The following is a 115343-nucleotide window of genomic DNA, read 5'->3' on the forward strand; positions in this document are numbered from 1 at the left end:
CGCACCAGGTTCACGCCGAACCGGAAAGTCTTCTCCCCATCCATGCGGCCCACGCTACCGTTTCCGCGCAAGAAGAAGGGGACGTCCGCCGCCCGGTGCGAACGTCCCCTTCTCCGGATCAGGCGTCAGCCCAGACGCTGGGCCAGCGCGTCGAGTTCGTCGCGCAGCGCGGTCGGCACCTCGCCGATCTTCGCGAACCACTCCTCGATGAGCGGCAGTTCCTCGCGCCACTCCTCGTTGCGCACCTCCAGCGCGGCCTGGATGTCCTCGACCGGCTCGGACAGACCGTCGAGGTCGAGGTCTTCCGCGTTCGGCACGAAGCCGATCGGGGTCTCGACCGCGTTGCCGTTGCCCTCGACGCGCTCGAGCACCCACTTGAGCACGCGCGAGTTCTCGCTGAAGCCCGGCCACAGGAACCGGCCGTCGTCGCCGCGGCGGAACCAGTTGACGTAGAAGATCTTCGGCAGCTTGTTCGCGTCGGCGTTCTTGCCGAGGTCCAGCCAGTGGTTGAAGTAGTCACCGGCGTGGTAGCCGAGGAACGGCAGCATCGCCATCGGGTCGCGGCGCACGTTGCCGACCGCGCCGACCGCCGCGGCGGTGGTCTCCGACGACATGGTCGCACCCATGAACACGCCGTGCTGCCAGTCGCGCGCCTGGTTCACCAGCGGAACCGTCGTCTTGCGGCGGCCGCCGAACAGGATCGCCGAGATCGGCACGCCCTTCGGGTCATCCCACTCCGGCGCGAGGATCGGGCACTGCGACATCGGCACGCAGTAGCGCGAGTTCGGGTGGGCGGCCTTCTCCTCGGAGTCCGGCGTCCAGTCCTGGTGCTTCCACGAGGTGGCGTGCGCGGGCTTGTTCTCCATGCCCTCCCACCACACGTCGCCGTCGTCGGTGAGCGCCACGTTCGTGAAGACCGTGTTGCCCTTTTCGATGGTGCGCATGGCGTTCGGGTTCGTGTGGTTGTCGGTGCCTGGCGCGACGCCGAAGAAGCCGAACTCCGGGTTCACCGCGTACAGGCGGCCGTCCTCGCCGAAGCGCATCCACGCGATGTCGTCGCCGAGGGTCTCCGCGCGCCAGCCAGGGATGGTCGGCTGCAGCATGGCGAGGTTGGTCTTGCCGCAGGCGCTCGGGAACGCCGCCGCGACGTAGTGGACCTTGTCCTCGGGCGAGATCAGCTTGAGGATCAGCATGTGCTCGGCCAGCCAGCCCTCGTCACGGGCGATGACCGAGCCGATGCGCAGCGAGTAGCACTTCTTGCCCAGCAACGAGTTGCCGCCGTAGCCAGAGCCGTAGCTCCAGATCAGCCGCTCCTCCGGGAAGTGCGAGATGTACTTGGTTTCGCTGCACGGCCAGGCGACGTCCTTCTCGCCGGGGGCGAGCGGCTTGCCGACCGAGTGCAGCGCGGGCACGAACTCCGCCTCGGTGCCGTCGGGCTTGACGAACTTGTCCAGCGCGGCCTTGCCGGCGCGGGTCATCACGCGCATCGACGCGACGACGTAGGCGAAGTCGGTGATTTCGATGCCCAGCTTGGGGTTTTCGTCGCCGAGCGGGCCCATGCAGAACGGGATCACGTACATCGTGCGGCCGGCCATGCAGCCGCGGTACAGCTCCGTCATGGTGGCCTTCATCTCGGCCGGGTCGACCCAGTTGTTCGTCGGGCCCGCGTCCTTCTCCTCCTTCGAGCAGATGAACGTGCGGTCCTCGACCCGCGCGACGTCGCCGGGGTCCGAGGTGGCCCAGTAGGAGTTCGGCTTCGCGTCCAGCTTCACGAAGGTGCCGGCGTCGACCAGCTCCTGGTTGATCCGGGCGGCTTCCTCGTCAGACCCGTCGACCCACACCACGCGGTCCGGGGTGGTCAGCTCGGCGACCTCCCGGACCCAGGACAGCACGCCACTGTGCGTCGTCGGCGCGTTGTCCAGTCCGGGGATGGCGACTGCGGTCATCTCTACTCCTGACTTCCGACGACAAAAGAGCCCACACCGCGAACGACAGTGTTCTTGGTGCGGGCTTCGTTGCCGGCGACCGAATGGCTTCGCACACCGGCGGAAGACCGGTGTGCGGGTTTTGGGATTCCCCGACTGTAGCCGGATGGACGGCAGGTAACCGAGAGCTGACCTGTCGGTTCTCTCACAAGAACGATAAGGGAATCGATTCAGTTTCACCGGAACGGGCCAGCACCGAAAATCTTTCCGCGTGGCCCGCGTCGCATTCGTGCCCGATGCCGGGACCTGGCCTGATCAAGCCCGCACGGGTGTCAACGCTGTCAGCCGCCCCCGGCCGGGAAACGACGAACGGGCCCGGCGCGTGGCCGGACCCGTTCGTGTGACGTCAGTTACCGAGGGCTCAGTTGGGGCTGATCCACTGCCCGGTTCCGCTGTCGATCTTCGCGACGCCGCTGAGCAGCTGGGCGCCCTCGCCGCCCCAGGCCGAATCGCTGCCGGGGTCGGCCGCGGCCGCGTGGTTCCCGCCGCCGTCGGCCTCGGTCCACTGGCCCTGGCCGGTGTGCTCGAAGGTGTGCGTGGAACCGTCCGCGCCGACCTGTACCGCGACGTCGGCCTGGCCGTCGCCGTTGGTGTCGGTGAAGGCGATCGTGCCGCCGGATTTCGTCTCGACCACGGCGGTGTCGTTGTGCCCGTCGTGGTCGGTGTCGATGGTGGCGACCCCGGCGTCGACGTTGCCGTCCGGCAGGTCGGCGTGGATGTGCCCGGTGGTCGAGGTGTCCGAGGTGCCGCCGGTCTGCGAGTCGGAGCCGGGCTGGCCGTGGCCGGATTCGACCCAGCTGCCGCTCTGCTCGTCGTACACCGCCTGGTCCACGACGTGCCCGGTCGAATCGAGCACCGCGTAGTGGTCGGCGACCCCGTCGTGGTCGGTGTCGGCGAACGCCTGCGCGGAGCCGTCGTCGTGCTCGACGACCGCGGTGTCGGAGACCCCGTCGTGGTCGGTGTCGTAGTTGACCTCGGCCTGGTACTCCTGGCCGTCGACGTGGACGGTCAAGGCCTCCGGGCCGTTCGCGTCGGTGCCGCCGCTCTCGTCGACCCACATGGGTTGGTCCCCCTTAGTACGCCGGGTCTGCCGTTTCTCGCTCGGTATGACTCACGTTAGGCCGGTTCGGTTCCCGTCCACAAGCCGATCACGCACTGGCCCGGTCGCGGACCGTGCGGATGCGCGAGAGCAGTGTTTCGGCCCGGGTGTGGCCCTCGGTCACGTCCTTGAGGCGTTTCGAGACGATCGCGATCTTCTTCGCCCGTTCCTGCGCGCTCATCTTGATCGTCTGGTCCACCTCCTTCAGCTCCGCCTCGATCGCCTCGATGCGGCGGCCGAGCGCCTCGTCGAGGGCGAGCGACAGTTGCTGTTCGGCCTCGATGAGCTGTTCGGCGATGAGCTGATCAAGCGTCGAGCGGGCGTCCGCGATGGCCTCGACCAGCCATTGCTTCAGGTGCTGTTTGTCCGAGGCGTGCTTGCGAGTACGCGCCATCCACCAGCCCGCGCCGAGGCCGATCACGATCGTCGCGGGCAGCACCACCGGGTTGAGGATCGCGACGCCGGCCAGCGGAAGGGCGGCGATCTTGCCCGCGCCGACGCCGCCGGAAATGCCCATGAACACCAGCAGTTTGTCTTCGGCGGTCGGCGGTTTCTTGTCCGGCGGGCGCAGCACGACCGGCGGGCCGCCAGCACGGGCGAACTGGGCGCGGATCACGTCGAGTTCTTCAGCGGAGAACAGCTCCGCCAGCGCCGTGTTCGTGACCTGGTTCAGCCGTTGCGACAACTGCATGGACACCCGCTGCGACGCGGTCTGCAGCGCGATGTCCACTTCCTGCGGCAGCGCGGCCAGCTCGTCGCGCTTCGCCGCGTCGATGCGCTGCCGGAAATGCGTCTGTGCGTCGCGCATTTCGCGACTGCTCTCGTGCCCGACCTCGACCCGCGTGCGCTGGATTTCGCCGCGCAACCGCAGCTGCCAGCCGCGCGTGGACGTGCGGCGCTGGGACTGAAGATCGTCGCGGCGGGCGCGGAGTTGCTCGGCTTCGGCTTCGCCTGACGACAGTGCCCGGCTTTCCGCTTGCAGCTTCGCCTTGATTCCGGCCAGCGCGCTCGACAGAGAGCGAAGAGTGTTGGCTTCCTTGAGCATCATCGACCGGCCGACGAGCAGTTCCTGCAGGGCGACCTGCACCGCGGCGATCCCGGACTTCTCCCGCAGCATGGCGGCGACCTGGGCATTCGGTGCCTTCGCGGCAGTCTCGAACACGCGCGCCGACACCGGGTGGAACACCGCGTCGGCGAACCGCGGCGCGTGTTCGGCGAGCAGTTGCCGGTCGGCTTCCAGGATCTCGCGCCAGCCGCGGAACGCGTCCGTTTTGGCCAGCACGAAGACGACCGTCTCGACGCGGTCCGCGACCTCGCGCAGGAACTGCAGCTCGGTGGACGTGAACGGGGCCGACGCGTCGACCACGAACACCAGCGCGGTCGCGCCCGCGGCGGCTTCCTTGGCCAGCTCGCCGTGCAGCGAATCGAGCCCGCCGACGCCCGGGGTGTCGACCAGGGTCAGCCGTTCCAGCAGCGGGACCGGGCCGGACACCTCGACGTAGCGCGGCGGCAGCTGTCCCGGCGGCAGCTCGTGCGAGGCGGACACCCAGTCGACCAGCTGTGTCAGGTCGAACGGCACCGACGCCAGCTGGCCGGGGTAGCAGGCCTGCGCGCCCCACTGCTGCGCGTGTTCGAAGACGAGGTACGTCGCGGTGGCCACGTCAGCGTCCACAGGGGACAGACCCGGCGTTGCGAGCAGGGCGTTGACCAGCGAACTCTTCCCGCGGTTCGTCTCGCCGACGACCACCACGGACGGCTTCTCCGAACGGGCCTTGCGCTGGTCCTCGACCCACTTGGCGGCCTGCGGATCAGCCTCGCGGACGACGCCGAGCAGCTGTTCGCGAGCAGCCTGGACCTGAGCGGGAAGCGTTGGTGCGGTCACTGCGCCCGCTTCGCGTAGACAGTGACGATCGGCGCGCGCAACAGCCGTTCCTGGTCGGCGAACCCCACGACCTCGGTCTCCGCGACGATGCCTTCCAGCTCCGGATCGTCGGTGGGCACGGCGCCGCCCGCCTCGTGACGCGCCGGGTCGAACCGCTCGCCCTCGGCGCGCAACGCGGTGACGCCGATGGCGGCGAGCCCGTGCTCAAGCCGTTCCACGACGCCGCTGCTGCGGGCGCGGTCCAGCGCGTACAGGCAGAGCTGGATGAGCGCCTGCCGGTCGGAAAGCGCGCGTTCGAGGTCACCCGGGGCAGCTACGAGGTCCACATCGGGATCCGACGCATCCGGCGCGGCGGCGGTTCCGTCCGCCTCGGCGATGATCCGCGCGAGGCTTTCCGCGCTGATCTCGCCGGTCGGCGCTTCGGCCGCATCGGCTTCCTCGTGGCCGAACCACGCCATCGCAGACCCTCCCCTGGTCGTCTCGGTGATTCCACCAGTTTGCGGTACCGCGCCGCACGGCGGGGGCAGATCACTCAGACGGGCCGAGGATCCGCGTCAGCAGCTGCCGCAGCACCCCTTGCTCGTGCTCGACGTCGAGGTCGGGGTCGAGGCTCGCGCGGGAAAGCAGCGCGTCGACCAGCGCGACGACCCAGTTGCCCGCGTCGGCCGGGGCCAGCATGGGGGAGAGCCGGCCGCTTTGGACGCCGCGCTCGATCAGGCCGACGAGACCGACGCGCATGACGTCGTCGTTGCTGCGGATCAGCTCGTTGAACTCCGGATCGCGCGCGGCCTGCGCGGCCGCTTCGAGGATCAGCCGCACGACGCCGGGCAGCACGATCGCCGCCGACATCCGCTCGACGACCGCGAGCACGCCTTCCCACGGATCGGCCATTTCCTTCGCTGCGGCAAGGAGTTCCTCGTTGTCCTCGGTGTCCGCCTCGAAAATGCCGACGAAGACCGCGCGTTTGGTCGGGAAGTAGTGGAACAGGCTGCCGGAGCTGATCCCGGCCGCGCGGCAGATGTCCGCGGTGGAGGTCTTTTCGAACCCGTTGCGGGCGAAGCAACCGGCCGCCGCGTCGAGGATCGCGCGCCGTTTCGCCGCGTGTTTCTCCGGATCGACGGTCCTCATCGTTCAGGCGGCGGTTCGTCGAGCCACGGACGGCCGTGCGTGGTGAAGGCTTCGGCCAGCTGTTTGCGGGACAGGTCGGTCTTCTCCCTGGCGATTTCCCGGTCTTCCGCGCCGAGGAGCACGAGCTTGCCGTCGTCCACGAACACGGCGGTGAGGGAGTGTCGATCCGGCGGCGCCGCTCCCGGCGTTCGAGCGTGACGCGGGTGGCGGACACCGTGACGATCAGCCGGTCCCACGCCCAGAACCAGGCGAAGACGACCCCGAGCAGCACGCCGACGACGACCGCGCCGATCAGCCGCCACGGTTGCGGGACCTGGTGCAACAGCCGGAACGGACCCTGCACCGGGAACCAGGCCAGCGACGTAATCCAGTCGGCGAGCGCCTGCACGCCCCAGCCAAGCAGGGCCCCGCCGATCGGGCAGGCCAGCCAAGACCCACGGCGCACCCACGCCGGTTCGTCGACCACTGTCTCCATGGGGAGCAATATTAGACCGCGTACTCGGTTTATGAATGTCCGACCTGGTCGAGGGCCGGTTCAGGCAAGTTCGCGGATCAGCGAGCGCATGGCCTGGTCGAGCGACGGGACGTCCGCGGCCAGCCGGGACGACACCAGCAGCTGGTGTTCCGCCGTCCGCAGCCACACGCGGCCGGCCACCGGGATCTCCAGCACCGACAGCCGGAACGGCCGGGCGCGGCGGCCCAGTTCCACCTCGGTTTCGCGGACCAGCCTGCCCAGTCGTTCGCCGGCGAGGATCTGGCGGCGGTGGAAGCCGGACGAGACCGGGCGGCGGGCCGCGGCGAAGTGTTCGGCGGCGGCCGGGGCGAAGTGCTGTGCCGCGAGGTCGATCGCCGAACCGTCGCCGGGAGCGGGGCTTTTCCGGCGGGAGCGGGCCGGAGCGCGTTCGCCGAGGTTGGTCAGCAGGCCGTTCCACCACGGTTCCCACTGCGTTTGCACCGCCGCGCGGTCGAGGGCGGGCGGGACGTGCACCGGCACCGCCGGTTCGACCGGGGGCAGCAGCTGGCCGTCGGCGATCGAGAGCGCGAGCACGTCCCGGAGGAACAACGCCACGTCGACGTCGTGGTCGCTCCCCCAGTAAACCCGCCACGAGGTGGTGTCCTCCAGCCGCACGACATCAAGCCTACGCGTCGCGGGCGAGTTGTTTACTGTTCGCGAATCTGTTGCCAGATCAGGAAATAGGCCCGGTGCACGACGTGTGCCACGCGGCTTTGCGCTGGAGTCGCACCGAAGGACGCGAAGGAACGCCACCAGCCCGCGCGTTCCAGCGCGTGCGCCGCCAGCTCCGGCCGCGCGGCGCCGGGAAGGCCAAGCTGCGCGCCGATGTCGGCGTTGCTGCCGACCCGGAGCACCTCCTCGGACAGGTCGTCCGGCATCTCGACGGCACCCGAAGCGACCAGCGTCAACGCCTCCAGCAACCGCAGCTGATGCGCTTCCGGGCGGGCCAGCAGCACCTCGATCGCGTCGTGCACGCGCTGCCGTTCGCCCGGGTCGCCGGAGGCGTGCGCCAGCGCGGTCACCGACGCCAGCGCGGCGGCGGCCTTGATCCCGTCCGCGCGGGCGGCGAAGACGACCGACAGCCGGCGCCGGACCGCGTCGAGGCCGGAGATGTCGAGAAGCTTGCGGCGCAAGGCTCCCGCGGTGATCTCCGGTTCCGCGCGGATCGCCTCGACCGCGCAGCGGATTCCGAAGAGATCGAGCTTCTCCAGCAGCCGCAACCGGATCCCGGTCGGGATGTCGCACTCCCAGCTGGTGAAGATGTCGGCCGCGATGAGCATGGTTTCGAGGACGTCGTCGTCGAGCGCGGCGAGCTGGCCGAGCGCTTCGGCGTCGGCGGAGGTGAACCCGCCCGACTCCGCCGATTCGGCGATCAGGCCGATCACCGGCAGCACGTCCGCGACGCGCGGCTTCAGCGTCGCGGCCTGTTTCTCGGCGAGCATCTGCGCGGCTTTCCACACGTCTCCGCCGGAGCCTTCGACAGATTCCGCGACGACCGTGTCCGCCTTGTTCAGTACGGCGATCGCGTTGACCGGCCCGGCTTCGCGGCTCGCGGTCGCGGCGGTGAACGCGGCCAGCGCCTGCTGATCGTCCGCGCGCACGCCCTGGGTCACCACGTAGAGCACGGCCTCCGCGCCCGCGACGGCGTTGCGCGAGGTGTCGTCGAGGTCGTCCGAGCCCTCGTCCTGCTCGGCGGCGCCCAGCAGCTGCTCGGTCCGCGACACCGACGCGGCGTCGAGCGAGCCGAGACCCGGGGTGTCGATCACCGTCATGTCCTGCAGCACCGCGTTGGTGAGGTACGCCTCGAGGTGCGAGACCTCGGTGATGTCGACGCCAAGCTCAGCCGGGATCGATCCGTCCGCGGCGAACGGCAGCACCTGCTTGCGGCCGTCGAGGAACACCACCTCGACCCGGTCGACGGTGCCGTACTGGAACCGCGTGACCAGCCGCGTGCACTCGCCGACGTCGGTGGGCGCGACCAGCCGTCCGATCAGGGCGTTGACCAGGGTCGACTTCCCCGATTTGATCCGGCCGGCGACCGCGACCTGCAGCGGCGCGCCGAGCCTGCGCAGCACCTCGGCGAACCCGGCGGCCGTGCGCGGGGACACCTGGGACCGCAGCCGGTGGCACAGCTCCGCCACCGACGCGGACAGTGGCCCGGCGAGTCGTCCCCGCTCCGCCGCTGCCGTCACCGCCCGGCCCCCTTCCGGCTCGATCGCTCACCCGTGCGGGAATCGTCGCATGCCGGTCATCCTTCGGTCGCACCGAAGGTGCTACCCGCGACCGACGCGGCAGTCCCCGGCGCGACCTACTGTTGAGTCGTGCGACGGCTCAGCCTCTGGATGCGTGCCCACCCGATGGTGGGGGACTCGCTGCTCGCACTGTTCCTCGCCACGCTCGACATCCTGATGTTCGCCGGCGGCGGCCTCGACCCCGAGCTGCCCGGCCCGGAGTGGTACGTCGCAGTCCCGATCGACCTCGCGGTGGTCGCGCCCCTGGTGTTCCGCCGCAAACGGCCGGTGCTCGCCGCGTACGTCGTGTATGTCATTTCGTACGCGCACAGCACGCTGGACCTCGGCGTATCCGGCCTGGCCGCGCTCGCGATCAGCCTCTACTCGGTCCAGGTCTACGTCGGGCGGAAGCAGGGGCTCATCTACGGCGGCGCGTTCATCGTGGCCAGCGTCGTCACCGCGATCGTCAAACCCGAACCGTCGATGGCCGCGCAGCTGCTGTTCAGCGCCTTCACCATCGCCTTCTGCTGGCTGCTCGGCGAGTTCATGTACGCCCGCCGCGCCTACCAGCGCGAACTCGAGGCCAGGCTGCACCTGCTGGAGACCGAACGCGACCAGGCCGCGCGGATCGCGGTGGCCGAGGAGCGCGGCCGGATCGCCAGGGAGCTGCACGACGTGGTGGCGCATTCGGTGAGCGTGATGGTCGTGCAGGCCGACGGCGCGGCGCTCGCCCTGAAATCCAATCCGGAGCTGGCCGGACGCGCGCTGGGAACGATCTCCGAAACCGGCCGCGGCGCGCTCGGCGAACTGCGCAGGCTGCTGGACGTGCTGCGCAACGACCACGGTGACGACGAACCGCGCGTGCCGCAGCCGGACGCGACCGCGCTGGGCGACCTCGCCGAACGGATGCGCGCCGCGGGCGTCCCGGTGGACCTCTCCCTCGGCGACGGGCTGGGCGAACTGCCCGCCGGGGTGTCGCTCGGGATCTACCGGATCGTCCAGGAATCGCTCACCAACACGCTCAAGCACGCCGGGGCCGGGGCCCGCGCCGCGGTGCGGGTGCAGCGGACCGGCGACCAGGTCGAGGTGCTCGTGCGCGACGACGGCGCGGGACGGGCCCGGCAGCTCGAACAGGTGGGCACCGGCGGAACCACGACGACGCGGCAATCGGCGCCGCGGCTCGCGGTCGCTGGCGGGAACGGGCTGATCGGGATGCGGGAGCGCGCGCACGTGTACGGCGGGACACTAGAGGTGGGCCCCGCCGCCGGCGGTGGCTGGCAGGTGCGAGCGGTGCTGCCGGTTAGGTTGAACTCGTGATCCGAGTGGTGGTCGTCGACGACCAGGAACTGATGCGCGTCGGGTTCCGGATGGTGCTGGGCGCGCAGGCCGACATCGACGTGGTCGGGGAGGCGGGCGACGGCGCGCAAGCCGTGCGGATGGCCGCCGAACTGCGGCCCGACGTCGTGTTGATGGACGTGCGAATGCCGGTGCTCGACGGGGTGGAGGCGACGAAGCAGATCGTCGCGGCGGGCACCGCGCGGGTGCTCGTGATGACCACCTTCGACCTCGACGAGTACGTCTACGCCGCGCTGCAGGGCGGCGCGTCCGGCTTCCTGCTCAAGGACACCCAGCCGGACTACCTGGTGTCCGCGCTGCGTTCGGTCGCCGACGGGGACGCGGTGATGTCGCCCTCGGTCACCCGCAGGCTGCTCGACCGGTTCGTCGGCTCGGCCGGTGCGGAAATGCGCGATCCGGCCGAACTCGACGTGCTGACCGACCGCGAACGCGAGGTGCTCGTGCTGATCGCGAAAGGCATGTCGAACGTCGAGATCGCCGAGACATTGTTCCTTTCCGAGGCTACGGTGAAAACACACGTCGGGCGGATCCTGTCCAAGCTCGACCTGCGCGACCGGGTGCAGGCGGTCGTCCTCGCGTACGAGACCGGGCTCGCCCGGCCAGGGATCGGCTGAACCGTCCACTCCGGACACTGTCCACAACGGACCCCGCCGAGGACTCCCCGGCGGGGTCCCCGCGTACCGGGTGAAAAATCAGGGTCGGCTCAGGGGCATCCCCCATCGCACTCCACCTCGCGACCCGCTTGAGTACTACTCAGGTCGGGTAGCCGGTTCGATCCACGGGATGACGCGAAAACGGCGGCGCTGAGACAGGATGAATCACGTCCGCACCGCCGTAGAGGGAGCAGGGGATGATCGAGGCAACAGGTCTCACCAAGCGTTACGGGAACACGCTCGCGGTGAACAACCTGTCGTTCAGCGTGGCCGCCGGGAAAGTCACCGGCTTCCTCGGTCCGAACGGCGCCGGCAAGTCCACCACCATGCGCATGATCCTTGGCTTGGACAACCCCACCGGGGGCCAGGTCCGGATCGGCGGGAAGCTGTACCGCGACCTGAAGGAACCGCTGCGCACGGTCGGCGCGCTGCTCGACGCGAAATGGGTGCACCCCAACCGCTCGGCCCGCGCGCACCTGCAGTGGATGGCCCGCTCCAACCGGATCCCGGCGGCGCGGGTGGACGAGGTGCTCGACACCGTCGGCCTCACCAGCGTCGCGGGCAAGCGGGCGGGCGGGTTCTCGCTCGGCATGTCGCAGCGGCTCGGGATCGCCGCCGCTCTGCTCGGCGACCCGGAGGTGCTGCTGTTCGACGAGCCGGTGAACGGCCTCGACCCGGAGGGCATCCTCTGGATCCGGAAGTTCATGCAGCGGCTCGCCGCCGAGGGCCGGACCGTGTTCGTGTCGAGCCACCTGCTTTCGGAGATGGCGCTCACCGCGACCGATCTCGTGGTCATCGGCAGGGGCCAGCTCATCGCGCAGTCCACCACTGAGGAATTCGTGGCACGGGCGGCGGAAAACACGGTAAAGGTGCGTTCGCCGCAGCTTCCGGCACTGCGTCAGCAGTTGATCTCCGCCAGCGCACAGGTGACCGACGCGGACCAAGCGCTCATTGTGTCCGGAATGGACAGTGCGAAGATCGGCGAGATCGCCGCCTCGGCGAACCTCGTCCTGCACGAGCTGAGCCCGCAGACCGGCTCGCTCGAACAGGCTTTCATGCAGATCACCGGCGACTCCGTCGAGTACCACACGGGGCTCGAAGCTGAGGCGCAGCAGGCCGCGGCCATCCGCTGACCACACTCTCGTTGGGAAGAGAAAACCATGACTTTGCTCGCGGTCGAACGCATCAAGCTCTTCACCACCCGGTCGCCGTGGTGGTGCGCCCTCATCGCACTGGCCCTCACCATCGGGTTCGCCGGCCTCATGGCCGGTTCGCTCCCGAGCGGGGAAACGCTGTCGGTCGCCAACACCCAAGCCGGGCACCAGTTCGGCATCGCGGTGATCATGGTGCTGGCGGCGCTGGCGGTCACCACCGAATACCGCTTCGGCACCATCCGCACCACGTTCCAGGCGGTGCCGCACCGGGGCAGCGTGCTCGTCGCCAAGGCCACCGTCGTCGCGGTGCTGTCGCTCGTGATCGGCGAGATCGCCGCCTTCGGCGCGTGGGGTCTCGGCTACGCGATCCGCCCGTCGGACTCGGTGGCGCTGCAGACCTCCGCGGACTGGATCACCGTCGCGGGCGTCGGCGTGGTGTTCGCCTTCGCCGCGGTCATCGCGGTCGCCGTCGGCACGCTGATCCGGCACAGCGCCGGCGCGCTGTCGCTGCTGCTGATCTACGTGCTGGCCGTGGAAAACCTCGTGCAGCTGATCCCGACCATCGGCCCGAAGATCCACCAGTGGATGCCGTTCAACGTCGCGGAGCGGTTCCTCGGCGGCAGCTCCGGCGGGCCCGGCGCACCGGACGCGGCGCTGTCGCAGTGGGGTTCGCTGGCCTACTTCGCCGGCGTGGCCGTGGTGCTGCTGGCCATCGCGATCGGCGTCGCGAAGAAGCGCGACGCGTAAAGACCCACAGGGGCGTTCGGACGAGTCAGGCGGGGGCCGGCGGAGCCGAACAAGGGGAAAAAGGGAAAAGGGGAACAAGATCCGGGTCGCCATTCGGGGGGCGGCCCGGATCTTTCCGTTTCGGTAGAGTTCGGTTTCACGAGAAGGGGTGGAGCGTGCTCGAAGCGACCGGACTCACGAAGTCCTACGGCGACACCGTCGCGGTGCGAGACCTGACGTTCACCGCGCGCGCCGGTCGCGTCACCGGGTTCCTCGGACCGAACGGCGCGGGAAAATCGACCACCATGCGGCTGCTGCTCGGGCTCGACGCGCCCACCGCGGGCACCGCGCACATCGAGGGCAAGCCGTACCGGCAGCTGACCGATCCGCTGCGCACGGTCGGCGCGCTGCTCGACGCGACGTGGCGGCATCCGGGCCGCTCCGCCCGGCAGCACCTGCGGTTCCTCGCGGCGACGAACGGGCTGCCGGACCGGCGCGCCGACGAGGTGCTCGAACTCGTCGGGCTGACCGCGGTGGCGGGCAAGCGCGCGGGCACCTTCTCGCTCGGCATGCTGCAACGGCTCGGCATCGCGAGCGCGCTGCTCGGCGACCCGCGCGTGCTGCTGTTCGACGAGCCGGTGAACGGCCTCGACCCGGAAGGCGTGCACTGGGTGCGCCAGCTGCTGCACGGGCTCGCCGAGGAAGGCCGCACGGTGTTCGTGTCGAGCCATCTGCTGCCGGAGATGGAGCAAACCGCGCAGGATCTCGTGGTGATCGGCCGCGGACAGCTCATCTACCAGGGCACGATGGCCGATTTCGTGGCCCGCGCCGGTTCGCGCGGCGTCCGGGTGCGCACGCCGCACGGCGACGCGCTACGGAAAGCGCTCACCGAAGCACGCGCGGTTTTCACCGAGGATTCCGGTGCGTTCCTGGTGTCCGAAATGGACAGTGACGCGATCGGCGAACTGGCCTTCGCCGCCCAGGCCACGCTGCACGAGCTGAGCCCGCTGGCCGGTTCGCTCGAGCACGCCTACCTCGAATTGACCGGCCAGGCGGCCGAATTCACCAGTGGAGGTGCGCGGTGAATCTGCTGCGGGCGGAACGGATCAAGCTTTTCAGCACGCGCGCGCCGTGGTGGTGCGCACTGATCGCGGTAGCCGCGCCGATCGCGTTCACCGCGCTGTTCCTCGGACTGTCCGGGGCCGAAATCACGGCGAACGTGAGCAACACTCAGCTCGCCACGAGCACCGGCCGCACGGTCGCGCTGGTGCTGGCGGTGCTCGCGGCGACCGCCGACTTCAGCTGGGGCACGCTGCGGCTCACCTTCCAGGCGGTGCCGGCCCGGACGCCGGCACTGCTGGCCAAGGGCGCCGTGGTGTTCGGCACCTGCGCGGTGCTTGGCCTGATCGCCGGCGTCGGTTCGTGGGGGCTGGCGCACCTCGTGCGTCCCGAGGCCGATCTCGGCCTGCACTCCGGAGCCGACTGGCGCATCGTGTTCGGGCAGGTGCTGACGTTCGCGCTGACCGGGCTGCTCGGCGTCGGGGTCGGCCTGCTGCTGCGCAGTTCCGCGCTGACGCTGGCGATCGTGCTCGTGTGGACGCAGCTGGTCGAGGGCCTGGTGCTGCTGATTCCCAAGATCGGCACCGACCTCTACCAGTGGATGCCGTTCTACGCCGCCTCGCAGTTCGCCGGCGGCGATTTCGCCAGGGCGACGCTGAAACTGTCCCCGCCTTTCGGTCCGTGGGGATATCTCGCGTATTTCGCGGTGATCAGCGCGGTGTTGTTCGCGGCGGGCGTGGCCACCGCGAATCGGCGGGACGCCTGACCTGCACGTGCACATTCCCGATTGCGTGGCGGGCAATCGGATTAAATTCGCGTAAACCGGTGTGGCTTCTCTCACAGCAAGCGGACATACTGTCTGAAAACCACGGATATTCATAAGCAGAGCCCCGTCTCAGCTCTCCGGAGGTGAACCTTGACGGTGGACGCTGATCACCAACTCGCTTCCCGCGACGTCGCGGTACCAACCCCCGGCTCGAGCCGATGCTGGACCTCGAATGGTCCCAGGCGATCGAACTGCCGCGGTTCGCGCTGCCCGCGACCCGGCCGTCCGAACTGCGCCAGGCGTGGGTGCACCGCGCCCCCGAGGACGCGGTGCTCGGGCTGTACCGGCGGGCGAGCGGCACCGACGAGGCGCTGCCCGCGCCGTGGTGGCTGCGCGCGGTCGCGAGCGGACGGCTCGATTCGCGCGAACTCGGCTTCCGCATCGAGGACCGGGTCGCGCAACTGCTCGGCAAACGGATGGGCTGGGAATTCGTGCCGTGGGCGGCCGACGGCGAATCCGGGTACTGGGAATTCATGCCCTCCGAACGCGGCAAGTCCGGGCATTCGATCCCCACGACCGTGCTCAACACCGACCGGCACGACGGCTGGATCGACGTGCTGCCCGCGCATTCCGCCCGCGCGCCGGAGCCGGTCGCGGTGGCCGGGCTGGCCGGACTGCGCTCCCGGCTCGGGGAGTTCGAAGCGGTCCGCTGACCTGACCGTATGTTGTCCAGGTGGAAAACGAGGACCAGCCACGGCTGCGCAGCGTGGTCAGTTACGTCAAACGCGGCGGCCGGATGACCGTCGGCCAGCAGCGGGCCTGGGAAGAACACTGGCCGCGGCTCGGCCGGACGGTGTCGGAGCTGCCCGAAGGCCCGGTCGACTTCACGGAGTGGTTCGGCCGGGAAGCGCCGGTGCTGCTGGAGATCGGTTCCGGCATGGGGGAGACCACCTCTCAGCTGGCCGCGGCCGCGCCGGAGCTGAACTACGTGGCGGTCGAGGTGTACGACCCTGGGCTGGGACAGCTGATGCTGCGCGCGGAAAAGCTCGGCGTGACCAACCTGCGGCTCATGCACGGCGACGCGGTGGTCCTGCTGACTTCGCATGTCGAGCCGGGCACGCTGTCCGGGGTGCGGCTGTTCTTCCCGGACCCGTGGCCGAAGAAACGCCACCACAAGCGGCGGATCGTGCAGCCGGAGTTCGTCGCGCTGATCGCGTCGCGGCTCGCGCCGGGCGGAACGTTCCACATGGCCACCGACTGGGAGCACTACGCGGAGCAGATGCTCGAGGTGTGCTCGGCGGAACCGGCGCTGCGGAACCGGTACGCGGACGAGCCGGGCGGCTGGGCGCCGCGGCCGGAGTGGCGGCCGGTGACGAAGTTCGAACAGCGGGCGGACCGGGAGGGCCGGGTTTCGCACGACTTGATCTTCGAGAAACGCTGACGACATGACGAAGGGCCGTTCCCGGGTTCCCACCCCCGGCAACGGCCCTTCGCTCTTTTCACCCCCGGTGCCGCCCCTCCCCCGACGAGGGGCGGACGCCAGTTATTCGTCGGCCAGCGGTTCCGCCTGCACCCGCCGCAGCGCGGGCGTGCAGACCGACGCGCCGAGCAGCGCGACCCCGATCCCCAGCACCACCGGCGCGGCGATCCACGGGCTGAACACGACCGACCCGCGTTCCATCGTCGCCATGAACAGCCCGAGCCCGACCACCACACCGGTCACGCCCGCTCCGATCGTCGCCACCAGCGCCGGCAGCGCGGCCTCCATCCGCAGCGCCCGGGACAGCACCCGCACCGGCGTGCCCGCCGCCATGAGCGCACCGAACGTCCGCCGCCGGTCCATCACCGAGCCCGCGGTCGCGACCGCGGCGCTGCAGCCGGCGAGGATGCCCGCCGCGACGAGGCCGATGACGGTGACCCGGCGCAGGTCGTCGAGCTGCACCTGCTGTCCGTAGAGGTACTGCTCGCGGCTGCCGATTTCCTCCCCGACCGCGTTGGGCACCAGTGCGGTCCGCACGATCTCGCGGTTGGCCTCGGCGGTCGGCACGACCAGGGTGACCTGGGTCGGCTTGACGCCAGCTGGCACCGCGGACGGGTCGATCACGTACTCGCCGAAGTTGTTGTGCTTCTCCGGGTGGTAGGTGCCCGTCCGCACCGCGCCGAGCGGGGTGCCGGTGCTGTCCTCGCCGCCGTAGCGCGCGACCCGCAGGTTGTTCGTGTCCAGCTGGTACGGCGAGTACAGGCCGACCCCGGGTTTGCAGTCCTGCTGGGTGATCCCGAGCCGGGTCAGCTTGGCGGCATCCGCGCAGGTCATGACGTATGCGCGCTGCATCGACCGGTAGTTCCCCTCGCCCTGTATCACGTACACGCTGGCCACCTGGACGACGCGTTCGGGCAGCCCGGCCTTCGCGAGCGTGGCGTTGGTCCGCTCGGTCGCTTCCGGTGCCCGGTCCGCGTTGACGTCGACGTACAGCGCCGAGTCCACGTACTGGCGTCCGCCGCCAGCGAGGGATTCGATCGACGGCAGCAGCGTGAGCGCCATCGACCCGGTGAACACCGCGAGCACGATCCCGGCCGAGGCCCGGTAGGAGCCCTTCGGGTCGTTGCGCAGCCGCCGTCCGGCCAGCAGCGACGACGGCCGCCGCCAGATCCGCACGAACGTGCCGCCGACCGCCGACGTCACCCACGGTCCGACCACCATCGCCGAAGCGACCACCAGCAACAGGCCAAACAGCACCAGGTTGCCGCCGCCGCCGCTGCGGGTGGCGAAAACGGTGTAGAAGAAGAACAATCCGGCCGCGGGCAGCGCGAGCAAGCGCCACCAGCGCAACGGTTTCACGGTGTGGCCGCCGCTCGCGAACAGCGGCGTGCGCACCACCCGGCGCAGGCCGAGCACCCCGGCGAGCACCACGAGCAGCGGGACCAGCAGCACGGCGAGCACGGTGAGCGCCACCGGCAGCGCGAAGTCCGACGCCAGCCAGGTCCCGCCGTCCCACGGCACGAACGTGGCCAGCCCGCGCAGCGCCGGGCTCACCAGCAGGCCGAGCAGCGCGCCGACGCCCGCGGACAATCCGGTTTCGGCGGCGACCATCGCGGTCACCTGGCCCGGGGTCGCGCCGGCCAGCCGGATCGCGGCGAGCCGTTGTTCGCGGCGGGCGGCGGTGAGCCGGGCCGACGACGCGACGAGCACCAGGCTCGGCACGAGCAGCACGATGATGCCGACCCAGGACAGGACCGTGAGCAGGCTGTCCGGATGCCCCTGCCCGGCCGGGAAGGACGAGGCCGGGAACGCGTCCTGGCCGGACTGTTCCTTGTGCCCGTACGGACGCATCTCCTGCGGGCTGTGCCCGACGAGCGCGACGAGCTGTTCCGGATACCGCAGCGCCTGCTCGCCGAAGGCGGCGACCGGTTTGCCGAAACGGTTCCCGAGCTGGTCGGCCGGGGTGGCGTTCAGCAGCTTCCCGAGCGCGGGCGACACGATCGTCTCGCCGGGGCCGGGCAGCTGCGGGATGCCCGGCGGCAGCCGCACCGCGTCGGTCGGACCGGTGATCGCGATGTCGACCCTGGCGACCTGCTTGCCGTCGAAGTAGTCCTTGGAGGAGTTGACGAGCAGGGCGTTCTGCTCGCCGGAGTCGTAGCGGCCGCTGCTCTGCCACAGCGCCCGCTGCTCGCGCGCCTGAGTGGCGTACGGCAGGGTCGCCAGCAGCAGGACGAGCCCGGTCGCGACGGCGACGCCGACCGCGGTGAGGATCGCCGAGGTGCGGGTCCGCCGGTCGCCGCGCAGCACCCGCAGGGCGAGCTGGAAGGGGTTCATGCCGCGAGCCTCGTGGCGATCAGGCCGTCGCGGATGGCCACGGTGCGCGGCATCGATTCGGCGAGTTCCCGGTCGTGGGTCACCACGAGCACCGCGGCGCCGGACGCCTGCCCGGCGGCGAGAAGCGCGTCCATCGTGTCGCGGCCGGTGCGAGTGTCGAGCGCGCCGGTCGGCTCGTCGGCGAAGATCACCTTCGGCCGGTGGGTGAGCGCGCGGGCGATCGCCACGCGCTGCGCCTCGCCGCCGGAAAGCTCGCCGGGACGGCGGGCTTCCTTGCCGGACAAACCGAGTTTGCCGAGCCATTCCCTTGCCGCCGCGATCGCTTCGCCGCGGGTTCCGCCCGCCAGCAGCGACGGCAGCGCGACATTCTCCTCGGCGGTCAGCTCGGACACGAGCATTCCGGACTGGAAGACGAAACCGAATTCGGTACGGCGCAGTTCGCTGCGCCGCTTTTCGCCGAATTGGTCGATCCGCTGTCCCTGCAACCAGATCTCGCCGCTGTCGGCACGCAGGATGCCGGCCAGCACGTGCAGCAGCGACGTCTTGCCGGATCCGGACGGGCCGACGATGGCGATCGCCTCGCCCGGCTGGACGTCGATGTCGATCCCGGCCAGCGCGTGCTGCTGCCCGTAGCGCTTCACCAGTCCGCGCCCCGACAACACCGGTCCGGCACTCAGGTGTGGATTCGTCATCCGCCAGCTCTCTCCCTGTCTCCGTGATCCCTCTTCGACTGCGACGGAACGCAGCTTCGCGGATCCGGGCGGAGGTCCACTTCGGGCAGACGGCCGGTACCGGCGGGGCGGCCATCGGCCGATCGGCCGATGGCGACGAACCACGTGGCCAAGGTGCGCACAGCCGCGGATCCTCTACCGTCACGGTGTGCCGCACTCCCCGCCGTCGAAAACTCTTGCCGCGCGGGCGACCGAACTCGCCCGCCGGCTCGACATGTCCGTGCTCGTGTTGCTCGCCGCGCTGGCGTTCGACCTCGTGTTCGTGACCGACGCGGCACTCGACAACGCCGGGCCCCGGTTCATCGATCTCGGTCTTTTCCCCGGCATTTTCTCGATGGCGGCGTGCGCGCTGTTCGCCCGCAAACGCGCGGCGGTGGCCGGGGTATTCGGCGCGCTGGCGCTGATGTTCTTCACGTTCTTCATCCGCTACCTGAACATCCCGGCCTACTCCAGCGTGCTGGCGAACCTGAGCATCACCGAGGTCGTGGCCGGGATCGAGATGGTCTACTTCCTCGCCCGCCGGGCCCGGCCCGGGGTCGCGTTCGCGGTGATCAGCGCGCTGGTCCTCGGCGCGCTCACCGCGGTGTTCGGCCGCGAATTCGACAGCAGGCTCTACGCCAGCAGCATTGTGCAGTCGATGCTTTTCGGTTTCCTGCTCCTCGCCGCGGCCGTGGTCACCGGCGCGGTCGGCCGTCCGCGCCGCGAACGCGACCCGGCCGCGGTGGAACGCCTGCGAAATATGCACCGGTTCACCGAATTGGTGCGCGGCCAGTGGCCGTTGATCGGCATGCTCAGCATCGGCGTGCTGATCGAATTCGGCTACACCTACGAAAGCGGCAGCCGCGGTTTCCCGCTGCTGGCCTGTTCGATCGGAGCCGCCGCGGTGACCGCGCTGTCGCCGCGGCGTCCGCGTGACTCGATCCTGGCGGTCGCCGGGATCCTCCTGCTGTCCGCGCTCGCGACGCCGTTCCTGCATCCGAGCCACAGCTACCAGCTCCTCGGCGGCATCCCGCCGACCCAGATCGTGGCCGCCTTCGGCGTGGTCGTGAACGTGGTGCGCGCGGTGCCGCTCGCGCGGGCCTGGCCGCGGATCGTGGTGCTGTCCGGCGTGGTCGCGGTCGGTTCGGTGCTGAACTTCAGCCAGTACCGCACCGGGCGGCTGCTGACCGACCCGGTGACGCTCGGGATGCTCGCGACGGTCGCCGTCCTGCTGCTCGGCATCGCCATCGCGATCGGCCTCTACCTGCGGTCCCGCGATTCCGAACGCGCGCAGGTGGTGAAGTCGGCGGTCACCGACGCGCAGACGTCGGAGCGGATGGCGCTGGCCAGGGAGCTGCACGACGTGGTCGCGCACCACGTGACCGGGATCGTGGTGCAGGCGCAGGCCGCGCGGATGATGGGGGAGAAGAACCCGGAACTCGCGCTGGAGGCGATGGGCCGGATCGAGAACGCCGGGGTCGAGGCGCTCGCCGCGATGCGCCGGCTGGTCCGCAGCATGCGCGGCGACGCGCAGGCCGGTTCGGGCGAGTTCAACGAGCAGGCGACCACCGACCTCGCCGCCGACCTGCGCAGGCTCGTCGAGGCGGGCAACCACGGCATCCCCACGAAACTGCGGCTCAATCTCCCGCCGGACCTGCCGCACGAGGTCGGCCGGTCCGCGTTGCGGCTGGTCCAGGAGTCGCTCACCAACGTCGGCAAGCACGCCTCGGACGCCACCGAGGCGATCGCGCTGGCCGAGGTCGTCGGCGGCGAACTGCACTTGCGGGTGACCGACAACGGGACCGGGCAGACTCGTCGTCCGGCCGGCGGGTCGGGCGGATACGGTCTGGTCGGCATGCGCGAACGCGTCGCGCTGCTGCACGGCAGGCTTTCGGCAGGCCGCGAGCCGAACGGCGGCTGGCGGGTCGAGGCCTGGCTGCCGCTCGAGGCGAACGGGGAGACAGACGGGTGATCCGGGTACTGATCGCGGACGACCAGGAAATGGTGCGGATGGGATTCCGCATGATCCTGGACGCCCAAGACGACATCGAGGTGGTCGCGGACGTTCCGGACGGGGTCTCCGCGGTCGCCAAGGCGCGCGAACTGCGCCCGGACGTGTGCCTGCTGGACATCCGCATGCCGGGGCTCGACGGGCTGGAGGTGACCCGCCAACTGGCCGGCCCGGACGTCGCCGACCCACTGAAGGTCGTCGTGGTCACCACGTTTGACCTCGACGAATACGTGCACACCGCGCTGCGCAACGGGGCGAGCGGCTTCCTGCTCAAGGACGCCGGCCCGGCCCTGCTGATCGAGGCGGTACGCGCGGCCGACCGCGGCGACGCGCTGGTGTCGCCGCAGATCACCGTCCGGCTGCTGAAGCACTTCGACGGCGGCAACACGGTGAAGCGCGAGGCTCCGGCCCCGTCGGAACCGCTGACGGCGCGCGAACTGGACGTGGTGAAGGCCGCCGCACGCGGGCTCACCAACACCGAAATCGGCGCGGAACTGTTCCTGTCGCTCTCGACGGTCAAGACGCATTTGGCTTCGGTGCAGGGCAAAGTCGGCGCGCGTAACCGAGTGGAAATCGCAGCTTGGGCCTGGCGTAGCGGCGTAGTGGATTAGCCGCTACTGGCACGCCCGTACTATCTCGTTATGTCGCGTCGATTCCACGCCCCCGTCGTTCTCCCCGCCGACCCGTCCTGTTCGCTGCTCCGCGACGCCGTCGTGGACGTCGACGACGAAGGCCGGATCACGTATACCGGACCGGCTTCGAGCGCGCCGGAGTTCACCGGCGAGGTGACCCGGCTGACCGGCATCCTGTTGCCCGGCTTGGTGAACGCGCACGCACACAGCCCGATGACGCTGCTGCGCGGAATGGGCGGCGACCTGCCGCTGCTGCGCTGGCTGCGCGAGATCATCTGGCCGACCGAGGCGAAGCTGAAGCCGACCGACGTGCGCACCGGGATGCTGCTCGGCTCGGTCGAAATGCTCCGGCACGGCGTGACGACCAGCGCGGAAATGTATTTCGAAGGCGAGCAGCTAGTCGACGCGGTGCTCACCACCGGCGGCCGCGTCCTCGTCGCGCCGCCGGTCATCGAGCTGCCCGGAATGGACTGGCGCTCGACCCTGTCCGCGATCGACCGCTGGATCGACGCCGACGGCCTGCGCTTCGGCTCCGGCGAACGCATCGAACTGGGCTACGGCCCACACTCGGCATACATGCTGAACCCGGACGGCCTGCGCGCCACCGCGGAATCCGCGGCCGCACGGGGCGCGCTGGTGCAGATCCACATCGCCGAGGCCGCCGCGGAGGACCTCGAACAGCGCAAGGAGCACGGTTCGGTCCCGCGCCTGCTGGACTCGCTAGGCATGTTCAACGGCCGCACCCTCGCCGCACACGCAGTCCATCTGTCGGACGAGGACATCGCGATCTTCGCCGCCCGCGGAGTCGGAATGGCCCACTGCCCCGGCTCGAACGCGAAGCTGGCTTCCGGCATCGCCCGAATCAAGGACCTGCGCGCGGCAGGCGTCGCAATCGGCCTCGGCACCGACGGCCCAGCGTCGAACGACGACATCGACCTGTGGGAAGAACTGCAGCTCACCGCAATGCTGGCCCGGCTAGCCAACGACGACTCCACGGTAGTGACCGCCAAGGACGTGTTCCTGATGGCCACCCGCGGCGGAGCCGAAGCCCTAGGCCGCCACGACCTAGGCGTACTGGAGCCCGGCCGCTGGGCGGACCTGGTGCACGTCGACCTAGACGACCCGGCTTTCGCGACGGGCATCGATGTCCCAGACGAGCAACTACTGGCAAACCTAGTGTGGGCCGCCGGCTCACGCCGAGTCCGCGACGTATGGGTCGCAGGCGAACAGGTAGTAGCCAACGCAGAACCAACCCAAGTAGACCGCCAAGAAATCCAGGCCACAGTCGCCGACACCGCCGCCCGCCTACGCGCCTAACACCGTCCGTGAAGGACTCCTTGAGGGAATCTAATTCCCTCAAGGAGTCCTTCACGGCCCTAACCCGCCGCCGATGCACCCAAAGATCGGTGCACCCACACCACCCCCGCACCCCGATACGAAGCCGCCCTGCGCTCGGCGGGTGTTTGTCAAGGCATCTTTCCCGCCTTGACAAACACCCGCCGAGCGTCAGCACACCTGGGCTTCGGGGTGCCCCACGCCACCAAGCGAAACAGTCACCGAGGCCGAACCACAACCTCAGTAAAATGCGCCTCCGGAGTAGCAGTAACAGCGGTCACCACAGCCGTAGCCACAGAATCCGGCCGCAGATACTTCCCGGCTTCATACTCCCCACCCTCCTGCGCCCGAGCCTCCCGCTGCATATCCGTATCCGTCCGCCCAGGAAACACAGACGTCACCCGCAACTCAGACTCTTCGGCACGAAGCGAATCCGCAAACGCCCGAGCAGCGAACTTGCTAGCCGCATAAGGCCCCCACCCAGGCCGAGCGTTGTACCCAGCCCCGGAATTGATCACCACCACATGCCCCCGAGCAGCCCGCAACGCAGGCAGCAGCAACCGAGTCAACTCAGCCACCGCGATCACATTCACCTCAAGATTCGTCCGCCAAACGGACGACGGCGAGTCCGCGACCGTACCGATCTTGCCCACCCCCGCGGAGTGCACCAGCACATCCAACCGATCAATCTCACTCACCGCAGCCTCCAACGAAGCAGCATCAGTGAGATCAACCGCCCACGGCGAAGCCCCAGGCAACTCCTCAGCCACCTTCGCGAGCGCATCCGCATCACGGCCACCAAGCAACAGCCGATGCGTAGGGGAAAGCTGGTGCGCGATAGCCGCGCCAATACCGCGAGAGGCACCGGTAATCAAAGCAAGCGGAAGATCGGTCATACCAACCACGGTATGCGTCCGCGGCTTATCTGCCAGCCGAGGGAGTCACGCCCCACACCGAGCCGCAGCCGCCGGATCCCGCGGATACCGAATCTCCGTCCGCCCCACCGCCCCAGTCAAATTGTCGACAAACCGACCCCAAGTCAGCGTCTCGCGAGTAGACGCAAGCACTTCCCGCACGTCCGGACACCGCACCGCCCGACGAGCAGCCTCGATCTCAACCGGCTGGAACATCCGAATCTGCCCATCAGTGGCGTAATCCCCACGCCCAGCTTCAGCGATCTCCCAAGCCGCGACCAGCCACTTCGAATGCCCAGGACGCCCGTTAGGGATCGACGACGAATGCGCGGCAAGATCACTCGCCAGCCCATACCCGTCATGAATCCGCACTTCAAGTGACACGATGTTGCTGATCGCACCCATACTGTCGGCCGCCATAGTCACGTACGGCCGATCGGTCGGAAACCGGAACCACTGCTTCACGTCGCCATAGCTATAGACGAGCACCGCCGGCTGATCAGTCGCTTGCACCGCGTCAACAGCCCGACGGATGACGTCCTGCCCGAGGTAATCCGTCGCCAGCACCGGGTGCTCATGCCCAGTCGCCCACGCCCAGTAACTGCGCTCATCGGTGACACTCACCGCTTGATGCGTGTTCTCGTACGGCACCCGCAGCCATCCGCCCGCGACCACGGCCCACGCCGCGACCCCGGCGGCGATCGCGATCGTCCGCTGCGTCAGCGGGATCGCCATGACCGGAAGCAACAGCACGAACAACGCGGGCAGCAACATCCGCCCGTGCATGAAATCGCCGCCGACGCGCACCACGTACAGCGCGAGCAAAACCGCGCCCACCAACGAAGTCAGCAGAAGAATCCGTGACCGGCGCTCCATGATCGCGACAATCACCAGCAGCAGCAACGGAATCCACAGCACGTACGGGCTGATCAGATCGGTCAGGTACGCGAATCCGCGCGGCCAGTCGGCGTTCGCCGCTTCCTTGGCGAGCGCGGTGTTCGGCGTGAGCAAACCGTAGTAGCCCATCCGGAACACCTGATATGCCACCGGAATCGCGATCCCCGCACCGAACCAGCCAAGCCCGGCCAGCCATCGCGGCCGCCGCAACAGCACGAGCGCGACGAAGCCGACCACGCTGAACAACGCCAGATCCGGCCGCACGAGCGGACCGAGCCCGAGCACGACCGCAGTGGCGACCGGCGCCTTGCCGCGCACCAGCAGCCACCAGCTCAGCCCGATCCACAACAGCACCAGGCCGGTTTCCAGCCCGGACGTCGCGAAATCCCGAAACGGCGGAAGCGCGCACACGACCAGTGCGCCAGCGGGTGCCACCGGTCCGGCGTACAACCGGCGCGCGCCGTCGAGACCGAAGAAGAGGCCGCCGACCGCGCACAGCAGACCGACGATCACCGCGATCCATTCCAGCGGCGGTCCGGGAATCGTGCCGACCCCGGCGAGCAGCCAGGTCCACAACGGACTCGTACTCGCCTCGACCCGCTCGCCGACGTTGAACACCGGCCCGTTGCCGGCGAGGATCTGCCGGACGGTGCGGAGCACGAGCAGCCCGTCGTCGCTCATCCACCGGCGCTGCCAGGCGAGCACCGTGTACAGCACGAGGACCGCCCCGGTGGCGGCCCACGTCCAGGCCATCGGGCGGCGGTACCACGAGGGCGGGTCGTCCAGCGGAGCGCCAGCGGCCGCGGTCATGATTGGTCCAGACCTCCCCGAGACGTGGTGTGCAGCCACAGTCTCGCATCCGCCTGGAAGTGACGCTCAGTGGTCGCCGCGAAGGTCGGTGCAGGACCTCAAGCGGCCGGGACGGTCGGGGTGGGCGGCACGGACGGCACCGGCGGGGCGAGGCCGATGTCCAGGTCCATCCGCTCGCGGTCCTTGCCGCCGAGGGTGAACGGGGAGGTGCAGCCGGTCGCCGGGTCGACGGCCGAGTCCAGTCCCGGCGTGCCCGCGCCGCGCTGGGTGACGGTGAGCCCGTCCGGCAGCTTCGACACGTCGAAGCACACCTGGTACGTGCCGTCCTTGCGCTGGTCGAACAGGTAGCTGCCGTCGGCGTTCGTGCGCGTGGTGGCGACCGTGCCGCCCGCGCCGTCCTTGAGCGTCACCGGCAGCTCCGGGAAGCCGGGTTCGTCGTCGTCTTGAATGCCGTCGCGGTTCACGTCTTTCCACGCGCGGTCGCCGATCTTGCCGACCGCAGGCTGCGGCGTGACGGTGACCGTCGCGGACGCTTTCTGCTCGGGCAGCGGACCGCCCGGGCCGGTGCCGGTGACCTTCGCGGTGTTGACGTGCCCGTTGTCGTCCTCGGTGAGGTTCGGGTGGGTGCAGGCGAGTTCCTTCGACGCGCTCGCGGCGAGGTCGAACGCGCCGGGAAGGCCCGTGCACCACGGGTCCTTCACGAGCAGGCCGGTGAGCGGCTGTGAACCGGTGTTGGAGACGGAGATGCGGAAGTGCGCGGCATCGCCGGCCGGGATGGCAGCCGACGGGCCCCACGTTCCGTCCGCCGGATTCCGCACCTCCATCTTCACCGTGAACGCGGCGAGACCCACGTGCACGCAGTCCCACAGCACCCAGTTGTGGTTGGTGCTGGCGAAAAACGAGACCGCCGCGGTGTCGTCCGGCGCGGTGACCGGCGGCACCTCCTGCTGGGCGAGCTTGCCGTCGGACGCGACGTCGTGGGTCACCGCGAGCGGTTTCTCCACCAGCACCCGGCCGGTGCGGTCGGCGAAGCGCAGCCCGGTCGTCGCGTTCGCGTGCGAACCGAGACTGGACGGCGCCGTACCCGCCCACACCGACAGCGAGTATTGCCCGCCGGGCACCGCCTTCACCTGCTGGCTGGCCGAGCTGACCCGCCCGTCCGGCGTCTGGATCTGGGCGTTGACGTGCCCGTCGACCGCGTGCGCGGTGCTGGTGACCAGCTTCGGCACCCGGTCCGGCGGAGTGCTGCGCGGAACCGGTGCGGCCGGGCTGAACAGGTACCCCTGTGGCGGTCCGCCGGGCGAACCGGCGTTCTCCACGCTCGGGTTGGCCGCGATGCCGCCGCAATCCGGAGCCCCCTCGGCGGGAGCCGACCCGGGAGTGACGACGGCGAGCGCGCCGACCAGCATCGCAGTGCCCGCCGCCGCGCCCGCCGTACGTCCGATCGCGACTTTCCTTGCCCGCCTCACGCGGTGAAGCTAGACCCAGGAAGCCGGTTCGGCGGTGAGAAACACCCCAAAGTGTTACCGGTGGCCGATCCGGCCCGGCAATCCGAAGGCGCCCTTCTTCCACACCGACACGATCGCGGGCCGAGGCTGCGAACTGCCGCCGTCCGGCCAGTGCGAGGTCGGGTTCGCCGAGCTGGCCGCGTCCTCGCCGGGGTGCTGCACCGCGACGAGCACGAGGTTTTCGGTGACGACCGGACCGCAGGTCTCGGCACCGACCGGCACGGACAGGAACTGCTTCACGTGCCCGCGCTCGGGACCGGACACCGGAACCGAGAAGAGGCCGTCGTTCGCGCCGAGGGTGTTGCCGTCGGTCGAGATCCACAGGTTGCCGTGCGGGTCGAAGGCGACGTTGTCCGGGCACGAGATCGGGCTGACCTGGTCCTTCGGGAAGCCGCCGAAGTAGGTGTCGGCCGTGGCCGGGTCGCCGCAGACGAGCAGCAGCCGCCAGGAGAACCGGGTCGCGGCCGCGTCGCCGCGGTCCTCGTCCCATTCGAGGATGTGCCCGTTTTTGTTGCGGATACGCGGGTTCGCCTCGTCCGGACCGGCCTTGCCCGCCGCGCCGCGGTCGGAGTTGTTGGTGAGCGCGGCGTAGATCCGGCCGTTGACCGGGTTCGGCTCGATGTCCTCCGGACGGTCCATTTTGGTCGCCCCGGCCCGGTCGGCGGCCTGGCGGGTGAACACGTAGACCTCCTCCGCGGTGAATCCGTCCACAAAGGACTTGTCGCCGCTGGCAAGGGGAATCCACTCGCCGGTGCCGTCGAATTCGCCGTCGGCGGGCAGCTTTCCGGTGCCGTCGATCTCGCCCGGGCTGTCGCCGGTGAACTTGGCGACATAGAGGGTTCCGTCGTCCAGCAGCGCCGAATTGTGCCGCCTGGCGAGCGCGGAATGCCCCTTCTTGTACTTGCCCTTCGACACGAATTTGTAGATGTACTCGAACCGCTCGTCGTCGCCGGAGTACACCGCGACCCGTCCGTCGGCGGTGATCTTGACGTTCGCCGCCTCGTGCTTGAACCGGCCGAGCGCGGTGTGCTTCACCGGCGTCGAATTCGGGTCGTTCGGGTCGATTTCGACGACCCAGCCGAACCGGTTGGGCTCGTTGGGCTCGCGCGGAACGTCCCAGCGCTTGTCGAACCGCTCCCACTTGCGCGTGCTCGTGCCGGTGCCGATCGCGTACCGCTTGAGCCGCGCGGCCTCCGTCGGGTCGGTCACCTTGTCCGCGTTGGCGAAGTACTGGTGGAAGTTCTCCTCACCGGACAGCACGGTGCCCCACGGCGTAACGCCGCCGGAGCAGTTGTTCTGCGTGCCGCGCACGCGCTTGCCGGACGGATCGGCCGACGTCTTGAGGTACTTCGAACCGGCCGCCGGACCGCGCACCTCGAAGATCGTGTCGAGAGTGATCCGCCGGTTCAGCGGGCTCGGAACCGTGCGCAGCGCGCCGCCGATCGGGTCGCGCAGCGTCTGCAGCACCGACAGTCCGTGCGCCGCCCAGGCGATCTTCACCTGCTCCTCGGTGGGGTTGGCCGGGTCGTACTGATCGGCCGGGAAGAGGTGCACCTCGGTGGTGTACTCGTGGTTGACCACCAGCAGATTGCGCAGGCCGAGCGAATCCTGCGGGATCAGGCCGACGAAGTCGTTGTTGTAGCCGAACTGCTTGGCCTGCGCGGCCGCGGTCTGCTTGCGGAAATCGAACTTCGGCGCGCCCGGGACCACCGGGTCGCCCCAGCGGATCACCACGTGCTGGGCGTAGCCGTCCGGGATGCTGACGGCGTCGAGTTTGTTCGGCGGTACCGGCGTGAAGTCCGTGCCGGGCACCGTGCGCCCCTTGGCCAGCGGGGCCGGGGCCTGGCTGGGAGCCGCGGCGGCGGTGCCGGACAGCGCGGCGAACCCGCCCGCCGCCGCGGCCATGACCGCGCCAGCCTTGAACACCCCGCGCCGCGAGACGCCCTTGGCGATGTCGCCGAAGTATTCGTTGCCGGTCGGGTTCGGGGCCTCGTGCGCGCACGCGTTGCCGCAGCGGTATTCGCAGGTGATCGCCGACCGGCCATGCAGTCGTACGGGCTCCAGGGACACGGGGCCTCCAGGGTCGCTTCTCGGTGGGAACCCGGCGACCGTATGCGGCGAAAACCCCCTGAATCGGGCCAAAAGGTTAACGGCGGATGTATTCGGGGAAAGACGACGATCACCCCCGAACAGACAGTCCGGGGGCGATCGCCGAGCGTCAGAACCGGCTCAGAACTCCTCGTCGCCGACGAGCGCGGCCTCCTTCGGCAGCACGCGCGGGTCGGCCTTCTTCTCACGCTGCGACAGGAGCACAGCGGCGATCACGCAGAGCACCGCGGCGACCAGGAACGGGCCCTGCTCCCAGCCCATCCACTCGGCGATGTGCCCGACGAGCGTGGCCGCGACCGCGCCGCCGAACCAGCGGCAGAAGTTGTACCCGGCGCTCGCGACCGGCCGCGGCGCGTCGCTGATCGACATCGCGGTGCCGGTGAACAGCGTGTTCAGCAGCCCGGAAACCAGCCCGGACACGATGATCCCGACGACCACCACCGGCTTGCTCGGGATGGCGAGCACCAGCATCAGGACGGTGTACCCGGCCACCGCCAGCGCCGCCGCGTGCCGTTCGCCGAAGCGGGCGGCCATCTTCGGGGCGAGCACCACGCCGGCGATCGCCACGCACAGGCCCCAGCCGCAGAAGATCAGGCCGACCGCGATCGCGTTCCAGCCGAGCACGAACGGGGACCAGGCGAGCACCGCGAAGAACGCGGCGGTGTAGAGCGCCGAGGCGATCGACGTACGCAGCAGTCCGGGGTGCTTGAGCGCGCGGATCGGGTCGAGCAGTTTGATCGGTTCCCGCTTCTCGTGCGAATCGCTCTTCAGGAAGATCGAGCACAGCACCAGCGCGGCGACCATCAGCACCGCGGTGCCGAGGAACGGACCGCGCCACGAGATGGTGCCCAGCAGCGCGCCGAGCAGCGGGCCGACGGCGAGCCCGACCCCGAGCGCGGCCTCGTAAAGCAGGATCGCGCCGGATTGCCCGCCGGTCGCCGCGCCGACGATCACCGACAACGCGGTGGCGATGAAGAAGGCGTTGCCGAGCCCCCACACCGCACGCAGGCCGACGAGCTGTTCGATCGAACCCGCCGCGGCACACAGCGCGGTCGCGGCGACGATCAGCGTCAGCCCGACGAGCACGGTCCGCTTGGCTCCGAACCGGGCGGACATCGCGCCGGTGAAGAGCATCGCGACCACCTGCACGCCGAGGTACGACGTGAACAGCAGCGTGACCTGGGACGGCGAAGCGTTCAGGCCCTTGGCGATGGACAGCAGGATCGGGTCGACGAGTCCGATGCCCATGAACGCGATGACCGCGGCGAACGCGGTGATCCACACCTGTTTCGGCTGGCCTTTGACCGCGTCCAGCAGGCTTGAGTGGTGCTCAGCGCTCATTGCGGATCAGTTCCTCCTTCGGGAGTTCGGGGGCTTCGGGGGAGTGCGGGTCGTCGCGGTGGAAATCGGCGATCAGCTTGGTGAGAGCGGGAAGCGCGGCGTCGATGGCGGCGCGCTCGGCCGGTTCGAGACGGTCGAGCCGCGCCCGCAGCTCCGCCTCCCGGCCTTCGATCATTTCGGCGTAGAACCGTTCGCCTTCCGGCGTGGCCTCCACGAGCACGGCGCGCCCGTCGTCCGGATCGGGGCGGCGCGTCACCATGCCGAGCCGTTCGAGCCTGCCGACGACGTCGGTCATCGACGGCATCCGCACGCGTTCGAGGCGGGCGAGCCTGCTCATCCGGCTGGGACCCCGGCCGACCAGCTCCGACAGCACCGACCCCTGGGTCAGGGTGAGCAGCTGCGCGGATTCGCGGCGCACCAGGTAGTAGAGCCGGAACACCACCGGCCGCAGCCGCCGCGCCAGATCGCCCCTCGAGGAAGTCACTTAGCTAGGCTAACAAAAATTAGTTAGGGTGGCGAAGTAATTCGGCTCACAAGGTGGCCAAGACCAGGACCCCTAGGCTGGAGAAGTGGATGCGGTGATCTTCGACCTCGACGGCGTACTGGTGGACTCCGAGCGCACGTGGGACGAGGTGCGCCGCGCGGTAGTCGCCGAGCACGGCGGGACCTGGCTCCCCGAGGCGACCCGCGCGCAACAGGGGATGAGCACGCCGGAATGGGCGCACTACCTGGTGGAAACCCTCGGCGCGCGGCTCACCCCGGACGAGATCGCGCGGACCGTGATCGACGAGATGGCCGCCCGCTACGCCGACCGCCCGCCGGTGATCGACGGCGCGGACCAGGTCGTGCGCGAGATCTCCCGGCACTGGCCGGTCGCGATCGCCAGCTCGTCGCCGCCGGTGCTGATCCACTCGTTCCTGACCGCCTGCGACCTCACGTCCCTGGTCCCGGTCGCGGTGTCGAGCGAGGAAGTGGCCGCGGGCAAGCCGGCACCGGACGTCTATCTACGGGCGGCGATGCTGCTGAACGTCGACGCCTCTCGCTGTGCCGCGGTGGAGGACTCGACCAACGGCCTGCGTGCGGCGCGGGCGGCGAACATGGCGGTGTACGCGGTGCCGAACCCGCACTTCCCGCCGGATCCGGCCGCATTGCAGGAGGCCACGGTGCTGCCGAATCTCGCCGCCCTGCCCGCCGCTCTCGCCGAGTGACACAGCTCACAGCCGAGTAGCTGACGCGGCGCCATCCTGAGCGGTGATCAGCGAGAGGGGCGGAAATGGCTGTGCCGCAAGGGGACTGGGACATCGTCAGCAGCATCGGGCGCACCGCGCTCGGGGTGACCGCGGGCCGGGCGATCGCGACCGCGTCGCCAGAACCGCTGGTCAGCGACCCGTACGCGGCGGAATTCGTCCGCGCCGCGCACCCTCCGCAGCCGCTGCCGACCGAACCGGTCGACGACGCGCTCTGGATGGGGATCGCCGACTACGTCCAGCTGCGCGCGCGATTCTTCGACGACCTCATCACCGGCACCGACGCGTCGCAGGTCGTGATCCTGGCCGCCGGACTCGACGCGCGCGCCTTCCGGCTCGACCTCTCCGGCCGTGACGTCTACGAGGTCGACCAGCCGCGCGTGCTCGGGTTCAAACAGGACGTGCTCGATCGCCTCGGCGCGGCTCCGCGATGCCGGCGGCACCCGGTCGGCGCGGATCTGCGCGAAAACTGGCCCGCCGCACTGGAAACCGCCGGGTTCGACCCGTCCCGGCCGTCCGTGTGGATCGCCGAGGGGCTGCTGCCGTATCTGCCCGCGCAAGCCGAGGAGCTGCTGTTCGACCTCGTGCACGCCCGGTGCGCAGCGGGCAGCCGGATCGGGGCCGAGCACATCCCGCCCGGCGACCTCACCGAGCTGTCCGGGACCTTCCAGACGTCGGCGGCGGGCGAGCAGATGGGCTTGGCCGTGAAGGACGTCTTCTCCACCGAGCCGCGCCGGGACCCCGGCGAGTGGCTCGCGGGGCAGGGCTGGGACGTGCGGGTAGAACGCGTCGCCGACCTCGCCGTCCGGTTCGGGAAGCGGATGCCCGACGTCCTGGCCGGCCAGATGGCGAAAACCGCGCTGGTCTCCGCCGACCTTTAACGCCGTGAAGGACTCCTTGCGGGAATCTAATTCCCTCAAGGAGTCCTTCACGGACCTTCAAGGCTGGGAGGTCAGCGCTCCACTTCGCCGCGGATGAACGCGTCGACCGCATCCCGCGCGGTCGAGTCGTCGTACTGCTCCGGCGGCGACTTCATGAAGTAGGACGACGCGGACAGGATCGGGCCGCCGATGCCGCGGTCCTTGGCGATCTTCGCCGCGCGCACCGCGTCGATGATGATCCCCGCCGAGTTGGGCGAGTCCCACACCTCGAGCTTGTACTCGAGGTTCAGCGGCACGTCGCCGAACGCGCGGCCCTCGAGCCGGACGTAGGCCCACTTGCGGTCGTCGAGCCACTGCACGTAGTCCGACGGTCCGATGTGGACATTGCCCTTGCCGAGTTCGCGGTCGACCTGCGACGTGACCGACTGGGTCTTCGAGATCTTCTTCGACTCGAGCCGCTCCAGCTCCTTCATGTTCAGGAAGTCCATGTTCCCGCCCACGTTGAGCTGCATCGTGCGGTCGAGCTGCACGCCGCGGTCCTCGAACAGCTTCGCCAGCACGCGATGCGTGATGGTGGCGCCGACCTGGGACTTGATGTCGTCGCCGACGATCGGGACGCCCGCGTCCTCGAACTTCTTCGCCCACTCCGGGTCGGAGGCGATGAACACCGGCAGCGCGTTGACGAACGCGACGCCAGCGTCGATCGCGGCCTGCGCGTAGAACTTGTCGGCCTCTTCGGACCCGACGGGAAGGTAGGAGACGAGCACGTCCACCTGCGCGTCGCGCAGCGCGGCGACCACGTCGACCGGAGCCTCGTCGGACTCCTCGATGGTCTCGCGGTAGAACCGGCCGAGGCCGTCGAAGGTGTGCCCGCGCTGGACGGTGACACCGAGCGGCGGCACGTCGGCGATCTTGATCGTGTTGTTCTCGCTGGCGGAGATCGCCTCCGAGAGGTCCCGGCCGACCTTCTTCGCGTCGACGTCGAACGCGGCGACGAACTCGATGTCGCGCACGTGGTAGTCGCCGAACTGGACGTGCATCAAACCGGGGACGCGCGCACCAGGATCCGCGTCGCGGTAGTACTGGACGCCCTGGACCAGCGACGAGGCGCAGTTGCCGACGCCCACGATGGCCACCCGAACGCGGCGGTTCTCGCCCATGCCGGTTTCTCCTTCAATCTCATTCACTTGCATCTGCAGGTCTGCCGCCTCGTTGCGGCCGCCGCTCAACTCAGTCCCGGCTGCTCCGGGCCGCGCTGCTCGGCTTGTTCGTGCGCGATCAGCTCGTTGAGCCAGCGCACCTCCCGCTCGCTCGACTCCAGCCCCAGCCGGTGCAGCTCGCGGGTATAGCGGTCGATCTTCTCCTCGGCCCGTGCCAGCGCGTCCCGCAATCCTTCGCGCCGCTCCTCGACGCGGCGGCGCCGTCCTTCCAGGATCCGCATCCTGACGTCGGCCGGTGTCCGCGAGAAGAACGCGAGGTGGACGCCGAATCCCTCGTCGTCCCACGTCTGCGGTCCCGCGTCGCCGAGCAGTTCGGCGAAGCGTTCCTTCCCCTCGGCGGTGAGCTTGTAGACGCGGCGGCCGCGCCGGGACCAGGCCCGGTCGTCCGCCTCGTCGAACTCCTCGACGAGGTAACCGGCCCGCAGCAGCCGGCGCAAGGTCGGATACAGCGAGCCGTACGAGAACGTCCGGAACATCCCGAGCGTCTCGTGCAAACGTTTGCGCAGCACGTACCCGTGCATGGGCGCCTCGTGCAGCAATCCGAGGATCGCGAGTTCGAGCACACCACACCCCATCTCGGGAATACGCCGCGGCCGGCGCCGTTGACCACACGGAACCGGCTCAGCCAACCTACTCGCCGAGTATATCGCGCCGATACATCGAAGTGGCGGAAGTAACCCGCGACCTGCACTCGCCCGGCGATCCGTGATCAGAGCGTTATCCAGCTTTCGGCGTGTCCGAACGGGTGCCGAGGGTGCGGGAAAGCAGGGGGCACCGCGGACACAGAAAGAGCCCGTACTCTGTTCTCGTGCGAAACCAGCGGCAGGTTGTGGATTACGCCTTGCAGCGCCGTGCGCTGCTGGCCGGCGTCCGCTCCGGACGCGTCGGGGACCACGAGGTCTGCGACGCGAGCCCGTACCTGCTCCGCGCGGCGAAATTCCACGGCAGACCCGAGGACCGGGCCTGTCCGATGTGCCGCCGGGCGCCGCTGCACCTGGTGTCCTGGGTGTACGGCGACGAACTCAAGCACGTCTCGGGATCGGCACGCACCCCCGCCGAACTGACCCGGATGGCCGGGCTTTTCGGCGAGTTCACCGTCTACGACGTAGAGGTGTGCCGGACGTGTCATTGGAACCATCTGGTCCTGTCCTATGTCCTCGGCACGGGAGAGCCCCAGCCGACCCGGCCGCGAAGGACCGCCGGCCAGTGACGAGTACCACAACCGCTGCAGAACGCAGGGCGGCGCGCCGCCGTCCGTCCCGGACGACGGCGCCGGCAGTACAGCCCTCGGAGGCCCATTCGTGAACGACGACCGCAACCGCTCCTGGCCGAGCCAGGAGCCAGATGCACCTCGCCGTGCCCGCCGGCCCCAGGAGGACCCCGGTCCGGCCTGGCCAGCCGATGACGCCCCCCGGCGTCCCGCGCCGCCCCGCCGCCCGCCCGCCGGAGGCCCGCGTCCGCCGCGCGCCCCGCGAGCCGAAGCGGGTCCGGAATGGCCGAGCGGCGACGAGGGCGGTCCACAGTGGCCCGCCGCCGACGAACCGCGCCGTCCGCAGCGTCCGCCCCAGGGCCGTGCCCCCCAAGGCCGTCCGCCGCAAGGCCCCGGCCCGCAGGACCGCGGCTCGGCCACCCGCGCGTCGCAGATCCTCGACGGACAGGGCGCGCCGCCGCGTCGCCAGCCGCCAGCCGGACGTCCGGCCCCCGGCGGTCCTAACGGGAACGCCACCCAGGGCTTCCGGCAGCCGCCGCCCAGCGGACGGCCGCCGCAGCGCCGTCCGGTCCCGCCGCCGCCGTCCTACCCGGAGCCCGAGCGCGAACCGGACCTGATCACGCACGCCGCGCACAACGGCTACGCGCCCTACGACGACCGGTACGACGACGATCGCTACGACCCGTACGACGAGGAGACCCGCCTCGCCCAGTACTCGGACGACGCGGACTTCGAGGACGACCCGGAAGGCGAAGAGGACGGCAAGAAGAAGAGCAAGGCCGATCTCACGCCGAAGCAGCGACGCAAGCGCCGGTGGAAGATCGTCCGGCGCGTGCTGTACGCGATGTTCGGCCTGTTCGTCGTGGTGCCCGCGATCGCGTTCGTGATCACCTACTTCACCGTCGACGTGCCCTCGCCGCAGGAGGTGCTCGCGCAGCAGAGCCAGCCGATCACCTTCTATTACGGCGACAAATCGGTGATGGGCCGCTCGGTCCCGCAGGGCGGCAACCGCGAACTGCTGCAGCCCAACCAGGTGCCCGAGGTCGTCAAGCACGCCGTGTACTCGGCCGAGGACGCGACGTTCGAGACCAACTCCGGCTTCAACGTGATGGCGATCCTGCGGTCGGTCTTCAACCAGGCGACCGGCGGCACCGGCGGTGGTTCGACCATCTCGCAGCAGTACATCAAGCAGGCGACCAAAAACGACGAGGCCACGCTGACCCGTAAGTGGACCGAGCTGGCGAAGTCGTTCAAGCTGAACAACGAGACGTCCAAATCGGACATCATCACCGGGTACCTGAACATCGTCTTCTTCGGCCGCCGCGCGAACGGCATCGCCGCCGCCTCGAAGGCGTACTTCGGCAAGGACGTCAAGCAGCTCAACGCCTCCGAGGCCGCGCTGCTCGCCGGGATGATCCAGGGCCCGGGCAAAGACCGCGACACCGCGTACATGCAGAAGCGGTGGAACTACGTGATGGACCAGATGGTGGCCAACCACTGGCTCTCGCCCGCCGACCGCAAGGCCGCGCAGTTCCCCACGCTGATCCCGCGCGACTCGCAGCAGAAGGAAGACGCCGGCACGCTGGACTTCCACATCCAGCAGCGCATCATGCAGGAGCTGGCGGCCAAGGGCTACGACGAGGACAAGCTGTACTCCACCGGCGCGAAGATCTACACGACGATCGACCCGAACGCGCAAAAGCTCGCGGTGCAGTCCGTCCAGGACAACATGGAGGGCCAGACCGACGAGAACCTCAGAGGAGCGCTGGTCGCCGTCGACCCGAGAACCGGGGGCGTGCTCGCTTACTACGGCGGGCCGACCACGGTGAAGAACGACGCGGGCAAGGACGTGCTCGCCACGGACTGGGCGAACGTGCCGCAGAACCCGGGCTCGTCCATGAAGCCCTTCGACCTCACCGCCTGGCTCAAAATGGGCAAGGGCCTCGGGGAAACCTTCGACGGCACCAACAACCGGCAACTCGGCGGCCGCGTGGTCCGCAACGCGGGCGAAAGCGCCAGCTGCGGTCCGGTGTGCACGGTCAAGAAGGCCATGGAGGTCTCGGCGAACACCGTGTTCTACGACATGGTGCTGAACGACGTGAAACCCTCCCGGGTCGCCGAAGCCGCCAAGGAGGCCGGCGTGCGGCCCGCGCCGAAGGGCAAGGGCAAGCTCGGTACGGAGGACGCGAACATCGCCCTCGGCGGTGGCGCCACCTCGGTCACCCCGGAGGACATGGCCGCCAGCTACTCGTCGTTCGCCTCTGGTGGCGTGCGCCGTGACCAGCACTTCGTCGCGAAGCTCACCAACTCCCAGGACGAGGTCATCTTCGACGACACCAACGGCCAGGGCAAACCCGCGTTCGACGACAACGCCGACAAGAGCAAGCAGATCGCCGGCAACGTCACCGACGCGCTCATCCCGGTCATCGCCGAATCGCACCTGAAATGCCCGAGCGGCCACGACTGCGCGGGCAAGACCGGTACCCAGCAGTACACGATGCGCGACGACGATCCGAAGTCCTATTCCGATCGGAACTCGCAGACCTGGATGGTCGGCTACACGCCTTCGGTCTCGGTCGCCTCGTGGATCGGCGGCGACGGCACGAAGCCGCTGCACGACAAGAACGGCAAGCCGATCTACGGTAAGACGATCGCGGGCCCGACCTGGCAGGACTTCATGACGAACTACCTGAAGGACAAGCCGGGCGAGAAGTTCGACAAGGTCGAGCCGATCGGCAAGGACGCGGACGAGGTCGTCACGTCGAGCAAGGCGGCCCCGCCGCCGCGCGAGACGACCAGCGAGCAGGCTCCGCCGCCGTCGACGCAGTCCTCGTCGTCGGCCCCGCCGACCAGTTCGTCGCATCCGTCGTCCTCGACGACCAGCCCGACCCGGCCGAGCGGCATCTTCGGCGGCGGCACCGACGGCGGCAACCCGGGCAGCGGAGGCGGTCCCGTGGTGAACGGCGAACCGCCGCGCCGCACCGGCTGACCAGCGTCTCGTACTGAAAAGAGGCTCCTCTCCGTTACCGGGGAGGAGCCTCTTTTGCCGGTACCGCCCGGCTGGGGGTGCGGTAGGTTCACCGACGGTCTCCCTCCCCCGCGAAGGGGATCGGCCAGGCGAGTGAACCTCGACCGGGGTTGGCGCGTCTGGTGATCAGAGGGCCTTCTGCGTCCGCAGCTTGCCCGTGTCCGAGAAGAGGATCCGCAGTGAACGACGACCGCAGCCGCTCCTGGCCCGACCGGGATCCCGACCCGCGGCGTCAACCACCTCCCTCCCAGCCCGGCCCGCCGCCGTGGGCCCGCGGCCCGCAGCGTCCCGCCGCGGGGCCGACCGGTCCGGCCGGCTCCCCGCCGCCGGGCCGCCGTCCGCCGCCGCCCGGCCGTCGCCCGGTCCCGCCGCCGCAGCGCGAGCCGGAGCTGATGACTCACCGGATGGCCGAGGACGACTACCGCGACCCTGGCTACCGGGACGCCGGCTACCGCGACGAGGGCCCGCTGGATCCGGACGAGGTCTATCCGTCGGAGGACCTGGACAAGAAGGGCCGCACGCCCGCCCAGCGCAAGAAAAGACGCTGGAAGATCATCCGGCGCTGTGTGTACGCGTTCGTCGGCCTCTTCATCGTCATCCCGGCGATCGCGTTCGTGATCACCTACTTCAGCGTTGACGTGCCCTCGCCGCAGAGCGTCGCGCAGGGCCAGAACCAGGCCGTCACCTACCTGTACGCCGACGGCAGCCCGATGGGCAAGGACGTGCCCTCCGGCGGCAACCGGCAGATCCTCACCCCGCAGCAGATCCCGGACGTGGTGAAGCACGCGGTGATCGCGACCGAGGACTCGACGTTCGAGACCAACTCCGGCTTCGACGTCACCGGCCTGCTGCGCGCGGCGTTCAACCAGCTCACCGGCAAGGCGGGCGGCGGGTCCACGATCTCGCAGCAGTACATCAAGAAGGCCACCGACAACGACGCCCCGACGCTCACCCGTAAATGGACCGAGCTGGCGAAGTCCTTCAAGATGAACCAGACGTACGAGAAGCAGGACATCATCACCGCGTACCTGAACATCATTTACTTCGGGCGCGGGGCGTACGGCATCGGCGCGGCGTCGCAGGCCTTCTTCCACAAGGACGTCTCGAAGCTGGACTACTCGGAGGCCGCGCTGCTGGCCGGGCTGATCCAGCAGCCGGGCCGTTCGGAGAACCCGAAGGTGGCCCAAGGCCGCTGGAACACCGCGCTCGACCGGATGCTCGAGAACAAGTACATCACCGCGCAGCAGCGGCAATCGGCGAAGTTCCCGGACGTGATCCCGCTGGAGGAGTCGAAGGACGACGCGAACGCGCCCTACAAGTTCATCACCACCCAGGTGAAGGCCGAACTGGCGCAGCACGGCATCGACGACGACAAGTACTACGCGGGCGGCTACACGGTCCAGACCACCATCGACAAGCACGCCCAGGAGGTCGCGACCAAGGTGGCGACCGACGCGCTGAAGGACCAGTCCGACGACCGGCTGCTCGATTCGCTGGTGGCGATCGATCCGAAGACCGGCGGGGTGCTCGCGTACTACGGCGGGCCGGCGACCATCGACGTGAACGGCAAGAAGCAGGGCGCTCGCGACTGGGCGAACACCCCGCAGAACCCCGGTTCGTCGATGAAGGCGTTCGACCTCACCGCGTTCCTCAAGATGGGCAAGGGAATCAACTCGACGTTCGACGGCAGCAACAACCGGGTCTTCGACGGCCGCGTCGTGCGCAACGCGGGTCCCAGCTCCAGCTGTTCCGGGCAGTGCACGGTCGCCGAGGCGATGAAGCGGTCGGCGAACACGGTGTTCTACGACATGGTGCTGAACGAGACGCATCCCGGTCCGGTCGGACAGGCCGCGCAGGAAGCGGGCGTGAAGACCAAGGACAACGGCGGCCAGTCGCTGATCTCCACCGCGGACGCGAACATCGCGCTCGGCGGTGGGAACACCCGGATCACGCCCGCGGACATGGCCAGCGCGTACGCGACGTTCGCGGCCAACGGCATCCAGCGTGACCGGCACTTCGTGCAGAAGGTGACCAACTCGCAAAACGAGGTCGCCTACGAGGCACAGCCGAGCGCGGGCAAGCCGGTGTTCGACAGCAGCGCGGACAAAGCCAAGCAGATCGCCGGCAACGTGACCATGGCGCTGGGCCCGGTGATCGACTTCTCGCACCTGAAGTGCCCGTCCGGCCACGAATGCGCGGGCAAGACCGGTACCCAGCAGCACACGAAGCGAGCGGGCGAACCGGCGTGGGCGGCGAACGCGAACGCGCAGACCTGGATGGTCGGCTACACGCCATCGGTCTCGGTCGCCGCGTGGGTCGGCGCGGACGGCGACCAGGCGCTGCACGGTTCGGGCACGTCGCCGATCTACGGTTCGACGATCGCGGGCCCGATGTGGCAGAAGTTCCTCGACGGCTATCTCAAGGGCAAGCCGGGCGAGAAGTTCGACCAGGTGCCGCTGATCGGCGCGCAGGCCCCGCCGCAGCAGCAGGACCAGAGCGCGGGCGACGAAAACCCGCCGCAGGAGACCAACGGCAACCAGCCGGACGACCCGGGCGACGGCAACGACCACGGCGGGCCGATCACCGGCGGGCCCACCCAGCCGCACTGGCCGACCGGGCTTCCGCACTGGCCGACCGGCAGGCCGTCGTCGCACAACCCGCCCAGCGGCGGTCCGTCGACGGGCGAGGACCCGCCGCAGGAGTGACGAAAGAGGCCGTGGCCGCGACGGTGGGGGAGGCCGTCGCGGCCACGGCCGTTCAGAGGGCGGCTTCAGCCGCCGAGCGTGATCACGCGGCCTTCGGCACCCGAGCGATGCGCGGCCTCGATCACCCGCAACGCCTCGACCGCACTCGCCGGATCGACCGGGAAGCTCGCCTCGCCGCGCAGCGCGTCCCGGACCTGGGCGTAAAACGCTTCGTAGCAACCGGTTTCGGTCGGCACCACTTCGGTTTCGTCATTCACGCCGAGCCGTCCGGCGTCGGTTTCCGGTTCCACGCCCCAGCCCTCGTCACCGGGGCGGAGGCCGGCTTTGATCTGCGGTTCCTGGACGTCGAGACCGTATTTGGTGAACGTCGCCTGATCCCCGAGCACGCGGAACCGCGGATTGCGGGTACCGGCGAGCGCGGACGACCACAAGTGCGACCGCACGCCATTCGCGTGGTGCAGGGCCACGAACACGTCGTCGTCCACCTGCACGCCGGGACGGCGGCGGTCGACCTCCGCGTAAACCTGAGTCACCGGGCCGAACAGTTGCAGCGCCTGGTCGACGATGTGCGCGCCGAGGTCGTAGAGCAGACCGCCCGCCTCGGCCGGGTCGCCGAACTCGCGCCAGTTGTCCTTGATCTTCGGCACCCAGCGGTCGTAGCGGGATTCGAAGCGGAAGACGTTGCCGAGCCGGCCGGAGTCGAGCACCTTGCCGACGGTGCGGAAATCCGAGTCCCAGCGGCGGTTCTGAAACACCGTGAGTCCGACGCCCTTGGCCTTCGCCGCGTCGACCACCCGCTGCGCTTCGGCCGCGGTCGGCGCGAACGGCTTGTCCACGACCACCGGCAGCCCGGCCTTGATCGCGCGGAGGGCGAGCGGCACGTGCGTGCGGTTCGGCGTGGTCACCACGACCAGGTCGAGATCACCCGCGCGGGCGAAAAGCGCGTCCGCGTCCGGGACCACCTCGGCGGACGGATGCTCGGCGCGCGCCTGCGCGGCCCGGTCCGGGTTCGCGGTCACCAGCACGGCCGGGACCAGGCCCGGCGTCGCCGCGACCAGCGGCGCGTGGAAGATCCGGCCGCCGATCCCGTACCCGAGGATGCCGACCCGCGCGTCATCAGCCATGACCCCTATTAAACAACACTGTTGCGTAATAGGCCACCCGTCCGAGATGATCGGCCGATGGCGGAAACCGGCGTCAACCTGCGCGGGCTGCGACGCCACAACCGCGCGCTGCTGCTCGGGCACATCCTGCGCGCGGGCGGGCTGAGCCGGGTCGAGCTGGCGCAGCGGTCCGGGCTGACCCAGCAGGCCGTGTCGAAAATCGTGTCCGACCTGCTGCCGGAGGGGCTGCTGGACGTCGAACGCGCACCCGCGGCCGGCGTCGGCAAACCGCGCACGATGCTGCGGCTGCGCGCGGAAGCCCGCTGCGCTCTGGGCGCGCAGCTCGACCGGGACGGCTACCTCGTCCTGCGCACCGGTTTGACCGGCGAGGTCGAGGAGATCGTGGAAGGCCCGCTGCCGATCGGGTTCAGCCCGGAGGTCGCGGTCACCGCGATCGCCGACGGCGTGCGCAAACTGCTCGCCGACGTCGATCCGGCGCGCGTGCTCGGGCTCGGCGTCGGCGCGGTGGGGCCGCTCGACCACCACGCGGGCCGGGTTCGCGACGCCACCAACATGCCCGGCTGGCACGACGTTCCGCTGCGCGATCTCCTCGCCGAACGCACCGGTCTGCCCGTCACGCTGGACAAAAACACCAACTCCGCCGCCTTCGCGCACGCCTGGCCGGAGGAGACCGCGGCAGCGACCGCGGTGGTGCTGGTCGGCACCGGAATCGGCGTCGGCCTGCTGATCGACGGACGCGTTTACCGAGGTCCGCGCACCAATGCGGGTGAGTTCGGCCACACCACCATCGCCTACGCCGGTCCGCGCTGCGCCTGCGGACGCCGCGGCTGCGTCGAGGTGATGCACCGCGCGGCAGGAACCCCGCACGACGCCGCCCGCCTGCTCGGCATCGGGCTCGCCGATCTGGTGCAGGTGCTCGATCTCGAGCGGATTGTCCTGTTCGGACGGACCGTGCGCGGCGCGCCGGAGATCTACCGCGAAACCGTCGCCGGACAGCTGCGCGACCTGCTGCCGGTGCCGTATTGGCAGCGTATCGACGTCGAACTGAGCGACCTCGACGAGGAGGCGGTGGCCCTCGGCGCCGCTTTCGAGGTGCTTGCCGGGTTCTACGAGGATCCGAAATGACCAGCACCCCACCCGCGGACCGATAGCATCCCGACGTGTCCCGCGTCTCCGACCCCGCCGACGAGCCGGATTCGGCTCCCCGCACGCTGACTCCGGCGGAGCGAATCGCCCCCAGCCGGCACGACCCGCTGGTGGCCGCGGCGACGAGACCCATCGGCGGGCCGGTCGGCACGCACGCGGCGGTGGGCAGGCAGTGGTTCTGGTCGCCGCAGCGCGTCGGGCTCGCGATGGCCGTGCTCGCGCTGGTGGTGTGCTGGTTCGGCAAGGCCTCCTGCATCCAGCAGTACAGCGACTCCAACGGGGCGCATCAGCTCGACTGGCGGTCCGGCCGTCCGTTCGTCGCCATGTGCTACTCCGACATCGTCCCGCTCTACAGCTCGGAGAAGCTCGACGATTCGCGCACTTTCCCGTATGTCACGTCGTGGCAGGAGGACTCGCAGACCGCGGAGAACCAGACCCGGTACATGGAGTACCCGGTGGTCACCGGCCTGTTCCAGTGGATCAACGCGAAACTCGCGGCGGGCTGGACTTCTGGTCGCGAACGCCGGCTGGCTGCCCGGCGCGCTGCCAGTGGCGATCTACTTCAACATCTCCGCGTTCTGGCTCGCGCTGGCCTGGCTGGTCACCGTGTGGGCTACCGGAAGGACAACGAAACGCCGGCCGTGGGACGCGGTGCTCGTCGCAGTGTCGCCGCTGGTACTGGTCCATACCTTTACGAACTTCGACGCACTCGCCACCGCGGCCACCGCCGCCGGCATCCTGGCGTGGTCGCGAAAACGCCCCGAGGTCGCCGGAGTCCTCTTCGGACTCGGCGTGGCCACCAAGCTGTATCCGCTGTTATTGCTCGGCGTGCTGTTCCTGTTGTGCCTGCGGGCCGGGAGACTGCGCGCGTGGGGCCGGACCGCGGCGTTCACCGTGCTGGCCTGGCTGGTGGTGAACGTCCCGTTCATGGTGGCCGCGCCACGCGGGTGGTGGGAATTCTTCCGGCTCAACACCTTGCGCCCGATGGACCCGGATTCGCTCTACAACGTGGTCTCCTACGTCACCGGCTGGACGGGCTTCGACGGCGTACTCCAAAAAGGACAGACACCGACCGTGCTGAACATCGTGGTCGCCGTGCTGTTCCTGCTCTGCTGCGCGGGAATCGCGTACGTCGCGCTCACCGCGCCGCGCCGGCCGCGGTTCGGGCAGCTGGCCTTCCTTGTCGTGGCGGCGTTTCTGCTCACGAACAAGGTGTGGAGCCCGCAGTACTCGCTGTGGCTCGTGCCGCTGGCGGTGCTGGCGATCCCGCGCTGGCGGCTGCTGCTGGGCTGGATGATCATCGACGCGGCGGTGTGGGCGCCGCGGATGTTCTATTACCTCGGCGTCGACCACAAAGGACTGCCCGCCGGCTGGTTCCTCGGCGGCGTGGTGATCCGCGACCTCGCGGTGATCGGGCTGTGCGTACTGGTGGTCCGCGAGATCTACCGTCCGCGCACCGACCTGGTCCGGCTTTCCGGCGACGACGACCCGGCGGGCGGCGTCCTGGACCGGGCCCGCGACAAGGTCACCTTCACCGCCTTCCGCCGTTCCCGCACCGAGCAGCCGGTCGCCTGAAGTCCGGGAGGGGAACCCCTGATCCCCTCCCGGCTTCTCAGGCGAGCTGTTTGCGCAGGTACGCGATGTCGGCGGCCTGGCCTTCGCCCGGCGTCTCGACGACCACCGGCGCACCGGCCTGACGCACGACCTCGGCGAGCAGTTCCGGTTCGATCGTGCCGTCGCCGTCGACCACCGACGCGTGCCGGTCGCGGTTGGAACCGTGCTCGTCGCGGGAGTTGTTGCAGTGCACGAGGTCGATCCGGCCAGTGATGGCCTTGACCTTCTCCACCGCGGTCGCGAGGTCCCAGCCCGCCGCGTAGGCGTGGCAGGTGTCGAGGCAGAAGCCCGCGCCGAACTCGCCGACCTTGTCCCACAGCCGGGCGATCACGTCGAGTTCGCGGGTCATCGCGTTGTCGCCGCCCGCGGTGTTCTCGATCAGGATCGGCACCGCGAAACCGCCCTTCTCCGCTTCGCGCTCGAAGAGCTTGCGCCAGTTGACCAATCCCTCCTCGACGTCGTCGCCGGCACCGACGTGTCCGCCGTGCACGATCAGGCCCTTCGCCCCGATAGCGGCGGCCCCGTCGGCGTGCTGGGTGACGTTCTTGCGGGACGGGATGCGGATCCGGTTGTTCTTGGACGCGACGTTGATCAGGTACGGCGCGTGAATGAACACCTCGACCGGCGCGGCCTTGATCTCCTCGCCGTGCGGATGCGGTTTCGGTGCCTTCCACCCCTGCGGGTCGGAGAGGAAGAACTGGACGACGTCGGCTTCTCGCTCGGCGACGGCGGCCAGTGGATCGTCGTCGCGGACATGGGCGCCAATCTGCATGCCTTGACGCTACTACCGGGCGAATCTCCCCCTTCCGGCCCAGTTGGTGACGCTCGTGGAGTACCGTGAGCGCGTTCCGTGATCCAGTCGGGGGAGGAAAGGCATGCGGAAGCGCGCTGGACGGATGACCGCACTCGGAGTCGCGCTCGCGGCACCGTTGCTGTCCGCGGTTCTGGCATTTCCCGCCGCGGCGTCCGCCGACCCGAATCCGACCGTCACCGGCGACTGCGAATCCACGCTGCAGAACGGCAAGAACGGCACTGGCCTCGCCCTCGACGCGGGCGCTCCGCTCAACGCGCCGAACCGGGTGACGGTCGGCCTTGATTCGAAGGCCAAGCAGACCGACGGCAACAACACGCTGCTCACCGTCCCGGTCGGCGATGTTGCCCGCACGCTGAGCGTCGGTGAGGTCCCAGTCGTCGGCGAGACGGCCGCGAAGGACACTTGCCCGTTCGTGCAGGCCGCGGGGAACGGCGTCGGCAACGCCACCCAGCAGCTGGTCGGCGGACTTCCGGACACCCCGCTCCCCACTCCGCCGCCGAGCCCCAAGCCGCCGACCCCTCCGGCTCCGCCGTCCCCGGCCCCCGGCCCCGGCGGCCCGGGCCAGCCCGCCCCCGGCGGCGACTCGCTCGGCCCGGTGACCTCTGGCGGCGGACTCTCCGGCCTCGACTCGGTGTCCGGCATCTTCACCGGAGCCGCGATGCTCCCGGCGAGCTTCGTGCAGGCCCCGATCGTCACCCAGGTCGTCCCCGGCCAGCTGCCGCAGGGCCAGGTGCCGACGGTCGACGCGAAGCGCTCCGGCACCGCCGAGGCGCTGCCCGCGGCCAACCCGCCCGCCCGGCTGCCGCTGCTGATCGCCGTGCTGGCGCTCGCGATGGTGGCCGCCGCGCTGGTGCGCGCGTGGCTGCGCCGCAAGCCCGCCTGACTCTCACCCTGAGTAGCGCCCGCTTCCACCCGAATGCCTGACCTCGGAGGGGAGGCGGGCGTTACTCGTCTTCGTTACCGTCGTTGTCCTCAGCAAGGCAGGTACACCGGACGCGGCGAAAGGGTCGACGGCCATGCAGCAGCACCGGGCACGGAGGGCAACCGCAGTGGGCGCCGCCGCTTTCGTCCTGGCCGGCTCCGCCGCGCTCGCCGCCCCAGGGACCGCGTCCGCGGACACCCTGACCGCGAAATGCGGTTCCACCATCACCGCCAAACCGGGCGACCACGTCAAGGCGACCACGCCGCTGCTCGGGATCCCGCTGGACCTCGGCATCGTCGGCCAGGTCTCGGGCGTGCTCACCGGCACCATCGACGCACTTCTCGGCACGGTCTGCAAGGTCACGGTGAACGTGGTCAACACCGTCGTCGCGCCGGTCCCGGTCATCGGCGCGCCAGCCGCGAGCGCGGTCAACGGTGCGGTCGCGGGCACCACGAACACGGTCCAGCAGGGCGTCGCCGCCGTCAGCCAGGGCTTCACCGGCAGCCAGCCGGGCAAGCAGAACCCCGGCCCGAACCCGCAGCAACCGCCAGGCGGCAGTAGCGGCAATCCGCAGCAGGGCGGTTCGCCAGGGCAATCCCAGATGCCCGGTTCGACCAGCCCGGTGCTCGGCGATTACGGCGGCAATGGCGGCGGGGCCGCGCCGTTCTCGGCTTTCCTGCCGAATTTCAGCAATTTGTCTTACGGCTACAGCACCGGGTACGCGCCGATGCGGGACTACAGCGGTATCCCGATGGCGATGGCCGGGTTGTTCAGCCCGTCGCCCTCGCTCCGCTACGGCAGCCAGATCCCGGGTTACGCGCCGCAGTACGGCGTTGCCAACCCGGACGGCTCGGCCGGCGGCGATCGCACCGTGCAGAACGCGGGTAATGCCGAAGCACTGCCGGGCACCGGCGGCAACCACACGAACGGGTTGGACTGGCCAGTTCTGGTGGCAGTTTTGGCACTCTCCGGAGTCAGCGCGGGTCTGGTCCGCACGTGGGTACTCCGCCGAATGGCCGCTGCAGGTTAGGCCAACTCACCAGTATCTTTGCCAGGGTCCACTCGTTGTTCCTGATGCGACGAACCATGCCCACGGACCCCGGAGGATAGTGCTCGTGCGGAAAATCCCCACCTGGAAGCGAACCCGTCGAGCACTCACCGTCACCGCTCTCGCCGCCCTCTTCACCGGCGGCACGTTCCTGGGCACCGGCACCGCGTCCGCCGCGACCACGCTCGCGAACCAGTGCAAGGGCTCGGTCACCGGCGGCATGGGCGATTCGGTCGCCGTGCCCGGCTCGGCGGTCAAGGAGATCGTCCGGCAGGCGGCCAAGGACCAGGTGAACTTCTGGCGCTTGGCCACCGTCTGGCCGGACTCGCTGGCGAACGCCATCGCGAACAAGGGCAACCTGCAGGTTGGTGCGATCCCGAACGCCGCGGGCGGCACGATCAGCGGCGACGCGATCGGCCAGGTCGTCTCGAACGCGCTGAAGAACGAGTGGGGCATCGGCCTGCTGCCCGACACCAAGACCAAGGTGCTGAACGGGATCCGTACCGGGGTCGCGTCGGCGTGCGGGCTCACCACGGTCGCGAACAACTACCAGGCACCGTCGTCGCCCAGCTCCTCGTCGAACGGCGGCAGCCAGTCGAACGGAGCCACCCCGACGCAGAGCGGCGGCGGCTCGCTCGGCAACTACCAGCCGGGCTCCACCGGAATCGCCCCGCCGCGCGACTACGGCAACATCCCGACCGCGACCCCGGGCAACCCCGGCGTGCTCGGCACCGCGATCGCGCCCGGCGCCCGCTACGGCGCGCTGCCCGGTTCCGGCACGCTGCCGCAGCAGCCGTCGGCCGGTCAGGACCCGCAGGGCCAGCAGGGCCCGGACATCCGCAACGCGGGCAACGCCGAATCGCTGGCGAGCCAGGGCGGGGCCTCCGACGTCCAGCTGCCGATGCTGCTCGCGGTGATCGTGCTGGCCGGCGTCACCGCCGGGCTGGTCCGCACCTGGGTGCTGCGCCGCGTCAGCTGACCCGCCGCACCGGACTGTCGTACCCGCCGGGTACGCTTACCTGGACAAACCCTCCTGTCACGGAACCGCCGTGACCGCGAGCCCATAGGAGGTGAGTGGTTATGTCACGCCATTACGAGGTAATGGTCATCCTGGACCCGACGCTCGACGAGCGTACGGTCGCGCCCACGCTGGACAACTTCCTCAACGTGATCCGCACTTCGGGCGGAAGCGTCGAGAAGGTCGACGTGTGGGGCCGTCGTCGTCTCGCGTACGAGATCAAGAAGAACGCCGAGGGCATCTACGCGCTGCTGGACCTGAACTCCACGGCCGACGCCGTCAAGGAGCTGGACCGCCAGCTGTCGCTGCAGGAAACCGTCCTGCGCACCAAGGTCATGCGCCGCGAGGTCAAGCCCGCTGCCAAGCCCGCGCCCGCCAAGGCCTGATCCGAGCCCGATCCGAAGGGACGCCATCCGTGGCTGGAGACACCGTCATCACCGTGGTCGGGAACCTCACGTCCGACCCGGAGCTGCGCTTCACCCCGTCCGGTGCGGCGGTCGCGAACTTCACCGTCGCGTCCACCCCGCGCACCCTCGACCGCCAGAGCGGCGAGTGGAAGGACGGCGAGGCGCTGTTCCTGCGCTGCAACATCTGGCGGCAGGCGGCGGAGAACGTCGCCGAGTCGCTCACGCGGGGCGCCCGCGTGGTGGTGCAGGGGCGGCTGAAGCAGCGGTCTTTCGAGACCAAGGAAGGCGAGAAGCGCACCGTCGTCGAACTCGAGGTCGACGAGATCGGCCCGTCGCTGCGCTACGCGACGGCGAAGGTCAACAAGGTCAGCCGCGGTGGCGGCGGCGGTGGTGACTTCGGCGGCGGCGGAGGCGGCGGCTTCAGCGGAGGCGGCGGAAACCGCGGCGGCGGCAACAGCGCGCCCGCCGACGACCCGTGGGGTTCGGCACCGGCCGCGAGCAGCGGCGGCGGAGGCTTCTCCGACGAACCCCCGTTCTGATCTCATCTCTTTCTAGAATTCCAGGAGTACAACAGTGGCCAAGCCACCCATTCGCAAGCCCAAGAAGAAGGTCTGCGTGTTCTGCAAGGCCGAGAAGAAGGGCCGCCCGGAAACGATCGACTACAAGGACACCAACCTGCTGCGGAAGTACATTTCCGACCGCGGCAAGATCCGTGCCCGTCGCGTCACCGGCAACTGCAGCCAGCACCAGCGCGACATCGCCATCGCGGTGAAGAACTCGCGCGAGATGGCTCTGCTGCCCTACACGTCCACCGCGCGCTGAGGGGAGCACTAGTCATGGCGAAGATCATTCTCACCACCGACGTGGCGAACCTCGGCGGCCCCGGCGACATCGTCGAGGTCAAGGACGGCTACGCCCGCAACTACCTGCTGCCGCGCGGCTACGCCATCGTGGCCAGCAAGGGTGCGGAGAAGAACGTGCGCACGATCCAGCGCGCGCAGGAATCCCGCCGCATCCGCGACCTCGACCACGCCAAGGAAATCAAGGCGACGCTCGAGGGCCTCGGCGCGATCCAGCTGACCGGCAAGGCCGCGGCCGGCTCGAAGAAGCTGTTCGGCTCGATCACCGCCGGCGAGATCGTCGACGCGATCAAGGCACAGGGCGGCCCGCTGCTCGACAAGCGCGTCCTCGACCTGCGCGACCACATCAAGACGGTCGGCAAGCACTCGGTCAGCGCCCGCCTGCACCCGAACGTGAAGGTGGACGTCCGGCTCGAGGTCAAGGCCACGGCCGCGAACTGACGCTCGCGTCTTTTACCGCGAAACCGCCCCCGGGGACTTCTCCGGGGGCGGTTTCGTTTCGCCGGTCTTCCCGCAGCTCCGACGTGGTCTCTAAAGAACTGAACGCCCAGCGGGAACCAGCGGGCGTGCGTTACCATCCAACATGCTGATCTCGCCGCTTGGGGAGCGAGAACTGTGCCAAAGGGGGTCACCCGGATGTCCGACGTACCACCGCCCGCGCCGATCATGGTCGGCGGATACGGATCCGCAGGCGGGTACAAATTCAGCGAGGACGAGGTCGACTCGGTCATCAAACAGTGGGAAGACCTGCTCGATAACCTGAGCAAGGACCTCAACCACGCGCAGACGATCGCCAACGTCAAGCGTCCAGCCGACGAGTTCGCCAGCAATGACTTCGTCGACAAGGGTGCGAATCCGTCCGGGCAGACCCTGCTGACCCAGCACCAGCGCATGGTCGACTATGTCACCAACTTCATTACCGCGTTGAAGGCCGCCAAAAACAAAATCACCGTCGCCGAGCAGGAAGCACGCGACGCCGCAAGCAAGACGAAGGTCTGAGCTGCTCATGCCGCACCGCACCATCCGGATCGCCGCCGCTGCCGTCGCCGCTCTCGGTCTCCTGACCGCCTGCGGCGGAGGAAAGGCCGACGGAGGCAGCACCCCCTCGCAGGCGCCCGCCAGTTCGAGCGCGACTGGAGGCGGGTCGGGCCCGAAGGTCCCCGCCGCGCTGCCCACTCAGGACTTGCTGGGCGGCAACCCATGCAAGGTCCTCACCGATGCCGAGACAACCGATTTCGGGCTGGCGGTTCCTGGGGAGACGCTGACCGGAGACCTCCCCGGCTGCCAGTGGAGGTCGGCAGACGAGGGCCGGAACTCCATCGGCCTCCGGGTGGTGCCACAGAACAAGGGCGGCATCAGCGACATCTACGACCAGAAGGCCGGGCAGGCCTACTTCGAGCCGGTGAGCATCGACGGTTACCCGGGTGTCTTCACCTCGAAGGCCGATCTGCGGCCCAGCGGCAACTGCCAGCTCTGGCTCGGGGTAACCGACCAGCTCTCCGTCACCATCACACCGGCGATCGGTGCCGGCCCGAACAAGAAAAACCCCTGCGGTCTCGCGCAGAAGTTCGGGAACGCAGTGGTCAAACATCTCAAGGGCGCGGCATGACCGCCCGACAGCCGGTGCTCGGCTCGAAAGAAGGAGTGGCTCATCATGGGGAATGACGCCAACACCGTAGGCAAGGAATTGAAGTACGCGGCCGCTGGCGCCGGCGTCGGCGCCGCGGTCGGTTCGGTCGTGCCGGTCGTCGGCACCGCGGTCGGGGCCGGCATCGGCGCCGTGGCCGGCAGCCTCGTCGGCCTGTTCAGCGGAGGCCCGGACGCGAAGCTCGCCGAGGCGGACCTCGGCGGCCGGTCGATCGACGCGCGCGTGATCTGGGAAAAGATCCACGTCGGGGACAGCTCGTCGCTTCAGGGCGGCGTCTCGGCGGCCAACAGCCTCAAGACGGTGCACAACGACCGGATCACCGAGATCGACGGCCTGAACAAGAAGATGGACGCCGCCTGGCAGGGCGGTGGCGCCGCCGCGGCGCAGGCGGGCGCGCACCCGCTCGGCACGTGGCTGCAGGACTCGGTCAACAACCTCGGCAAGAGCCACACGTACCTGAACACGCAGGTCGACTGCTTCTCGACGGTCAAGGGCAAGGTCCAGGAGATTCCCAAGGACCCGCCGCACGCCGGCTTCGTCGACGGGATCAACCCGTTCAGCGACAAAGACGACGAGATCAACAAGTACAACGAGACCGGCAAGGCGAACGTCCAGGCCTACACCAACTACTTCAACGCCAGCGGGCAGAACGCGGGCGGGCTGCCGCAGTACAGCGCCTGGCAGGGCAACAACCTGTCCAACCCGAACGGCCCCGGCGGCGACTTCGGCGGCGGGCCCGGCGGTTCCGGCGGCAACTTCGGCGGCGGACCCGGGGGCGGGGGCGGCGGCTTCACTCCGCCCAAGGTGGACACGCCCAAGTTCGACCCGAACGGGCCCAACACCCCGCCGCACACCAACCTGCCGACCGGTCCTGGGCACGGTGGCGTCGGCAACCCGAGCGGGCACTACCCCGGCAGCGGGAGCGACGGCACGACGACCTCCGGCTGGACGCCTCCGACGACCGACCCGAGCAAGTTCAACCCGAGCACCTTCGGCCCTGGCGGCGGTGCCGGCCAGTTCGGTCCCGGTGGCGGGGGCGGCGGCGCGGGTTCCGGCGCGGGCGCGGCCTTCGGTCCCGGTGCGTTCGGCGCGGGCGCGGGCTTCGGTCCCGGTGGCAGCGGTTCCGGCGCGGCCGCGGGCGGCATGGCAGGCGGCGCGGGCGCTGGAGCCGGCGGAATGGGCGGCATGCGCGGCGGCGCGGCGGGCAAAGCCGGTGCTGCCGGAATGGGCGGCATGGGTGCCGGAGCCAAGGGCGGCAAGGGCCAGGAGGACGAGGAGCACCAGACGAAGTACCTGGTGGAAGAGGACTCCAACGAACTCTTCGGCTCCGACCAGCTGACCGTTCCGCCCGTGATCGGTGAATGAGGCCAGCCGACGTGATCACGCTTGACCGACCCACCAAGTTCACCCTCCCGACGCTGTACAACCTGATCCGGCGTCGGGGCGGTGAGCCCCACCAGGCCATCGCCGAAACCCCGGTGTTCCACGACCCGGACGCCGAGCGGAAGCTGGACCAGCAGGTCAACGAGGCGCTGACCGAGTCCGGCCTGATGGGACCCCGCGGCATGGACCGCGATCTGCTCGCGCTGGTCGAGTCCATCTCGCATCCGCAGCTCGAGTACTACGGCTGGTTCGACGGCACGTTCGAGGACGGCAGCCCCGGCAACTACTCGGTGCTGTGCGGCAGCGGGAACGGCGGCGGCTTCGGACTGATCCGGATCATCGGCGAGAACACCGTCACGGTGTCGCGCCAGCGTCCGGACCTGCTGCTGCAGACGTTCCTCGACCTCCTGCCCTCGGGCAAGGCGGCGTCCGGGCAACCGCTCGTCACCAGCCGCAGCGAGTACGAAAGCGGCCGGTCCGCCGGGTCGGAGGACGCTTCGCAGGGCTCGATCATGACGAGCGGACAGCGCAACGCACAGCTGTCGCCGCTCAAGGAGATCCAGCGGATCCTCAAGCTGCCGCGCACCGGCAGCGGCGCGCTGTACGTCGCGACCCGCCCGAACGGCGGACGGCGGCGGCGCATCCCGAAGCCGGTGAACTTCATCGACACCAGCGAGGGCCGGTGGTTGATGGAGGAGCGGCCGGGGCAGGACTCGCTCATCGTGTTCACTCCCGGCACGCAGCAGGCGCTCTCCGAGCGGCTGCGCCAAGCCCAAAGCTCCCTGGGCTGACCCTTCGAGCGTTACTCCGGGTGGGGTTCCCGGCACGGCACCGCGAGGTGTCCGGCCGGTGAACCTCACCCGGTTTCGCGTTTGCACGCGGTTAACCTGCGCTTTTGCCCGATCGCTCACTGTGCGCGACCGCGGGCTGGGCCGCGTGGGGAATTCTCCTTCGTTCAGCCCATCGGGTCGGTGATCTACCGTGCGTAGCAACCATCCACAGGGCGGTGGATCGGCGAGGGTGCGACACGCCGAAGAACCAGTTCGACACGACACGCCGGACGAGTTTTCGCGAAGTTCTCCACAGTCTCTACACAGGCCTTGACCTGCGGGTTTTGTGAAGCCGATCAGCACTGTCCCCACTTTGTCCACAGGCTCACTGGCGCCTGTGATTCGTTGCCCCCAGTCATCCACAGGTTGTCCACAGGACGGTCAACACCCGGAATTGCGCTCGTCCTTCCGGGGGATCTAGCGTGCCTTCGCGCCCAGTACTCCCGGTGGCCCCGCGTGGCGGTCATCGGCGCGGGGAACCGCCCGGTCCATCATCGAAGAGGACCGGACGGGCGACTGGGAAAGCCGGGCCGACTCCGGCATACTCGAACAGGTGTTCGCATGAACCGGTCTCCGGATGAGCCGGGCGGACTCCGTTCGGCACAGGACAGGCGCACGCGAGACAACGGGGACGGCCGGGAACACGGCCGGGCGAGGGAGGTGTCCGGGCAGTGGCGGTGACCGATGACCGCGGTCCGGCGTACGCGGAGTCCGATCCGGGTCCGAGCGACCCCGGCCCTGGCGGGTTCGACCGCCAGCCGCCGCAGGACATCGCGGCGGAGCAGTCGGTGCTCGGCGGCATGCTGCTGTCGAAGGACGCGGTCGCCGACGTCATCGAGGCGCTCGGCCCCGGCGACTTCTACCGGCCCGCGCACCAGGCCGTGTACGACTGCATCCTCGATCTCTACGGCCGCGGCGAACCGGCCGACCCGATCACCGTGGCGGCCGAACTGGAGCGGCGCGGCGAACTCGGCCGCGTCGGCGGGGCGCCGTACCTGCACACGCTCATCGCGACCGTGCCCACCGCGGCCAACGCGGGCTACTACGCGGAGATCGTGTCCGAGAAGGCGGTGCTGCGCCGGCTCGTGGAGGCGGGCACGCGCATCGTGCAGTACGGCTACGGCGCGGCCGCGGCGGACGGCGCGAACATCGACGAGGTCGTCGACCGCGCACAGGCCGCGATCTACGACGTCACCGAGCGCCGCACGAGCGAGGACTACGTGGCGCTGGAGGACCTGCTCCAGCCGACCATGGACGAGATCGACGCGATCGCCTCGCGCGGCGGCCAGTCCCAGGGCATCCCGACCGGCTTCGCCGACTTCGACGAGCTGACCAACGGCCTGCACCCCGGCCAGATGATCATCGTCGCGGCCCGGCCCGGTGTCGGTAAGTCGACTTTGGGGCTGGACTTCGTCCGCTCGGCGTCCATCAAACACGGCCTCACCAGCGTCATCTTCTCGCTGGAAATGAGCCGCACCGAGATCGTGATGCGCATGCTGTCGGCCGAGGCGAAAATCCGCCTCGCCGACATGCGCGGCGGCAAGATGTCCGACGACGACTGGACGCGGCTGGCCCGCCGGATGAGCGAGGTGTCCGAGGCCCCGCTGTTCGTCGACGACTCGCCGAACATGACGATGATGGAGATCCGCGCGAAGGCCCGCCGGCTCAAGCAGCGGCACGACCTGAAGCTCGTGGTCGTCGACTATCTGCAGCTGATGACGTCCGGCAAGCGCGTCGAATCGCGGCAGCAGGAAGTGTCGGAGTTCTCCCGTCAGCTGAAGCTGCTGGCGAAGGAGATCGAAGTGCCGGTGATCGCGATCTCCCAGCTGAACCGTGGTCCGGAACAACGAACCGACAAGAAGCCGATGCTGTCCGACCTGCGTGAATCCGGTTCACTGGAGCAGGACGCGGACATCGTCATCCTGATCAACCGCCCGGACGCCTGGGAACGCGACGACCCGCGCGCTGGCGAGGCCGACCTGATCCTGGCGAAGCACCGTGCCGGTCCGACGAGCACGATCGTGGTCGCCCACCAGCTGCACTACAGCCGGTTCGCCGATCTGGCCCACGACTGACCGCGACCCGCCGCTGCGCAAACACGCTTTCCGAGGACGTTCAAGGCTTGGTGTGGCCGACCCGTCACTTCCGGCGCAAGGAGGCTACCCGTGGCACATGACCTCGGTCAGGCTCGCGAAGCTTTTCTTGCCGTGGCCGGCCGCGATTGCCTCTGCCGTTAGGGACTCGATCAGTCGCGGCAACCTCGTGTCCAGCCCGCGCTCCTCGCTGGCCTGGATGAGGTGGCGCATCAGCGGATAGTCCAGTTCGAGCCACTCCTCGTCGCCCGGGTAGTCGCCGCGGTCGAGCTGGGTGGCGTAGCCCTTGATGACGTCCACGACGGTGCCGCTCAACCACCGGGTGAGCATCGGTGTGAACGATTCCGCTTGGACCTCGGCGGTTCTGAGGAGCGTGGCCGTCTGCAGGTACCCGACAAGCGTCGCCCAAGCGAAATTCAGCATCGCCACGTCGTAGAGCGCCGCGGTGCCCGCGTCCGGGCCGAGGTAGGTCGCCGCGCCTAACCGGGCGAGCACGCCTTCGTTGCGTTGGAAGACCTCGGCCGAGCCGCTGTAGACCAACACGGTCTCCGGGTTGCCGACGTGTTCGGGGTGGGCCATCAGCGCGCCGTCGAGGTACTTCGCACTCATCGCGGCGAACCGGGCCGCCGCTTCCTGTGCCTCCGCGCTCGTCCCGGAGGTGAGGTTGACGATGTCCTGTCCGGCCAGGAGCTTTTCGTGCCGGTCGAGCAGGTCCGTTAGGCCGTCGTAGTCGTCAAGGCACAACACCACGAGTGCCGGCTCGGCTAGCACCTCGTGAAGGGACGTCGTCTCCGCCGCGGTCGGGGACCACACGAGGGCCGGGTCCAGCACCTTGGCCAGCGCGAGCGCTCGGACGTTCCCGCCGATCATGACCATCGGCATGGCGGGCAATGGCGATGTCATCGGCCCTCCCCTCATCGCTACCTACACAATGTAGCCTACATTATGTAGGTATTGTCTGCCGGGAGTTTCCGCGCAGCACACCCACCACCGCGCTGGTCGCCGTCGCCACCGCGTGGGCCGCGGAGAACTCCTCCTCGGCGGCCGCTCGGGCAAGCGATTCCACTATCCCGAGGATCGCCGTCAACAGCGCCAGGTCAGCATCCGCGGACAGCGACACGAACGGCTCCAGCGCGGTGCGGAACTCCTCAACGTAGAACCGCCGCGACTGCCGCAGGAACTGCCCGGTCTCCGGACTGCCAAGCAGTGCTGCCTGCACCTCGCCGCACTCCCTGCCTGCGGCCAGCACACCTTCGACATACGCAGCAGCGAGTACCGAGACCACTTCATCCAGCGACCGGGCTTGTCCCGGTGACACCTGACGGATAGTCCGCACGATCTGCTCGTCGTAGTCCCGGTACAACGCCATCAGCAGCCCCTCGCGGCTGCTGAAATGGTCGTAGACGACCGGTCGGGACACCCCTGCGCGCTCAGCCAGCCGGACCAGCGTCAATGCGTTGGCACCCTCGAACCGGACAATCTCGAAGGCGGTCCGCATCAACTGCGTCCGCCGCTCCGACCGGCTCATCCTGCCGGTCCTCGGCCGCTCCGGCACCATCTCGCCGCCCATCACCCCAGGCTACGGCCCAACGCATCCCCTCACCGGCCTGCCGACTCGACGCAAGAGGGCACCAACCCGTCGACCCGCGACACGGTGCGACAGCCGGGTCGCGGAAGTACTGCTTCAGTCGCCCAGCTTGACTGCGCGGCGTACGTCATCGGCGTAGGCCTTCGGCTGTTCCCAGGCCGCGAAGTGGCCACCGGCGGGGTGTTGCACGTAGTCGCGGATGTTCAGGAACGCCTCGGCGTAGCTTCGCGGCTCCGGTTTGGTGTCGTGCGGGAACACCGACAGCAAGGTCGGCGTATCGATCCGGTCGGGGATGGTGGCTGGTTCGGCGTAGGTGGCGAAAGAGGTGCCGATCGTGCCGGTGACCCAATAGGCGGTGACCCAGGTGAGAAGCTCGTCCGGAGTGAAGACCGGGCCGTCGGACCAGGCCTGGAGTTTCTCGACGATCCACGCCGCGAGGCCGGCGGGTGAGTCGCCGAGGGCGACGGCGAGCGTGTTCGGCCGCGTCGACTGCTCCGCGATGTAGCCGCCTTCGGTCCGGAACCACTGCGCCGCTCGGCTGAGGTAGGCCGCCGCGTCGGGCGCGAGCTTCGCCGGGTCCGCGGTGAACGCGTGCTGCGGGGCGACGTTCGTGAGGTGCAGGGCAGCTACCCGGTCCGGGTGTTCGCTCGCGAGGACCTCCGCGACGGCGCCACCCACGTCGCCGCCGGACACCGTGTACCGCGAGTAGCCAAGCTGGTCGAGAGCATCCGCGACGATCTCGGCGATCCGGTTGACCGACATGCCGGGACTGGTGAGCGGAGCCGCGAACGGGAAGCCCGGCAGCGCGGGAACCACCACGTGCAGGTCCGCGAGCAAAGGCAGGACGCGCTCGAACCGCAACACCGAGTCCGGCCAGCCGTGCAGCAACACGACAACCGGGGCGTCGGGATCCGCGGACCGCTGGTGGATGACGTTCAGGTCGGCGTCGCCCGCCCGCACTGTCACCCAGGGGAACCCGCCGATGCGGCGCTCGTGCTCGCCCCAGTCGTACCCGTTCGCCCAGCGTTCGAGCAGTTCATCGAGGCGGGTGCCGCTGATGCCGCGCGTCCCGTCGTCACTCCACGGGGTCGTGACCCGCCGCGTCCGCCGGAGCCGTTCCCGCATCTCGTCGTTCATGTGTATCAGCGTACACATGATGTGTATGCTGATACACATGCCAGTTCGCGACGCGGCCGCCACGAAGCAGCGGATCCTGGAGCACGCGCAACGCCAGTTCGCCCGGCACGGATACGCCGCGATCACGGTCAAAGGCGTGGCCGACGCGGCCGGCGTGTCGCCCAACCTCATTACGCGCTACTTCGGCGGCAAGGACGGCCTTTTCCTAGCGGCAACCCGGGTGGAGATCCCGGTCTCCGACGTTTTCGACGGCGACCGTTCCACGCTGGGATCGCGCCTCGCGGCGAGCATCGTCCAGCGCTGGTTCGGTGCACCCGGGGAAGATCCGCTGCTAGTGCTGCAACGCGCATCCGGCGAACGCCCGGAGGCGGCGGAAGCGCTGGCCGCCTTCCTCGACGCGAACTCGCTGGAGAAGCTGCACCGCTACCTGCACGACAGCGGCATGGACGACGCGGAAGCCCGCAGCCGAGCCGAGGCGATCGACGCCTTCGTGCTCGGCGTCTCGACCCGCCGCCGGGTCCTGCGTTCCGAACTCGGCAACCCAGCCGATCTCGAGGCCTGGCTGAGCACCATCATCCAACGCCTCGCCGACGGGTGATGCACGACAGGAATTCCGCGAGGTAACCGTCAGGAACGACCGCCGGGTTGCCAGTGGTGCACCTCGATCGCCGCATAGCGTTTAGCGGTAAGGATTTCCCGCGCCGCACGCACGTCCGCGGCCTGCACCAGAGCCGCGGTGCCGAGCCAGGTGGTGCCGTCGTCTGACCACAGTGGACCGTAGGCGATCAAGGCCGCCGAGGAGGGTGGTTCGAGGTCGGCGGCGGGGCCGGAACCCAAGCCCAGCACCAAATACCGGTTTCCTGCCGCCAGATCTCCGGGGAATTCCCACATGGTGCGGCCGAGAGCGTTGTCCCAGCGGCGGATCAGCACGTCCCGGTAGGCACCGGCCTGGTAATTCGGTTCGGCGAAAGCGAATTCGCGGGCCGCGGCGGCGTCCGGGAGGTCGACGATGTGCACGCTGCCGGTGGGGACCTCGCCGTCCATGGTCGGGCCGCGGGCGATCAGTTCGGCGGCGTAACCGTCCATATAGGACCAATGTGGCTCGACCAGCTCGGCGCGCAACGCGGCGGAGCCGGGGCGGTCCCGGTGGTAGCAGAAGAACTTCACCGGGCGAGTCTGCCGCACCCCGCGGACTGCCGGGTGCGAATTCGCCAAGACCGGCGTACGGTAGTAGTTGAAGTTTCAAACACTTGGAGGCAGTCATGGCGACCCGCACCCCGGTCCTGTACCTGAGCCACGGGGCGCCGCCGCTCGCCGACGACGCGACGTGGACCCGGCAGCTCGCGGAATGGTCCGCTGACCTGGCGAAACCTCGCGCCATCCTGGTCGTCTCGGCGCATTGGGAGGAGGCTCCGCTGACGCTCGGGGCCACCACGACGGTCCCGCTGGTCTACGACTTCTGGGGCTTCCCCGAGCGCTACTACCAGGTCAAATACGCCGCGCCCGGCGCGCCGGAGCTGGCCGCGCGGGTGCGCAAGCTGCTGCATTCGACCGCGACCCCGGTGCACGACGCCCCGGACCGCGGCCTTGACCACGGCGCGTACGTCCCGCTGGTCGAGATGTTCCCCGATGCCGACGTTCCGGTGCTGCAGATCTCCATGCCCTCGCTCGACCCGCGGGCGCTCTACGACCTCGGCCGCAAGCTCGCGCCGCTGCGCGACGAGGGCGTGCTGATCATCGGCAGCGGCTTCTTCACCCACAACCTCCGCGCGATGCGGGAGGTGAACGGCTCCGACGGAACCCCGCCGGGATGGTCGGCCGAGTTCGACCACTGGGGCGACGAGATGCTGCGCGCCCGCGACCTCGACGCGCTGCTCGATTTCCAGCACAAGGCCCCGGCCGCCGCGATGGCGCATCCGCGGATCGAGCACTTCGCGCCGCTGTTCGTGTCGCTCGGCGCCAGCTCGGGCGAGGGCGACGGCCGCACGGTGATCGACGGCTTCTGGCACGGGCTGGCGAAGCGGTCGCTCGAATTTTCCTGACCCAGCACGCAAAACGGGCCCGGAAGCACGTGGCTTCCGGGCCCGTTCGGGGTTACCCCCGGCACGCTTCAGGCGAAGCGGTTCACTTCTTGAAGAAGCTGGTCACCTTCGCGGCCAGCTTCTGCAGCGCACCCAGCTGAGCGGTCGCGTCACCGGCACCCGGAGTGGTCGGCAGGGTCGTCGGGGCACCCGGAACGGCGGGCACCGCGGCGACGGCGGGCAGCTGGTTCAGCGTCGGCAGCGAGGTCTTCACCGGCAGCTGAGCGGGAACGCCCGGAACGTCCGCACGCTCGGCACCCGCACCCGGCAGGGCCGGAACGCCCGGCAGACCCGGAACCGACGGGGCCGTCGGCAGGGTGATGCCGTGCTGCAGCCCGGACACCGAAGGCAGCACCGAAGCGCCCTTCAGCTGGTTCAGCTGACCGAGCCCGGACAGGCCGCTGACCTGCGGCACGTCGGCACGCTCGGCACCCGGCAGCGCCGGGGCGGGCAGCGTGGTGGCGGTGGGCAGACCCGACAGGCCCGGCAGCGCCGGAGCCGACGGCAGCGACGGCGCGGCCGAGGAGCCACCCGGCACGGCGGGCAGCGCGGGGAGCTGGTCAGCGCCCATCTCGCCGCCGATCGGCACGTCGATGATCGGGTCCTCATCGACATCGGTCGAGTTGGGGGCCTCGGCGGTGGCCACGCCGAGCACCTCCAGCGGCACGCCGTAGACCTGCACCAGCGCACCCAGCGGGTGGTAGAAGTCGAAGCCGGAGAGGCCTTCGCCGGTGCCGTCGGTGTTGGTCGCGTCGTCGCCGACGGTCACGTCGGTGACGTTGTCGCCGACCGCGTGCGACGTGCCGGCCGCGGCGACCCCGTCGCCGAAGACCTGCGCCACGGCCGGAACCGGGAAGTCGAGGATGTCGCCCGAGATCGAGCCCTCGGTGCCCGAGGTGGTGTCCTCGCCGGCGTCGGTGACGACGGTGTTGTTCATCGAGTCGCCCGAGGCCACGCCCGCCGCGGAGACCGCGTCGCCGAAGACCTGCGCGACCGGAGCGGCGTCCGCGCCGACGATGTCGCCCGCGACCGCGCCGCCGTCACCGTTGGTGTCGGCGTCGCCGCCCGCGGTGGAGGTGACGTCGTTGGTGGCGGTGCCGTGGCCGAGCGCACCCCCGGCGACCCCGTCGCCGAAGATCGTGCCCGCACCGGCGATCGGAGCCTTGACGATGTTGCCGGCGAGCGCGCCGTCCTTGCCGTCGGCGCTGGCGTCGCCGCCCGCGGACGAGTCGGTCAGGTTGTCCGCCGTGCCGGTGCCGATGCCGGCCACCGAGCCGCCGACGCCGTGGCCCTGCACCGGCAGCGAGACCGGAGCCTCGACGAGGTTGCCCGCGCCAGCGCCCTGCGCGCCGGTCGCGTGCACGTCGCCGCCCGCGGTGGAGGTGGTGTCGTTGCTGGACTTGCCGTGGCCCTGTCCGACGAACGACGCACCGGTGCCGAACACCTGCACCGGCAGGGAAGCCGGGACGGTGCCGAGGTTCGAGCTGAGGAAGCCGTTGTCGTCAGCGGTGTTGCCGCCGCCGCCCGCCTTCACGACCTTGGTCTCGGAGCCGTCGGCCGAGCCCTGCCCGATGAACGAACCGCCAACGCCGAACACCTCGGCCGGAGCGGCGACCGGGACCTGCACGATGTTGCCCGAGCCGGACGAGTCGTTGCCCTGGCTGCCGTCGTAGTTGCCGGCGGTCACGGTCTTGGTCTCGGTCGAGGTGCCCGAGGCCTGGCCGATGTGGCTGCCGCCGATGCCGTGCACCTCGGGGGCGCCCGCGATCTGGCTGTTGACGATGTTGCCGGTCAGCGTGGAGCCGTTGCCGCGGGTGTAGCTGCCGTCGCCGGAGGTCGCGGTGGTGGTGTTGTCGCAGTTGGCGACCGCGCGGCCGATGTAGGTGCCGCCCACGCCGCAAGCCTCGACCGGGAGCGCCACGGCCGGGTCGACCACGTTCGCCGAACCGGCGGCGTCGTTGCCGCTGGTCTCCACGAAGCCGCCGGACTCGGCGGTGGTCTCGTGGGTGGAGCTGCTCTGGCGGCCGGCTTCCGTACCGGTGTCGGCGTTGCCGATCCACGAAGCGGCGACGGACGCGACGTTCGCGACCGGGCTCGCCTGCGCGGCGGCGGCGTTCCCGGACAGGAACGACTCGTCGCCGTTGCTCTCGATGTAGGTCGGGATGTGGTTCAGCTTGCCGGTGCGGGTGTCGCCCGCCTTGGCGTCGGCCGAGGAGCTGGACACGGAGTCCGCGTCCGAGCCCCACGCGCCGGCGGCGTTGCCGTTGAACTTCACCGGCAGCGCGATCGGCGCGCCGACCACGTTGCCGCTGCCCGCGGCGCCCTTGCCGTCCGAGGCCATCGAGCCGCCGGAGGTGGCGGTGGTGTCGGCGGTGTAGTCGCTGTAGGCGTTGCCGAGGATCCAGGACGCGGCGTTGCCGGTCACCTGGACCGGGGTCGCGAACTGGCCGCCGACGACGTTGCCGGACAGGCCGGAGCCCTCGCCGGTGGTGTCGATGTTGCCGGTCTCGGTGGTGCTCTGGTGCGCCGAACCGCCCTTGACCGCACCGCTGCCGCCGGCCAGGCCGACGCCGTTGCCCGCGATCTGCACCGGGAGCGCGTAGTCGAGCGCCACGACGTTGCCCGCGATGCCGGAGTGCTTGCCGTCGGTCGCGATGTCCTGGTTGTGGTTGTACGTCTGGTCGTGCGAGGTGCCGTCGACGTGCGCGTCGCCGATGACGCCGACCGCGTTGTCCACGACCTGGATCGGGACGACCACGTCACCGCTGACCTTGTTGCCCTTGAACGCGTCGTTCGTCGGCGTGATCTGCCGCGGCGCGTCGGTCTTCGGGAGGCTGCCGGTCAGGTTGCCCGCGGAGCCGGCGGGCGTCTTCGCGGAAGCGAGCGCCTCCTTCGCGGCCGAGGTGACGGGCTTGGTGCTGATCTCGTTCTTGACCGCCGGGAGGTCGGCCTGGCCGAGCGGCGTGCCGATGGCGTTGTTCGACGTGTCGACCGGAACGGTGACGTTCAGGTCGAGCGGCGAGGCCGGGGTGTCCGGGTTGACGTTCTCGTCGGCCGAGGCGATGCCGGTGCCCAGCATCAGCAACCCACCCGTGACCAACGCGGTCTGGAGTCCGCGCTTTGCCCAGGTCTGCATGGGATTTTTCTCCTTCATATCGGGGTCCCTTGCGGGTTCGTGGCGGTGCGGAATGCACCGGGGAATGCGTGCGCGGAAATTGCGCAGCGCGCGAAAAACCCGCGGGATATCTGTCGATGACGGCGACGGCGCACAAAGGTGGCCGAGGGTGCGTCAAAGACCCCGCGGGGGAAGTGGATCAGTCAGGAGTGACGCCGGGCTGCTCGCCCGGGGTGCGCGGCGTGTGCGCGAGGCCGGTGCGGGTCGATCCCGCCACGGCGCTGTCGACGGCGTCGGTGACCCACGAGGGGACGCCGAAGTTCAGGCCGTCGAGGTGTCCGCCGGGCGCGGTGCTGCCACCGGCCGGCGAGTTCGGGATGGAGAGCGGCGCGGCCGGAAGCTGCGCCGGGGAGAACGGCGCGCCGGGCAGGCCGCGGTCGCCGTGGTGGCGCGACGGCAGCTCGGTGTCCGGCACCAGGTCGGTGGCCGGAGCGGCCATCGACGGGAAGACCGACTGCAGTGCGTCGGACGTGGTCATCGCGGCGGCGCCGAGGTTTTGCTCCGCCTCGGCGGGCTGCTCGGGGATGCCCGGCGCGGGCAGCTGCTCGGATCCGGACACTGGACCGGCGGGCAGCTTCGGCAGGTCGACCAGGTTCGCGGGAGCGCTCGGGTCGAGCAGATCCCACAGCTGCCGGCCGAAGTCCTGTGCGGCGGGCGGCGGGGTGGTCGCGTCGGCGATCACCTGGCGGGCGTCCTCCGGCTTGCGCGCGATGTGCTCGAGCGAGCCGAGCGTGCGCTGCACCGGCGAGACGACCGCGTGCTCGCCGAGATCGCTCACCGCCGTGCTGACCTTTCCGGCGGCCTCCTGGCCGCTGGCGAGGTCGTCCCGGTGCGGGACGCCGATCTGATCGAACGAGCAGGTGGGCCGCGACGCGCCTGGTTCAGACCACGTGGTGGCGCCCTGCCCGCACGACGAAAGTCCTTGCGCGGCACCGGCGACGTCGCCCGCGAAGCGGGACACGCCGTGGGTGACGTCGCCGATTCCGGCTGTCGTCGCGTCGGTGACCGGCGTGACGCTCGCACCGGGAGCGTCGGCGGTGTCGATGGTGTCCGCCGAAGCGGCGGACGAGGAGACGGTCCACGCGGCCGCGGTGGCCGCGAGTGCGCCGCCGACAACGAACAACGCACGCGACGCGAGACGGCCGAAGCGCGTCGCGCCCCGCCTCTCGTGCACAGCGTCGTTCGTCACAGGTGAATTCTCCTCGGGTAAAAATTGATTTCGGTTTTCGGCGGGAACGGCATAGTTCCGCGGTGGTGCAAAACCGAGACAACCAAATTTCTGGTCCGCCGCGCATCCTTGACACGGCTTGATGCCACCATCGTGTGAACAACACAGAGTGTGGCCGGGTCTCACGATGGGTCATCCCCGGAGAAGACGGCCGGTTACTCCAGAGTCGGTTCGCGCGGCACCGGCGAAGCGGTGATTCGCGCCCGCCGCTGGGCGATCCGCCCGGTTTTCGTCGACAGGGCCGATACGGTTGACCCCGTGAGCCAGCCTGGGCGCGGACACCGCGAACAACCGTCCCTTTCCGAACCAGTCGCCGACGTCACCGGCTTCATCCCGCGCGGCCTGCGCGTGTCCGCCGCGCTGTCGTGGCGGTTCATCGTGGTGATCGCCGCGCTGTACGCGGTGGTGTGGCTGCTGGGCTACCTGGCCTCGGTCGTCGTGCCGGTGTCGATCGCGCTGCTGCTTTCGGCGCTGCTGGCCCCCGCGGTGTCGCGGCTCGTGCAGATCCGCTTCCCGCGCGGGCTCGCCACCGCGATCGTGCTCGTGGCCGGGCTCGCCGTGCTCGGCGGGCTGCTGACGTTCGTGATCACCCAGTTCTCCAGCGGCCTTCCGGAACTGCAGCAGCAGCTGACCACGAGCCTCAACCAGATCAAGGACTGGCTGATCAACGGTCCGCTGCACCTGCGCCAGGAGCAGATCCAGGACTTCATCAACCAGGCCATCGGCTTCCTGCAGAACAACCAGGCGTCGATCACCACCACCGCGCTGACCACCGCGGGCACCGTCGGCGAGATCCTCACCGGCTTCGTGCTGACGCTGTTCGTCACGATCTTCTTCCTCGCCGGCGGCGACGGCATCTGGTCGTTCCTGGTGCGCGGCGTGCCGCAGCGCGTGCGCACCCGGGTCGACGTGGCCGGACGGCGCGGGTTCGCGTCGCTGGTCAGCTACATCCGCGCGACGGCCGCGGTGGCCGTGGTCGACGCGGTCGGCATCGGCATCGGGCTGTGGATCGTCGGCGTTCCGCTGGTGATCCCGCTGGCGACGCTGGTGTTCCTCGGCGCGTTCATCCCGATCATCGGCGCGCTGATCACCGGCGGCGTCGCGGTGCTGATCGCGCTCGTGTCCAAGGGCATCATCGGCGCGGTGATCGTGCTGGCCATCGTGGTCGGCGTGATGCAGCTGGAAAGCCACGTGCTGCAGCCGCTGCTGCTCGGCCGCGCGGTGCGGCTGCACCCGCTCGCGGTGGTGCTCGCGATCGCCATCGGACTGGTCGCCGCCGGGATCGCGGGCGCGCTGCTCGCGGTGCCGCTGCTGGCCGTGCTCAACTCCGGGGTCCGGTCGCTGCTGCACGAACACGATCCCGATCCGGCGACGGTCGACGCGCTGCACAGCCAGGCCGCGAACCCGAACGACAACCCCAAAGACTCCGGCGACGACAAGGACGCCGAGTCCGGCGAAGACGAGAAGTGAGCGTTCGTTCCACCCGGGATCCGGCGACGCCGCTGTGGCGCGGCGTCGTGGTGCTGCGTGTCGTCACGTGGCTGTTCGCGCTGGCAGTGGTGATCGCGCACCACACGGACTTTCAACGGCCGTGGCTGGCGTGGCTCGTCGTCGGCGTGATGGGCGCGTGGTCTGTCGTGTCGAGTCTCGCGTACATGCGCGAGAGCGGACGGCATCGCTGGCTGGTGATTTTCGACGTCGTACTCACCACGGCGCTCATGCTCACGTCGCCGTGGATCCTGTCGGACGCTCAGTACGACGCTGCTTCGCCGTTGATCACCACAGTGTGGGCAGCGGGCGGACCCCTCGCGGCGGCAACGCGCTTCGGTGCGCGCGGCGGCGTAGTGGCGGGCCTCGTGGTGGCAGTCGGTACGGGAATCGCGCGCGAGAAGGTCGATCTCGACGTCGTCCGCGACGGTGTGCTGCTGTGCGCGAGCAGTCTCCTTGTCGGCATGGCCGCGACGCTCGCGCGTAGCTCCGCCGAAGCACTCGCGCGCGCACTTCGCACCGAAGCAGCGACAGCCGAGCGTGAACGCCTCGCGCGCTCGATTCACGACAGCGTGCTTCAGGTGCTCGCGCGCGTACGGCGTCGCGGTCTCGAAGTAGGCGGCGAAGCAGCCGAGCTGGCGCGGCTCGCGGGGGAGCAGGAGATCGCGTTGCGCGCGTTGGTGAGCAGCGAGCCAGCGCGGTCCGGCGACACCGCGGATCTCCGTTCGGCACTGCAACTACTGGCGACCACGTCGGTGCAGGTGTCGACCCCGGCCGGCACCGTGGACCTGCCCGCGCACGTGACCGAGGAACTCGTCGCGGTCACCCGCGAGGCGCTGGCCAACGTGGAGAAACACGCTGGTCCGGATGCGCATGCCTGGGTGTTGCTGGAGGATCTCGGCGGCGAGGTCGTGGTGAGCATCCGCGACGACGGCCCTGGCATCGAGGGCGGCAGGCTGGAACGGGCGGCCGCCGAGGGCCGTCTCGGGGTAGTGAAGTCGATTCGCGGCCGGGTGGCCGACCTCGGCGGGACCGCGGTGCTGGACAGCGGCCCCGGCCGGGGCACGGAGTGGGAAGTGCGGGTGCCAGCCACGATGAGGGACGGACGATGACGGAACGGACGATCTCCGTGATGGTGGTCGACGACCACCCGATCTGGCGCGACGGCGTGGCCCGCGACCTCAGCGAGAACGGGTTCGAGGTGGCCGCGACCGCCCCGGACGCCCCGGCGGCGATCCGGATCGCGCGCGCGGTGCGGCCGGACGTGGTGCTGATGGACCTGAACCTCGGCGGCACGTCCGGGGTCGAGGCGACCCGCGAGATCACCACGGCCGCGCCGGACACGCGGGTGCTGGTGCTCTCGGCCAGCGGCGAGCACAGCGACGTGCTGGAAGCGGTGAAGGCGGGCGCGTCGGGCTACCTGGTGAAATCGGCGTCCGCGGCGGAACTGGTGGACGCGGTGCGCCGCACGGCCGACGGCGATCCGGTGTTCACCGCCGGGCTGGCCGGCCTGGTGCTCGGCGAGTACCGCCGGATGGCCGACGCCCCGGAGGGCGCGCCGGAGCCGCCGCGGCTCACCGACCGGGAGACCGACGTGCTCCGGCTGGTCGCGAAGGGGCTGACCGCCAGGCAGATCGCGGAGCGGCTGGTGCTGTCGCACCGGACGGTGGAGAACCACGTGCAGTCGACGTTGCGGAAGCTCCAGCTGCACAACCGGGTCGAGCTGGCGAGGTACGCGATCGAGCACGGGCTGGACGAGGACTGACCTCAGGAAGTCGCGACCCCGGCCTCCTGCTGCGCTGAGGCGAGTTTCGCCTTCCCCAGCCGCCACCCCGGTTCCCCCGGATGCCACGCCGCGACGGCCTCGTCGTCCAGGACCAGGTCGCCAGCTTCGGTCCACTCCAGGCCGGAGTGCTTCAGGTTCTTCGTCGAATACGGCATCGACGGAGCCTGCTGCCAGGTGCCGTCGCGCAGGTTCAACAGCCACAGGTCCCGGGTCTGCGTGCCGGTTCCGGCAAACGACGGAGTGCCGAAATCGACCACCGCGATGCCACCGTCTCGGTTGGGCAGCACGTACGGATGGGGCTCCGGCACCGGCAGGGTCACCGGTTTCCGCGCTCCGCTGCGCAGGTCGAGCACGGTCAGATCGGTCAGTCCGCCGAGGACCAGCCGGTCGCCGGCCGCGGCGAGAATGCGCGGCGACTGGTGCACGGTCCGTCCGGTGGCCGGGTCGATCAGCACGTCGACCGTGTCCGCGGTGCCGCTGCCGACGGTGATCAGCAACCCGCGCGACGTCTCGACCCGGACGCTCGTGCGGCACGACGCCACCGTGCCCCGGCCGAAGGAGACGCCGGTGAGCGCGACGTGCTCCAACCGGCAGAGGTCCGGGCTGTCCTCGCGGATCAGCCACACGCTGGTGCCGTCCGCACCCGGTGCCGCGCTCACCGCTTTGCCGAGCGACCGCGGGGTCGAAAGGCCCAGGTAGACATACACTTCCGCCGGTTCGCAGCCGGACGCCTGACAGGGCGGCGCGGTCAGCACGACCGGGGTGTGACCGGCGCGCAGCACCGACACCACCCGTTGCCCGCCGGGAACCCCGGGCAGCGTTCCGCGCACGCCCGAGTCGGCGTCGAACACCGTCGGCGGGGACGTGGCCAGCAGCAGCTCCACGCCGATCCCGCCGGTGGCGACGCGACCGTCGAGGCCGGTCGGCGGCGGGGTGGTCGGCTTCGGCCGGACCGACGACGTAGCCGGAGCGGGTGTGGGAGCCTCGCCCGTGCATGCGCTCAGCAGACAGCAGGCCGCGACCAGGGCGACCGACGCGCGGAATACGGGACCGTTCAGGGTTTTTCCCCGATCTGCCAGCGGAAATCGAGTTCTACCATCGAACCCATGGCCGAGGAAGAGACGACCGCCGCGCAGCCCGCGACCGAGACCAAGCCGTTGACCGCGCGCGACATCCGGGTGTCCGACGACGAGCGCGAACACGTGGTCGGGGTGCTGCAGAAAGCCATCGGGCAGGGGATGCTCACCCTCGACGAGTTCACCGAACGCACTGATCAGGCGCTCGCGGCGCGCACCAGGGGCGATCTCAACGCCGTCCTCGCCGACCTGCCGGGCCTGGTGCACCCTGGCGCGGCTCCGCAGTACTCGCCGCTGCCCGACCCGCCCGGCTACGGCCCGAACCCCGGGCTCGGCCAGCGGCTCGAACTCAACGCCAAGTACTCGTCACTGCAGCGCAGCGGCCCGTGGCAGGTGCCGGCCGCGATGGTGGTGCGCAACAAGTACGGCAGCACCAAGCTCGACTTCACCGAGGCGCGCGTCGCGACCCCGGTGGTGCAGATCGAACTCGACTCGAAGTGGGGTTCGGTCGAGCTGATCCTCCCGCAGCACGCGGCGGTGGACTACAACGCGATCACCGAGATCAAGTTCGGCTCGCTCGACGACAAGACCGGCAGCAACGGCCGCGCGGGGACCCCGCGCTACGTGCTGACCGGCCGCATCCACGGAGGCTCGCTGGTCATCCGCCACCCTCGGCGGGGCATCTTCGGCTGACCAGCGGCAGGCGCCGGATCCGGTACCCCATCTCTCGCCCGGATCCGGCGTCCCCTTACGCCGAAAGCGCGTCCGCGACCGCCTTGCGCGCCGAGGCCGGATCGGCGGTGGCGAGCGCCGCCGCCGCGATCTCGCTCGCCCGTTCCCGCGACACCGTCGCCAGGCTCGCGCCGACCGCCCGGATCGCCGGGGCGTTCATCGACAGGCTGGTCAGGCCGAGACCGGCCAGCACCAGCGCGAGCCGAGGGTCGGCCGCCGCCTCGCCGCACACGCCCGCCGGTTTGCCGGTCGCCTCCGCCGCGTCGCCAATCAGCTTGAGCAGGCGCAGCAAACCGGGCTGCCACGGGTCGTTCAGCTTCGCGACCGCGCCGAGCTGACGGTCGGCGGCGAAGGTGTACTGGGCAAGGTCGTTGGTGCCGACTGACACGAAATCGACCACTCCGAGGATTTCCCGCGCCAGCACTGCGGCGGCGGGAATCTCGATCATCACGCCCGCGCGCGCGATCCCGGCGGCGCGCACGCGCTCGGCGAACCACGCGGCTTCCTCGACGGTGCCGACCATCGGGGCCATCACCGAAACCTCCGCGCCGGAATCCTCCGCCGCGCCCGCGATGGCTTCGAGCTGCCGGTCGAGCACCTCGGGCCGGTCGAACGCGATCCGCAGGCCGCGGACGCCGAGCGCCGGGTTGGGTTCGTCGTCCGGGGACAGGAAGGCGAGCGGTTTGTCCGCGCCCGCGTCCAGCGTGCGCACGATGACCGGCTTGCCGCGGAACGGCGAAAGCACTGCGGCATAAGCTTTTCGCTGCTCTTCGACGGTCGGCTCGGCCGGTGCGTCGAGGTAGCAGAATTCGGTGCGGAACAGTCCGACGCCCTCGGCGCCCGCGTCCGCGGCGGCCTGCGCGTCGGCCGGGGAGCCGACGTTGCCGTACACCTTCACCCGATGTCCGTCGGACAGCTCGCCGACGCCGTTCCACTCGGCCGGGCCGGAAGCGGCGGCGGTGACGATCGGCGCGGACGCGTCGACTGCTTCGATCACCCCGGTGTCGCCGTCCACCGACAGCGCCTTCGCGTCGGAAGCCAGCAGACCGCGCACCGCGACGACGGCCGGAATTCCCAGCGCCCGCGCGAGAATCGCGGTGTGGCTCGTCGGGCCGCCTTCCTCGGTGACCAGCGCGAGCACCTTCGCCGGGTCGAGCCCCGCGGTGTCGGCGGGCGCGAGGTCGCGGGCGACGAGCACGCTCGGCGACGTCAGCTCGGGCACCCCGGGCGGGGCGACGCCGAGCAGTTCGGCGACGAGCCGGTCGCGCACGTCACGGACGTCGCGGACCCGCTCGGCCATGTACCCGCCAGCCGCCGCCAACGCGTCGGCGAAGCCCTCGGCGGCCTGGTAGACGGCGCGGGCCGCGGGTAGGTTCCGCGCCGTCACCAGCTGTTGAGCCTGAGCGGCGAGCGCCGGGTCGGCGGCCATCGCGGCGGTCGTGATGAGGATCGTCGCGGCCTCGCCGGTCGCGGCCTCGGCCTGCGCTTCCAGCCGCGCGGCGACTGCCTGCGCGGCGGGTTCGATCCGGGCCGCTTCCGCCGCCGGATCGTCCGGCGCGGGCGTGCTCGCGGGTTCCCCGAGCGGCTCGGCGACCCGCACGACGGGTCCGCTCGCGCGTCCGGGGCTCACCGCGACCCCGGTCAGCGAGGAACCGGAAGCGGACTCGGCCGGAGCGGCAGCACTCTCAGACATGGTCTAGACCATAGCTCACGTAGACGGCGATCTCCCGGGGCGCCGCACCCGTTTCCCGATTTCGCACCCGTTCGACCACCGGACGGACCTCCTCGTGCCACCAGGCGCTGGCCAGTTCCGCGCGGTCGCGGAGCACCCGGCCCCGCAAAGTCTGCCGGAAACCCCAGGCCTCCGCCGAGTCCGCGAGCCGGAACCAGTCCGCGGGGTCGTCCAGCCACAGGTCGGTCCGGTCCGCGTCAGGGAGTGGGACGCGTTCCAGGAACATCCGCTCGGCCTTCTTCGACGGCAGGTCCGCCAGCGTCAGACAACGCATCGCGAACGCGACCGTGCACACCGATCGCACGTCGGCCAGGATTTTCTCCGCACCACGCGCTCTGGCCAGCGCGATCCGGTGGTGCCCGTCCTCCACGAAGTACATGTCGCCCAGCCGCACGAGCCGCACTGGCGGCAACTCCCCGACGGCGTCGGCGATCGCCCGCCAGCGGTCGCGCAGGGCGCGGTTGCGGGGCCGGAACAGCCGGTCGAAGTCCTCGGCGCGGGCGAGCGACCCCACCACTCCGTCGACTGGCACGGACCGCAATCCCTCGTAGGTTTCCGCCGTCCGGCCCAGCGCGGCGAGGGTTTCGTCGAGCGGCATCAACGCCAGCGGATCACGCCGCCGCGCCGCCTTCCGCAACCGGGTCGCGTACCCCTGCCACCACGCCGAACCGAACGAATCGCCCACGTGATCCACAACACGTCGCGGGCGCGGCTCATTCCAGCTCGGCGGCGGTCGGATACGACGGCTGGGCACCGTGCCTGGTCACGGTCACCGCGGCCACCTTCACCGCCCGGTTGGCGGCTTCGACCAGGTCAGCACCGTCGGCGAGCGCGGCCGCCAAGGCACCGGCGAACGCGTCGCCCGCTCCGGTGGTGTCGACCGCGGCCACCTTCGGCGACTCGACGGTTGTCGACTTATCGCCCTCGATCACCGCCGCACCCTTGGCCCCGAGCGTCACGACCGCCGCGCGCGGGCCGAGTTCGAGCAGCTTGCGTGGATCCGCGTCGTCCGCGCCGAGCAGATAGGCGGCCTCATGCTCGTTGACCAGCAAAACATCGAGCGCGGCCAGCGTTTCCGCCGAGACCTCGGCCGCTGGGGAGAGGTTCAGCAGCACCCGCACCCCTTTTTCGCGCGCCCGCACTACCGCGCGTTCGACAGTCGGCAGCGGCACTTCCAGCGACGCGACGAGCACGCGGACGCCGTCCAGCGCCTCGTCGGTGATGTCGCCGGGTTCCAGCGCGGAGTTCGCACCGGGGGAGACGAGGATTGAGTTTTCCCCATCCGGAGTGACCGTGATGTAAGCGATTCCGGTGGGCCGCTCAACTGTCCGCACGAATTGCGTATCAACACCCGCGTCAGACAACGAATCGCGCAGCATTCGACCGTATGGATCGTCGCCGACCGCGCCGAGCAGCGCGACGTCCGCGCCGAGCTTTCCCGCCGCGACCGCGGTATTCGCCCCTTTGCCGCCGGGAGACAACGCGGTGTCGCCGCCCAGCACCGTCTCGCCGCCGCCGGGGCGACGGTCGACCGGCACCACCAAATCGGCATTCGCGGAGCCGACTACCAGTACCGCAGCACTCATGGCCGCCACTCTGCCACGGCCCGTCCTTTCCGCCATCTGTGCCCGAAAGTGAAAGCGTTTGTAACTTTCTCGGCGCTCAGTGCGACAATCAGGCGGAACAGCGGCTGTCCGTCACTCGATCGGGGGATCCGTATCCCCCGGGCGTCACTTCTGCGACGGGCTTCGCTCTTCTTCGAGCGTCACCGGACTTGAGCCGATGACGTTGCCCCGACCGGAAGCGCACCGGAGAGGGCATCGGGTCGCCGGCGCCGATCACGTAGCCCCCCGAGTGATCGGCGTCGGCGGCGCCCCGATTCGCGCGCCAGGCCCTAAATCGGTGTCCAGACCACCTAGACTGCCCAGATGAGCAGCCCCACACGCAGGGGTCGCGCGCGAGCGGCTACCGAATCCGACATCCGCCGGACCGCGCGGAAACTGCTGGTAGGCCAGGGCCCGGAAGCCGTCACGCTGCGAGCCATCGCCCGAGAGCTTGGCATCACCGCACCAGCTCTCTACCGCTATTACGAATCTCGCGACGACCTGCTGGAGAGCCTCCGGCTCGACGTCTGCACCGATCTCGCCGCCGAAATCGCCGAGGACATCGCGGAGCTGAAGGACGAGGGCCTGCTGCAGCTGTTCCAGATCTGCAAAGGGTTCCGCCGCTGGGCGCTGACCCACACCAAGGAGTTCACCCTGGTGTTCGCGTCGCCGACCGGGGCCACCGGCACCGCGACCGGCAGCGCGCTGCGCAGGCTCGACGAGCCGTTCGGCCGGATCTTCCTTGCCGCGGCGGGCCACGTGCTCGCCCAGCACGACCTGGTCATGCCGCCCAACGACGTGGTCCCGCCCGAACTCCGCGACGACCTCACCGCGTTCCAGGAAGACCTGCTCACGGTGCTCAAGGAGTCCGGGCGGGAGATCCCGGCGGAGAAGCTGGACCTCGGGCTCACGTACCTGATGATCACCTTCTGGGCGCGGCTCTACGGCCACGTGACCCTCGAGGTGTTCGGCAACTACCCGATCCCGGTGTCCAAGCCGGACGTCCTGTTCGAGGCCATGCTCACCGACCTCGCCCGGGACGTCGGCCTCTACCGCGACTGAGCCGGCTAGGCCGCGTGCCCGCCGTCGACCGAAATGATCGAGGCGGTCAGGTAGGCGCTGGCGGGCGAGGCGAGGAACGCGACCGTGTCAGCCACCTCCTCGGGCTTGCCGTACCGGCCGACCGCGGTCATGGACGCCTGGTCCGCGGCGTACGGGCCGTCGGCCGGGTTCATGTCGGTGTCGGTGGGTCCCGGGTGGACCAGGTTCACCGTCACGCCGTTCGGAGCCAGTTCGCGGGCCAGCGCCTTGGTCAGCCCGACCATCGCGGACTTGCTGACCGCGTACAGCACCATCCCCGGCCCCGGCACGCGATCGGTCACGCAGCTGCCGATCGTGATCACCCGGCCGCCTTCGCGCAGATGCGCGGCGGCGGCCTTGGTCGCGGCCAGCACGCCGCGCACGTTCACCGCCAGCACGCGGTCGACGTCGTCCATCCCGGTCTGCTCCAGCGGCCCGACGAAGCCGACGCCCGCGTTGTTGACCAGCACGTCCAGCCGCCCGAACTCGGCGACCGCAGCTTCCACGGCAGCTTCTACCGCCGCCGAATCCGCGCTGTCGGCACCCACCGCGAGCGCACGCCGGCCAAGCGCCTTGATCCGGTCGACCACTTCCGCCGCCTGTTCGGCGTTCACCGCGTAGGTGAGCACCACATCCGCCCCAGCCTCGGCGAGCCGCAGTGCCGTCGCCGCACCGATTCCGCGGCTCCCACCAGTCACCAGCGCCACTTTGCCGTCGAGGTTCATGTCCGTCCTTTCCGTTTGTTTCGCTTTCAACCATCGAAGCGCCGAACGGCGGGCGAAGCTGGCGTCTTTCGGTCGTGGCGGTTCGATTCCGCACCCGGGCGGCCACGGCGTGTGACAAACTCCTGCCAGCGGGAAAACGGGGAGGGGGACGGGTTGCTGCACGTCCAAGAGCTGGTGAAGGTCTACAGCCAACGCCGGGTGGTCGACACCGTGTCGTTCAGCCTGCGGCCGGGCACGGTGACCGCGTTCCTCGGACCGAACGGCGCCGGGAAATCGACCACGCTGCGGATGATCTGCGGTCTGACCACGCCGACGTCCGGCACCGCGACCATCGCCGGCCGCCGCTTCGGCGAGTGGCCCAACCCGGCGCACGTCGCGGGCGTGCTGCTCGACGCGTCCGCCGTGCACCCCGGCCGCACCGGCAGGCATCATCTGCGCAACGCCGCGAAACTGATGCGGCTGCCCGCCGCACGGGTGGACCAGGTGCTCGGGCAGGTCGGCCTCTCCGACGCGGCGAACCGGCGGATCGGCAAGTACAGCCTCGGCATGCGGCAGCGGCTCGGCATCGCGCAGGCGCTGCTGTGCGATCCGCCGGTGCTGATCCTCGACGAACCGATCAACGGCCTTGACCCGGACGGAATCCGCTCCACCAGGCAGTTGCTGCGCGGGTACGCCCAGCGCGGCGGCACCGTGCTGTTGTCAAGCCACGTGCTGTCCGAAGTGGACCAGACCGCGGACCGCGTGGTGATGATCGGCCAGGGCCGCGTCGTCGCCGACGGTCCGCTGGAAAGCTTCGCCGGACCGGCCCGCACGCTCATCCGCACCGCCGACCTGCCCCGGCTGACCTCCGCGCTGCACAACGCCAGACTCGAGCTGCGCCAGACCAGCGCGGACGGGGTGTCCGTCGCCGCCCCGATGAAACAGGTGTCCGACCTCGCGTTCGCCGCCCGCGTGCAGGTGCTGGAGCTGCGCGAGGAACAGCAGAATCTGGAAGAGCTTTTCTTCCGGCTCACCGGAGGAGCCCGATGATCCCGGCGCAGGCGCCCGCGTGGCAGGCCCCGGCACAGCGGCGCGCGTCGTTCGGCACCGTGGTGGGCGTCGAACTGCGGAAGATGACCGCGACGGTGGCGGACAAGATCCTGGTGGTCTCCGCGCCGATCCTGCTGGTCGCGCTGTCGCTGCTGTTCTTGCAGGGCGGACCGCGCGACTACACGCTCGACAAGCAGCTGCTGCCGGTATTCCTCACGATCCGGCTCGGCGCGGTGCTGATGAACGTCGTGCTCGTGAAGCTGATCGCCGCGGAATGGCATTACCGAAGCGCGCAGCCGACCCTGCTCGCCCAACCGTCGCGGCTGCGCTACGTGCTCGCACAGGCCACCATCGCGATCGGGGTCTGGCTGGTCACTTCGGGGCTGAACCTGCTGATGACCTTCACCTATTACCGAAGCCAGCTCGACGGATACGACACGCAGTTCCTGCTCGACGCCCGGCCCGGCGCGATGGTCGCGACGATTCTGCTCGGCGGCTTCTGCATGACTCTGCTCGCGGTCACCATCGGCTGGCTGATCCCCAACACTGCCGGATCGATCACCGCTTACGTCCTGCTGTCTCTGCTGTTCGTGTTCCTGCAGAGCGGCATCGACTACGCGGGATGGGTCGATCCGGCCGAACCCGCGCGGCAGCTCGCGGGGATCGCCAAACACGGACCGGTCGCGCTGGCCGCGTCGCTGGTGGTGTGGATCGGCCTGGCCGGGGTCGCGATCTGGCGAGCGGGTACGCGAGAAGCGGCGTGACCACGGGTCAGCCGGCCAGCGAGCCGCCGCCGGGGTCGACCGTGTTCAGGTAGTCCTCGGCGGCCTTCCGCGCGTCCGGACAGAACTGCTGAGCGGTCTGGCGATCGACGTCGAGGCTGTCGCCGGGAACCGGGCCTTTGCCCGGTTCGGTGCCGACCCGGACGGTGACGACCTGCGGCGATCCGGTGTTCACCGCGACCACGCAGCCGTATCCATGGAGCTGGGAAACCGCGTAGTAGCGGTCCAGCACGAGCATCCGGCGGAAGTGGTGGACGCTGTAGTCGTAGACCTTCCACCAGCCGGGCCACGGCTCCGGGATGCGCTGGTCCGGGTCCATCGAGCCGACCTCGACCTGCGTACCCGCGGACCGCTTCAGGACGCACGCCTTGGCATACGGGTTGTACATCGGCGAACTGCCGCCGAGGGCACCCACCAACGCCGGGTTCTTTTCGAACTGCGAACAGTCGCCAGGGAACAGCTTCGGCCTGCTCGTGATGACCGGCAGCGTGTCGTAAGCGATCGAATCCGCTGGCAGCCGCGGCGCGGGTGTTCCCGGTGGCGGAGCAGGCGCGACGGCGCACCCGGAAAGCACTGCCGCCACTGCGACAGCGATCCCGGTGACCGCGGTGATCGCTCGGTTACGCACGGAAAGCACAGTACCGGCCCGGGCACACCGCCCGGGCCGGAACGAGCTTTTTCAGAGCACGATGTTGACCAGCCGGCCCGGCACCACGATCACCTTGCGCGGCGTCTTGTCGCCGACCAGCGCGGCGATCTTGTCGTCCGCCAGCGCGGCCGCCTGCACCGCGTCGTTCTTCGCGTCGGCGGGCACGGTGATCCGCGAGCGGACCTTGCCGTTGACCTGGATCGGGTACTCGACCGAGTCCTCGACCAGGTACTTCTCGTCCACGACCGGGAACGGCCCGTGCACCAGCGAATCGGCGTGGCCCATCCGGTGCCACAGCTCCTCGGCGACGTGCGGGGCCAGCGGAGCCAGCAGCAGCACCAGCGGTTCGGCCAGCTCGCGCGGGGTCGCCGCGGCCGAGCCGTACGCCTTGGTCAGGTGGTTGTTCAGCTCGATCAGCTTCGCGCCCGCGGTGTTGAACCGCATCTCCGCGTAGTCCTCGCGGACGCCGGCGATGGTGCGGTGCAACAGTTTCCGGTCCGCCTCGGTTGCCTCGTCCGGCGAAACCCGCAGCTCGCCGGTCTGCTCGTCGACCACCAGCCGCCACAGCCGCTGCAGGAACCGGTGCGCGCCGACGACGTCCTTGGTCGCCCACGGCCGCGACATGTCCAGCGGGCCCATCGACATCTCGTACACGCGGAAGGTGTCCGCGCCGTAGGTGTCCGACATTTCGTCCGGCGTCACGGCGTTCTTCAGGCTCTTGCCCATCTTGCCGTATTCCTGCTTGACCTCTTCGTCGCCGAAGAAGAACTTGCCGTCGCGCTCGACGACGTCCTCAGCAGGCACGTACACACCGCGCTTGTCGGTGTAGGCGAACGCCTCGATGTAGCCCTGGTTGAACAGGCGGCGGTACGGCTCCTTCGACGACACGTGGCCCAGGTCGTACAGCACCTTGTGCCAGAAGCGGGAGTACAGCAGGTGCAGCACCGCGTGCTCAACGCCGCCGACGTACAGGTCGACGCCGCCCGGGTCGTCCACGCCGTGCTCGGCCGGACGCGGGCCCAGCCAGTACGCCTCGTTCTCCGGCGCGCAGAACACGTCCTGGCTCGCCGGGTCGACGTAACGCAGCTGGTACCAGCAGGAACCGGCCCACTGCGGCATGACGTTGGTGTCGCGGCGGTACTTCTTCGGCCCGTCGCCCAGGTCCAGGGTGACCTCGACCCAGTCCTTCGCGCGCGACAGCGGCGGCGACGGCTCGGAGTCGGCGTCGTCCGGGTCGAAGGTCTTCGGCGAGTAGTCGTCGACCTCCGGCAGCACGACCGGCAGCTGGTCCTCGGGCAGCGCGATCGGCAGGTTGTTCTCGTCGTAGACGATCGGGAACGGCTCGCCCCAGTACCGCTGGCGGGCGAACAGCCAGTCGCGCAGCTTGTACTGGACGGTGCCCTCGCCCGCGCCGCGGTCCTCCAGCCAGGCGATGATCGTCTTCTTGGCGTCGGCGACGCCCATGCCGTTCAGGTCGACGGTGTCGTTGGCGGAGTTGATCGCTGGCCCGTCGCCGGTGAACGCCTCGCCCTCGAAGCCCTCGCCGGGGTCGACCGTGCGGATGATCTCCAGCTCGAACTTCTTCGCGAAGTCGTAGTCGCGCTGGTCTTGCGCGGGCACCGCCATGATCGCGCCGGTGCCGTAACCCATCAGCACGTAGTCGCCGACGAAAACCGGGATTTCCTTGCCGTTGACCGGGTTCACCGCGAAGGTGCCGGTGAAGACGCCGGTCTTCTCCTTGTTCTCCTGCCGGTCCAAATCGGACTTGCGGGAGGCGGCGGCCCGATACGCGGCGACAGCCTCAGCGGGCGTCTTCGCGCCGCCGGTCCAGCTTTCCGGGTGCTCGCCCGGCCACTGCGCCGCGGTCAGCTTCTCGACCAGCGGATGCTCCGGCGCGATCACCATGTAGGTGGCGCCGAACAGAGTGTCCGGACGGGTGGTGAAGACCTCGATCTTCTCGTCACCGGCGGCGAACGAGACGCGCGCACCCTGCGAGCGGCCGACCCAGTTGCGCTGCATGGACTTGACCTTCTCCGGCCAGTCCAGCAGCTCCAGGTCGTCGACCAGGCGGTCGGCGTACGCGGTGATCCGCATCATCCACTGGCGCAGGCTCTTGCGGAACACCGGGAAGTTGCCGCGGTCGCTGCGCCCGTCCGCGGTCACCTCCTCGTTCGCGACGACGGTGCCTAGGCCGGGCGCCCAGTTCACCGGAGCCTCGGAGATGTAGACCAGCCGGTGGTCGTCGATGATCTTGCGCTGCTCGACGGTGCTCAGCTCGACCCACGGACGGCCGTCCGGCGTCGCCCGCTCACCCGCGGCGTACGCCTTCTCCAGCTCCTCGATCGGACGCGCCTTGCGGGCGTCCTCGTCGTAGTAGGAGTTGAAGATCTGCAGGAAGATCCACTGGGTCCACTTGTAGTAGTCCGGGTCGATCGTCTCGATCGAACGGCGCTCGTCGTGGCCCAAGCCCAGCCGCTTCAGCTGCCGGCGCATGGTGGCGATGTTCTGCTCGGTCGTGGTGCGCGGATGCGTGCCGGTCTGCACCGCGTACTGCTCGGCGGGCAGGCCGAACGCGTCGTAGCCCAGCGTGTGCAGCACGTTCCGGCCGATCATCCGGTGGTAGCGCGCGTAGACGTCGGTGCCGATGTAGCCCAGCGGGTGCCCGACGTGCAGGCCGGAACCGGACGGGTACGGGAACATGTCCTGCACGAACAGCTTGTCCGAGGGCACCGGCTCGCCCTGTTCGGCGAGCGGGCCGACCGGGTTCGGCGCGTGGTAGGTGCCGTGGTCGGACCAGTGGTCCTGCCAGCGCTGCTCGATCTGCCCGGCCAGCTCCGCGGTGTAGCGGAACGGCGGGGTGTGCTCGGCGTCCGTGCGCTGCGCGCCGTCGGCCGTGGCCCCGGTGTCCGTGGACCCTGTCATCGCCGTCTTCCTCCGTGTCGAGCCACTCCAGAAACAACTCGACCCCCCAAGCCCGAAGGCATGAGGGGTCGCCGCGCCGAGCCGGTCATCGGACCAGGTCAGCGCGGCAGGCCAAGGAGCAGCCGAGCCGTGTTCATGCACTCATCGTAACGCGCTGGTCAAAGCCGTTCCGACGGGACCGCCAAAGCGATGAGCTGGGTCACCTGGGACGCGGAGAAGTTGTTGTCGCTGACGAGCACGAGACTGCGCTCGCCGGACGGCAGCGCCGGGCCCCAGGTCATCCCCTCGATGTTGTCCACAGTGGACACCGGGAGGTCGGAAAGATCGGCGAGCAGCTTCTTCTTCACCGGCTTGACGTGCTTGGCCGCGGCCAGCGAAGTGGTGTGGAGGACGTTCGTCGCGCCGGTGGTGTCGATCTCGAAGATGCGCACCTTGTTGCCGACGCCGGTGACGTACGACCGCTCCATCATCAGGAATTTCGTCGGATCGGCCTGGTCCACCGCGAGCATCGAGGAAACACCGGTGTCAGCGAACCCGCCAGCGGGCTTCGGCGCGGCGAAGAGCTTCTCCTGCGGGTACGCGTACTGCGCCAGGACGGGCCCGAACCGGCTCTGCAGGGTGATCCGCGACAGCGCACCCGACGTCGGCGTGGGCGGCGGCCCGTCCTGCAGCAGCGGGGCCTCCACCTCGCTGGCCAGCAACGTGCCGAACCCGGTGTAGGCAAGCCCTTCGAGAACGTAATTGCGGCGCGGACCAGCGTCCGGCGTCATCCGCTCGTTGGCGGGCAACGGCAGATCACGCACGTAGCGACCGTCGCGCGCGGCTTCGCGGATCGACGGCTGGATCAGGTGCTGGTCAGCGAGCCGGTCGCCCTCCTGCGACCAGACGTAATGCCCGGTCCACGGGTCGACGCGCAGTTCCTCGGGGTCGATCGTCTGCTCGTTCTGCGGCGCGGCGGGGTCGTTCTTCGCCAGCGGCGGGTACGGCGTGCCGTCCGGACGCAGCAGCGGATGCGTGCCGGTGAAGGTGACTGGTCCCACACCTTTCGCGCTGACGTCGAACTTCGCGGTGTAGAAGCGCGCCGGGTTGATCGCGGACCGGTCGTCGCTGATGAAGACGTACCCGCCGGTGCGCGGATCGAAGTCGACCGACGACAGCCCGCCGACGGTCGTGCCCTGGAACTGCAGGTTGTGCGCCACCCGCTGCTCACCGAGCAGCCGGACGGGACGCGGCGAGGCATCCGCTGTTCCCGGAACGAGCAAGGACAAGGTGACGATCCCGGCGGCGGCGAGCAGCCGGTGTCGCGTGGACGAAGACATGGCCCGTAGCACAGCCGACGAGGGTATCCGGGACATTGCCGCGAGGTCACGCTTATCCTCAAGGGGTGTTCGCTATCGCGCTCGTCCCGATCGTCCTTGGTGTCGTCGTCGGCTGGGGTGGTTTCCTCGGCGTGCGCGGACGGCTGAGCCGGGCAGGCGGGGCCGGAGTCCGGACCGAAGCCTCGATGCGCAGCGAAGAGGCGTTCCAGCTCGCCAACCGGGTAGCCGGAATCCCGACGCTGGCCGGCGGCGCGGCCGCGGTCGTCTGCGGACTCGCCGGACTCGTCATCCCCGCCACGGCGGGAATGGTGGCCGCCGCGATCGTCGGACTGCTCGGCCTGCTGGTGATGGTGCTCGCCGGTGCCCGGATGGGCGCGCGCGCCGCTCTCACGGTGCCCGCCCCCGCGCAGGCCCCGGCCGGATGCAGCGGCTGCGCATGCGGTGCCGGCGGCTGCGGAGTGCTGCAGAAGTCCAGCGAGGCCTAATTCCGCTGCAGGTCACCAGGATGGGTGGCCAGCAACGCGAGCGGCACCCCCTGGCGGCGCAGCACCTGCCCCCAGAGATCGCGGCTGGGCGGCGCGAGAATGTCGCTGGGCAAAGCCGGAACGATCACCCAGTCCTCCCGCTCGATCTCACCCGCGAGCTGCCCCGAGTCCCACCCGGCGTACCCCGCGAACACCCGCACGCCGCGCACCTTCGACACGAGTACCTCGGGATCGCTGTCCAGATCGACCAGCGCCACCGGCCCCCGCACGGCGACCACCCCCGGCACGCTCGACGCGGTCTCCCCGGTCCGCAAAGCGGCAAGGCACAGCGCGGTCTTCTTGTCGACCGGCCCGCCCACGAAGACAGACTGCGGCTCCGCGACATGCGCGCCCCACCCCGGCAGGACGTCGTTCACCGGAACATCGGACGGGCGATTCAAGACCACCCCGAGCGTGCCCTCCGCCCGGTGATCGATCACGAACACCACGGTCCGCTTGAAGTTCGGGTCGAACATCGTGGGTGCGGCGACCAGGAGCGTTCCCGGTTCAACCTCGGCGTCCGCTGGCACGTCACCCATGATCCCATCACCCGCCGACGGAAATCCTCCCGGCACGGGAACACCAGCACCACGCGCCCCGTTGAGAACAGTGAGCCGGCGCACTCGTGTCCCCCGGGCTCACTGAAGAACCGCCTTTGTGGAATACCGGCCCGGCCGGAGCCACACTGCGCCAAGCCGCCGAGAGGCGAAACGAGTGCGCCGGTGTCGGCTTTGCCTGTTCGGTGCGGTTCCCGCACCTTCCCCCGCCACCGGCGCCCTAGTACCCGGGGGGCCGAGCCCCCGGACCCCCGCGGTGCGGTTGGTGCGGCTTTCGAGGTGGGGCGGGGGCGGAGCCCCCTTTGGCTGTCGTCGGTTGTGGTCTGTTGCGTTCGTGTCTCGCCGAAGGTGTCGGGCTCTTCCGCTGCGCCACTGTCGATCTCGCAGGACCCTTGTCCGCCCGATCTCGCCAAACCCTCGCCCGCCCGATCTCGCCGCCCGATCTCGCCAGACACTCGACCGCTCGATCTCGACGGACGCTCGCCCGCCCGATCTCGCCAGCCCCTTGCCCGCCCGACCTGGCCAGCCCCTTGCCCGCCTGATCGCGCCGGGCGCTCGCTCGTTCGATCTCGCCGGACCTTGCCCGTCCGGCGCGCGGACGTCGTGGTCTGCCGCCTGGCGGGTAGGCGATCGCTTCCTGCTCGGGCAGGGGCAGCCGCACCGGTCCGGGTGGCGGGGCGCATTCCTGATCACCTCGCCTGTCTGCTGGAACAACGGCATCCCGTCGTCGGGGCGAGCCCCGCCGTGCGCACCGGGCCTGCGCCTAGAACTCCATCTGGGCTGGCCGCGGCGGCCGCCGGTGGTTTCGCACCCTCGTCAAAACAACCGGTCCCTTCGGCTAGACGGTGTTGTAGCAGCGCCTTGACTCCAGGGGTCTCTCGCGGGCGGTCAGCCGCGCTCCTGCCGCCCACGGCCCGGCAGGAGTCGTGCTTCGACCGCGCCCCATCGTCGCCTTGACCTCGCTCTATCGGCTGGGGCCGGCTGGTGTCTTGTTCGGGGTTTTTGTCAGGGGGGCTCGGTAGGGTTGCGGGGTGAAGGCGGTGGGGGAGCGGGGCGAGGCGCTGCGGCTGGTTCGGGATCCGTTGTTTCGGCGGTTGCTGTTCACGCGGTTCGCGGCGCAGTGGGGGGACGGCGTCTTTCGGGCCGGGTTGGCTGGGGCCGTTTTGTTCAATCCCGAGCGGGCGGCTGATCCGCTGGCCATCGCGGAGGGGTTTGCGGCCTTGCTGCTGCCGTATTCGCTGGTGGGGCCGTTTGCGGGAGCGCTGCTCGACCGGTGGGATCGGCGGCGCGTGCTGGTGTTCGCCAATCTCGTGCGGGCGGTGGCGATCGTGGCGTCGGTCGTCGCGGTGGGGGCTGGAGTGGGCGGCATTGGGTTGTTTTCGCTCGCCTTGCTCGCCGAGGGGATCAGCCGGTTCATCGGGTCTGGGTTGTCGGCCGCGTTGCCGCACGTCGTGGAGCCGAAGGCGGTGGTTTCCGGGAACGCAGTGGCGGCCACGCTCGGGTCGGCGATCGCGGTCGTCGGGGGCGGGTGCGCGATCGGGTTGCGGGCGGTGTTCGGGTCTGGCGACATCGGGTCGGCGGAGACGACGGCGTTCGCGGCAGTCGGGGCGTTGGTGTCCGCCTTCCTCGCGCATCGGTTCGCGAAGGGGGTGCTGGGGCCGACAGTCGTGGACGAGCCCACTAATCCCGTGGTGGCGGTCGCGCGTGGGCTCGCGGATGGGGCCAGGCACGCGTGGCGGGCGCCTAGCGTCACGGCCGGGTTCATCGCGTTGTTCGCGCATCGGGCGGCGTACGGGATTTCGTTGCTGGTCAGCGTGTTGCTGATGCGCAACTACTTCACTGACGACGGAATCCTCCGCGCTGGTCTGCCTGGGCTTGGGCAGCTGGTCGCATGCGCGGGGGCGGGCATCCTCGTCGCGGGAGTGGTCACCGCGAGGCTGATTCGCTCGATCGGGCGGGTTCGGACGGTGCTGGGGTCTTTGCTCCTGGCCGCGGTCGCGCAGGCGACATTGGGGTTGCCGATGCTCCTGCCGCTCGCGTTTGTCGCGTCGTTCCTGGTCATGGGGACGGGGCAGGTGCTGAAGCTGTCAGTCGATTCCTCGGTGCAGCTCGACGTCGCGGACGAGGCGCGAGGGAGGGTTTTCGCGCTCTACGACACGCTGTTCAACATCACCCAGGTCGTGGCGGTCGCGGTCGCGGCGGTTTTCGTGAAGGACAACGGGTACTCGCCGGAGCTGATGGTCGTCGCGACCGCGCTCTACCTGCTGGGCGGGGCCGGATATCTGCTGGCCCGCCGACGTCGCGATGATTCGCTGCCGCAAACCGTTCAGCCTAAACGGGGGTAGTTACTCACCGTCTGGCATTAGGGTGACTTGTGACCCAGTCGAGTTAATCTCGGCACGCGCAACGACACGGGGGGCCACCGTGAGCACCATCGGCGACGACCGTGCCCGTCTCGACGCCGCTCCAGCTGTTCTGACCTCGCCGGACGGGCTGGTCCGCGCGACCGCCGGGCCGGCCGGCACGCTCGGCCGCCTCGAGTTCGCGCCGGATGCCTTCGAGCGGACGACGCCCGCACAGCTCGCGGTGACCGTCCAGACGCTCGTGCAGCACCTGGCCGACGTCCCCGAACCGCACCACACCTCGCAGATGCCTGCCCCGCGGCCGACCCCGCGCCGCGTCCGTCCGCGCGGAACCGTTCCGCAGAACCGCCGTCGCGGGTCCTGATGCCGTCCGCGCCGGACGGGATGATTCACGTGGAACCAACGAGTACCGGTCAGGAGGCGCTCGTCGAGATCGGTCGGCTGATCCGGGCGCACCGGGCCGATCCGGACGCGACGGCCGGCCTCGGGTTCGCCCAGCTCGGCGACCATTTCGAGGTACAGGCGCGCAATACGGTCGCGACTCAGGAGGTCGTCCAGCGGCTTACGTCGCTGCGCGCCGAGATGTACGAGCAGGGGCGCGGCACCTGGGTTCAGGCGCGTTACGTGCTCACCCCGGACGGCGCTTTCGACTTCGATTACTTCGTCGACAGCGAGCCCCCGTGGACGACGCCGCCCGATTCGAGCGCCTACCTCGCCGAACTCACCACCTTCCCGCGCGACGACGAGCACCTGCCCGACTGGTGGCGGCTGCACGTCGGCCTCCCGCTCGGCGTGGTTTTCCGCTACGCCACCACCGAAACCCGCGAACCGCTGCCGGAAGACGAACTGCCCCTCGTGCTTCGGTACCTCGAACGCGAAGCCGAAGTCGGCCAAGGACATCGCACCGACGGCACGTGGATCTGGCCGGTCGAGGTGGCCGAGCAGCTGCGCGAGCACGGGACAGCGCCCGAACCCGACCTGCTCCAGCACATCCGTGACCTGGGCTTTCACCCGCCGTACGTCGAGCATCTGGTGCGCCGCACGGCGGAGGCCGACCTTGCCGGGAAGCCGCGTCCGAGACCAACCGCGGACGACCTCCGCCGGACCGCCGCGGACGTGGTCGCCGAGCGGGAGACCAACCCGGACCCGGTCCTGTCCGACCCCGAACTGCTGGCCCACCTCGGGCACCGGCTCGATTCGTTCGGCGTGTGGCCCGACGTCCGCTGCCTCGGTGGCCGCGAGGCCGGAAAATGGAGCCTCTACCAGGTCAAATCCGGTTGGGCGGTCGTCTCGCCGGACGGCCGCGAGCAGACCTTCGCCCGTCTCGACGACGCCGCTCAGCAGCTGCTCGGCGCACTGCTGATGCATCCCGCCCGCGCGACCGGCGGCCGCGAAACCCCGCTGGAAACGGCGCGGGAGGTCGCCGACTGGCCGGTCCAGCCCGCGCCGGGTGACCCTCCCCTCACGCTGCTGCGGAACAAGAGACTCACTCGGTTGGCGGAAGGTACCGTCGTTCTGCGATTCGGCGAAGAACCCGGCAACCTGGTCCACCACCAGGCGGTACGGTTCGCGACGACGTCCCTGCCACTCGAACGGGAGCGTATGACCAGCACTTTCCGCCTCCGAAGATCACTCCACGTGATCACCGGGGTGACGGTGCCCTGGGCGAACCTTCCCGGCGGCGCGGTGGCGTACGTCTTGCCCAAGCCGATCGCGGAGCACGAGTCCGACGGAAGCCTGGAGAGGATCGAGTAGGTGGAAGCGGCGGAAGCGGTGGAGAAGGTCGGGAAGTGGTTGCGCGCCGTGCACGGCCCCGAGGTCTCCGGACCGGGCGGCCTCCGGGTCGACCACGACCGCGTGCTGCGGGTCCCCGAAGGCTGGTCGATCCCCTACAACACCGTCGCGTTCCTCGACGACGGCCGTCCGGAAAAAGAACTGTTCCCCGCCCCCTCGGTGCTCGTGCGCGAGCCGGACGGCGAACTGCGGCAAGCGCATCCGCATCCGGGCGGGCTCAGCACCCCGGTCGCGTACCCGGGCCAGGAAAGCTGGCGCGAGGTCGTCGACCCGGAGTACGCGAAGGCCGGGCTCGGCGAGCTTGGCGTGCCGCTGCCCGCGGTCGCGGGCTGGGTGAAGGTCGACAACGACGGCCACCAGACCGGTGACGAACGCGAGAATCCGCAGTACAAGGCCGGTCCGATCCGGCGCGGCTACCCGAAGCCGGAGAACCCGCTCGAAACCCTCCTCGCCTTCGCGAGCGTCGGCTGGCTCTCCCGCGAGCAGCTGCTGATCGGGCTGCTGCGCTGCGAGGTCTTCGTGCCGTTCGACCTCAAAACCGGCGCGACTGACCGGTTCTACTTCTCCGAGGAACGCAACGAACTGCGCGTTTTCAGCTCGACCCGGCATCTGCCTTCCCGCGAGCACGCCTGGTGGCGCGTCGATCTGGCGACGCTGGCCGAGTTCGAGCATCCGCCGAACCTGGTGATCAACGGCGGTCCGGCGACCTTCGAGGACGTCGCGGGCGCCGAGCTGACCGCGATCGCGAAGCGGTTCCCCCGGCAGGAACCGCGGGTCGACGAGAACGGCCGCTGCCCGGAGATCGAGGAAAACCTGGAGAAGCTCGCCGTCGAAACCGCCGCCCGGATCGGGCTGGACAAACCGGTCGACGTGCCGAAGGCGGCCGCGGAACGCGCGCGGCGGCACGGTTTCGAGCTGACCGCCGACGAATGCCGCCGGACCGTGCTCGGCCGGTCGTGGCTGCGCAGGCTCGAACAGCCGGAGCCGAGCCGCTCCCGGCCGAACGACCTGCGCGCCAACGGTCTCGTGCCGTCCTGGGACAACGACGGCCGGATGGTCCCGAAGCTCGACACGTTCGGCAAATACCCCGAGGTCAGCCTGGAGAACTTCCGTTACGGCTGGCAGCGGGTCGTCGGCGCGTGGGTCGGGTTCGCGCTCGGCGAGGCGCTCGGCTCGGCCGTCGACCGGATGCGGCTGGACGAGATCGTCTCGACCTACGGTCCGGACGGCGTCCGCGAACTGCCCCTCGCGTTCGACCAGCCCGGCCGGATCGGTTCCATGACGCAACGGCTGCTTTTCCTGACCGAGGCGGTGATCCGCAGCCCGCACCGCGAACAGCCGGAGTCGCGCGACGTCGAGAAGCTGTTCCCCGGCGTGGTCCGCGGCGCGCTCGGCCGCTGGCTGCACACGCAGGGCGCGGCGATCCAGAACGCCGACGGTTTTCTCGTGAAGGTGCCCGAACTGCACGCCCGCCGTGCCATCGACGACGCCGAACTCAACGCCTACCACGCGCTGGTCACCGGCGATCCGCAAGCCGCGCCGATGTCGGGCCCGGCCGCGCTGGTCGCCGCGCTGCCCGCGGTGCTGACCGCGGCCGGTCCGGGCACCGGGTTCAGCGGCGGCATCAGCCAGGTCGTGCGCGATCTGGCCGGCGTGACGCACCAGCCGGACGACGTGGCCGCGGCGACGTATCTGGCCTGGGTGTTCGAGAAGGCGCTCACGAAGGACTCGTTCAGCTATCCCGTCTGGAACCTGTCCCGCGAGGTGCTCGAAGAACACGACGGGCCCGAGTGGGGGCCGGTGCGCGAACTGGTCGCGGAGGCGGTGCCGTTCTTCGGCGAGCACGGCCTGCCGGACCTGCGCATGCCGGAGCTGATCGGCGACGGGCACAGCACGCTGTCCGTGCTCGGCCGTTCGTTCGCCGCGCTGTCCGGCTTCGAGAACTACCCGGAACAGGCCATGCTGCGCGCGGTCAACCACTCCGGCCGCAGCGCGCTCACCGGCGCGTTGACCGGGGCGCTGCTCGGGGCCCGGGTGGGTGTTCCCGGACTGCCCCGAAAGTGGGTTGAGCAGCTGGAACTACACCACCTGATCGAACAGGTGGCCACTGACGCGCTGTGGCATTTCGACCGGCATTCGGCACGAAACGCACTCGGCGACGCCTGGGTCCAGCGCTACCCGCGGCACTGATCGGTCACTCAGACGGGTATTTGTGGGCGCACATTCTCCCGGTGCCGGTGACCGATGGTCCCGCCGTGACACGGTCAGATAAGTTCGTTGCGGCTACACGGGGGACTTCGGGGAGGAACCAGACGTGCGGTACCGGGTGGAATCGGGAGAACGCCCAGACGGCCTGTACGCGACGCTCGACGATCGCACCTTCGCGGCGCAGCGCTCCACCACCGACGGCACACTGCTGCTGACGGTCGTGGGCGACGAGGAAGCGCCCGAGGGCTTCGACCGCGAACACGAGGGCCGCCCGGCCAGGGTCGTGCTCGCGAACGAGGTGCCCGCGACGTTCGACCTGCGTACTTACGTCGAATACGACAACGAGCTGTTCGAGGTCGCGCCGGGCGACCAGCCGAACCTGACCCTGCGCTGGACGCGGCACGATCCGGTGCGCGCCGCGCAGCTCGGGCTCACCGATTTCTCGGTGACCGTGCCGAGCAAGCACCTCACCGGGCTGTGGCTGACCCGGCACGACTACGGCGAGCCGAAGGCCGAGACCGAGGGCGGCGACCAGAGCCGGATCCTGCGCGGGATCGGCCGCACGCTACGTCAGGTGCCCGGCGGATGGACGCGGGTCGCGGCGCAGTTCCGGCAGGTCGGCGACTACGCCGAGCTGGAGGTCCGCGCGGTCGGCGACGAGAACGGCCCGGTTTCGGTGTCGCTGCCCGGCACGCCGCAGCTGAGCACGCTGTTCACCCAGCTGCGCGCGGCGATGTACCAGCCGGAAACCGGCACCTGGTTCCAGGGCACCTTCACCCTCGACGCCGATTCGCAGTTCGATTTCGACTTCGACGCCGACCAGGAGCCGGACTGGCGGCTGCCGCCCAACGACGGCGGCGAGCCCGCCCGCGAGTCCTACCTGGTGGAGCTGACCCGTTTCCCGAGGCCGGACAAGCATCTCCCGGACTGGCTCGGCGCGAAGGCCGGGCTGCCGCTGAGCATCGGCTTCCGCCAGGCGCGGCCGGTCGACGCGCACAACGAGGGCGAGCGGCCCGTCGTGAACCGCCCGCCGGTGCCGCCGGACCAGATCCGCGGCGTGCTCGACTACCTGTTCCGCTCGCCCGTCGTCCTGCACCGGCCGGCACCGCAGCCGGACATCTTCGCGCCCGGCGCGCCGCCGGACGTACCGCAGGCCTTCCACACCGACGGCACCTGGATCTGGCCCGCCGCCGTACCGCATTACCTGCGCAAATACGGGGTTCCGCCGGAACCGGAGCTGGTCGAGCACATCCGCGCCGCCGGATTCCGGCCGCCGATCGTGCGCGATCTGGTCCGCGCGACCGCCGAGGCGGACGTGCTCGGCAAACCGCGCCCGGGGCGTACCGAGGCCGACATCCCGGACGACAGCCCGCTCGCCCGCGCGGTCCGCGGCGAGCCGAACCGCGGGTTGCGCGCGGCCGAGACGCTGGCGCTGCTGCAGCAACGGCTCGTCGAGCACGGCGTGCCGTCGTCGGCGTACCGGATCGGCGCGGACGAGGTGCCCGCCGAAGGCGTGTGGACGTTGCGCCGCACGGAAAACGGCTGGGAGGTGTCGCGTCCGCCGGCGGTGGAGCCGGTGGCGTTCGCCAACCTCGCCGACGCGGCCCGGTTCCTGCTCGGCACGCTGCTGATGCTGCCGCCGCAGGCGCAAGACGAATCCGATCAGCCCATGGACTGGCCGATCCTGCCGATGCGCGGCGAGCCGCCGTTGTCGTTCTACCGCGGCAAGCGGATCGTCGCGCTGCCCGCCGGCACCACGGTGGTGCGGTTCGGTCCCGAGGCCGGGAACCTGGTGCACGCGAGTTCGGTGCGGTTCCTCGAAACCTCGCTGACGCCGGACCGCGAACGCGACCGGCACGAGTACCGCGTGCAGCGCACGATCCGGGTGCTCACCGGGGTCACCACGCCGTGGGGCCAGCAGCCCGGCGGGGCCACGGCGTACCTGCTGCCGCGGCCGATCGCGCAGCACGTCGAGCAGGGAGCGCTATCCCGGCTGTGACGCCGTGATCAGTACGGCGGGCGACCACCAGTAGTCCGCGAGCGGTTCCACGGTCACGTCGGCGAACCCGGCGGCTTCGAGCTGCCGGGTCCACTGCGCGGCCGGGTGTTCCCAGTTCGTGCGTGCCGTACCGGCGGCGACGCCGAGCAGGACGGGCAGCAGAAACCCTTGCGCCACCAGGGAAGCCTGCTCGCCGTATTCGGCGACGCCGCGTTCGTACCGCCGCGCGAGCGATTCCAGGTCGGCGGAGTCCGGCACGTCGAATTCGGCCAGTACTAACCGTTCCGTCCGCGGCCGCAGCGCGCTCAGCACCTCGGCGCGGGCGGCCGGCTCGATCGACTGCAGCGCGAACGTCGACTGCGTGAGGTTCCACGTGGAACCATCCGCGACGAGAAAGTCCTGCGCGGTCAACGAAAACCGGCGCGCACCAGGGACTTCGACGTCCGCGAGCAGCGCCTCCGACGGCTCCACCAGGTCGATCCGCTCCGGCCGGAACGAGGCCCGCGCCAGCGCCGGTTCGATCGCCAACCCGTCACCGCAGCCGAGATCCAGCAGCGCCGCCGGACGCCAGGAGTCGTACCGCGCGGCCAATTCCTCGCTCAACCGCCGATACAGCTCGACGTTCCCGCCGCCGCGAATAAAGGCCGTGAACGCCGCGGGCTGGTCGTACACCGGACCGCTCGGCCCCGCCGCGAGATACGTCGCCAGCTCGGCCCCCAACGGAGTTCCCGCCTCCGCGGCGAGCGCACCCGCCCGCTCGACATCCCCGTCCTGATACGCCGCCAGCGCGCCAGCCACCCCGCTCACAGCGGCACCCACAACGTCACCCGCGTTCCGCTGCCCGGACTCGATTCCACCAGCGAGGTCCCGCCGACCTCGGACAACCGCGCGGTGATCGACTCGCTGATGCCGAATCCGGCAGGCCGTTCGTGCGGGCTGAACCCGGTGCCGTGATCGCGCGTGATCACCGCGATGCCGCCGTTGCGTTCCTCCACGCGCACCACCACCTTGTCCGTCTCGGCGTGCTTCATCGTGTTGCGCATCGCTTCCCGCACCGCGTCGCGGATCGCGATCTGCCGGACCTCCGACAATGTGTCGTCGTCCAGTTCGGCGATCACCAGCTGCGCGCGCAGACCGTCGCGCGCCATCTCCGCGGCCAGCGCCGCGAGCTTCTCGCCAAGCGGCCGCGCGCCCTCTTCCTCCCGCTGAGCAGCCGCCGTCTCGATCGTCTGCCGCAGCTCGATCGCCTGCGCACGAGCCAGCCGCTGCACCTCGACCAGCCGCTGATCCGAATCGCCGGGACCGCCGAGCGCGATCGCTTCCAGCGTCTGCAGCACCGTGTCGTGCAGCATCCGGTGCTGCCGCGCGCGTTCGGCGAGCCGCCCGTTGCGGATCCCGTACGCCAGCGCCAGCCGGATGCCGAGGCCGAGCAGGATCAGCGCGCCGACCGCGGTGAACAGGACGCCGAACATCGTCGGATACAGCGACGCGGCCTGCGCGAAATCGACCGCACCGTGGTTGAGCAGATCCGACAGCAACCGCACCGGCAGGCTGAGCACCGCCAACCCGAGCCCGGACGGGATGCCGACAGCGAGCGTGAGCAAGGCGATGCTGCCGAGCAGGTGTTTGTCCGCGACGCCGAGCGCGTCGTGGAACATCTCGGGCGACACCGTCGCGCCGATGAACAGCTCGAACACGAGCGTGGCCACGAGGTCGATCAGCAGCAGCCGCCCCGCGAGATCACTGCGGAACGGGGCCCGGCGCATCATCCAGAACAGGCCGAACGCGCTCAGCGCCACCGAGCACGCGGCCACCAGCGCCACCGGCAGCAGTCCGGCCGACCCGTGCTTCGCGACATAGGCGGCGAACTGACCCGGCACCGACACCAGGCGGTAAGCGAGCGGCACCAGCACCACGTACCGCGCCGCGCGCAGCAGCAACCCGTCGTGGTGACGCTCGTCGACCGGACCGGCCATCCGCGAAATCCGCTGCAGCGCGCGCACCGGGGTGGGATCGCCGATCTCGTCGGTCAGCCCGGTCGGGGCCGTGGCCAGCGCCGGGGTGCCGCGCCGCAGCAACATAACGAGAAAGCTGGCACTGCGCCGGTCCCCGCCGTGCTGCCGCGTCATCGATCCCCCTGTTCTCTTTGAAAGAGGGAGTATCGCGGGTGCCCGGTCGTTGATCCAGAGGCCAATGGGGGATCGTGGCGAACCTGCGATCCCGAGTTCATTTCTTAGGCCTGTTCGCCCGAACCGAGACCTTCGGCCGTCGCCCACTTCTTCAGCTCGGCGACCGCCTCGTCGTGGTCGAGCGGACCCCGGTCGAGCCGCAGCTCCTTGAGGAACTTCCAGGCCCGGCCGACCTGCGGGCCCGGCGGGAGCCCGAGCAGCCGCATGATCTCGTTGCCGTCGAGGTCCGGGCGGACCCGGTCGAGGTCCTCCTGCTCCTTGATCCGCTCGATGCGGGCCTCGAGGTCGTCGTAGGTCGCCTGCAGCGCGGCCGCCTTGCGCTTGTTGCGCGTGGTCGAATCGGCCCGGACAAGCTTGTGCAGCCGGGTCAGCAGGTCACCGGCGTCGGTGACGTAGCGGCGGACCGCCGAATCGGTCCACTCGCCGCCGCCGTACCCGTGAAACCGCAGGTGGAGGAACACGAGCTGGGAAACCTGCTCGACGATTTCCTTCGAGTACTTCAGCGCCCGCAAACGTTTGCGGGTCATCCGCGCGCCGACCACCTCGTGGTGGTGGAAGCTCACGCCGCCGCCGGGCTGGAACTCCCGGGTGGCCGGCTTGCCGATGTCGTGCAGCAGCGCGGCCAGCCGCAGCACGAGGTCTGGCTCGCTGGTCGGTTCGTGGGTCTTCTCCAGCGCGATCGCCTGCGCGAGCACGGTCAGCGAATGCTGGTAGACGTCCTTGTGCTGGTGGTGCTCGTCGATCGCCAGCCGCATCCCGGGCAGTTCGGGCAGCACCCGGTCGGCCAGCCCGGTGTCGACGAGCAGTTCGAGGCCCGGCCGCGGGTCGGGGGCCAGCATCAGCTTCGACAGCTCGGTCTGCACCCGCTCGGCGGTGATCCGGTCGATCTCCTCGGCCATCGACGTCATCGCCTCGACCACGCGCGGCGCGGCGGTGAAGCCAAGCTGCGCGGAGAACCGGGCGGCGCGCATCATCCGCAGCGGGTCGTCGGCGAACGACTCCTGCGGCAGCGCCGGGGTGTCGAGCACCTTCAGCCGCAACGCGTCCATCCCGTCGTGCGGATCGATGAACGTCTTCCCCACCAGGTCGATCGCCATCGCGTTGACGGTGAAGTCGCGGCGGAGCAGATCGCCCTCGATGGTGTCGCCGAAGGTGACCTCGGGATTGCGGCCGACGCGGTCGTAGCTGTCCGCGCGGAACGTGGTGATCTCCAGCGTCGTGCCGTTCTTGGTGACGCCGACGGTGCCGAACGCGATGCCGACGTCCCAGACCGCGTCGCCCCATTCGCTCACGATCTGCAGCACCCGGTCCGGGCGCGCGTCGGTGGTGAAGTCGAGGTCGTTGGACAACCGGCCGAGCAGCGCGTCGCGCACGCTGCCGCCGACCAGGTACAAGCTGTGGCCCGCGCGCGCGAACCGCTCGGCCAGCTCATCGGCCAAAGGGGACACTCGCATCAGTTCCGTCACCGCGTTCTGCTGGGCGACCAGGTTGTTCACTCGAATCCCACCACGAAAATGGCGCCGATACCTCGGGCACCGCCGGACACGGACACGGAGAGCCAGAGTACCCGGGCGGCCGTTTGCTCTAGCATCGCAGCATGTCTGGATCTGCCGGTCGCGCCGGAGGGCCGAAGCCGCGCCGGCGGCGACGGCGCCACCGCGGCAGGCGGCTGACCACGGTCGATGAGACCTCCGCCGGCGGACTCGTGGTCGACCCGCTCCGGGAACGCGCGGTGCTGATCGGGCGGCTCGACCGACACGGCAGACTGCTGTGGTCGTTGCCGAAGGGCCACATCGAGGACGGGGAAACGGTGGAGCAGACCGCGGTGCGCGAGGTGAAGGAGGAAACCGGCATCTCCGCGCGCGTGCTGCACCCGCTGGGCACCATCGATTACTGGTTCGTCGCGCAGCAGCGCCGGGTGCACAAGACCGTGCACCACTTCCTGCTCGAAGCCACCGGTGGCGAGCTGTCGGACGAGGACGTCGAGGTAACCGAGGTCGCCTGGGTTCCGCTGGCCGAGCTGGAGACCACCCTCGCCTACGCGGACGAGCGCAAGCTGGTTCGCGGGGCAGCTGAACTTTTCGCGCCCGACGAGCGCGGCTGAGAGGGAGCACCCGAGTGAAGCGGCCCGCCGCCTTCTTGCTGTCCTTGCTGATCGTCGCCGCCACCGCGTTGTTCGGTGCTCCGGCGAGCGCGCAGGAGAACCCGTCTCCAGAACCTGCCCGGCTGCGCCTCGATCTCGGCCAGCTGTCCCCGCGCGTCGTCACCAGCTCGGACCAGGCGATCACGGTGACCGGGACGGTGACCAACACCGGCTCCCGGCGGATCGTCAAGCCGATGGCCCGGCTGCAGATCGGCGAGCGGCTCACCAGCCCGCGCGCGATGGATTCGGTGCTCGCCGGCAACCCGGTGCAGGACAGCCCGCTCACCGACTTCACCACGCTCGCCGAAGAGCTGGAGCCGGGACAGAGCGCCCGGATGGAGATCACGGTGCCGCTCACCGGTCCGCGCGGCGCGGCGTTGCGGCCGGGTGTGTACCCGCTGCTGGTGAACGTGAACGGCACCCCGGAGTACGGCGGCCCGGCCCGGCTCGCCGCGGTGAGCTTGCTCATGCCGGTGCTCTCGACTCCGGGCCACTCGAACAACCAGGCCACTCCGCGGCATTCGAAGGTGGCCGTGCTGTGGCCGATCACCGACAGCGCGCCGCACATCCAGTCCGCGCCGTTCGGCGTGCCGATGACGCTCACCGACGATTCGCTCGCCGGCGAACTGAGCCCGGGCGGACGGCTGTATTCCCTGGTCTCGGCGGCGCGAGCGGCGCAGGAGAACAACCAGAAGGTCGGCGGCTCGCTGTGCTTCGCCCTCGACCCGGACCTGCTGCGCACGGTGGACGCGATGCGCAATGGCTACCGCGTCAGCGGCGGCGGGACGGGCAAGGGCGCGGACGCCGCGTCGAACTGGCTGGCCGCGCTGCGCGCGCTGGTCACCGGCCGATGCGTGGTCCCGATGCCGTTCGCCGACGCCGATCTCACCACGCTCGGCAAGGTCCGCAGTGCCGACGGCAACGCCGACTCCGGCCTCATGACCACCGCGCTGAACGGCACCGCGATCATCCGGCAGGTGCTCGGCGTCGAGTCGCGCAGCGGCGTGCTGTGGCCGGGCGGAGCGCCGGACGAGAAGGCACTGTCGGCGATCTCGGCGGGCGGCTTTCAGACAGTGCTCACCGGCAGCGCGAAGCTGCGGGCCGGCGGCGATGACGAGACTGTCACCGGTGCCGCGACGCTGAGTGACGGTCTGCGCGCGCAGCCGACCAACTCGATGGTCACCAGCGCTCTCACCGGCTTCGTGCCGAGCCCGCAGACGCCGACCACGTACAGCGGAGCGTCGCAACGCGCGGTCTCCACGCAGAACGGCCTCGCCGCGATCGCGTTCGAAGCGGGCCTCGGCCGCACCGAGGGATCCGGCGCGCCTCTGCTCGTCGCTCCGCCGCGACGCTGGGACGCCACCACGGACGAGCTGAACGCCTTCCTGTCCGGGATCGGCAAGCTGACCACCGCCGGGGTCACGACCGGTTCGACGCTCGACGACCTGCTCGGCAGCACCCCGGACGGCAGCGCTTCGCTGGTCGATAACACCCGTTCGGACGGCGGTGCGGCGGTCGCCGATCAGCTGTCCGGCCTCGACCAGGACGCCGCCAGCCTGCTGTCGGCGATGCAGCTGGACCCCAGGAACCGGGTGGAGCCGAAGGCGATCGTCGGACCGGTCCGCGACGCGCTCGTCCGCGGCAGCTCGACCGCGTTCGGGACCGCCGCGGCACCTTCGTCCGCCTCGGCGAACGCGACCTCCGAACTCGCCGCGATCCGCGACCAGGTCACCGTCGAACAGCCGAAGCAAACGTTTGCGCTCGCATCCGGGTCCTCGCCGCTGCCGGTGTATGTGCACAACGACCTGCCGGTCGGCGTCAGCGCGCAGATCGCGCTCAAGAACAACATGGGCATCCGGCCCGCCGAACAGACCAAGAACTGGCTTTTCCCGGCGAAGGGCGGCCAGACCAAATACGTGCAGATCGAGGCGCTGCGGGCCGGGCGGCTGTCGGTCGATGTGTCCTTGACCACCCCGGCGGGCACGGATCTCGGCGCGACCGCCCGGTTCGAGCTGACCTCGACCGAGTACGGCCCGATCACCATCATCGTCACCGTCGTCGCTGGTTGCGCGCTGCTGTTGCTGGCGTCCCGGCGGATCTACCGGCGAGTGAAGGAAAGCCGAGGCGGCACGCCCTGACATCGCGAGGGGACGGGTACTCGCGCCCGTTCCCGATTACCCTGGGTCCGCGCTGCCACAATGGCAGGGACCAGGGGACCGCAGAGGATTGGGCACGCGTTGGACAAAGAGCCGGGTCAACCACCCGAGCGTGCGGGTCGTCCTCGGCGGGACGGCGCGCCGCCGAGGCGGGACGACCAGCCTCGGCGCGCCGTCCGGGACGCCCGTCGCCAGCCGCCCCCTCCGCCGCCGCCCGCCGACCGCAGGCAGCCGCCGCCCAACGGCACCCGCCGGATGCCGCTGCCGGACGACCGTCCGCCCGCCGATCGGGCGCCTTCCGATCGGGCTCAGCCGCGCCGGATCGACCCGCGCGGCGGTGACCCCCGAGAACCCCGCGAGCCACGGGACCGCGCGCCGCGCCGCGTCCCGCCGCCGAACGGCCAGCAGCGCCCAGCCCCGACCAGGGCGGCCATGCCGCCGGTCCGCAGGCCGCCCCCGCCAAGGCCGTCCGGTCCGCCGTCCGGTCCGCAGCAACTCCCGCCGTCGGGTCCGCAACCGCTCCCGCCGAACCAGCCGCTGAACCGCGGCCAGCTTCCGCAGCCGACGCCGCCGCCCGCGAACGTGCCGGGCCCACCGCCGCCGCCGGTGCACCGGGGCCGCAGCCCGCGTCCCGGCACGCCGATCCGGCCGTGGCAGGAAGAAGCGATGCGGGATCCGGACGCCACCCGGTTCATCCCGCGCACCGCGGGCGTCCCGCTGGCCGCCCCCTCACGCTGGCCGACCGCCGACCCGGATGTCCTGCGCCCGTACGACGCGCTGGCCACCCAGGTCATGCCGCGGATCAAGGACGCGCCGCTCGCGCGTCCGGCCGAGGCTCCCGAGCAGCCCAAGGACGAGGGCCCCTCGGTCGCCAAGGCGTCCGGGCGGATGGCGATCGCGTCGCTGATCAGCCGGATCACCGGCTTCCTGTGGAAGGTGCTGCTGGTCGCGGCGATCGGGTCCGGGATCGCGACCGACTCGTTCAACGTCGCGAACACGATGCCGAACATCATCTTCGAACTGCTGCTCGGCGGCGTGCTCACCAGTGTGGTGGTGCCGCTGCTGGTGCGTTCGCAGGATGACCCGGACCACGGACAGGCCTACGCGCAACGGCTGCTGACCACCGGCGTCACCGTGCTGTTCATCGGCACCGTGATCGCGGTGATCGCGGCACCGGCGTTCACCTCGCTGTACATCGATTCGTCCGGGCAGGCGAGCGCGGGGCTGACCACCGCGTTCGCCTATCTGCTGCTGCCGGAGATCTTCTTCTACGGCGTGTTCGCCCTGGTCTCGGCGATGCTGAACGCCAAGCACGTATTCGGGCCGACCGCGTGGGCCCCGGTGATCAACAACCTGGTCGTCATCTTCACCATCCTCGTGGTGTGGCTGATGCCCGGTTCGATCGACACCGGCAATCCCTCGATCACCGATCCGAAGGTGCTCACCCTCGGCCTCGGCGTCACCGGCGGCATCGCCGCACAGGCGCTGATGCTGATCCCGCCGCTGCTGCGGACCGGCTTCCGCCCGCGCTGGCGCTGGGGCCTGGACAGCCGGATGAAGGAGTTCGGCGGGCTGGCGCTGTGGGTCGTCGGCTACGTCGCGGTCAGCCAGGTCGGCCTCACGATCACCACCCGGGTGCTCACCAAGGGCACCTCCGGCGGCGTCACCGCCTACAACTATGCGTGGCTGCTGTTCCAGCTGCCCTACGGCGTGCTCGGGGTTTCGCTGCTGACCGCGATCATGCCGCGGCTCAGCCGAGCCGCGGCCGACGGCGACACGAAGAAACTCGTCGCCGACCTCTCCTACGCGTCGCGGATCTCCACCGTGACCCTCGTGCCGATTTCCGCGGTGATGACCATCGTCGGCTCGTCGATGGGCGTCGCGCTGTTCGCGATGGGCAAGGGCACGCTGGAGGACGCCCAGCGGATGGGCCAGGCGCTGGCGATCACGGCGTTCGCGCTGCTGCCGTACGCGCTGGTGATGCTCCAGATGCGGGTGTTCTACGCGATGAAGGACGCCCGCACGCCGACGTTGATCATGATCGTGATGACCGTGGTCAAGGTGCCGCTGCTGTTCCTGTGCCCGGTGCTGCTGAACCCGGAGAACGTCGTGCTCGGCGTGATGATGGTGAACGCGCTGACCTACGTGATCGGCGCGATGCTCGGCCAGGTGTGGCTGTGGGTGACGCTCGGCAACCTGCGCAGCAAGCGGGTGATCGGGGTGATCCTGTTCACCGTCGTGGCGAGCGTCCTCGGCGTCGGGGCCGCCTGGGTCGTCGGGCTGATCGTGCCCTCGTCGCTGAGCCCGGTTCCGCACGCCTGGATCAAGCTCATCCTGCAGGGAATCGTCGGGATCGTGGTCTCGTTCGGCGTGCTCATGGCGCTGAAGGTCGAGGAGCTGAAGCCCGTAACATCAAGGTTCACCCGATTGATCAAGCGCGGGTAACGATTGATTCACGACTCACGACGCTTCTACGGCTGATGATCCGGGTACCCTCGGTGCCGGGAGCGAAGCGGGAGAGAGCGTGGACACGAGACGAAGCGAGCAGGCGGGGGACGCCGCGGGCATTCGCGCCCGGGGCGGATCGCTCGCACCCGGACGCGTCGTAGGGGACGGCCGGTATCGCCTGCTTGCCCAGTTCGGGGTAGACGAGCGGGCCGCCGCGCACCTGTGGCGGGCACGAGACGGGCAGCTCAAGCGGGATGTCGCGCTGACGCTGCTGGTCGGCGATCCGGCGGATCCGGAGGCCGCCCGGCAGGCCCGGCGCACGCTGGAGCGAGCCGCGCACGCGTCGAAGTTCGGGCACGGCGGCGTCGCGAGAGTGCTGGACGTGCTCAGCCTCGGCAGCGGCGTCACCTCGAGCGAGGGGCTGCTCGGCGTCGTGGTGGCGGAGTGGACGAAGGGCAGCGACCTGGTCGACCTGGTCGCGCAGCGCCCGGTGGCCCCCGCCGCGGCCGCGCGGATGGTGCAGGCGCTCGCCGAAGCGGTCGACCATGCCCACCAGAACGGCCTCGTCCTCGGCCTCGACCACCCGCAGCGGCTGCGGCTCACCCCGGGCGGCGCGCTCAAGCTCGCCTTCCCCGGCCCGCTGCCGGAAGCCACGCTGCGCGACGACGTCAAGGCGCTCGGCGCGGTGCTGTACCTGCTGCTCACCGGACGCTGGGCGCTGCCGGGCGGGCCGCCGGCGATCCCCGCGGCCCCGCTCACCCCGCAGGGGCACGTGGTGCCGCCGCGGTCGCTGGTGCCCGCGGTGCCACCGGAGCTGTCCTCGCTGGCCGTGCGCACGATCGAGGACGGCGGCAGCGGCGGAATCCGCACCAGCTCGGCCATCCTTCGCGTGCTCGGCCAGGTCGCCGAGCAGGAGGAACGCACCCAGCTGATCAACGCGGTCGGCAAGGACGACGCGGCGGCGGAGACCGACGGCACGATCTGGACCACGAAGAAGCCGGTCAAGGACGTCGCGCGGCGGCGGAAGCTGGCGTTCGGCGTCACCGTGCTGGTAGTCGCCACCGTGGTGATCCTCGCGTGGGGCGGGCTGATGCTGATCAACCTGTTCCAGGGCGACGGGAAGGCGACCGGTCCCACGATCAACGTCGCGGCCCCGCCCAGCTCGGCCCCGGCCAAACCGGGCAACCAGGCCCCGCCGCCGTCGAACCAGCCGCCGGCCGGGCCGAAGATCGGCGAGCCGGTGACCCCGAAGTCGGCCTCGCTCTACAACCCGCAGGGCTCCGGCGACAACCCGGGCCGGGCGAAGAACACGATCGACGGCGATCCGGGCACGATCTGGAAGACCGACCAGTACCAGCAGCAGCTGCCCGCGCTGAAGCCCGGCGTCGGGATCGCGGTCCAGTTCGACGACCCGGTGAATCTCGCGCAGGTGAAGATCAGCGCGAACAGCCCGGGCACGAAGGTCGAGATCCGGTCGGCGGACAGCAAGAACCCGCAGCTCGACGACACCAAGGTGGTCGGAAGCGGCGATCTGAACGGGCCGGACACCACGATCACCCTGCAGCAGCCGACGCAAAGCCAGTACTTCATCGTCTGGATCACCCAGCTGGGCGACAACGGCGGCGACGGCTTCCTGAGCCAGTTCGGAGAGTTGAGCTTCCTGCCTGCGGCGTGAGCTGCGTTCGCGACTCAGTAGGCTCTGCCGGGTGACGGCTGCAGCTCCCACGGATGCGGATCTGATCGCGGCACACGCCGCGGGTGATCCGCATGCGTTCAGTGAACTGGTCCGGCGGCATCGAGACCGCATGTGGGCGGTCGCCCTGCGCACGCTGCGCGATCCGGAAGAGGCCTCGGACGCGCTGCAGGAGGCGTTCATCTCGGCCTTCCGCGCGGCGAGCAAATTCCGGGCGGAGTCGCAGGTCACGACCTGGCTGCACCGGATCGTGGTGAACGCGTGCCTCGACCGGATCCGGCGAAAGCAGGCCCGGCCGACCGTGCCGCTTCCCGAGACCGGGGAGTTCAACGAACCGGCCGCGCCCGGCGATTCGATGGCGCAGCGGGAAACCAGCCTGCTGGTCCGCCAGGCGCTCGACGAGCTGCCCGAGGACCAGCGCGCGCCGATCCTGCTCGTCGACGTCGAGGGCTATTCGGTGGCCGAGACCGCGAAAATGCTCGGCATCGCCGAGGGCACGGTGAAGAGCCGGTGTGCGCGCGGGCGGGGAAAACTCGCGAAGGTTCTCGGGCATCTGCGGAACCCGGACGGGGGTGGCGACGTCCCAACTAACGAAAGCAAACGCAAGCACGCCACTTCGGAGGGGTCCCGGAGTGCCGGGCGAGTCCAGCGCTCGCCGGGGAACGGGGAGGGACGATGACGGACGAGAGCCGGGGGGCAGGCGGAACCATCGGACCGCCCTGGTCTGTCGACCTGCTCGCCGACCTCCACGCCGGGGTGCTCGACGACCAGGAGGCGGCTCAGCTGTGGCCGCGGGTGAACGCGGATCCAGAAGCGCGGTCGATCATCGAAGCCCTCGAAGCGACCACCGCCGACCTGTCCGCGCTCGCCGCGGAACCGGCCCCGCCGATGCCCGCCGAGTTCGCGGCCAAGCTCGACGCCGCGCTCGCCGCGGAGTCGGCCGCCCGGCAGGAGGCCACGTTTCCGGCGGCCGCACCGGAGCCTGCTGAGCAGCAGGTCGCGCCGGTGGTGGACCTGTCGGCGGCGCGGCGGAGGCGGAACCGGCAGCTCGGCTGGGGTGCCGGGATCCTGACCGCGGCCGCGGCCGCCGCGGTGGCCATCACGCTCACCGTTCCCGGCACGACCAAAACGGATACGTCCGGCGTCGCCGCGCCCGCGCCGTCCGCGGTAGGCGGCCCGTCCGTCGGTGCCGACGGGAGCGGGGCGGAAGCGCTGCTCGGCGGCGGTCTCGGCGTGCGGAACTACGGCCCGTTGCAGGACGTGAAGCGGTTCGACGCGTGTGTCGAGGCGGCGGGCATGGACCCGGCGGTGCGACCGGAGGGCGTGCGGCCGGTGACCGTCGACGGCAAGCCTGGCGTGGTGGCGATTTACACCACCGGCAAGCTCGCGCAGTTCCGGCTGGTCGCGTTCGGCGCGGAGTGCGGTCCGGGCAACCCGGCGAAGCTGTTCGACAAGGTGGTCGGCAAGAAGTAGCGGGCAGGACGTAGCGGCCGTCACCGCCGGGAACACCTCCACCTACGATCGTGTTGAGCCTGGAGCACAGGTCACTACGAGCGGAGGGTTGACGGGTGGCTGCCGAGGAAATCAGGAACCTGATCGTCGTCGGGTCGGGTCCTGCCGGTTACACCGCAGCGGTCTACGCGGCGCGCGCACAGCTCGAACCGCTGGTGTTCGAGGGCACGCAGTTCGGCGGCGCGCTGATGACCACCACCGAGGTCGAGAACTTCCCGGGCTTCCGCGACGGGATCCAGGGTCCGGACCTGATGGAAGAGATGCGCAAGCAGGCCGAACGGTTCGGCGCCGAGCTGCGCGCGGAGGACGTCGAATCGCTTGAGCTGACCGGCGACGTGAAGTACGTCGTCGCGAACGGCAAGCGCTACGCCGCGCGCGCCGTCGTGCTGGCCATGGGCGCCGCCGCGCGGTACCTGAAGGTGCCGGGCGAGCAGGAGCTGCTTGGCCGCGGCGTGTCCGCCTGTGCGACCTGCGACGGTTTCTTCTTCCGCGACCACGACATCGCGGTGGCAGGCGGCGGCGACTCGGCGATGGAGGAGGCGACCTTCCTGACGAAGTTCGCCAAGTCGGTGACGATCGTGCACCGCCGGGACGAGTTCCGGGCGTCGAAGATCATGCTCGAGCGCGCTCGCGCGAACGAGAAGATCAAGTGGCAGCTGAACTCGCAGATCACCGGCGTCGAGGGCGACGGGACGGTGTCCGGCCTGAAGGTGCGCGACACGAAGTCCGGTGAGGAGAAGACGCTCGACGTGACCGGGTTCTTCGTCGCGATCGGCCACGACCCGCGCAGCGAACTGGTGCGCGGCCAGGTGGACGTGGACGAGGACGGCTACGTCATCACCAAGGGCCGCACGTCCTACACGAACGTGCCCGGCGTGTTCGCCGCCGGCGACTTGGTGGACCGCACCTACCGCCAGGCGATCACTGCGGCCGGCTCCGGCTGCAGCGCGGCGATCGACGCGGAACGATGGCTCGCGGAGCACGGCGAAGCCGACGCGCACGAGGCACCGGAACTGGTCGGCGGCGGCTACGGCGCCGGCGAGCACTGACTTTTTCCACCGAGTTGAAGGAGCAAGCGATGTCCGAACCCGTGAAGGTGACCGACAAGTCGTTCGTGGACGACGTCCTCACCAGCGAGAAGCCCGTTCTCGTCGATTTCTGGGCGACCTGGTGCGGTCCGTGCAAGATGGTCGCCCCGGTGCTCGAGGAGATCGCGAAGGAAAACGGCGACAAGATCACCGTCGCGAAGCTCGACATCGACGAGAATCCGAACACGGCGCGTGACTACCAGGTGATGTCGATCCCGACGCTGATCCTGTTCCAGGGCGGCAAGCCGGTGAAGCAGATCGTGGGCGCGAAGCCGAAGGCCGCGCTGCTTTCCGATCTCGCCGACGTGCTCTGAGCGGTCCACCTGCTGAGAACCCGGGCCAGCGGCAATCGACTCGCCGGTCCGGGTTCTCGCACGTTCGGGAACCACCCACACGGGGGTGGGGGCGCAGGTGCACTCGGCGTGTCCGTCACGGGCCCCGGCCCCTCTCCGGTGGCGCACCGACCGGGCCTGCGTACTCACCGAGAGTTCACAGGGCACAATAGGTGCCTGGGTACACCCCTACCCGGGTTTCTGTTTCGCATCGAGCCGGTTTCGGTGCCTGAGGAAGAGCGAGGAGTGCATGCGGGTACTCCGCCGCGGTGACGCCGGTCCCGACGTCGCCGAGATCAGGTCGATCCTTGCCGGGATGGATCTGCTCCCGCCGGTGGCGGGGACCGAGCGGTACAACACGTTCGACGTCGCGGTGGAGCAGGCCGTGCGCGCGTTCCAGCAGCGCCGCGGGCTCATCACCGACGGCGTAGTGGGCCCTGCGACGTACCAGGCGCTCAAGGGCGCCAGCTATCACCTCGGGAGCCGCCCGCTCCAGTACCTTTTGTCGTCGCCGGTGCACGGCGACGACGTTTTCACTCTTCAGGAGCGGCTCACCGAGCTTGGCTTCGACGCGGGTCGCCCGGACGGGTACTTCGGCCCGCAGACCGAACGCGCGCTGCGCACGTTCCAGCGCGACATGCGCCTGACGTCCGACGGCATCTGCGGCCCGGCCACCATCCGCGAGCTGCACCGCCTGTCGTCGCCCCGCGCCCGCGGCGGCCGCCCGGTCTTCCTGCGCGAGCAGGAGCAGGTGCGCCAAGCAGGCCCGCGCCTGCGCGGCAAGCGCATCGTCATCGACCCGGGCCACGGCGGCGAGGACCTCGGCGTCGTCGCGGGCGGCCTGCGCGAAGCCGACATCGCCTGGGACCTGGCCCGCCGCCTCGAAGGCCGCATGCAGGCCACCGGCATGGAAGCCCTGATCAGCCGGGGCCCGAACCACAGCCCGACGGATTTCGAACGCGCCCGTTTCGCCAACGACGCCGGCGCGGACCTGTTCCTGTCGCTGCACAGCGACGGCAACCCGTCGCCGCGCGCCCAGGGCGTGGCGAGCTTCCACTTCGGCACGGGCAACGGAACGACGTCGACCGTCGGCGAACTGCTGGCCGGCTTCATCCAGCGGGAAGTCGCCGCACGCACCGGCCTGCTGGACTGCCGCACGCACTACAAGACGTGGGAGATCTTCACCCGCACCCGCTGCCCCGCGGTCCGCGTGGAAATCGGCTACCTGACCAACCCGGACGACGCCGCCCGCCTAGGAGACCCAGCCTTCCGCGACGTCGTGGCCGAGGGCATCCTCATCGCGGTCAAGCGCCTGTACCTCCTGGGCGAAGGCGACCAGCCCACCGGCACCTTCACCTTCGCCGACGTCCTGGCCCACGAACTGGCCAAGGCCGAATAGCCTTTCCCGCTCCGGAGCGCGGCGTCAGCCCGCCTGATTCGCCCTGGACCGGACTTCCCCGCCGGATTCCGCCCAGGGCCCGCTCGACCCCCTTGCCACGCCCCCTGAGCCCCCCTCGCCCGCTAGGCATCCCCATTCGCGCCGGACCTCACCAGATCCGTCGCGTCGGGATCCCTCCTGCCCCCGCCCCGTCTCCGTCTCGCGGAAGCACCAATCACCGCCCGCGGATCCGCGCCACCCCAGCCAACCACTACCCACAGTCACACCCGACCGCTTCGCCCCCTACCCGAGAACCCCGCACCCTCCAACCGCAGCCCCCAAGCACCACCCCACACCCCACTCCCTAAACAACCGGAGCCCAGCCACCGCTTAACCGGCGCCACAAGACCTTGCGCCCCACGGTTCCAGCACCCACCACACCTGGGGGCAGCCCCCACCCTCCACGGGGGGCGTCCCCAGATCCATTCTATCCATCCACAGCTTTTCCACGGCCTCTATCTGCAATCTGTGGATAACTCGGGGGTTCTTCCACAGTTGTGCACAGGTACCGGGAGTGGGTGTTTTTCGGGCTGGCGAGAGGTGGTATGGGGCGGGTTGGGAGTGGCCGCGGTGGAGGGGAGTCGGCGGTTGGTGGTGCGAGGCTGACCTCGGGTGATGCGGTTCGGGAGGGTGTTTAAAGGAGTGCAGAAGGCGGCGCTTGGCGGGTGTGGTGAAGCGCTTGCCAGAGCGGGGCCGGGGGTGCGGTGGGTACGGAGAGTGACCAGCAGGGCTGTGGTGGGGAGCGCGTTCATGGTGGGTGTTCGCGCGGTCATTCAGGCTGACCCCAGCCGTGCGGAGGGGTCAGGCTCGGCCGAGGCTGGGTTCGGCGGTCGTGATCGTCACCTGGCCCAGCAGGCGCTCCAGGGCCGCTTCGACGTCTTCCTTCCACGTGATCGCCGAGCGCAGTTCCAGGCGCAGCCTGGGGTACTTCGGATGCGGGCGCACCGTCTTGAAGCCCACGCTCTGCAGGAAGGCTGCGGGCAGCACGCACGAGTGCTGGCCCAGCGGGTCCTCGTCGTCGGGAGTGGCGTCGCCGAATGACTCGATGGCGCGGACGCCGCGTTTGGTCAGGTCTTTCGCCACGGCCTGGACGAGCATCCGGCCGAGGCCGCCGCCGCGGAATTCGGGCAGGACCTGGAACGCGGTGAGCAGGACGGCGTCGGCGCTGGGCGGCGACGTCGGGAAGGCGAGCGAGCGGGGCACCGCGTTCGGCGGGGCGTACAGCACGAAACCGACCGGCAGCGTGTCGCTGTAGACGATGCGGCCGCACGAACCCCATTCCAGCAGCACGCTGGACACCCAGGCTTCTTTCTCGACCTCGGTGGAGCCGTATTCCTCGGCCTGCGCCTTCAGATGCGGAGCCAGCTCCCAGTACACGCACTGACGGCAGCTCTTGGGCAGGTGCTCAAGGTTGTCCAGGGTGACGCCCACCACGCGACGTGACACCTGAAACCTCCCTGGACCCCGCAACTCCGGCCTCGACGCCCGCGAAAAGCGCAGGCGGCACCGGAAGAACCTCCCCGAGGATAGGCCGATGTGACAAGCGCCGGAAGAGCGGGGAGCCGGAAGAGGCCGCGGTTACACTCGATGGATCTACCAGCAGGTACCACCGAGCCCTCAGGTGTCCGATGACCGAGAACCGCCCCGCCAAGCCGCAGACCGGCCGCCACAATCTCGACCCGCATCTCGACCGGTACGCGGCACGTACCGCGGGGATGACCGCATCCGAGATCCGCGCGCTTTTCGCAGTGGCAAGCCGGCCGGAGGTCGTCTCGCTCGCCGGTGGCATGCCGAACCTCGCCGCGCTGCCGCTCGACACGCTTTCGGCTCAGGTCGGCGAGATCATCGCCGAGGAGGGGCTCGTCGCCCTGCAGTACGGATCCGCGCACGGGATTCCCGCGCTGCGTGACCAGATCTGCGAAATCATGGCTCTCGAGGGGATCAAGGCGCACCCCGACGACGTCGTGGTCACCGTCGGTTCCCAGATGGGCCTCGACATGGTGACCCGGCTCTTCTGCGACCCCGGCGACGTCGTGATCGCCGAAGGCCCGTCGTACGTCGGTGCGCTCGGGTCGTTCTCCGCGTACCAGGCGAATGTCGTGCACGTCGCGATGGACGAGCACGGCCTCGTGCCCGAAGGGTTGCGGGAAGCCTTGCACCAGGCCGAAAAAGCCGGTCAGCGGGTCAAATTCCTTTACACGATCCCGAATTTCCACAACCCGGCCGGCGTGACGCTGTCGGTCGAGCGGCGTCCGGAGATCGTCGAGATCTGCCGCGAGCACGGCGTGCTGATCATCGAGGACAACCCGTACGGCCTGCTCGGTTTCGACGGCCAGACCTATCCGGCGCTGCGCTCGCTCGACCCGGACAACGTCGTGTACCTCGGCTCGTTCTCTAAGACGTTCGCCTCCGGGCTGCGCGTCGGCTGGGTGCTCGCGCCGCACGCGGTGCGCGAAAAGCTCGTGCTGGCAGCGGAATCCGCGACGCTGTGCCCGCCGACCTTCAACCAGATGATCGTCTCGCGTTACCTCGCGACGCACGATTGGAAGGGCCAGGTCAAGAAGTTCCGGGAGAACTACCGCGAACGCCGCGACGCGATGTTGTCGGCGCTGCAACAGTATTTGCCGCCCGGCTGCTCCTGGACCAACCCCGACGGCGGCTTCTACGTGTGGGTCACCGTGCCGGAAGGTGTTGACACCAAAGCGATGCTGCCGCGTGCGGTCACCGCTCGGGTGGCGTACGCGTCCGGCACCGGTTTCTACGCCGACGGTTTCGGCTCACGCCAGATGCGGTTGTCGTACTGCTATCCGACGCCGGAACGCATCCGTGAGGGCGTGCGGCGGCTCGCCGCGGTGCTCGAGTCCGAAATGGACCTCAGCCGCACCTTCGGTAGCGTGAAGGCGCGCACCATCCCGGGGCCCGAGACCCCGTCTCCGGACACGGTCTGAGCCGCCCCGCACAACTAAGGAGTTCCCACGGTGGTCGACCGTACCGTTGCCGTGCTCGCCGGCGGGCTTTCCCACGAACGCGACGTTTCGCTCCGCTCCGGGCGCAGGCTGTCGGCCGCGTTGCGGTCCGAGGGCCTCACGGTGGAGGAGTGGGACACCGACGCCGGGCTGCTGGAACGGCTGCGCACGCAGCGTCCGGACGCGGTGGTCGTCGCCCTGCACGGCGGTGAGGGTGAGAACGGCTCGGTGCAGACCGTGCTGGAAATGCTCGACGTCCCGTTCGTCGGCACCCACTCGCAGGGCTGCCGTCGCGCCTGGGACAAGCCGACCGCGAAGGCGTTCGTGCAGCAGGCCGGATTCTCCACGCCGGACTGGATTGTGTTGCCGCACAGCACTTTCCGTGAGCTGGGCGCACAGTCGGTGCTCGACGCGATGGTCGAGCGGCTCGGGCTGCCGCTGATCCTCAAGCCGGACCAGGGCGGGTCCGCGCTCGGCACCCAGGTGGTCCGGGAAGCGGCGGAATTGCCCGCGGCGATGGTCGGCTGCTTCGCCTACGGCGACACCGTGCTCGCAGAGCGGTTCGTAGACGGCGTTGAAGTGGCCGTCACGGTCATCGAAGGGGAGAACGGGGCCGAGGCCCTGCCCGCGGTGGAGATCGTCCCGGAGAGCGGCGTCTACGACTACACGGCGCGCTACACCGCCGGTCTCACCGACTTCTTCACCCCGGCCCGGATTTCCGACGAAGCCGCGAAGGCGGTCAGCGAACTCGCCGTCGGCGCGCACCGGTGGCTCGGGCTGCGCGACATCTCGCGCACCGACGCGGTGATCACGTCGGACGGGGGAGTCCACTTCCTTGAGGTGAACCTCTCGCCCGGTCTCACCGAGACCTCGACGGTGCCGATGGCCGTCGAGGCCGCTGGCACCACCCTCGGTTCAGTTTTCGCGGATCTCGTCGCGCGCGCGGTCGCCCGCGCCAACTAAGACCAGGCGGACGGGGCGGGCGGCGGACTGCCGCCCTTCCCCGCGCCGGTCGATTCCGGCGGCCACTCCGGGTGACCATCGCCGCCTCGATCCGCAATCATCACCGTGACGAAACGCCCCTGGGTGATCCCTAATCGGTTTCGTCGGTCTGATTCGCCGATTTTTCCCCCGAGTTCGCGTCGATGATCCCGACGATCCGCTCAAGATCGTCCACCGAGCCGAACTCCAGAACGATGCGTCCCTTGCGCCGGCCGAGGTCGACCTTCACCCGGGTATCGAACCGATCGGACAGCCGGTTCGCGAGTTCCTGCAACCCGGGTGCCTGGATCGGCTTGCGGGGAGCGGACTTCGGCTTGGCTGGCTTTTCGTTCTTCTTCAGCGTGACGGCTTCTTCGGTGGCGCGCACCGACATGCCCTCGGCGACGATCCGTGCCGCCAGCTCTTCCTGGCTATCCGGATCCTCCAGCGACAGCAGCGCCCGCGCGTGCCCGGCCGACAGGACCCCGGCGGCCACCCGGCGCTGTACGGGGAGGGGAGTTTGAGCAGCCGGATGGTGTTCGTGATGACCGGACGGCTGCGGCCGATGCGCCCGGCCAGCTCCTCGTGCGTCACCGCGAACTCGTCGAGCAGCTGCTGATAGGCCGCCGCCTCTTCGAGCGGGTTCAGCTGCACGCGGTGGATGTTCTCCAGCAGCGCGTCCCGCAGCATCGACTCGTCGGCGGTCTGCCGCACGATCGCGGGGATCGCCTCGAGTTCCGCCTGCTGCGACGCCCGCAGCCGGCGCTCGCCCATGACGAGTTCGTATTCGTCGTCCCCGAGTTCGCGGACGACGATCGGCTGCATGAGCCCGAACTCGCGGATCGAATGCTCGAGTTCGGCGAGCGCTTCCTCGTCGAAAACCTGGCGAGGCTGCTTCGGGTTCGGCTTGACCGAGCTGACCGGGATCTCGCGGTACACCGCGCCGGCGACCTCGCCGCCCGCGACCGGCTGGCCCGCCGCACCGTTCGCGGCGAACCAGCCCTTGTCCTCGCGAGCCTTTTCCGCGGGCGCGCTGACGTCGCTCGCGGCCGCGGGAGGCGCTGCCGGGCCGGTCGGGATGAGGGCCGCGAGCCCTCGGCCGAGCCCTCCTCTGCGCTCAGTCATGTGGTGCTGCTCCTCTCCTTCACGCCCCGCTCGGCGATCTCCTTCGCCGCGTCGAGATAGCTCATGGCACCACGTGAACCGGGGTCGTAGGCGAGGACGGTCTGGCCGTAGCCGGGTGCCTCGGACACCTTCACGCTGCGCGGGATGACCGTCTTCAGCACCGTGTCGCCGAAGTGGTTCCGGACCTCGTTGGTCACCTGGTCGGCCAGCTTGGTGCGGCCGTCGTACATGGTGAGCAGAATCGTCGACACGCTGAGTTCGCGGTTGAGGTGCTGCTGCACGAGTTCGATGTTGCTGAGGAGCTGCCCGAGACCCTCGAGTGCGTAGTACTCGCACTGGATCGGGATGAGCACTTCCTGCGCCGCGACCATCGCGTTGACGGTGAGGAGACCGAGCGACGGCGGGCAGTCGATGAAGACGTAGTCGACACCGATCTCGTCGAGCGCCCCGGACGACAGCGCCTCCTTGAGCCGCGTCTCGCGGTTCGCCATGGAGACGAGTTCGATCTCGGCACCGGCGAGGTCGATCGTCGCGGGCACGCAGAAGAGGTTGGGGGACTGCTCGCTCTGCTGCGCGGCCTCGGCGATCGACACCTCGCCGATGAGCACCTCGTAGATGGACGGCGTCCCGGAGCGGTGGTCGATGTCGAGCGCGGTGCTGGCGTTGCCCTGCGGGTCGAGGTCGATCACGAGCGTCTTCAGCCCGTGCACGGCGAGCGCCGCGGCCAGGTTGACGGTGCTCGTCGTCTTGCCGACCCCGCCCTTCTGGTTGGCGACGGTGAGCACCCGGCGGCGAGCCGGTCGGGGAAGTTCCCCTTCCTTGGGGTGGAGCACGCTCGCGGCGCGAACGGCTTCTTCAGCGATCGGCGTCCAGCCCATCTCCTGGCTGGCCTCCGCGGAGTCGGACGGCGGGGGATTCACCGGTCTCGACACCTCCTCCTGGTAGACGATTCGGGGGCGTTCACACCGCGATGTTTCACGTGGAACGGCGCGGCTGTGGTCGTTCGCTAGCTCCGTCTGCCGCGTGGCCGGGTCGGCTTCGGCGGCAGGCGACGGATCAGGATCACCGTGCTGGGGACTTCGAGTACTGCCTTCCCGCATTCCGCGATCTGCGGTTCGGCACCGCCGGCCTTGCGCACCGCGTCGCGGTCACGGGAAATCTCTTCGGCGGCGCTGGCGCCTTTGAGGGCAACCAGTCGACCTTCGGGACGAACCAGGGGAAGGCACCAGCCCGCGAGCCGAGCGAGGGGAGCGACCGCGCGGGCGGTGACGACGTCTGCGCCACTCAGCTGCTCGCGTACGGACCGCTCCTCGGCGCGTCCACGGACGATGGTGATCGGGAGTTCCAGCTTCTCGGCGACCTCGGCCAACCAGTCAACCCGGCGAGCCATGGGTTCCAAGAGCACGATATCGAGGTCCGGTCGAGCGATCGCCAGCGGTACACCCGGAAGCCCGGCACCCGACCCGACGTCGACCACGCGCGCCCCAGACGGGATCTGCTCGCCGATCACCGCGGAGTTCAGCACGTGCCGCTCCCACAGCCGGTCGACCTCGCGCGGCCCGATCAACCCCCGCTCGACCCCGTGAGTCGCCAGCAGCTCCACGTACCCGGCGGCTTGCTCGACGCGCTCCCCGAACACCTCCACCGCCGCGGTCCGGACCGTCCCGGTGGCGCCGTCCAAGCTCACTACTCCCACTCCTCGCTCCGCCCGTTTCACGTGAAACGGGCTCGATTGATTGTCCCTGATGCCGACGCCAAATCGAGCCGACAGACCGCAACTGTGGACAACTCCACTCGAGTCGTCGAGCGATCCACAGGTCGTTTCACGTGAAACGCGATCCGGGAGGGTGAGACAGCGGCGGGTTTCACGTGAAACGCCACGCTTGTAATTCGCTCCGGCCCGATAAGGGAGGTCGTCGAAGACGCGCTCACCGTACGACGCGTCCATAGCGATGCAGACAGCGGAGGAGACAACAACCGTGGATGGGCAAAGTCATCTCGGGGGACGATGTCGCTCGACGGCTACATCGCCGGGCCGAGCGAGACCGGCTTCGGTCAACTCTTCCAGTGGTATGGCGACGTGGAGGTGCCGTCCGCCTGCCCGCGAGTGCTGACGATCCGAACCTCAGCACAGAGCGCCGCGTTGCTCAAGGCGGAGTGGGGGAGCATCGGCGCATTGGTCAAGGATGTGGTCGTCAATGGCGGACAGATAGCACGGCAGTGTCTCGAGGAGAGTCTGCTCGACGAGGTCGCCCTCGAACTGGGGCCGGTTGTGCTCGGCGGCGGAAAGACTCTGTTCGGGGAAGTCGCACCGGCGCGCTTCGAAGCGACCGATCGCGGTCGTCGAGGGAGGCGGAGTGGTGCACCGGCGGTACCGAGTCGTCCGGCAGGCATAAAAGAAGCGGCCCACCGGAATCACTCCGGTGGGCCGCTTCAGCTCAGTGCTCAACGCGGCTCTACGCGTCCGAGGCTCAGTCCTCGGGGAAGATCACCACGCGGCGCTTCGGGTCTTCGCCCTCGCTCTCGCTCGTGACGCCCTTGACCGTCGCGACCGCGTCGTGGACGACCTTGCGCTCGAACGGGCTCATCGGCTGCAGGCGGACCCGCTCGCCGCTCGACAGCACCGACTCCGCGGTGGACCGGCCGAGTTCGCGGAGTTCCTCCCGGCGGTCCGCGCGCCAGCCGGCGATGTCCAGCATCAGCCGGCTGCGCGAGCCGGTCTCCTGTTGAACCGCGAGCCGGGTCAGCTCCTGCAGCGCTTCGAGCACCGTGCCGCGGGGGCCGACCAGCTTCTCCAAGTCGTCGCCGCCGTCGATGCTGACGATCGCGCGGCCCGCTTCGACGTCCAGATCGATGTCGCCGTCGTAGTCGAGCAGGTCCAGCAGACGCTCGAGGTAGTCGCCGGCGATGTCGCCCTCTTGCACGAGAGCGTCGTCACCGCCCGCCTTCGGCTCGGCCGGTGCGCTCGTCTCTTCCTGATCGGCGTCGATCGTGTCGACCGTCTCCGACATCTTCAGTCTCCTCTCCGAACCCGAAGCGTCAGCGACGCTTCCGGCCCGACTTCCTGTTCGAGTCCTTGAGGAGTCCGGGCACCCCGGTGCCGTTCTCCTTCGATCCGTTCTGGTTCGACGTCTGCTCGGGCGCACTCTCCGCCGGTTCGGCCGCCTTCTTCTCCGAGGACTTCTCCGAGGAAGTGACGCCGCCGGACTTGCCGTCAGAGGACGAGGTCTGCGCGAAGCCGTGCGCCGAACCCGCCTTGGTCACCTTGCCCTGCTGACCCCGCTGCTGGTTCTTCTTCTGCTGCACCGGCTTCTGCCCGACCTTCGGCGCGGTCGGCTTCTGGCCCGGCTTCGGGCCGAGCGACGCGCGCTTCTCGGCCGCCTCCGCCTTGCGGGCCGCCTCTTCCTTGTCGATCTTCGTGTAGACGAGGCGCTGCTGCATGAGCGTCCAGCCGTTGTTCGCCAGCCAGTAGAAGAGCAGGCCGAGCGGGAAGAAAGCACCGAACACGAGCACACCGAGCGGGAAGACGTACATGGTGAGCTTGTTCATGATCGCGGTCTGCGCGGTGCCCGCGGCCGACGCGTTCTGCCGGGAGACCGAGTGGCGCGCGGTGAGGTGCGTGGCGATCGAGGCGATGATCATGAGCGGCAGCGCGACCGGGAGGACCTCCCAGTGCCAGCCGCCGTTCGCGACGTTGCCAGCGACGGCGCCGACGCCGTTGTTGACCGCCTCGCCCATGTTGACGCCGAAGAGCTTCGCGCTGACGTAGGAGTGCACGTCCTGCGCGTTGAAGAAGTAGTTCTCGGTCTTGTCCCCGCCACCGGGCGGCGGCATGGTGAACGCGCGCAGCACGTGGTTCAGG

General features: G+C 69.8%; 99 protein-coding genes and 2 pseudogenes (2 of these 101 only partly in view). 56 read left to right on the forward strand and 45 right to left on the reverse strand.

Features of this window, described 5'->3' with window-relative positions; all coding sequences use genetic code 11:
• The 9 genes from RPX00_RS12830 to RPX00_RS12870 all read right to left on the reverse strand — a co-directional run.
• On the reverse strand, positions 1-44 hold the start of the coding sequence (locus RPX00_RS12830) for a TIGR03621 family F420-dependent LLM class oxidoreductase (protein WP_406639743.1). Its footprint begins 844 nt before the window's first position; 44 of the gene's 888 nt are visible here — the first part of the coding sequence; the start codon lies at positions 42-44; its stop codon lies beyond the left edge, outside the window.
• A gap of 81 nt (positions 45-125) precedes the next feature.
• Positions 126-1946, reverse strand: a complete 1821-nt coding sequence (locus RPX00_RS12835; protein ID WP_406639744.1) for a phosphoenolpyruvate carboxykinase (GTP) — start codon at positions 1944-1946, stop codon at positions 126-128.
• A gap of 400 nt (positions 1947-2346) precedes the next feature.
• A complete protein-coding gene (locus tag RPX00_RS12840; RefSeq protein ID WP_406639745.1) occupies positions 2347-3045 on the reverse strand; it encodes a hypothetical protein in 699 nt (232 codons plus the stop codon).
• A gap of 88 nt (positions 3046-3133) precedes the next feature.
• Positions 3134-4966 carry a dynamin family protein gene (locus RPX00_RS12845; protein WP_406639746.1) on the reverse strand — a complete coding sequence of 611 codons (1833 nt, stop codon included), beginning with the start codon at positions 4964-4966 and terminating at the stop codon, positions 3134-3136.
• Positions 4963-5424, reverse strand: coding sequence for a nucleotide exchange factor GrpE (gene grpE, locus RPX00_RS12850; RefSeq protein WP_406639748.1), 462 nt, complete (start codon positions 5422-5424; stop codon positions 4963-4965). Before grpE ends, RPX00_RS12845 begins: the two co-directional genes overlap by 4 nt.
• A gap of 70 nt (positions 5425-5494) precedes the next feature.
• Positions 5495-6094 (reverse strand): TetR/AcrR family transcriptional regulator, encoded by a 600-nt coding sequence (locus RPX00_RS12855; protein WP_406639750.1) that lies wholly within the window; start codon positions 6092-6094, stop codon positions 5495-5497.
• Positions 6091-6240 carry a hypothetical protein gene (locus tag RPX00_RS12860; protein ID WP_406639751.1) on the reverse strand — a complete coding sequence of 50 codons (150 nt, stop codon included), beginning with the start codon at positions 6238-6240 and terminating at the stop codon, positions 6091-6093. Before RPX00_RS12860 ends, RPX00_RS12855 begins: the two co-directional genes overlap by 4 nt.
• 389 nt (positions 6241-6629) lie before the next feature.
• On the reverse strand, positions 6630-7223 hold the full coding sequence (locus RPX00_RS12865) for a hypothetical protein (RefSeq protein WP_406639752.1): 594 nt from the start codon (positions 7221-7223) through the stop codon (positions 6630-6632).
• Positions 7224-7255: 32 nt separating this feature from the next.
• Positions 7256-8800 (reverse strand): dynamin family protein, encoded by a 1545-nt coding sequence (locus RPX00_RS12870; RefSeq protein ID WP_406639753.1) that lies wholly within the window; start codon positions 8798-8800, stop codon positions 7256-7258.
• 165 nt (positions 8801-8965) lie between these two features.
• On the opposite strand from RPX00_RS12870, the gene RPX00_RS12875 reads away from it, so the two are divergent.
• The 8 genes from RPX00_RS12875 to trmB all read left to right on the forward strand — a co-directional run bounded on the left by RPX00_RS12875 (position 8966) and on the right by trmB (position 15994).
• Positions 8966-10156, forward strand: coding sequence for a sensor histidine kinase (locus RPX00_RS12875; RefSeq protein WP_406642895.1), 1191 nt, complete (start codon positions 8966-8968; stop codon positions 10154-10156).
• Entirely contained in the window at positions 10153-10809 is a 657-nt protein-coding gene (locus tag RPX00_RS12880; protein WP_406639754.1) for a response regulator, read from the forward strand. Before RPX00_RS12875 ends, RPX00_RS12880 begins: the two co-directional genes overlap by 4 nt.
• 236 nt (positions 10810-11045) lie before the next feature.
• Positions 11046-11981, forward strand: coding sequence for an ABC transporter ATP-binding protein (locus tag RPX00_RS12885; protein ID WP_406639755.1), 936 nt, complete (start codon positions 11046-11048; stop codon positions 11979-11981).
• A gap of 27 nt (positions 11982-12008) precedes the next feature.
• A complete protein-coding gene (locus RPX00_RS12890; RefSeq protein WP_406639756.1) occupies positions 12009-12749 on the forward strand; it encodes a hypothetical protein in 741 nt (246 codons plus the stop codon).
• 155 nt (positions 12750-12904) lie between these two features.
• Positions 12905-13813, forward strand: a complete 909-nt coding sequence (locus tag RPX00_RS12895; RefSeq protein WP_406639757.1) for an ABC transporter ATP-binding protein — start codon at positions 12905-12907, stop codon at positions 13811-13813.
• Positions 13810-14553 carry a hypothetical protein gene (locus RPX00_RS12900; RefSeq protein ID WP_406639758.1) on the forward strand — a complete coding sequence of 248 codons (744 nt, stop codon included), beginning with the start codon at positions 13810-13812 and terminating at the stop codon, positions 14551-14553. The genes RPX00_RS12895 and RPX00_RS12900 overlap by 4 nt, the downstream gene beginning before the upstream one ends.
• 218 nt (positions 14554-14771) lie before the next feature.
• Positions 14772-15266, forward strand: coding sequence for a hypothetical protein (locus RPX00_RS12905; protein ID WP_406639759.1), 495 nt, complete (start codon positions 14772-14774; stop codon positions 15264-15266).
• Between the two features lie 20 nt (positions 15267-15286).
• Positions 15287-15994, forward strand: a complete 708-nt coding sequence (trmB, locus tag RPX00_RS12910) for a tRNA (guanosine(46)-N7)-methyltransferase TrmB (RefSeq protein WP_406639760.1) — start codon at positions 15287-15289, stop codon at positions 15992-15994.
• A gap of 102 nt (positions 15995-16096) precedes the next feature.
• Here trmB and RPX00_RS12915 read toward each other — a convergent pair whose 3' ends face one another.
• A complete protein-coding gene (locus RPX00_RS12915; RefSeq protein ID WP_406639761.1) occupies positions 16097-18367 on the reverse strand; it encodes an FtsX-like permease family protein in 2271 nt (756 codons plus the stop codon).
• Complete coding sequence (locus RPX00_RS12920) at positions 18364-19059, reverse strand: ABC transporter ATP-binding protein (protein WP_406639762.1); 696 nt, start codon at positions 19057-19059, stop codon at positions 18364-18366. Before RPX00_RS12920 ends, RPX00_RS12915 begins: the two co-directional genes overlap by 4 nt.
• A 187-nt stretch (positions 19060-19246) precedes the next feature.
• On the opposite strand from RPX00_RS12920, the gene RPX00_RS12925 reads away from it, so the two are divergent.
• Genes RPX00_RS12925 through RPX00_RS12935 form a run of 3 tightly spaced genes read left to right on the forward strand, consistent with a single transcriptional unit; the run spans position 19247 to position 23037 of the window.
• The gene (locus tag RPX00_RS12925; protein ID WP_406639763.1) at positions 19247-21049 is read left to right on the forward strand and encodes a sensor histidine kinase; all 1803 of its coding nucleotides are present in this window, start codon (positions 19247-19249) and stop codon (positions 21047-21049) included.
• Entirely contained in the window at positions 21046-21699 is a 654-nt protein-coding gene (locus RPX00_RS12930; protein ID WP_406639764.1) for a response regulator, read from the forward strand. Before RPX00_RS12925 ends, RPX00_RS12930 begins: the two co-directional genes overlap by 4 nt.
• A 30-nt stretch (positions 21700-21729) precedes the next feature.
• Positions 21730-23037: an amidohydrolase family protein gene (locus RPX00_RS12935; protein WP_406639765.1), complete on the forward strand. Its 1308-nt coding sequence runs from the start codon at positions 21730-21732 to the stop codon at positions 23035-23037.
• A gap of 236 nt (positions 23038-23273) precedes the next feature.
• On the opposite strand, the gene RPX00_RS12940 is transcribed toward RPX00_RS12935, so the two are convergent.
• The 6 genes from RPX00_RS12940 to RPX00_RS12965 form a co-directional block, all read right to left on the reverse strand.
• Positions 23274-23951 carry an SDR family oxidoreductase gene (locus tag RPX00_RS12940; protein ID WP_406639766.1) on the reverse strand — a complete coding sequence of 226 codons (678 nt, stop codon included), beginning with the start codon at positions 23949-23951 and terminating at the stop codon, positions 23274-23276.
• 45 nt (positions 23952-23996) lie between these two features.
• On the reverse strand, positions 23997-25676 hold the full coding sequence (locus RPX00_RS12945) for a hypothetical protein (protein WP_406639767.1): 1680 nt from the start codon (positions 25674-25676) through the stop codon (positions 23997-23999).
• 98 nt (positions 25677-25774) lie between these two features.
• Entirely contained in the window at positions 25775-27145 is a 1371-nt protein-coding gene (locus tag RPX00_RS12950; protein WP_406639768.1) for an SdrD B-like domain-containing protein, read from the reverse strand.
• A 54-nt stretch (positions 27146-27199) separates the two neighbouring features.
• Positions 27200-29254 carry a PhoX family protein gene (locus RPX00_RS12955; protein WP_406639769.1) on the reverse strand — a complete coding sequence of 685 codons (2055 nt, stop codon included), beginning with the start codon at positions 29252-29254 and terminating at the stop codon, positions 27200-27202.
• 159 nt (positions 29255-29413) lie between these two features.
• Entirely contained in the window at positions 29414-30634 is a 1221-nt protein-coding gene (locus tag RPX00_RS12960) for an MFS transporter (protein WP_406639770.1), read from the reverse strand.
• Positions 30624-31118, reverse strand: coding sequence for a MarR family winged helix-turn-helix transcriptional regulator (locus RPX00_RS12965; protein ID WP_406639771.1), 495 nt, complete (start codon positions 31116-31118; stop codon positions 30624-30626). The genes RPX00_RS12960 and RPX00_RS12965 overlap by 11 nt, the downstream gene beginning before the upstream one ends.
• A gap of 85 nt (positions 31119-31203) precedes the next feature.
• On the opposite strand from RPX00_RS12965, the gene RPX00_RS12970 reads away from it, so the two are divergent.
• Positions 31204-31842, forward strand: coding sequence for an HAD family hydrolase (locus tag RPX00_RS12970; protein WP_406639772.1), 639 nt, complete (start codon positions 31204-31206; stop codon positions 31840-31842).
• A gap of 65 nt (positions 31843-31907) precedes the next feature.
• The gene (locus tag RPX00_RS12975) at positions 31908-32762 is read left to right on the forward strand and encodes an SAM-dependent methyltransferase (RefSeq protein ID WP_406639773.1); all 855 of its coding nucleotides are present in this window, start codon (positions 31908-31910) and stop codon (positions 32760-32762) included.
• Between the two features lie 71 nt (positions 32763-32833).
• Here RPX00_RS12975 and RPX00_RS12980 read toward each other — a convergent pair whose 3' ends face one another.
• Positions 32834-33922, reverse strand: a complete 1089-nt coding sequence (locus RPX00_RS12980) for an inositol-3-phosphate synthase (RefSeq protein ID WP_406639774.1) — start codon at positions 33920-33922, stop codon at positions 32834-32836.
• 65 nt (positions 33923-33987) lie between these two features.
• On the reverse strand, positions 33988-34545 hold the full coding sequence (locus tag RPX00_RS12985) for a PadR family transcriptional regulator (RefSeq protein ID WP_037364258.1): 558 nt from the start codon (positions 34543-34545) through the stop codon (positions 33988-33990).
• 245 nt (positions 34546-34790) lie between these two features.
• On the opposite strand from RPX00_RS12985, the gene RPX00_RS12990 reads away from it, so the two are divergent.
• The 3 genes from RPX00_RS12990 (at position 34791) to RPX00_RS13000 (ending at position 40925) form a co-directional block, all read left to right on the forward strand.
• A complete protein-coding gene (locus tag RPX00_RS12990) occupies positions 34791-35192 on the forward strand; it encodes a DUF5318 domain-containing protein (RefSeq protein WP_378308645.1) in 402 nt (133 codons plus the stop codon).
• Between the two features lie 91 nt (positions 35193-35283).
• Positions 35284-38181 (forward strand): transglycosylase domain-containing protein, encoded by a 2898-nt coding sequence (locus tag RPX00_RS12995; protein WP_406639775.1) that lies wholly within the window; start codon positions 35284-35286, stop codon positions 38179-38181.
• 218 nt (positions 38182-38399) lie between these two features.
• Positions 38400-40925, forward strand: a complete 2526-nt coding sequence (locus RPX00_RS13000) for a transglycosylase domain-containing protein (protein WP_406639776.1) — start codon at positions 38400-38402, stop codon at positions 40923-40925.
• A 65-nt stretch (positions 40926-40990) separates the two neighbouring features.
• Here RPX00_RS13000 and RPX00_RS13005 read toward each other — a convergent pair whose 3' ends face one another.
• Entirely contained in the window at positions 40991-42049 is a 1059-nt protein-coding gene (locus tag RPX00_RS13005) for a Gfo/Idh/MocA family oxidoreductase (RefSeq protein ID WP_406639777.1), read from the reverse strand.
• 57 nt (positions 42050-42106) lie between these two features.
• On the opposite strand from RPX00_RS13005, the gene RPX00_RS13010 reads away from it, so the two are divergent.
• Both RPX00_RS13010 and RPX00_RS13015 read left to right on the forward strand, forming a co-directional pair.
• Positions 42107-43174, forward strand: coding sequence for an ROK family transcriptional regulator (locus RPX00_RS13010; protein ID WP_406639778.1), 1068 nt, complete (start codon positions 42107-42109; stop codon positions 43172-43174).
• A gap of 35 nt (positions 43175-43209) precedes the next feature.
• Positions 43210-44770 (forward strand): annotated as a pseudogene (locus tag RPX00_RS13015) (glycosyltransferase family 87 protein).
• Positions 44771-44807: 37 nt separating this feature from the next.
• Here the strand turns inward: RPX00_RS13015 and RPX00_RS13020 are convergent.
• Complete coding sequence (locus RPX00_RS13020; RefSeq protein WP_406639779.1) at positions 44808-45581, reverse strand: deoxyribonuclease IV; 774 nt, start codon at positions 45579-45581, stop codon at positions 44808-44810.
• A 103-nt stretch (positions 45582-45684) separates the two neighbouring features.
• On the opposite strand from RPX00_RS13020, the gene RPX00_RS13025 reads away from it, so the two are divergent.
• The 12 genes from RPX00_RS13025 (at position 45685) to dnaB (ending at position 55814) form a co-directional block, all read left to right on the forward strand.
• Positions 45685-46506, forward strand: a complete 822-nt coding sequence (locus tag RPX00_RS13025; RefSeq protein ID WP_406639780.1) for a hypothetical protein — start codon at positions 45685-45687, stop codon at positions 46504-46506.
• Positions 46507-46672: 166 nt separating this feature from the next.
• Complete coding sequence (locus RPX00_RS13030) at positions 46673-47575, forward strand: hypothetical protein (protein ID WP_406639781.1); 903 nt, start codon at positions 46673-46675, stop codon at positions 47573-47575.
• A 79-nt stretch (positions 47576-47654) separates the two neighbouring features.
• A complete protein-coding gene (locus tag RPX00_RS13035) occupies positions 47655-48572 on the forward strand; it encodes a hypothetical protein (protein ID WP_406639782.1) in 918 nt (305 codons plus the stop codon).
• Positions 48573-48673: 101 nt separating this feature from the next.
• Positions 48674-48997, forward strand: coding sequence for a 30S ribosomal protein S6 (gene rpsF, locus RPX00_RS13040; RefSeq protein WP_378308654.1), 324 nt, complete (start codon positions 48674-48676; stop codon positions 48995-48997).
• Positions 48998-49026: 29 nt separating this feature from the next.
• The gene (locus RPX00_RS13045; RefSeq protein WP_406639783.1) at positions 49027-49557 is read left to right on the forward strand and encodes a single-stranded DNA-binding protein; all 531 of its coding nucleotides are present in this window, start codon (positions 49027-49029) and stop codon (positions 49555-49557) included.
• Between the two features lie 34 nt (positions 49558-49591).
• Positions 49592-49840, forward strand: a complete 249-nt coding sequence (rpsR, locus tag RPX00_RS13050) for a 30S ribosomal protein S18 (RefSeq protein ID WP_009085242.1) — start codon at positions 49592-49594, stop codon at positions 49838-49840.
• A 14-nt stretch (positions 49841-49854) separates the two neighbouring features.
• Positions 49855-50319, forward strand: a complete 465-nt coding sequence (rplI, locus tag RPX00_RS13055; protein WP_406639784.1) for a 50S ribosomal protein L9 — start codon at positions 49855-49857, stop codon at positions 50317-50319.
• A 195-nt stretch (positions 50320-50514) separates the two neighbouring features.
• Positions 50515-50877 (forward strand): hypothetical protein, encoded by a 363-nt coding sequence (locus RPX00_RS13060; protein WP_406639785.1) that lies wholly within the window; start codon positions 50515-50517, stop codon positions 50875-50877.
• Between the two features lie 7 nt (positions 50878-50884).
• Positions 50885-51487, forward strand: coding sequence for a DUF3558 domain-containing protein (locus RPX00_RS13065; protein ID WP_406639786.1), 603 nt, complete (start codon positions 50885-50887; stop codon positions 51485-51487).
• A 45-nt stretch (positions 51488-51532) separates the two neighbouring features.
• Complete coding sequence (locus RPX00_RS13070; protein WP_406639787.1) at positions 51533-52891, forward strand: hypothetical protein; 1359 nt, start codon at positions 51533-51535, stop codon at positions 52889-52891.
• An 11-nt stretch (positions 52892-52902) separates the two neighbouring features.
• Complete coding sequence (locus tag RPX00_RS13075; protein ID WP_406639788.1) at positions 52903-53700, forward strand: ESX secretion-associated protein EspG; 798 nt, start codon at positions 52903-52905, stop codon at positions 53698-53700.
• Between the two features lie 710 nt (positions 53701-54410).
• Complete coding sequence (gene dnaB, locus RPX00_RS13080) at positions 54411-55814, forward strand: replicative DNA helicase (protein ID WP_037809085.1); 1404 nt, start codon at positions 54411-54413, stop codon at positions 55812-55814.
• Positions 55815-55898: 84 nt separating this feature from the next.
• Here the strand turns inward: dnaB and RPX00_RS13085 are convergent, their stop codons facing one another.
• From RPX00_RS13085 to RPX00_RS13095, 3 genes are all read right to left on the reverse strand, one after another.
• The gene (locus tag RPX00_RS13085; RefSeq protein ID WP_406639789.1) at positions 55899-56735 is read right to left on the reverse strand and encodes an NAD(P)-dependent oxidoreductase; all 837 of its coding nucleotides are present in this window, start codon (positions 56733-56735) and stop codon (positions 55899-55901) included.
• Between the two features lie 40 nt (positions 56736-56775).
• Entirely contained in the window at positions 56776-57402 is a 627-nt protein-coding gene (locus RPX00_RS13090; RefSeq protein ID WP_406639790.1) for a TetR/AcrR family transcriptional regulator, read from the reverse strand.
• A 114-nt stretch (positions 57403-57516) separates the two neighbouring features.
• Positions 57517-58557, reverse strand: a complete 1041-nt coding sequence (locus RPX00_RS13095) for an epoxide hydrolase family protein (RefSeq protein WP_406639791.1) — start codon at positions 58555-58557, stop codon at positions 57517-57519.
• A gap of 37 nt (positions 58558-58594) precedes the next feature.
• Here RPX00_RS13095 and RPX00_RS13100 point away from each other — a divergent pair, with 37 nt between their 5' ends.
• Complete coding sequence (locus RPX00_RS13100) at positions 58595-59155, forward strand: TetR/AcrR family transcriptional regulator (RefSeq protein WP_406639792.1); 561 nt, start codon at positions 58595-58597, stop codon at positions 59153-59155.
• Between the two features lie 29 nt (positions 59156-59184).
• On the opposite strand, the gene RPX00_RS13105 is transcribed toward RPX00_RS13100, so the two are convergent.
• Positions 59185-59724 (reverse strand): YciI family protein, encoded by a 540-nt coding sequence (locus tag RPX00_RS13105; protein WP_406639793.1) that lies wholly within the window; start codon positions 59722-59724, stop codon positions 59185-59187.
• A gap of 95 nt (positions 59725-59819) precedes the next feature.
• Between RPX00_RS13105 and RPX00_RS13110 the strand changes: the two genes are divergently transcribed.
• Positions 59820-60599, forward strand: a complete 780-nt coding sequence (locus RPX00_RS13110) for a dioxygenase (RefSeq protein WP_406639794.1) — start codon at positions 59820-59822, stop codon at positions 60597-60599.
• 82 nt (positions 60600-60681) lie between these two features.
• Here RPX00_RS13110 and RPX00_RS13115 read toward each other — a convergent pair whose 3' ends face one another.
• Positions 60682-63774, reverse strand: a complete 3093-nt coding sequence (locus tag RPX00_RS13115) for a beta strand repeat-containing protein (RefSeq protein ID WP_406639795.1) — start codon at positions 63772-63774, stop codon at positions 60682-60684.
• A gap of 178 nt (positions 63775-63952) precedes the next feature.
• Positions 63953-65002 carry a hypothetical protein gene (locus tag RPX00_RS13120; protein WP_406639796.1) on the reverse strand — a complete coding sequence of 350 codons (1050 nt, stop codon included), beginning with the start codon at positions 65000-65002 and terminating at the stop codon, positions 63953-63955.
• 297 nt (positions 65003-65299) lie between these two features.
• Here RPX00_RS13120 and RPX00_RS13125 point away from each other — a divergent pair, with 297 nt between their 5' ends.
• Genes RPX00_RS13125 through RPX00_RS13135 form a run of 3 tightly spaced genes read left to right on the forward strand, consistent with a single transcriptional unit; the run spans position 65300 to position 68294 of the window.
• Positions 65300-66511: an AI-2E family transporter gene (locus tag RPX00_RS13125; RefSeq protein WP_406639797.1), complete on the forward strand. Its 1212-nt coding sequence runs from the start codon at positions 65300-65302 to the stop codon at positions 66509-66511.
• Entirely contained in the window at positions 66508-67641 is a 1134-nt protein-coding gene (macS, locus tag RPX00_RS13130; protein WP_406639799.1) for a MacS family sensor histidine kinase, read from the forward strand. Before RPX00_RS13125 ends, macS begins: the two co-directional genes overlap by 4 nt.
• Positions 67638-68294: a response regulator gene (locus tag RPX00_RS13135; RefSeq protein ID WP_378308673.1), complete on the forward strand. Its 657-nt coding sequence runs from the start codon at positions 67638-67640 to the stop codon at positions 68292-68294. Before macS ends, RPX00_RS13135 begins: the two co-directional genes overlap by 4 nt.
• Positions 68295-68296: 2 nt before the next feature.
• Here RPX00_RS13135 and RPX00_RS13140 read toward each other — a convergent pair whose 3' ends face one another.
• On the reverse strand, positions 68297-69199 hold the full coding sequence (locus RPX00_RS13140; protein ID WP_406639800.1) for a hypothetical protein: 903 nt from the start codon (positions 69197-69199) through the stop codon (positions 68297-68299).
• 222 nt (positions 69200-69421) lie between these two features.
• Between RPX00_RS13140 and RPX00_RS13145 the strand changes: the two genes are divergently transcribed.
• Positions 69422-70084 (forward strand): DUF1707 domain-containing protein, encoded by a 663-nt coding sequence (locus RPX00_RS13145; protein ID WP_406639801.1) that lies wholly within the window; start codon positions 69422-69424, stop codon positions 70082-70084.
• Positions 70085-70139: 55 nt separating this feature from the next.
• Here RPX00_RS13145 and ptsP read toward each other — a convergent pair whose 3' ends face one another.
• Genes ptsP through RPX00_RS13160 form a run of 3 tightly spaced genes read right to left on the reverse strand, consistent with a single transcriptional unit; the run spans position 70140 to position 73441 of the window.
• Positions 70140-71816 carry a phosphoenolpyruvate--protein phosphotransferase gene (ptsP, locus tag RPX00_RS13150; RefSeq protein WP_406639802.1) on the reverse strand — a complete coding sequence of 559 codons (1677 nt, stop codon included), beginning with the start codon at positions 71814-71816 and terminating at the stop codon, positions 70140-70142.
• On the reverse strand, positions 71809-72540 hold the full coding sequence (locus RPX00_RS13155) for a hypothetical protein (RefSeq protein ID WP_406639803.1): 732 nt from the start codon (positions 72538-72540) through the stop codon (positions 71809-71811). Before RPX00_RS13155 ends, ptsP begins: the two co-directional genes overlap by 8 nt.
• A 28-nt stretch (positions 72541-72568) precedes the next feature.
• Positions 72569-73441, reverse strand: a complete 873-nt coding sequence (locus tag RPX00_RS13160) for a ribokinase (RefSeq protein ID WP_406639804.1) — start codon at positions 73439-73441, stop codon at positions 72569-72571.
• Between the two features lie 342 nt (positions 73442-73783).
• Here RPX00_RS13160 and RPX00_RS13165 point away from each other — a divergent pair, with 342 nt between their 5' ends.
• Positions 73784-74521 carry a TetR/AcrR family transcriptional regulator gene (locus tag RPX00_RS13165; protein WP_406639805.1) on the forward strand — a complete coding sequence of 246 codons (738 nt, stop codon included), beginning with the start codon at positions 73784-73786 and terminating at the stop codon, positions 74519-74521.
• A 5-nt stretch (positions 74522-74526) separates the two neighbouring features.
• Here RPX00_RS13165 and RPX00_RS13170 read toward each other — a convergent pair whose 3' ends face one another.
• Entirely contained in the window at positions 74527-75264 is a 738-nt protein-coding gene (locus RPX00_RS13170; protein ID WP_406639806.1) for an SDR family oxidoreductase, read from the reverse strand.
• 153 nt (positions 75265-75417) lie between these two features.
• Here RPX00_RS13170 and RPX00_RS13175 point away from each other — a divergent pair, with 153 nt between their 5' ends.
• Together RPX00_RS13175 and RPX00_RS13180 are read left to right on the forward strand one after the other, a co-directional pair.
• Positions 75418-76293, forward strand: a complete 876-nt coding sequence (locus RPX00_RS13175) for an ABC transporter ATP-binding protein (RefSeq protein WP_370932798.1) — start codon at positions 75418-75420, stop codon at positions 76291-76293.
• Complete coding sequence (locus RPX00_RS13180; RefSeq protein WP_406639807.1) at positions 76290-77057, forward strand: hypothetical protein; 768 nt, start codon at positions 76290-76292, stop codon at positions 77055-77057. Before RPX00_RS13175 ends, RPX00_RS13180 begins: the two co-directional genes overlap by 4 nt.
• A 7-nt stretch (positions 77058-77064) precedes the next feature.
• On the opposite strand, the gene RPX00_RS13185 is transcribed toward RPX00_RS13180, so the two are convergent.
• From RPX00_RS13185 to RPX00_RS13195, 3 genes are all read right to left on the reverse strand, one after another.
• Positions 77065-77703: a hypothetical protein gene (locus tag RPX00_RS13185; RefSeq protein ID WP_406639808.1), complete on the reverse strand. Its 639-nt coding sequence runs from the start codon at positions 77701-77703 to the stop codon at positions 77065-77067.
• A gap of 51 nt (positions 77704-77754) precedes the next feature.
• The gene (gene leuS, locus RPX00_RS13190; protein ID WP_406639809.1) at positions 77755-80646 is read right to left on the reverse strand and encodes a leucine--tRNA ligase; all 2892 of its coding nucleotides are present in this window, start codon (positions 80644-80646) and stop codon (positions 77755-77757) included.
• A gap of 158 nt (positions 80647-80804) precedes the next feature.
• Entirely contained in the window at positions 80805-81965 is a 1161-nt protein-coding gene (locus tag RPX00_RS13195; protein ID WP_406639810.1) for an esterase-like activity of phytase family protein, read from the reverse strand.
• Positions 81966-82030: 65 nt separating this feature from the next.
• Here RPX00_RS13195 and RPX00_RS13200 point away from each other — a divergent pair, with 65 nt between their 5' ends.
• On the forward strand, positions 82031-82450 hold the full coding sequence (locus RPX00_RS13200; RefSeq protein WP_406639811.1) for an SdpI family protein: 420 nt from the start codon (positions 82031-82033) through the stop codon (positions 82448-82450).
• On the opposite strand, the gene RPX00_RS13205 is transcribed toward RPX00_RS13200, so the two are convergent.
• Positions 82447-83028, reverse strand: coding sequence for a YqgE/AlgH family protein (locus RPX00_RS13205; RefSeq protein ID WP_406639812.1), 582 nt, complete (start codon positions 83026-83028; stop codon positions 82447-82449). The genes RPX00_RS13200 and RPX00_RS13205 overlap by 4 nt on opposite strands.
• Before the next feature lie 1049 nt (positions 83029-84077).
• Here RPX00_RS13205 and RPX00_RS13210 point away from each other — a divergent pair.
• The 5 genes from RPX00_RS13210 (at position 84078) to RPX00_RS13230 (ending at position 91410) form a co-directional block, all read left to right on the forward strand.
• On the forward strand, positions 84078-85391 hold the full coding sequence (locus tag RPX00_RS13210; protein ID WP_406639813.1) for an MFS transporter: 1314 nt from the start codon (positions 84078-84080) through the stop codon (positions 85389-85391).
• 79 nt (positions 85392-85470) lie between these two features.
• Positions 85471-85773, forward strand: a complete 303-nt coding sequence (locus tag RPX00_RS13215) for a hypothetical protein (RefSeq protein ID WP_406639814.1) — start codon at positions 85471-85473, stop codon at positions 85771-85773.
• 20 nt (positions 85774-85793) lie between these two features.
• Positions 85794-87164 carry a glycohydrolase toxin TNT-related protein gene (locus RPX00_RS13220; RefSeq protein ID WP_406639815.1) on the forward strand — a complete coding sequence of 457 codons (1371 nt, stop codon included), beginning with the start codon at positions 85794-85796 and terminating at the stop codon, positions 87162-87164.
• Positions 87165-89393, forward strand: coding sequence for an ADP-ribosylglycohydrolase family protein (locus tag RPX00_RS13225; RefSeq protein WP_406639817.1), 2229 nt, complete (start codon positions 87165-87167; stop codon positions 89391-89393).
• Positions 89394-89517: 124 nt separating this feature from the next.
• Entirely contained in the window at positions 89518-91410 is a 1893-nt protein-coding gene (locus tag RPX00_RS13230; protein WP_406639819.1) for a TNT domain-containing protein, read from the forward strand.
• Here the strand turns inward: RPX00_RS13230 and RPX00_RS13235 are convergent.
• The 3 genes from RPX00_RS13235 to RPX00_RS13245 form a co-directional block, all read right to left on the reverse strand.
• Entirely contained in the window at positions 91396-92229 is an 834-nt protein-coding gene (locus RPX00_RS13235; protein WP_406639821.1) for a class I SAM-dependent methyltransferase, read from the reverse strand. The genes RPX00_RS13230 and RPX00_RS13235 overlap by 15 nt on opposite strands.
• Positions 92214-93539: a sensor histidine kinase gene (locus RPX00_RS13240; RefSeq protein WP_406639822.1), complete on the reverse strand. Its 1326-nt coding sequence runs from the start codon at positions 93537-93539 to the stop codon at positions 92214-92216. The genes RPX00_RS13235 and RPX00_RS13240 overlap by 16 nt, the downstream gene beginning before the upstream one ends.
• Positions 93540-93643: 104 nt before the next feature.
• Complete coding sequence (locus tag RPX00_RS13245) at positions 93644-95095, reverse strand: CCA tRNA nucleotidyltransferase (protein ID WP_406639823.1); 1452 nt, start codon at positions 95093-95095, stop codon at positions 93644-93646.
• Between the two features lie 101 nt (positions 95096-95196).
• Here RPX00_RS13245 and RPX00_RS13250 point away from each other — a divergent pair, with 101 nt between their 5' ends.
• The 9 genes from RPX00_RS13250 to RPX00_RS13290 all read left to right on the forward strand — a co-directional run bounded on the left by RPX00_RS13250 (position 95197) and on the right by RPX00_RS13290 (position 106370).
• Entirely contained in the window at positions 95197-95703 is a 507-nt protein-coding gene (locus RPX00_RS13250) for an NUDIX hydrolase (protein ID WP_406639824.1), read from the forward strand.
• Positions 95704-95717: 14 nt separating this feature from the next.
• Positions 95718-97880, forward strand: coding sequence for a DUF6049 family protein (locus RPX00_RS13255; RefSeq protein WP_406639825.1), 2163 nt, complete (start codon positions 95718-95720; stop codon positions 97878-97880).
• A gap of 684 nt (positions 97881-98564) precedes the next feature.
• Positions 98565-100343 (forward strand): murein biosynthesis integral membrane protein MurJ, encoded by a 1779-nt coding sequence (murJ, locus tag RPX00_RS13260; protein ID WP_406639826.1) that lies wholly within the window; start codon positions 98565-98567, stop codon positions 100341-100343.
• 79 nt (positions 100344-100422) lie between these two features.
• On the forward strand, positions 100423-102021 hold the full coding sequence (locus tag RPX00_RS13265; protein WP_406639827.1) for a hypothetical protein: 1599 nt from the start codon (positions 100423-100425) through the stop codon (positions 102019-102021).
• A 31-nt stretch (positions 102022-102052) separates the two neighbouring features.
• The gene (gene sigM, locus RPX00_RS13270; RefSeq protein WP_406639828.1) at positions 102053-102718 is read left to right on the forward strand and encodes an RNA polymerase sigma factor SigM; all 666 of its coding nucleotides are present in this window, start codon (positions 102053-102055) and stop codon (positions 102716-102718) included.
• Positions 102715-103512 (forward strand): hypothetical protein, encoded by a 798-nt coding sequence (locus RPX00_RS13275; protein WP_406639829.1) that lies wholly within the window; start codon positions 102715-102717, stop codon positions 103510-103512. The genes sigM and RPX00_RS13275 overlap by 4 nt, the downstream gene beginning before the upstream one ends.
• Before the next feature lie 95 nt (positions 103513-103607).
• Complete coding sequence (gene trxB, locus RPX00_RS13280) at positions 103608-104600, forward strand: thioredoxin-disulfide reductase (RefSeq protein ID WP_406639830.1); 993 nt, start codon at positions 103608-103610, stop codon at positions 104598-104600.
• Positions 104601-104629: 29 nt separating this feature from the next.
• On the forward strand, positions 104630-104953 hold the full coding sequence (trxA, locus tag RPX00_RS13285) for a thioredoxin (RefSeq protein WP_009085330.1): 324 nt from the start codon (positions 104630-104632) through the stop codon (positions 104951-104953).
• Positions 104954-105221: 268 nt separating this feature from the next.
• Complete coding sequence (locus tag RPX00_RS13290; RefSeq protein ID WP_037809125.1) at positions 105222-106370, forward strand: N-acetylmuramoyl-L-alanine amidase; 1149 nt, start codon at positions 105222-105224, stop codon at positions 106368-106370.
• An 840-nt stretch (positions 106371-107210) separates the two neighbouring features.
• Here the strand turns inward: RPX00_RS13290 and RPX00_RS13295 are convergent.
• Positions 107211-107855, reverse strand: a complete 645-nt coding sequence (locus RPX00_RS13295; protein WP_406639831.1) for a GNAT family N-acetyltransferase — start codon at positions 107853-107855, stop codon at positions 107211-107213.
• 182 nt (positions 107856-108037) lie between these two features.
• On the opposite strand from RPX00_RS13295, the gene RPX00_RS13300 reads away from it, so the two are divergent.
• Positions 108038-109357, forward strand: a complete 1320-nt coding sequence (locus tag RPX00_RS13300; protein WP_406639832.1) for a PLP-dependent aminotransferase family protein — start codon at positions 108038-108040, stop codon at positions 109355-109357.
• A gap of 30 nt (positions 109358-109387) precedes the next feature.
• Positions 109388-110338: a D-alanine--D-alanine ligase gene (locus RPX00_RS13305; protein WP_406639834.1), complete on the forward strand. Its 951-nt coding sequence runs from the start codon at positions 109388-109390 to the stop codon at positions 110336-110338.
• A gap of 130 nt (positions 110339-110468) precedes the next feature.
• Here the strand turns inward: RPX00_RS13305 and RPX00_RS13310 are convergent.
• The 5 genes and pseudogenes from RPX00_RS13310 to yidC form a co-directional block, all read right to left on the reverse strand.
• A pseudogene (locus RPX00_RS13310) lies at positions 110469-111481 on the reverse strand (ParB/RepB/Spo0J family partition protein).
• Positions 111478-112401, reverse strand: coding sequence for a ParA family protein (locus tag RPX00_RS13315; protein WP_406642898.1), 924 nt, complete (start codon positions 112399-112401; stop codon positions 111478-111480). The pseudogene RPX00_RS13310 and the gene RPX00_RS13315 overlap by 4 nt, the downstream one beginning before the upstream one ends.
• Before the next feature lie 86 nt (positions 112402-112487).
• Complete coding sequence (gene rsmG, locus RPX00_RS13320) at positions 112488-113168, reverse strand: 16S rRNA (guanine(527)-N(7))-methyltransferase RsmG (RefSeq protein WP_406639835.1); 681 nt, start codon at positions 113166-113168, stop codon at positions 112488-112490.
• Between the two features lie 784 nt (positions 113169-113952).
• Complete coding sequence (locus RPX00_RS13325; protein ID WP_067578310.1) at positions 113953-114492, reverse strand: R3H domain-containing nucleic acid-binding protein; 540 nt, start codon at positions 114490-114492, stop codon at positions 113953-113955.
• A 28-nt stretch (positions 114493-114520) separates the two neighbouring features.
• Positions 114521-115343, reverse strand: partial view of a membrane protein insertase YidC gene (yidC, locus tag RPX00_RS13330; protein ID WP_406639836.1) — the 3' portion only. Its footprint extends 338 nt past the window's final position; 823 of the gene's 1161 nt are visible here — the last part of the coding sequence; its start codon lies beyond the right edge, outside the window; its stop codon occupies positions 114521-114523.

The organism is Amycolatopsis sp. WGS_07 (genome assembly GCF_045278895.1).
In the GTDB taxonomy this organism is placed as follows: Bacteria; Actinomycetota; Actinomycetes; order Mycobacteriales; family Pseudonocardiaceae; genus Amycolatopsis.

Bases quoted from the DNA above. Each gene is read 5' to 3' on its own strand.
- RPX00_RS13070 (WP_406639787.1), top strand. From the start codon at position 51,533: ATGGGGAATGACGCCAACACCGTAGGCAAGGAATTGAAGTACGCGGCC.
- RPX00_RS12855 (WP_406639750.1), bottom strand. From the start codon at position 6,094: ATGAGGACCGTCGATCCGGAGAAACACGCGGCGAAACGGCGCGCGATC.
- RPX00_RS12935 (WP_406639765.1), top strand. From the start codon at position 21,730: ATGTCGCGTCGATTCCACGCCCCCGTCGTTCTCCCCGCCGACCCGTCC.
- leuS (WP_406639809.1), bottom strand. From the start codon at position 80,646: ATGACAGGGTCCACGGACACCGGGGCCACGGCCGACGGCGCGCAGCGC.
- RPX00_RS13205 (WP_406639812.1), bottom strand. From the start codon at position 83,028: ATGGGTGACGTGCCAGCGGACGCCGAGGTTGAACCGGGAACGCTCCTG.
- RPX00_RS13240 (WP_406639822.1), bottom strand. From the start codon at position 93,539: ATGACGCGGCAGCACGGCGGGGACCGGCGCAGTGCCAGCTTTCTCGTT.
- RPX00_RS13145 (WP_406639801.1), top strand. From the start codon at position 69,422: ATGGCCGAGGAAGAGACGACCGCCGCGCAGCCCGCGACCGAGACCAAG.
- RPX00_RS12885 (WP_406639755.1), top strand. From the start codon at position 11,046: ATGATCGAGGCAACAGGTCTCACCAAGCGTTACGGGAACACGCTCGCG.
- RPX00_RS13060 (WP_406639785.1), top strand. From the start codon at position 50,515: ATGTCCGACGTACCACCGCCCGCGCCGATCATGGTCGGCGGATACGGA.
- RPX00_RS12915 (WP_406639761.1), bottom strand. From the start codon at position 18,367: ATGAACCCCTTCCAGCTCGCCCTGCGGGTGCTGCGCGGCGACCGGCGG.
- RPX00_RS12945 (WP_406639767.1), bottom strand. From the start codon at position 25,676: ATGACCGCGGCCGCTGGCGCTCCGCTGGACGACCCGCCCTCGTGGTAC.
- RPX00_RS13020 (WP_406639779.1), bottom strand. From the start codon at position 45,581: ATGCAGATTGGCGCCCATGTCCGCGACGACGATCCACTGGCCGCCGTC.
- RPX00_RS13170 (WP_406639806.1), bottom strand. From the start codon at position 75,264: ATGAACCTCGACGGCAAAGTGGCGCTGGTGACTGGTGGGAGCCGCGGA.
- RPX00_RS13025 (WP_406639780.1), top strand. From the start codon at position 45,685: ATGCGGAAGCGCGCTGGACGGATGACCGCACTCGGAGTCGCGCTCGCG.
- RPX00_RS13165 (WP_406639805.1), top strand. From the start codon at position 73,784: ATGAGCAGCCCCACACGCAGGGGTCGCGCGCGAGCGGCTACCGAATCC.
- RPX00_RS13195 (WP_406639810.1), bottom strand. From the start codon at position 81,965: ATGTCTTCGTCCACGCGACACCGGCTGCTCGCCGCCGCCGGGATCGTC.
- RPX00_RS13065 (WP_406639786.1), top strand. From the start codon at position 50,885: ATGCCGCACCGCACCATCCGGATCGCCGCCGCTGCCGTCGCCGCTCTC.
- RPX00_RS13290 (WP_037809125.1), top strand. From the start codon at position 105,222: ATGCGGGTACTCCGCCGCGGTGACGCCGGTCCCGACGTCGCCGAGATC.
- RPX00_RS12960 (WP_406639770.1), bottom strand. From the start codon at position 30,634: ATGAGCGCTGAGCACCACTCAAGCCTGCTGGACGCGGTCAAAGGCCAG.
- RPX00_RS13010 (WP_406639778.1), top strand. From the start codon at position 42,107: ATGGCGGAAACCGGCGTCAACCTGCGCGGGCTGCGACGCCACAACCGC.
- RPX00_RS12920 (WP_406639762.1), bottom strand. From the start codon at position 19,059: ATGACGAATCCACACCTGAGTGCCGGACCGGTGTTGTCGGGGCGCGGA.
- RPX00_RS12905 (WP_406639759.1), top strand. From the start codon at position 14,772: ATGCTGGACCTCGAATGGTCCCAGGCGATCGAACTGCCGCGGTTCGCG.
- RPX00_RS13085 (WP_406639789.1), bottom strand. From the start codon at position 56,735: ATGACATCGCCATTGCCCGCCATGCCGATGGTCATGATCGGCGGGAAC.
- trxA (WP_009085330.1), top strand. From the start codon at position 104,630: ATGTCCGAACCCGTGAAGGTGACCGACAAGTCGTTCGTGGACGACGTC.
- murJ (WP_406639826.1), top strand. From the start codon at position 98,565: ATGCGGGATCCGGACGCCACCCGGTTCATCCCGCGCACCGCGGGCGTC.
- RPX00_RS13220 (WP_406639815.1), top strand. From the start codon at position 85,794: ATGATTCACGTGGAACCAACGAGTACCGGTCAGGAGGCGCTCGTCGAG.
- RPX00_RS13250 (WP_406639824.1), top strand. From the start codon at position 95,197: ATGTCTGGATCTGCCGGTCGCGCCGGAGGGCCGAAGCCGCGCCGGCGG.
- RPX00_RS13325 (WP_067578310.1), bottom strand. From the start codon at position 114,492: ATGTCGGAGACGGTCGACACGATCGACGCCGATCAGGAAGAGACGAGC.
- RPX00_RS13110 (WP_406639794.1), top strand. From the start codon at position 59,820: ATGGCGACCCGCACCCCGGTCCTGTACCTGAGCCACGGGGCGCCGCCG.
- RPX00_RS13300 (WP_406639832.1), top strand. From the start codon at position 108,038: ATGACCGAGAACCGCCCCGCCAAGCCGCAGACCGGCCGCCACAATCTC.
- RPX00_RS12835 (WP_406639744.1), bottom strand. From the start codon at position 1,946: ATGACCGCAGTCGCCATCCCCGGACTGGACAACGCGCCGACGACGCAC.
- rpsF (WP_378308654.1), top strand. From the start codon at position 48,674: ATGTCACGCCATTACGAGGTAATGGTCATCCTGGACCCGACGCTCGAC.
- RPX00_RS12980 (WP_406639774.1), bottom strand. From the start codon at position 33,922: ATGGGCGAGAACCGCCGCGTTCGGGTGGCCATCGTGGGCGTCGGCAAC.
- RPX00_RS13180 (WP_406639807.1), top strand. From the start codon at position 76,290: ATGATCCCGGCGCAGGCGCCCGCGTGGCAGGCCCCGGCACAGCGGCGC.
- RPX00_RS12890 (WP_406639756.1), top strand. From the start codon at position 12,009: ATGACTTTGCTCGCGGTCGAACGCATCAAGCTCTTCACCACCCGGTCG.
- RPX00_RS13090 (WP_406639790.1), bottom strand. From the start codon at position 57,402: ATGGGCGGCGAGATGGTGCCGGAGCGGCCGAGGACCGGCAGGATGAGC.
- RPX00_RS13115 (WP_406639795.1), bottom strand. From the start codon at position 63,774: ATGCAGACCTGGGCAAAGCGCGGACTCCAGACCGCGTTGGTCACGGGT.
- RPX00_RS13135 (WP_378308673.1), top strand. From the start codon at position 67,638: ATGACGGAACGGACGATCTCCGTGATGGTGGTCGACGACCACCCGATC.
- RPX00_RS12875 (WP_406642895.1), top strand. From the start codon at position 8,966: ATGGTGGGGGACTCGCTGCTCGCACTGTTCCTCGCCACGCTCGACATC.
- RPX00_RS13095 (WP_406639791.1), bottom strand. From the start codon at position 58,557: ATGAACGACGAGATGCGGGAACGGCTCCGGCGGACGCGGCGGGTCACG.
- rplI (WP_406639784.1), top strand. From the start codon at position 49,855: ATGGCGAAGATCATTCTCACCACCGACGTGGCGAACCTCGGCGGCCCC.
- RPX00_RS13005 (WP_406639777.1), bottom strand. From the start codon at position 42,049: ATGGCTGATGACGCGCGGGTCGGCATCCTCGGGTACGGGATCGGCGGC.
- grpE (WP_406639748.1), bottom strand. From the start codon at position 5,424: ATGGCGTGGTTCGGCCACGAGGAAGCCGATGCGGCCGAAGCGCCGACC.
- RPX00_RS13160 (WP_406639804.1), bottom strand. From the start codon at position 73,441: ATGAGTGCTGCGGTACTGGTAGTCGGCTCCGCGAATGCCGATTTGGTG.
- RPX00_RS13100 (WP_406639792.1), top strand. From the start codon at position 58,595: ATGCCAGTTCGCGACGCGGCCGCCACGAAGCAGCGGATCCTGGAGCAC.
- RPX00_RS12840 (WP_406639745.1), bottom strand. From the start codon at position 3,045: ATGTGGGTCGACGAGAGCGGCGGCACCGACGCGAACGGCCCGGAGGCC.
- RPX00_RS12975 (WP_406639773.1), top strand. From the start codon at position 31,908: ATGGCTGTGCCGCAAGGGGACTGGGACATCGTCAGCAGCATCGGGCGC.
- RPX00_RS13275 (WP_406639829.1), top strand. From the start codon at position 102,715: ATGACGGACGAGAGCCGGGGGGCAGGCGGAACCATCGGACCGCCCTGG.
- ptsP (WP_406639802.1), bottom strand. From the start codon at position 71,816: ATGTCTGAGAGTGCTGCCGCTCCGGCCGAGTCCGCTTCCGGTTCCTCG.
- RPX00_RS12940 (WP_406639766.1), bottom strand. From the start codon at position 23,951: ATGACCGATCTTCCGCTTGCTTTGATTACCGGTGCCTCTCGCGGTATT.